This window comes from Sphingobium sp. MP9-4, from assembly GCF_005281675.1.
In the GTDB taxonomy this organism is placed as follows: Bacteria; Pseudomonadota; Alphaproteobacteria; order Sphingomonadales; family Sphingomonadaceae; genus Sphingobium; species Sphingobium yanoikuyae.
The window spans coordinates 56,729-157,310 of record NZ_LUFI01000082.1 but is presented as its reverse complement, the minus strand read 5'-3'; the positions used below and the strand labels follow the sequence as shown (position 1 = coordinate 157,310).

Genomic DNA, 100,582 nt, shown 5'->3' with positions numbered 1-100,582 from the left:
CAGCACGCATTCGCCGTCACGGAACAGCCCGCCGATCAGATAGCGATCCCGCAGCTCCTCGTTCGACACGCACTCCATCATGTCGGGGTGGGTCGCATAATAGGTCTTGTCGAACATCGGAAATCTCCATCTAAACTTTGCGGAAGCTTATAACGGCGCAGGCGGCGAATGTAAGCCTGTTTTCCCGGAATGTGGACTATTGTTCCGACATATGAGGAAAGTCGCCGCGTAACAGGATGACGTGCAGGAAACGAGGGCCATGGGCGCCGCGCACATAGGTACCCTCGATATCGGTCGTACCCGACACGCCGGTGACCCAATAATGGGCGCGCGGCTGCGGCCCGGCCAGCGGCGCTTCCTCCAGCCAGGGGGCGATGTCCGCCACGCGCAGCAGCACCAGATGGTGCAGGGTCAGGAAATTGGGCAGCATCGGCGCCTGCGGGCTGGTCTCGAAGACCAGCGACCCGGTCTCGGCAATCCCCTTGCGCGCGATCGCCAGCGCCGCCGCTTCGTCGGGCGCGGCGCCCTGATGCAGGGCAAAGCCGCTCCAGTCGCAGCCCGACAGGCGCGGGTCGGGCGGCAGGCACAGCGCGCGCGCCTCGCCCTGCGCGTCCAGATAGCGCGCGACCGCAGCGGGCAGATCCGATATCGTTTCGATAACGTCATGACTGGCGCTGACGCTGGGCAGCGCCAGCCGCGCCAGAAATTCCGCCTCGACATGGGCGACATCGACCGCCGGCCGTTCCGGCGTGCCGAGCAGCGCCGCAGCCTCCGCCGCTATGTCAATGTCGCTGTCATCTTTCAGCCGACTGAGGATGGCTTCGCGCGCATTCATCGGCCGTTTTCCTTGCGATATTGCTCCATGAAGGTCTGCGCCGCCGGCTTGGGCATGTCGCGATAGCGGGTCCAGCCGCCCGCCAGAGGCAACTTGCTGATCCAGCCCTTGCTGCCCAGTAGCCGCATCGCCCGCACCGCCATGCTGGTGCCGATCCGATAGAGCCGTGGCCGGGTCGCGACCCAGGCCCATAGGCCCAGCCCCGCGCGCAAGGATTGCGGCTCCAGCCCCTCGCGCCAGCTCTTCTCCCGCCAGCCGCGCAGCAGCGTCGGCAGCGGGATGCGCACCGGACACACTTCCTGGCACTTGCCGTTCATGGTGCAGGCATTGGGCAGATCGCGGCTCTGCTTCAGCCCGTCCAGCACCGGGGTCAGCACCGCGCCCATCGGCCCCGGATAGGTGCCGCCATAGGCATGGCCGCCAATCTGCCGGAACACCACGCAATGGTTCATGCAGGCGCCACAGCGGATGCAGCGCAGCATCTCGGCCAGCCCTTCCTCGCGCATCTGGGTGCGGCCATTGTCGACCAGCACGATATGCATCTCTTCCGGCCCGTCCCGGTCGCCGGGGCGCTTGGGGCCGGTGTAGAAGGTCGTGTACTGGGTCAACGCCGCGCCGGTCGCCGACCGCGCCAGCATCCGCAGCATATGCACGGCATGGGGCATGCTGGGCACGATCTTCTCGATCCCGGCGGTCACGATATGGACGCGCGGCGGGACGAGCGACAGCTCGGCATTACCCTCATTGGTGACAGTGCAGATCGCGCCGGTGTCGGCGATCAGGAAATTGGCGCCGGAAATGCCGACATCCGCGCCCAGCATCTGCGTGCGCAGCTCGCGCCGCGCGCTTTCCGCCATAGCGGCGATCGTCTCTTCCTCATGCGGCGTGCGATGCTTCGCCTTGAACAGGGCGGACACCTGCTCGCGGGTCTTGTGCATCGCCGGCCAGATGATGTGTGAGGGCCGCTCGTCGGCCAGCTGGATGATATGTTCGGCAAGGTCGGTCTCGACCCGGCCGATGCCCGCTTCGGCCAGCGCATGGGGCAGGCCGATCTCCTCGCCCAGCATCGACTTGGAGCGGGCGACGCTCTTGGCCTTCGCCGCCTTGCACAGGGCGATGACGATGTCGCAGGCCTCGTCGGCGGTGCGCGCCCAATGGACCTTCGCCCCGGCGGCGATGGCGTTCGCCTCGAACTGCTCCAGATAATGGCCCAGATGGGCGACGACATGGTCCTTGATCGCCGCCGCACGGGTGCGCGCTGCCTGGAAATCGGGAAAGGCGTCGACCGCGACCGCGCGCTTGGCCTCGGCCGTGCCTGCCGTCCGCTCGACCGCGACCTTCAGGATGCGGTCGGCCAGCGCCGCGTCGGCGCGGTCCTTGAAACTGGTCGCTTCGGCCGGTGCGCCGCTCATGCCTCTTCCCCGATCGCCGGGCCATCGCCCATGCCGGCGATCAGTTCGATCGCGTGGAACGCCCGCACCTTGCTGCCCTGGCGGTTGAGCTTGCCCGCCATGTTCATCAGGCAGCCGAGGTCGCCGGCCAGCAGCAGGTCGGCGCCGGTCGCCTCGATCGCGTCCGCCTTCTCGCCGACGATCGCGTTGGAAATCGCGGGATATTTGACGCAGAAGGTGCCGCTGAAACCGCAACAGGTCTCCTCGCCCGCCAGCGGCGTCAGCTCCAGCCCGGCGATCGGCTTCAGCAACCGGCGCGGCTGCGCCTTGACGCCCAGCTCGCGCAGCCCCGAGCAACTGTCATGATAGGTCGCCTTGGCCTCCATCTGCACGCCCTCGGGCTTCCACCCGCATTGCTCGTCCAGATAGGCCATGATCTCCCATGTCTTGGCCGCCACCGCCTGCGCACGCGGCAGCCATGCGGGATCATGCTCGAACAGTTCTGGATAATGGCAACGGATCGTGCCGCCGCACGACCCCGACGGCACCACCACCGCTTCATAGGGTTCCAGCGCGACGATCGTCTGTTTCGCCAGCGCGATCGCATGATCGGTGTCGCCGCTGTTGAGCGCCGGCTGGCCGCAACAGGTCTGGCCCTCGGGCACGATCACGTCGCAGCCCGCCGCCTCCAGCGCGCGGATCGCGGCAAAGCCGATGCGCGGGCGCATCATGTCGACCAGGCAGGTGACGAACAGGGCAACCTTATGCTGGGTCACACGCCATGCCTCTTGGCAAAGGCCAGGAACAGATCGGGCCAGGGCGCGGCTGATTTGGCCTGGGCCGTGATGCCGAAGCCATGGCCGCCATTTTCGAACAAATGGCATTCGGTCGGGATCTTCTGCGCCCGCAGCGCCGCCAGCATGGCGATGCTGTTGTCGACCGGCACCGCCGGATCGTCGATCGCATGGGCCAGGAACACCGGCGGCGTCTGCGCGCTCACATCCTGGTCCAGCGAATAGGCACGCATCCGTTCGGGCGAAGGATTCTCGCCCAGCAATTGCGTGCGCGACCCCTTGTGGACGAACGGCCCCTCCATCTGGATCACCGGATACATATAGGCGGCGACGGCGGCCTTGATCGGCTCGCGATCGGCGGCATCGACCGGCTTGTAGCTTTCCACCGGCGTCCGGCTGGTCAGCCAGGCGGCCAGATGCCCGCCGGCCGAAAAGCCGATCACGCCGACCCGATTGGCGTCGAACTTCTCCTTGCCCGCCAGGCTGCGCACCAGCCGCAGCGCGCGCTGCGCATCCTGCAGCGGCGCTTCGGCCCCGGCGGCCCAGCCATCGGCGGGCAGGCGATAGAGCAGCACGAAGCAGACATAGCCCGCCTCGGCAAAGCGGCGCGCGATCGAATAGCCCTCATGGCCGATCGCCACCCGGCTGTATCCGCCGCCGGGGATCAGCATGATCGCCGCGCCATTGGGCTTTGCCGGCCGCAACAGGGTCAGGGTCGGGGTGACGATATGGGCGAACACGCCATCGTCCGGCCCGCTGTCGGGCCGGCGCAGCGTCTCCACTTCCTTCACCGTCACATGCTCGCTGCCCGGCGCCTTGCCCGGCCAGATCGGAAAGCGGACAAACCCCTGGGGCAGCGGAAAGCTCTGCGCCAGCGCGTCGCCCATCGGCGCAAGCGCGGCAGCAACGGCAGCACCGGTCAACAGGCCGCGACGGTCAAGCATGGTCATTGGCATTCGGTCCTTCCCAGCGGCGTGGTCCGCTTGAGCGCCGGCCGGCTCGTCAGCACTTTGGCCGAAATCGGCAGGTTCAGCGCCTTGAGGCCGCCGGCGACCAGATCGGCGACATTGCGCGCGCCCAGTTCGCTGAAATGGGTATCGTCGTCGATCCCCTTGGGGAAGCCGGGCATCTTGTCCTCCGCCTTGTAGTGGAGGAAATAGGCTTTCGCCTTGTCCGGCCCGGCCCGGTCGACCCAGGCGCGCGACAGCGCTTCCAGATCGATGATCGGCACATGGGCGCTCGCCGCCAGTTCGCGCATCACGGCGGAATATTCGACGAAGTCGGCCTTGGCCTTGCCATCGGCGCCAAAGCTGCGCCGCGTCACCGGCGTCACCAGCACCGGCGTGCCGCCCGCGCCGCGCACGTCCCAGATGAAGCGCAGCAGATTGTTGCGATAGTCGGTCTGCGCCGGCGCCCAGCGCTGCGGCTTGGCGCGATAGGCGTCATTATGGCCGAACTGGATCAGCACCGTGTCGCCGGGCATCAGCTCGCTCATCAATTTCGTCCAGCGCCCTTCCTCGATGAAGGTGCGGGTCGACCGCCCGCCCATCGCATGGTTGGACACCCGCACCTCGGGCGCCAGGCCGCAGCCCAGCATCATGCCCCAGCCGGTCTGGGGATAATTGCCCTTCTTGTAATTGGCCGCGGTCGAATCGCTGGCGATCAGGATCGTGTCGCCCGGCTGCGTCGCCAGCGCCGGCAGGGGCGTGGCCAGCAGGGCGAGGGCGGCGGCGGCTTTGGTGACGATCCTCATCGGCGATGTCCTGTTTCCTGAATACCGTCATCCCCGCTTTCGCGGGAATGACGGCGCTCAATATCTTATTGCAGGTTCACATACATGCCGCCGTCGACCAGCAGCGCTGCGCCGGTGACATAGGCGGCCATGTCCGACGCCAGGAAGACGATCGGCCCGGCCAGGTCTTCGGGTGCGCCCAGGCGGCCTAGCGGCGTGCGCTTTTCCATATATTCGCGCTTCTCGACATCGGCCAGGTCATCCTTGTTGATCTCGGTCAGGATGGTGCCGGGCAGCACGCTGTTGCAGCGGATGCCATATTTGCCCAGTGCAATCGCCGTCGACTGCATCAGCGAATGCACGCCGGCCTTGGTCGGGGTGTAGTGCGTCTGAAATTCGCCGCCGACCAGCGCGGAGATGGAGGAGACGGCGACGATCGATCCGCCATGGCCCTGCTTGACCATCTGCTGCGCGGCTGCCTGCACCATGAAATAGGCGCCATGCAGATTGACCTTGAAGGTCCGCTCCACCACGTCGACCGGCATGTCGAGGAAGCCGTGGAACGGGCAGATGCCGGCATTGCTGACCATCACGTCGACCTTGCCGAACGCCTCGACCGCCTTGGCGACGAAGTCCTGCGCGGTCTGCGGATCGGCGACATCGCCCTTCACCGCGATCGCGCGCTGGCCCAGCGCCTCGATCTCGGCGACGCAGCTGGCGGCCGGGCCATCGCTATGGGCATAGTTGATGACGACGTCGGCGCCATGCTGGGCGGCGCCGATGGCGGCCGCCCGGCCGATGCCGGTCGATGCGCCGGTGACGAGGACGGTCTTGCCTTCAAGCAGCTTCATGCGAGCATTTCCTTGGATTAGCGCCGCACCGGGCGGCGGGGGGATTTGACGCCGGGGGTCCAGCCCAGATCGGCGCTGACCTTCTGCGCGGCGGCGCGGACTTCGTCGCTCAGCGATGCCATACGCTCATCGTCCATATATTGGGCGGCGCTCGACAGGCTGATGGCGGCGACGATCGCGCCCGACGCATCGCGGATCGGCGCGGCGACGCAGCGTATCTGGTCCTCATTCTCTTCCAGGTCGAACGCGCGCCCGGCCGCGACATAGCCGCGCATCCGCTCCAGCCATGTGGCCGGGTCGGCATCATGGGTGCCGTTCTCCCGCTCGCTTTCTAGCAGCCGGGTCCAGCCCGCCTCCGGATCGTCCAGCATCAGCGCCTTGCCAAGGCCCGTCGATGTCAGCGGGTGGCGGTCGCCGATCCGGCTCGAAATCTCGACCCGGCGGCGGCCGGGAATCTTGTCCAGATAGAGCGCCTGGTCGCCGTCCAGCCGGCCCAGATGCACCACATCCTCGCTCGCGGCGGCCAGCGCTTCCAGATGGGGGCGGGCAATCTGCACCACGTCGGCCTGGCTCTGCGCCAGGAAGCCTAGCTGCAGCAGCTTGGGGCCAAGCTGATAGCCCTCGCGCGGCAGGAAGGTCAGGAAACCGCGCTCGACCAGCGCATTGGCCAGGCGATGAGTGGTGGAGCGCGTCAGGCCCATGCGCTCGGACAGGTCGGCGAGCTTCACCGGCCCGTCGATCACCTGGTCGAGCAGGTCCAGCCCGCGCTGAAGGGTCTGCGACCCCTGCGTCTTCGACTTTTCCTCTCGCGGACCCGATTCCGGGTTTGACGTATTTTGTCTCATCTACTAACACTCTATCCCACAAAATGAGAAAAACAAGGGTGTAGGAGAGGCTGGACGCGATTCTTCCCCTCAATTGCCCCACGTTGTGCGCATTTTGTCCATATGGTGGAAGTGTTATTGCCCATCCCCTTGCGATGGGTCTGGCCCAAGGGAGTTTCAGCGTGCCCATCGTGACGTTGCCGAAGATCAAGCATGTCCGCGCCTTCACCGTGCGCGGCGGCGGTGCCGATTATCATGACCAGGGCGAAGGCCACTGGATCGACGATCACATCGCGACGCCGATGTCGAAATATCCCGAATATCGCCAGTCGCGGCAGAGCTTCGGCATCAATGTGCTCGGCACTTTGGTGGTGGAGATTGAGGCGGAAGACGGCACCATCGGTTTCGCCGTGACGACCGGTGGCGAGCCCGCCGCCTATATCGTCGAAAAGCATCTCGCCCGTTTCCTCGAAGGCCGGTCGCCGACCGATTATGAGAAGATCTGGGACCAGATGTATTTCTCGACCCAATATTATGGCCGCAAGGGCCTGGTCATCAACGCCATCTCCGGCGTCGACCTCGCGCTCTGGGATCTGCTCGGCAAGCTGCGCCAGGAACCGGTCTATCATCTGCTCGGCGGCGCGGTCCGCGACGAACTGCAATTCTACGCCACCGGCGCGCGCCCGGACAAGGCGAAGGAATTCGGCTTCATCGGCGGCAAGATGGCGCTGCACCACGGCCCGGCCGAAGGCATTGAGGGCCTCAAGAAGAATATCGCCGAACTGGCCGACATGCGGTCCAAGGTCGGCGATGATTTCTGGCTGATGTGGGACTGCTGGATGGCGCTCGACGTCGACTATGCCACCCGCCTAGCCATCGCCGCGCATGAGCTGGGTCTCAAGTGGATCGAGGAAGCGATCAGCCCGGACGATTATTGGGGCTACCAGCAGCTCAAGCGCAACGTGCCCAAGGGCATGCTGGTCACCACCGGCGAGCATGAAGCGACCCGCTGGGGCTTCCGCATGCTGATGGAAATGGATTGCTGCGACATCATCCAGCCCGACGTCGGCTGGTGCGGCGGCGTCACCGAGCTGCTCAAGATCAGCGCGCTGGCCGACGCCCATGGCAAGATGGTCGTGCCGCATGGCTCGTCGGTCTACAGCTATCATTTCGTCATCACCCGCCACAACTCGCCCTTCGCCGAGTTCCTGATGATGCATCCGGGGCCGACGGAGGTGGTGCCGATGTTCCACCCGCAATTGCTGGGCGAACCGGTGCCGGAAAATGGCCGCATGAAGGTGACCGCGCTCGACAAGCCGGGCTTCGGCGTCGACCTGAACCCCGACATCGCGATGCACCGCCCCTATACCCACTGATCGCCTGAACAGAGAAAGACTGATCCCATGAAATTTGTTCGTTTCGGCCAGCGTGGCCAGGAAAAGCCCGGCGTGATCGATGCCGAGGGCAAGATCCGTGACCTCTCCGGCGTCGTCGCCGACCTGACGATCGAGAGCCTCGCCGCCGCCAAGGGCGTCGACGTGGACTCGCTCCCCGTCGTCGATGGCGACCCGCGCTATGGCGTGCCGGTCAAGGGCATCGGCAAGATCGTCGCCATCGGCCTCAACTATGAGGACCATGCGATCGAATCCAACCTGCCGATCCCGACCGAGCCGATGATGTTCATGAAGGCGCTGTCGTCGCTCAATGGTCCCAATGACGAAGTGATGCTGCCCAAGGGTTCGACCCATGGCGACTGGGAAGTCGAACTGGGCGTGGTCATCGGCGAAACCTGCCGCTTCGTCAGCGAAGAGGAAGCGCTGTCGAAGGTCGCGGGCTATGTCCTCGTCAACGACGTGTCGGAACGCTTCAACCAGAAGCAGCGCGGCACCCAGTGGAGCAAGGGCAAGGGCCATGACACCTTCTGCCCGGTCGGCCCCTGGCTGGTGACCGCCGACGAAATCGGCAACCCGCAGGATCTCGACATGTATCTCGACGTCAATGGCGATCGGATGCAGACCGGCAATACGAAGACGATGATCTTCAACGTCGCCCAGCTCATCTCCTATGTCAGCGAATATATCACCCTCTATCCCGGTGACCTGATGATCACCGGCACCCCTCCGGGCGTGGGCGAGGGCAAGAAGCCCGAAGCCGTCTACCTCAAGGCCGGCGACGTCATGGAACTGGGCATCGCCAAGCTCGGCAGCCAGAAGCAGAATGTCGTGGAATGGCGCCACCTGGGCGACGAGGTGCTCGGATGAGCGTCTTTTCCGGACGCTATGAAGGTCGCTGCGCCATCGTCACCGGTGGCGCCTCGGGCCTGGGCAAGCTGGTTGCCAAGCGCATCGTCGAAGAAGGCGGCAAGGTGGTCCTGTGGGATCTGAATGCCGACGCCCTCGCCGCTGCGAAGGATGAAGTCGGCGCGACCCATGTAGTTGCGCTCGACGTCTCCGATCAGGCCGCCGTCGCCGCCGCCGCCAAGGCCAGCGCGGATGCGCTCGGCAAGATCGACGTCCTCGTCTGCTCCGCCGGCATCACCGGCGCGACTGCCACGGTGTGGGACTATCCGGTCGACAGCTGGCAGCGGGTGATCGACATCAACCTCAATGGCCTCTTCTACTGCAATCGGGAAGTCGTGCCCTTCATGCTCGAAAACGGCTATGGCCGGATCGTCAACCTCGCCTCGGTCGCGGGCAAGGAAGGCAATCCCAATGCCAGCGCCTATTCGGCCAGCAAGGCGGGCGTCATCGGCCTTACCAAGAGCATCGGCAAGGAACTGGCGGGCAAGGGCGTGATCGCCAATGCCCTGACGCCGGCCACCTTCGAAAGCCCGATCCTGGAACAGCTGCCGCAGAGCCAGGTCGACTATATGCGCTCGAAGATCCCGATGGGCCGGCTTGGCCTGGTCGAGGAATCGGCCGCCATGGTCTGCTTCATGGCCAGCGAGGAATGCAGCTTCACCACGGCGTCGACCTTCGACACCTCGGGCGGCCGCACCACCTTCTGACCCAAGCCTCTACGCGGCGCGACCGGTCATCCAAGAGCCCGGCGCGCCGCGATTTATGCCAGTTTCTCCCCCGTTCGCCCTGAGCCTGTCGAAGGGCAGGCTGAGCGAAGTCGAAGCCTTCGCCACGCTCGGCCCGAACGGAAAAGAGGCTGCTGAACTGTTCATGGGAGAGGACGCATGATCCCCTTTGTCGATGCCCATATCCATCTGTGGGATCTCAATCATATCCGCTACGACTGGCTGAGCCCGCCCTTTTCGGACGATGGCCCCAATGGCAGTGTCGAGCCGATCGCCCGCAATTATGGCGTGGCCGACTATCGCGAAGACCTTGCCCGCTGGAACGTCATCGGCGCGGTCCATGTCGATGCCGGCGCCGCGGCGGAAAGCGCGCTGCGCGAGACCCAGTGGCTCGACACGCTCGCCGCCGTCGACGGCCTCCCCACCGGCTTCGTTGCCTTCGCCGCCCTCAACGACCCGGATGTCGATGCGCTGCTGGCCGCCCAGGCCGCCCATCCCCGCGTCAAGGGCATCCGCCATATCGTCAACTGGCATGCCGATCCCCAGCGCACCTATGGCCCGGTCGACCTCACCGTCGATCCGCAATGGCAGGCGGGCTATGGCCTGCTCGCGAAGCATGGCCTCTCCTTCGACCTGCAATGCTATCCGGGGCAGATGCCCGGCCTCGTCCCGCTGATCGAGCGGCATCCCGATATCCCGGTCATCATCAACCATATGGGCATGCCGGTGCTGACCGATCCGGATGGCCTCAACGACTGGCGCAGGGGCATGAAGGCGCTCGCCGCACTGCCCCATGTCGCGGTCAAGTTGTCGGGCATGGGCTTCATCCGCCGCGACTGGATCATGGCTGGCATCGCGCCGCTGGTGCATGAGGCGATCGACATGTTCGGTGTCGATCGTTGTGCCTTTGCCAGCGACACGCCGACCGACAAGCTGTTCGGCCCGATCGACCGTTACATGGAATCCTATCACGCCATCGTGTCGGATTTCCCCGAAGCCGATCGCCGCGCGATGTTCGCCGGCAACGCCAATCGCCTCTATCGTCTGGGACTTGCCCTATGACCCCCAATCCTCTGCTCGGCGTCCTCTTCCACTGGCTCGGCGGCTTCGCCTCGGCCAGCTTCTATGTCCCCTTCCGCGGCGTGAAGCGCTGGAACTGGGAGATTTTCTGGCTCACCGGCGGCATCTTCTCCTGGGTGATTGCGCCCTGGTTCTTCGCCTCGGTCCAGACCAACGACCTGATGGGCGTGATGGCCCAGGTGCCCTCGTCCGTGGTTGGCTGGTGCATCTTCTTCGGCTTTCTCTGGGGCTTTGGCGGCCTCACCTATGGCCTTACCATGCGCTATCTCGGCCTCTCGCTCGGCATGGCGGTGGTGCTGGGCCTCTGCACCGTCTTCGGCACGCTGATCCCGCCGATCTTCGACGGCAGCTTCATGACGGAGATTGCCGGCACCCTGCATGGCCAGATCGTCCTGCTGGGCCTGGCCGTCACCGTGCTCGGCATCGTCGTCGTCGCCCGTGCTGGCGCCCGCAAGGATGCGGCGCTTTCGGCTGATCAGAAGGCCGCAGCCGTCGCCGAGTTCGATTTCAAGAAGGGGATCGCCGTCGCCATCTTCTCCGGCATCATGTCGAGCTGCTTCGCCTTCGGCCTCGCCGCCGGCGAACCGGTCAAGGCGCTCTCGGCCGCCGCCGGCACCGGTCCGCTCTGGACCGGTCTTCCCACCCTCTGCCTCGTCATGTTCGGCGGCCTCATCACCAACGCGCTCTGGTGCGGCTGGCTGATCGCCAGGAACAAGTCGGCGGGCCAGTGGGTCGGCGCGCCCGATGCCTCGGGCCAGCGCCCGAAGCTGCTGCCCAATTTCCTGCTCTGCGCGGTGGCGGGTACGGCCTGGTATTTCCAGTTCTTCTTCTACACGATGGGTGAAAGCCAGATGGGCCGCTTCGGCTTCTCCAGCTGGACGCTGCACATGGCCTCGATCATCATCTTCGGCACCTGCTGGGGCTTTGCCTTCCGCGAATGGAAGGACGCCGCGCCGGCGGTCCGCCGCATGGTGTGGAGCGGCGTCGGCCTGCTGATCCTCGCCACCCTCATCATCGGCTATGGCAACAGGCTGGCGAGCTGATGCGCCGCTGGCTCGCCGCTCTGTTGCTGACGCTCGCCGCCCCGGTGGCGGCGGCCGACGCGCCGCTGCTGACATCGCATCTGCGCATCCATGACCCTTTCGTCGTGGCGGAACCGGCGAGCAAGACCTACTGGCTCTTCTCGAAGAATGACCCGGCCGTCACCGGCGATCCGCGCATCGGTATCATGGCCTATGCCAGCAGCGATCTTGCCCATTGGCAGAAGCCGAAGCTGGTCTTCGCCCTGCCGAAGGACGTTTGGGCCGATGACGGCGGCTGGGCACCGGAGGTGCATCGCTGGAAGGGGCGCTATTATCTCTTCGCCACCTTCCACAATGACAAGGCGGCAATCCCGGCCAGCGGCAAGCGCCCCAATTATCGCCGCGCCACCTTGCTGGCGGTGTCGGACCGGATCGATGGTCCTTACCAACTTATCCACAAGGGCGAGCCGGTCACTACGCCCAATGACATGACGCTCGACGGCAGCCTCTATATCGACCCGGCCGGCAAGCCCTGGATGGTCTATGCCCATGAATGGCTGCAGATGGGCGTCGGCACGATGGAGGCGCTACCGCTGAAGGACGATCTCTCGCCCGCCGGCAAGCCGCAATTGCTGTTCCGCGCCAATGACGCCGACTGGGTGATCGGCCAGAAACAGCCCGAAGGGGATATGGGCTATGTCACCGACGGCCCCGAACTCTATCGCACCAAAAGCGGCACCCTGCTGATGCTCTGGTCCAGTTGGGGGAAGGGCGGCTATGTCCAGGCGCAGGCCCGCTCCAAATCCGGCACGCTCGCCGGCCCCTGGGAACAGCTTGGCCCGCTCATCATGCAGGACAGCGGCCATGGCATGCTGTTCCATGCCTTTGATGGCCGGCTGATGCTGGTCCTCCATCGCCCGTTCAAGCGGGCGATCGCCAAATTCTATGAGATGCGCGACGCCGGCGATCGGCTGGAGATCGTGCGCGAGGCCGTGGAACTGGATGGCGAAGCCTATCCCACCCATGGCTGCCCGATGGGAGTATCCGATGCTCGCTGCTGATCTGGTCTGGCCGCTGCGCGATGCGCCAAGCGGCGCCTTCGCGCTGGAGGACGCCAATGCCGCGCCCGAACAGGCGGTCGTCACCGCCGTCGATCGCCCGGTGCTGCTCGGCTATGCGCCCGACAAGCCCAATGGCCGCGCCATGCTCATCCTGGGCGGCGGCGGCTATGTCGCGCTGATGGCCGGACGCGAAGGGGTGCAGGTCGCCCAATGGCTGACGTCGCTCGGCTATCATGCCTTCGTCCTCGTCCACCGCTTCCCCCATGCCGGCACCGGCCCGTCCGCGCCGCTCGACGATGCGCTCGCCGCGATGCGGATGATCCGCGCGTCCGATCTGGCGCCCGATGGCGTCGGCGTCGTCGGCCTCTCCTCGGGCGGCCATCTCGCCGCCTGCCTCGCCGCGCATTATCCGGCGGACTGGGGCGATGTCGCGCCACAGCGGCCCGACGTCATGGTCATCGGCTATGCGCCCATCTCGACCAATGCCAAAGGGCGCACCATCGTCGCCGACAAGCCGCCACTGCCGCCGGTGGAAAAGCAGGCGCTCTACGACGTGCTTCAGCCGGACGCGCAATTGCGGCCTGGCCCGCCGCCGGCCTTCATCGCCTATGCCGGCAATGATCCGGTGGTGCCGGTCGAGAACGCCCATCGCCTCAGCCGCGCCTGGCAGGATGCGGGCGGCAGCGCGGAACTGCACATCTTCGCCGACGCCCCCCATGGCTTCGCGCTCGACACGCAGGATCAGCCGGTCTCGCTCTGGCCGCGCCTGTGCGAAGCCTGGCTCAGGCAGGTCGGCTTCCTGTAAACTTCGCTGTCACCTTCCGGCAATTCTAATGCCGTGAGGGCACGGCATCCGACTGGCGCCGGATCAGCTGATAATCCAGCTTCACCCGGCCCAGCGCCTCTTCGCCGGCGCCATCGTCCTGGCTGCTGAAATGGGCGCCCAGCAGGCCGATCGCCTCGCGCGCCATGTCGCGGATCGGCTGGCGGATCGTCGTCAGCGCCGGCCAGATCGCGCTCGCCAGCGGCGTGTCGTCGAAGCCGCAGATGGTGATGTCGCCCGGCACGTTGATCCGGCGCTGATGCGCCACCGTGATCGCCGCCGCTGCCATATCGTCATTGCAGGCAAAGATGGCGCTGGGCGGCGTATCGAGGCTCAGCAACTGCTCGGCCGCGTCCAGCCCCGATCGATAGGAAAAGTCGCCCGGCACGATCCAGCGCTCGTCCAGCCTTATCCCCCGGTCGGCCAGGCAGTCGCGAAAGCCCTGAAGGCGCCGGGCGCTGGCGCGGTGGCGGATATTGCCGGAGATGAAGCCGATCTGCCGATGGCCCAGGTCGATGAGGTGCCGGGTCAGGTCATAGGCGGCATGGCGGTCGTCGGTCCCCACCGCCAGCATGCCGGGCACATCGCCATCGGGGGCGATGCCGACCACGGCGATGTCACGCGCCTGCAACGCCTCGACCAGTTCGGCCCAGTCGCACAGCGGCGGCGGCAGGATGACGCCGGCGACATGCGCCTTCGACACCTGATCGACGATTTCCTTGGCAAAGGCGCCGGGCGCGCATTGCTCGACCACCAGATGCAGATGGCGCTGCGGCGCCTCGCCCAGCGCGCCGAGCAGCAACTCGCCCAGATAGGCCGACGTCGTCGAATTGCTGTGCAGCAAGGCCACCCGCCGGTCGGCACTGCCCACCAGCGCACGCGCCGACGCATTGGGCACATAGCCCAGATCCTTGACCGCCTGCTCGACCGCCTGTTGCGACTTGGCGCTGACCAGCGCCTTGCCGTTGATCGCGCGCGATGCGGTCATCATAGACACGCCGGCACGGGCGGCGACCTCGCGGATCGTGGGCGGCTTTTTCTTCGCGGCTTTCTGCATCACCTGACGTCCTAGCCGGTTTTCCCGACAAGGAAAATCGCGGCGATCAGGGCTTTAGTCGTATATGCGCCGGCGCATCGCGATCGACGGTCACGATCCCGTCCTTCTCGGTCAGTTCGGCGATCTGCAGCACCGACCGGCGTTTCCAGTCGGGATTGGCCTTCGCTTCATCCTCGCCCTCCTGATGGACGAAATAGATGATATAGGCGCGGTCGCCCGACACGATGATGTCGGGATGCTGGCCCTTGGCCCGGTCGGTCGGCGCCTTGCCCGGCGTCGCCAATATATAGTCCGGCTGGCGCGTCCAGTGTGTCCCGTCGTCGGAGCGCATCACCAGCAGCCCCTTCCACGCGTCGGAGATCAGCCAATATTTGCCCTTCCAGCGAAACGCCTTGGGCCCTTCGCCCGGCGTGTCGGTCAGCCGGTCCTTGACGGTCCAGTGGATGAGGTCGCTGCTGTCGGCAGTGCGGATCGCCTTGTTCATCCGCTCGTCGTTGAAGAACAGCCGATAGCTCCCGCCCGGCAGGGCGAGGACACTGGCGTCGATCACCCGGTCGGAGCCGAGGTCGAGCCGCTCGCCACAGGTCCAGCTCTTGAGGTCCGGGCTGGTCAGATGGACGATGAAGCGCGGCGCATTCCAGTCGCGATAGATGCCCGGCACCACCGTCAGCCACATATGCCACTGGCCTTCCAGCCACTGCACTTCGGGCGCCCACAGCGTCTCGCCGGTGCAACTGGTCGGGATCGTCGCGGTGCCGCTGTAGCGCCATTTGGCACCGTCCTTCGACCGCGCCGTGCCGATCGCCGTGCCATGGACCCAGCGGACATCCTTGGCGTCCTCCATGGGCAGGTCGGCGCGGCGATTGGTGTAGAACATCACCCATTCGCCGCTCTTGCGATCATAGACGGTCGACGCATCGGCCGCGCCATCATGCACCGGATCGCGCAGCAGCGGCTTGGGCGCCACCGGCCCGCTCGCGGCGGCGGCCATCAACAGCAGCGACGCGATCATTTGAACAGCCTCAGGTCGAACGCATCGGCCATGACGCGGAAGCCTTCGTCATTGGGGTGCAGCGCGTCGCCGACATCATAGGGCTTGGCCATGCGCGACGGATCGGCCGGATCGGCCACCGCCTTGGCCAGATCGACGAAGCCGTCGGCCTCCTTGGTCGTGCGGATCCAGTCATTGACGGCAATGCGCACCGCATCGCCCTCCGCGCTCCAATAGCCCGCGCCCTTATAGGGCAGGATGGTCGCCAAGATGACCTTGATATTGCGGTCATGCGCCCGCGCGATCATCTGGCGATAGGCGCCGATCACCGTCTGCGGCGTCAGCATCGGACGCTTGTCGCGCGCCGCCCCGCCCAGATCATTCACTCCTTCCAGAATGACGACATGGGTGACGCCCGGCACCGCCAGCACGTCGCTGTCGAACCGCGCCAGCGCATTATAGCCGTCCGCCTCGCTCAGCAGCCGATTGGCGCTGATCCCGGCATTGGCGACGCCGACGCTTTTACGCCCGGCTTTCTGCAGCCGCTCGGCCAGCAGGTCGGGCCAGCGCCGGTTGCTGTCGGGGGTGGCACGCACGCCATCGGTGATGGAATCGCCCAGCGTCACGATCGCCGTGCCGCGCTTGGCATTGTCGACCTCGACCGCCGAAATCACCACGCGCGGCCCGATGACGGTCGGGCTGGTCAGCGTCTCCGCCCCCGTCTGGTCGCCCGACGCGGTCCAGGTCGTCGCCGCCGAATAGCTGTGGACGGTCGCATCCGCCGCGCCCTGTGGCAGATGGATGGAAATGCTGATCCGGGTCAGCGGCTTGACCGCCAGGTCGATCGGATCGCTCAGCAGCGGCGCGCGCGCGGGGATGGTCGCGCCCTGCGCCTGGTTGAAGGTCACGACATGGTCGCTGCCTGGCACGATCGCGCCATTTTCGCCGGCCAGCGCGACATGCACGCTGCCCACCAGCAGCGGATTGACCGACATTTCGTTCGACAGGCGGATGCGGATGCGCTGCCCGCCGCTCGACAGGCGCACGACCTGGCGGACGGTGCGGTCGTTGAGATCGGGATGCTTCTCGGGCGGGGCGCGGTTGACCAAGGGTGCCGTCATCCAGCTGCGCGACCAATATTGGGCCTGCGCCGGCGATGCGGCGACCATCGCCAGCAGCGCCGCACCCAATAGCATCCTCTTGCCCATGTCCCTCTCCCTTATTGTCTGACCGGCCCTTATTGCGCGACCGGGTTGCGGCCCCACAGCTGGTCATAGCGCCAGCCGGACAGATCCTCGACCACTTCGGCCGCGACCGGCGATGTCGGCGTGCGCGCACCGCTGCGCAGATGCTCGATCTCGCGCATCAATATGTCGTGCGTCGCCGGGCTCAGGCGGAATTTGGTCGACACCCAGATGCCCAGCCCCAGGCAGCCGACCGTGCCGACGCCCAGCAGCAACGCCATGGTCAGGATCGCGCCATGGCTCTGTTCCGCCGCGCCCGATACGAAGCCGCCGGCCTGCATGATGAAGCCCACGCCGGCGACAGCCGCCGCCTGTGTCGCCTTGCGCACGAAGGTCATGACCCCGGCAAAGCTGCCTTCGCGGCGCTGGCCGGTCACGATCTCGTCGACATCGGCCATATAATTATAGGTCGCCCAGGGAATATAGTTGAGCGCGCCGCGGCCCAGGCCGCACAGGATGATCGGCAGCCAGATCCACGGGCTGGTCGCCGGCACGCCCGCAAACCACAGGCCGATCAGCGTCAGGCAGCCGACGGCGAAGTCGGCGGCGGCGACCTGATAGGCCTTGGCCGGCGACGCCCGCAGCGCCAGGTTGATGGCGATGATCACCGCCACGAACTGGACGATATACATGGTGCCCAGCAGGCCCGATGCGATCGCCGTCGATCCGGCCAGCGCGAAGATCACGAAGAAGGTGAAGGCCGCGTTGAAGATGTCCTGGCTGATATAGCCACCCAGATACATGCCCAGATGCAGGCGGAAGGCGCGGATGCGCATGGTCGAAAACAGGTTGCGGTAGAGCGCCTTCAACGCCTGTCCCGGCCCGCCCGCGCCGACCGGATGCTGGCCGATAGCCTCGGCCGATCCGGGCAGGTGCCGTTCCCAGCTGAACAGGTAGAGCAGCCCCGCCGTCACCATGAACAAGGCGGCAAAGATGATGCCCATGTAGAAGAAGGTGTCGGCGCTGTCGCGGCCCAGGGCGTTGATCAGCCACAGCGGCAGGAAGCCGGCTAGGATTGCCGATGCCTGACCGAACAATATGCGCGACCCGGCGAACTTTGCCTTGGTGCGATAGTCGGTCGACATTTCAGCCGCCAGCGTCTCGAACGGAATGATCTCCATCGCATAGACCAGCTCGAACAGCACATAGCTGACCAGATAATACCAGAAGCCCTGACCCGGCAGCCACATCAGCGCGAAGCTCGGCAACAGCGGAATCGCGGCCAGGATGAAGAAGCGACGGCGGCCGAACTTGCGGCCCAGCCAGGTGCCGCCGAAATGGTCGGAAATATAGCCGATCATCGGCGAGGCAAAGGCGTCCAGGATGCGCGCGACGGCAAAGATGGTCGCCGCCTGTCCGGCGCTAAGCCCGCAGAATTGCGTGTAGAAGATCAGCACCCAGCCGGAAATGACCGCCATCGATCCCGCGCCCAGCACGTCGTTGGAGCCATAGGCGAGGTAATTTTGCAGGCGGACGGGACGCGCGGTGGATGGGGCAGTCTCGGGCAATTCAGGTCCTCCGCCTAGGGCAATGATCGGCGCTTGGGCTCTTGTTCTGACGCGCGCGGGCATATGAAATATATGCCACATAGTGAACGGCTATCACACGATATGAGACTAATGCAAGCCGCCATCCGCCTTTTCTGCGGTCGCTGGCACGAAGCGGATTGCCTCGATCAGCACGCCGGGATCGGCGCGCTCCAGCGTCACGACATGCCGCCCGCCGCTCAGTCGTTGCGTTAACGTCATGGTCGCGCGATTGTCCAGCACCCCCATCGCCCAGTCGCGACTGCCGGTCTCGCGCCGACTCTCCAGCGCCTGCGTCACGCCATCAATGTCGATGGTCAGATGCAGCGTGTCGCCATCCCTGTCGGCATAGGTCGGCAAGATATCCACAAGCACGGTCCATTCGCCCGGTGGCAGGTCGATCGTCGCGCGGCTCGCCCCGGCCTTGGTGCCAGGCGCCAGCATCGCGCCATGACGACCCAGCCCCTCCACGCGCGTCCATCCGGCGAATCGGTCCGGCGTCAGCAGCGGCAGGTCAGGAACGGCCGGCTGCGCCTTGGCCGGCCCGGCCGGCGGCGCCGGCGCATCGATCGGCGGCAGGATCACCGGCGTCTGGCGATAGCTGCGCCATTGCCCGTCCGCCGGCTCCACCGCCATGATTCCGCGCCATTTTCCGCCCGCCAGTTCGCGGTTGTAATAGGTCGTCAGCCTGTCAATTTCGCTGTCCGCTTCATGCGCGATCCTGCCGCGCCGCGTCGCCTCGGCCAGGTCGCTGTCACGCAGCCGGTCATGCGCCTCGGCGGAAAAGAAGCGCCGGTTGGCTGCCGCCGATGCCCGCACCGGATAGGCCAGCAATTCATAGAAGGCGTCGCGCCGCTCGGCCGGGATCGCCGGCTCGACCTTCGCCAGCGCCGCTTCCATCGCCGCGAACGCCGCCAACCGCGCATCCGCCTCGCCGATCGTCAGCGGGCTTTGCCGATACTTATCCACAGGCAGATTCCACTGCAGATGCTCGGGCCGCCGGGCGAAATTCAGCCGATGATAATCGCGCAAAATCCCCGCAATGGCGGGTGCCTGCGCAGCATCGACATTCTCCGCCACCCAGTCGTCCACAAACTTATCCACAGGCTTTGCCCGCACCTTATCCACAGCCCAGGCGAGGCTCAGAAAATAGTCGGTGGCCAGTTCCGCCGGCTTCAAATCGCCGACATTGGCGACCCAGACCTGCCGCGCGCCGGCATCCCAGGCGCGACCCATTTCCTCGCGGATCAGCGCCGGCGGGGTTGTGGATAACCATAGGTAGGAGAGCGGCGCGCCGAGATAGGAGAGATGATAATAGACGCCCGACCCGCCCTTGCGCGCTCGCTCGGCGGCATCGGGGAAGTGGCGGATATAGCCGAAATTATCGTCCGGCCACATCAGCGTCACATCGTCGGGCACCTTGAGGCCCGCGCGATAGACGTCCAGCACTTCCTTATAGGGGGTGAAGACCTGCGGCGCGTCGGCCGCACCGGCCCTGGCCAGCATCGCGCGCTGGTCGGCAAAGATGCGCTCCAGCGTGGCGCGCCGCTCCTCGACCGTCTTTGGCCCCACCATGCCGCTGTCATGGATGCCGCGCATCCCCAGCGTCCAGATGCTCTCATAACGGGCATTGCTGCGTACCCGCTCGTCCCAATAGCGCCGCACCCCGTCGGGGTTCTTCAGATAATCGAAATCCTCGGCCGGGGCGGTCCATTCGCCGACATTGTTGCGCAGCATCGGCTCGGCATGGCTCGACCCCATGATGATGGCATAGCGATCGGCCAGCGCCGCATTGGCCGGGTCGGCATTGAACGGCGTCGTCACCTTGTGCATCGCCGGCCACAGCAGATTGGCCTTCAGCCGCAGCAGCAGCTCGAAAACCTGTGCATAAGTCTTCGGCCCCAGCGGCTTCTCGTCCGGCGCATGCTTTCCCGCCGCCCAGGGCACCAGCCCCCAATCCTCGTCATTCAGGAAGATGCCGCGATATTTGACCGAAGGCGGCCCGAACCGCCGGGCATCCTTCGCCACATAGAGCGCGTCGCGATGCAGCGGCGTGACGTCCGCCCACCAGTGCCAGGGTGACACGCCGATCGCGCGCGACAGTTCATAGGCGCCATAGGCGGTGCCGCGCCGGTCGCTGCCGATGATCAGCAGCGCGCGCGCCACGCCGGCCGCCGGCCGCTCGACCGGCAGGATCAGGAAACTCTCCCACGCGCCTTTCAGCTTCGCGACATCGATCCGCTTGTCCGCCACCAGCCGATCGATCGCTTCACTATGGCCCAGCGTGCCGATCCAGACCTGTGCCGCGCCGCCCTCGGCCGCGCCAGTGACTCGGCCAATATCCTGCTTCAGGTCATCGGCGGCGATTCCTACCACGGCGTCATCGGCTGGGTCGGTGACGATCCGCGCCGCCTGCCCCTGCGCCACCAGCGGGAAATCCCCCCGCTGCGCCACCGACCGCACCCAGTCCGCCGCCTGCGCCGGCGTCGCGCCGAGCAGCAGCAGCGCCAGCCACCAGCGCATCAGAAACGCACCATGTTGGTCGTGTCGATCCGCCGATCCGGCAGGTCGCGGATCGCGCTGCTGCGAAAGCCGGTCACATGCTCCAGCCGGAAGGAATCCGCGCCGCCCGGCATCTTCAGATAGGATCCGTCAAACCCTTCGACATGCTTCAGCCAGAAGGCCGGTCGCGCGTCCGCCGCCCGTGTCCGCACCTCGACATGGCTCAGGTCCAGATTGCGCGCATGACGGATGAAGAAACCGCTTGCCGGCAGGGGACCGAACCGGTCGGGATCGGGATAATCCTCTTCCTTGGCCGGCGGATCGATCCCGGCCATCGCCGCGTCGCCGCCGCCCGGCTGGTCGATGAAGATATTGCTGATCTGGACGTCCTCGACCGGATGGCCGGCCACGCCGGCGATGATCGACGGCAGCATCGACCCGCTCTGGCAGGTGATATTGTCGATCAGCACCCGTCGCATCGATCCCACCGCCGCGCCGGCCGGCCCGCGCATCCGCCGGCCCAGCCGCAGGAACAGGGCCGGGCTGTGACAGCCGCGCATGGCGATGTTGCTGATCGTCACATCCTCCATCACCGCGCCGTCCACCGTTTCCAGCGCCAGCCCCCAGCATTGGTCGAACACGCAATTGCTGATGGTGATATTCTTGAACCCGCCATTGCTTTCGGTACCGCACTTGATCCGCCCCAGCAGCCAGGTGTCGCGATTGCGCGCCAATGGTTGGAACGTCCCGTCCAGCAGCGTGCCGACGACATAGGATCCGCTGACATGGCAATTGGTGATGGTCACATTCTCGGTCGCGCGGGGATAGCCCAGCGCATAGCTGGACTTGGGCACGATCGCGTCATCATAGGGGGTGTTGAGCGTGCAGTTGCTGACCCGCACATTGCGGCAGCAGTCGATGTCGAAGCCGTCGCGGTTGGTGTCGACGGTGAGGTTGTCGATCAGCAGATTGTCGACCCCGGTGGCCAGCAGGGCGAAATGCCCGCCCTCCAGAATGGAAAAGTCCCGCAGCGCGACATTGCGGCAGTTTTTGAGCGCGATCGCCTTGTTACCGACGCCGGGCAGTTCGGCGGCCGGTCGATCCTTATCGGGATGGCCCCGGCTCAGCCCCTTGCCCCAAATCAGCCCGTCGCCGCAGATCGCGATATCATGCAGTCCCTCGCCATGGATCAGGCTGTTGCGCCAATGATTATGGCCATAATCCTGATAGGGCGCGATCGCCGGATCCTGCGGCTCGGCCGCATCATATCCGCCATTGGGAAGGCCGGTCAGCGGCACCGATGCGGCCAGCAGGGTGGCGCCCCGGTCCAGCCACAGGGTGATGTTGCTCTTCAGGTGTATGGTATAGCTGGCATAGCGGCCGGGCGGCACATAGACGGTCCCGCCGCCGCGCTCTGCGGCAAAGGCGATCGCCCGGTCGATCGCGGGGCTGTCGATATGGCTACCATCGCCCTTCGCGCCGAAATCGCGAACATTCACTATGCCCTGCGGCAGGGCGCGGCCGAAAGCGGGCAGTGCCGCCAGCATGGATATGCCGGCGGCACCTTTCAGCAGGAAACGGCGATCGAACGGTCCTTCCATTTACCCCTCGATCCCCGTTTCCCGTGACTCAGATATAGGTGCGCAGGAACTCGCCGAGTGCGCACATGGCCAGGCTCTGGCCATAGGGCATGGAGGTGAGCGCGATGTCCTTGTAGAACTGCATCGTGTCGCCCATCGCCGTGCCGAAGCTCACCTGCTGCAGCTCGCCAGTCTCGTCGATGTTCGCCAGCACGCCGCGCACCGCCTTGATGCCGACTTCCTCATAATGGCGGGGCAGATAGCCCTTACGCACGGCCTTCAATATGCCATAGGCAAAGCCGGCGGTGGCCGATGCTTCCAGATAGCTGGTCGGATCGACGATCAGCGTGTGCCACAGGCCGGTTTCGGCGTCCTGCGTCTCGGCCAGGGTCTTCACCTGGGCGGCCAGCGTGTCGATCAGGAAGGTGCGGAAGAAATCGCCTTCCTTCAGGTCGAGGATCTCGATGATCTCGGGGATGGCGATCGTCACCCAGCAATTGCCCCGCGCCCACAGCGCTTCGGCGAAATTGTGGCGGCCGTTGAAGTCCCAGCCGTGGAACCACAGGCCGGTCTTCGTATCATAGAGATATTTGATATGGACCAGGAACTGGCGCTTGGCTTCCTCGACATAGGTCGGACGATCCAGCAGCAGGCCGATCTTGGCCAGCGGCAGCACCGACATCATCAGCGTGTCGTCCCACATCTCGCCAGGATTCTCGTCATTATAGACGATATGCTGGAACCCGCCTTCTTCGGTCTTGGGCAGGCCGTCGGCCGCCATCAGCCATTCGGCCCAGACGTCCAGATAGGGGATGTAGCGCGGGTCGGGCTCATATTCATACAGATGGGCCAGCGTGATGAACGGGGCCATCGTGTTGATATTCTTGGTCGGCGTGCCTTCGGCAAAGCGATCCTCGAACCACTGCTTGATGATGCCCAGCGCCTTCTGGTCGCCGGTCTGCTCGAAATAGCGCCACATGCCGAACAGGCCGACGCCATGGGTCCATTCCCATCCGGCCCAGCCCTTGGTGTCGATGATGCGGCCATCTTCCAGATGGAGCAGGAATTCGCCTGTCTCGTCCTTGATATTGACGAGATTGTCCATCAGCCGGTCGATGGATTCGACGACCTGCTGGCGCGGTACATCATGGGTGAGAGCGGCCACTTACTTGGTCTCCTTGAGGTCTGAAGGTGCGTTTGGCGCGGTCACCATCTGCACCGGCAGACCGCCTTTCACATTGCGTAGGGTGACGAGGCGCACGGTTTCGAGCGCATCGCCCGGCTGACCGTCGGACGTGACGGCCAGCGCGACATGGTTCTGGCCCCTGTGGTTCAGGATGCCTTCGGGAATGGGGAAGGTCCGCTGCGGCCCGACATGGGCGATGAACTGCCCCATGTTCCAGCCGTTGACGAAGATCAGCACACGGTAACGCACCGGCGAACGCGGCTTGCCGGCGTCGCCAATGCTCAGGCCAATGGTCGCATCCTGCCCCTTGGGAACGTTGAGGGCAAAGCTGGTGCGATACCAGCTCGTCCCGGCCGCCGCCTGGGTCGCGGGCACGCTGGCCTTGGCCCAGCCCGCGTCGTTGAAGCCGGGCAGGTGCCAGCCCATCCGCTCGCCATAAAGGCCGCCATTATTGGCCGGGCCACGGGCGACATCGGGCAGATCCTCGCCGCCCTGCTTGCCCTGGATCTTCCAGTGGATCGGCACCGCGAAGCTGCGTCCGCTCGGGCCGCCCTCCAGCGAAGCGGAGACCAGGCCGCGCGCTACCTTGTGGAAATCGTCGCTGTCCAGATCCCAATTATGGCCATTGTTGCGGACCATGACGGAAATGACATGCTCGCCTGCCGCCTGCGCGTCCGCCGGCAGGGCAAAGCGCGCCGTGCCAGTGGTGATCGGCCGGGGCAGGCCGCCGGGCGTTTCGCCTTCGCCCAGGAACTTGCCATCGACCCAGGCCTGCACCAGCCCCGAACCGCCCGCGCCATAATAAAGCGACAGCGCCTTGGCATCGGGTGAGCCGGTGAAGCGGCCGCGATACCAGACATCGCCATCATGGAAGCCATAGGCGTCCATCAGCATATTGGGCTGGCCGTCGGGTTTGGCGGTGGTGCTGGCATAGGAGCGGTTGTCGATCGCCTGCCAGCCGCTGTCGTCGAAACCGGGCTGCGCCTCAGGCGAACCCTGTGCCATGCGCCAGTCGTTGAGCGCCGGCAGAGCGACATCAGCCGGGCCGGCAAGCGGCTGGACCGCGGCGATGCTGCCGATGGCTGTCGCTTTCGTTGTCACCTTCGCGCCGTTCCAGCTGACCGAGCGGACCGCCTTGGGCGCCCAGATTTCCATCGGGCTGGCCGTATTCGTATCGCCGGTCAGCACAAGCGAACCGCCCTTGGCAACAGCGCTGCGCACCAGCGCCGGCCCGCGTACCAGCATGTCCTTCTCGCGCCAGTAGCGCGCGCCCTCGGCCTCATCGGCCAGGATCAGGGTCAAGGGCGGACGCCCGCCCCCCTCGATCCGCACCACGGCGCGGCCCTGATGGCTGTAATCCAGCTTCAGGTCGCCCTTCGCGGCATCGAACGCGCTGCGCGCCTGCCCCTCAACCACCGTCACCTTGGGCGCGGAAGTGTAGCGCAGCACCGTCTCGCCCGGCTCGCCGGCGCGGCCATAGAGCAGGATCAGGTCATTGCCGTCGATCTGCTGCGCCGACTGAAGTTCGGAACTGGAATAGACCAGCCGCTGCCCGCCCAGCGTCACGCCGGCGACCAGCCATTTGGCGTCGAAGCCATTGAGCTGCATCGGCACGGTATAGCGGCCATCGGGCAGGTCGGCGGTAAAGCTGAAAGCGTCGCTCGTCTGCCCGTTGGACGGCTTGTGTGTCACCATCAGGAAGCGCGCGTCCGTCTCCGGGCTCTTGTTGTGATAGACTTGGATATTGGGCGAGCTGATCTCCGGTGTCCCGGCCGGGATCATGCCGGCCATGTCGGGGACGGAGGCGATCAGGCCGCCCAGCTGCTTCATCTCCAGCGCCTTTTCGCGCACCTCGCGCGGCTCGGAAATGGCGGAGCCATAATCATAGCTGCTGAACACCACCGGCGCGGGCAGCCAGCCCCAGCTGGTGCCGCCATAGCCCATGTAGAAGCTCTGGATGCCGATGCCATTGGCCAGGTTCGTGCCATAGAAGACGCGCTGGAACCGCTTGCCACGCTGGATCGCGTTGCACTCATAGCCGCCGTTCGAACCCCAATAGTCGAACCAGCCACCGCCGAATTCGGCCAGGAATCCGGGCGTGTCCGGGGACGCGGATGCGCCGCCCTTGGCGCCGCCGGGACCATAATAGCCCCAGTCGGGCGCGGCCGATCCACGCGTTGGCTTGCCGTCCACGGTACAGGTGCCGCCGGGATAGCCGTCGAACGCATACATGTCGTTGGGGCCGTGGACGACCTTCTCCACCTTGCTGCTCTCGGGCGCCCAGTAACCGTTGCGGCCCTGGTCATTGTGGAACAGCGGCACGGTGATGCCGTCGGCCCGTGCCTTGGCATAGAGATGATCCATATAGCGCCGCTGCGCCGGCGTGGTCATCGCCAGCTCATTCTCGATCTGGTGCAGGATCACGCCATATTTGCGGCTCGGATCATTGTTGATCTGGTGCTTGGCGATGATCGCGTTGACCTTCGTCAGCCATTCGTCCGCGGCCGCCATATAATCGGGGTCATCGGTGCGGGCGCGGGCGCGCTGGTTGACCAGCCAGCCGGGAAAGCCGCCGCGCGACAATTCCGCATTCACATAGGGACCGGCGCGGGTGATGACGTAGAGGCCTTCCTCCTCCGCTTGTGTCAGCAGCCGGTCGATGTCGCGGATGCCGCTGAAATCATACACGCCCTTTTTCGGGCTGTGGAAACCCCAGTCGAAATAGACGGCGACGCTGTTGAAGCCGCTGGCCTTCATCTTCTGGAGGATGTCGCGCCACAGATCGGGCGAGGGCAGGCGGAAATGGTGGAATTCCGACGACCAGATCACCATCCGCTTGCCGTCGATCATCAGCGATCGCGCATCATAGGAGACGCGGCCGAAGGTCTTGACCGGCGCGGAGAGGTTGGCGGTCGGCTTGGCCTGCTGCGCCAGGACGGGCGTGGCGAGCATGGTGCCAAGGGCGAGGGCGGCGATGAAGCTACGCATGGGTGTCAGCCTGTTCCTGCACTCAATCCATGTGGAACAGCAGCGACAGCGGCCATTCCTTGGGCTGGTTGCTCGGCTGCACTTCCATCAGCGGCGCCATATAATCCCACCAGCGCTTCATGATCGGATGGTCGGGCAGGCTGTCTCGGCTATTGTCCTCGCGCAGCTTCAGCACCGCGAACAGGCTCAGCGTCTCTTCGTCCAGGAAGATCGAATAGTCATGGATGCCCGACTCGGTCAGCAGCGCCGACAATTCGGGCCAGATCTCGTCATGGCGCTTGCGATATTCCGCGACCACGCCGGGCTTGAGCTGCATCTTGAAGGCGTGGACGGACATCGGCTCTCCCCTGTGAACCATATTATGGAACTCGAAACCGATATTTGGGTAACATCGTCCCACATGTTCGTCAAATGCTAAGAATGGGTGGGACGATGTCCGTTTCAGCGCGCCAGGATCGGGCTGTTGCGGATCGTCAGGCCCGCCACATCGTCGAACAGCGCCGGTGGCCGCGCGTCGAGCGTCGCCGTCTCGGCGGAAAAGCGCTCGATCGTCAGCCGCTCGGCATGGCGCGCCCATAGCGCCCAGCTGGGCAGCACGCCGAACATGCTGGGTTCGGGATAGGCATCGGCCAGTTCGGCGGGCCTGCGCGCCGCATCCTGCGCGGTGCCGCCGCCCTGATAGACCAGATGCACGTCGCGCAGCGTCACGTCGCGCACCGGATGGCCCGGCAGGCCGGCAATGCTCGCGGCAAATCTGTGGTCGATCCCGCGCGCATCCACCTCGCTGATCTCCACGCCGTTGATCGCGCCGATGCCGGTGCCATCCGGCCCGCGCCGCCGATCGCCGATGCGCAGGAAGATCGGCGCGGTCGTCACCTCGCGCATGGTCAGCCGCCGCGCGGCGATATTCTCCATGACCCCGCCGTCGACCGTTTCCAGCGCCAGCCCGCGGCAGCGGGTGAAGCGGCAATCCTCGATCCGGATATTGCGATATCCGCCATTGCTCTCGGTGCCGAGCTTGATCCGACCGGTGACCCGGTCCTGGTCGGGCGCGATCTGCTGTGTGGTGCGCTTGGTGCCGTCCAGCATCGATCCCATGTCATAGCCGGACACGTCGCAGTCGCGGATCAGGATATTCTCCGATGCGATCGCGCGGCCCAGCGCATAGCTGCTCTTGACAACGATGCCGTCATCATTGGGCGAATTGACCCGGCAGCGTTCCACCACCACGTCGCGCACGCAGTCGAGGTCGATACCGTCGCGTTCGGTGTCGATCGCCAGATTGTCGATGCGCAATTGCTGCGTGCCGGTCGCGATGATCGCGAAATGCCCGCCCTTCAGGATCGAAAAGCCGCTCAGATGAATGTCGCGGCCGTTCTTCAGCGCGATCGCCTTGTTGCCCAGGCCGTTCATCTTCGCGGCATCGGGCTCCAACTCGGCAATCTGCGCGTCGCTCATCCTGCGCATCGACAGCGGCCGTTCGCCGGCCTGCTTCTTCCAGCGGGCACCCGGCCCGTCGCGGGTCAGGCCCAGGCCATGGATCATGCCGGGGCCAAGAATCGCAACCTCGACCAGATCCTCGCCCCAGATCAGGCTGTTGTGCCAATGGCTATGGCCGAAATCCTGATAGAGCTGGTCGATCCCCGTCTCGGGCAGGTCATAGCGGCCGGCATGGCGCGCGGGATCGGCCGCCTCGATCACCGCGCCTTCGCCGATGACCAGGGTGACATGGCTCTTCAGCCGGATCGAGAAGCAGAGATAGCGGCCCCGTGGCAGCAGCACGGTGCCGCCACCTGCCTGCGATGCGGCCAGGATCGCGGCATTGATCGCATCGCTGTCGATCGCCATGCCGTCGCCCCGTGCGCCATGATCGCGCACGTCGAACCGTCGCGCCGCATGACCGGCAAAGGGAAAGGCAGTGCCGGGCGCCAGCAGCGCACCAGCGGCCAGGCCCAGGCTGATTTCGCGCCGGCTCATCCGCAACATGGCTCAGTTACCTGCCGGACGCACATCGCTATGTGCCCGGCTCGGCACGATCGCCACCTGCGCCGCGCTCGGCGGTTGGGCCGGCGCAAAGGGGGCGGCGACGACATGGGGCGCCAGTTCGGGAATCTGTGCCCTGATCCGCTCGGCCACCGCGCTCGCCAGCAGCCAGGCGCCATAATTATCATGATGGGTCTTGTCCTTGCCGCCATCATTGAAGGCGGTCGGCGCAACCTGCGGCCCCAGCGCCTCATAAATGGCCCGGCTGTCGGCATTCAGGTCGATCAGCGGCACTCGTTCCTCGGCCGCCAGCTTGCGCACCGCATCGGCATAGCTGCCCAGCGTATCCTTGATGCGGCCGCTCTCGTCGAAATTGCGCCGTTCGGGGGAGGTCACCAGCACCGCATGGGCGCCGCGCCGCCGCGCCTCGGCGATATAGGCGCGCAGATAGGCGGGGTAGGTGTTCGCCGCATCGGCATAGGTTTGCGGCCATTCCTGTTTCTGGTCATTATGGCCGAACTGGATGAACAGCCAGTCACCCGGCTTAACCGCCGACAACAGCTTGTCGAAGCGCAGGTCGGTGAGGAAGGATTTGAGCGTCGCACCCGACTTGGCATGGTTGGCGACCGCGATGCTGCCGTCCAGCATTACGGGGAGCATCTGGCCCCAGCTCGCCGCCGGCTCGGCCGCCTGATCGGTGACGGTCGAATCGCCCGCGAGGAAAAGGGTTGGAGCGCTCACCGGCTCGATCGTCACCGAAGCGACCTGCGGCTTGCCCAGAAATTCCAGCGTCAGCCGGTCGTCCCACGTATATTCGCGCGCATCGCCGGCAGTGATCCGCACCGCCGTTCCGCCCGGCGCATTGGCGGGCGGCGGCGGCAGGGCAGGGCTGCGGACATTGACCAGGAACTGCCGTTCGACGAACTGTCCCTTCTTGGTCGCGACATTGCGCAGCATCAGCCGCCGTGCCTCCGCCTTGACCGTGGTGTCGCCAGCCGCCTTGCGGTTACCCAGCGTCAGCGTCACCCGATAGGTGCCGTCGGGCACGGCCACCGAAAACAGGAAGTCATCCGCGGTGCTGCCCGGCTCCATGCCATGGCCGCCGGCCTGATAGGGCGTCTGCCGTGTGGCGCTGTCCGACGACAGGTCGAAGGACTGCGGCGCGGCGATGGAGGATCCTGCCATCAGGATCAGGGCAAGGCTGGTGCTGAGCGGCATGACGCAAACATCCTGAGCGAGACAAATAGGGGAGCGCGCCAAGACGCGCTCCCCCAAGAAAACCGCCCGTGCAGAGGCGGAAGCAGGAATCCGGTCGCGATCACGATGGGATCGGTCTCATAAATTGATAGCATGATCCATATATAGGGAAAAAATTCCGGTCAATCCCTCCCTGCATCCAATGCGATCAGCGTCATGGTGATCCACAGTGTGGAACTTGCGATCATATTATGATTTTTATGGAAATGTCGTGAAATATAATATAGTGTGACACAAAATTTCACATAGTGGGAATGCTGGCGAGGGCCGGCACATTGGGGAGGAAGTCATGATCGAGCATTACAGCCGTATTGCGTCCGCGCGCCGTTCGTCGGTGATCGCGCTGGCCGTCGCCATGATGGCGGGCGCGCCGGCCTTTGCGCAGGACCAGGCGCCGCAGGCACAGCCCGACCAGGAAAATGCCGACATCGTCGTCACCGGCTTCCGCGCCTCGCTCAACAGCGCGCTCAGCATGAAGCGGCAGGAAGCCGCCGCGATCGACTCGATCGTCGCCGAAGATATCGGCAAGTTCCCCGACTCCAACCTTGCCGAATCGATGCAGCGCGTGCCGGGCATCGCGCTCCAGCGCGGCGACGGCGGCGAAGGCCGCAACATCTCGGTCCGCGGCCTTGGCCCGGCCTTCACCCGCACCCGCATCAACGGCATGGAAGGCACGTCGCAGACCGGCTCGTCGGACATTTACGGCGCCGGCAATAATGGCCGCAGCTTCGACTTCAACGTCTTCCCGACCGAAATCTTCTCGGCCCTGTCGGTGCGCAAGACGCCCTCGGCCGATGTCGAGGAAGGTTCGCTCGGCGCGACGGTCGATCTGAGCGCGCCCAAGCCGATGGAGCAGAAGGAGGATTTCGTCCTCTCGATGACCGCGCGCGGCGTCTATAACGAACTGTCCAAGGAGGTCGATCCGCGTGCCTCGCTGCTGGTGTCGAAGAAGTTCGGCGACAGCGGCTTCGGCATCCTCGGTTCGGTCGCCTATCAGAAGCGGCACATCCGCGAAGTCGGCTATTCGGCGGTGGACATCCTGTCGGCCAATACCAATGGCGGTTTCTGCTCGCCGGTCGGCTTCGCGCCGCAGAACCCGGCCGACAATGCCGCCAAGGGCGCCGATGCGCTCAATTGCTCGACCGGCAATCCGCGCACCAGCACCAGCGCCGCCTATCAGGCTATCTATGATCTGCGTCGCGACGACCTGCCCAATACGCCGGGCAGCGGCGCCTTCCTGCCGCGCATTCCGCGCTACCTCAATTCGGAACAGAATCAGGAACGGATTGGCGGGTCGCTGACCCTGCAGTTCAACCCCGACGACGACACCGACATCTCGCTCGACATGCTCTATTCGCGGTTCGAGGTGACCCGGCGCGACAATTATATCGCCGCCATCTCCTTCGCCCGCTCGGCCGCCAATAACGGCCAGCCGATGACGTCCGTGCGCGATATCGAGTTCGACGAGAATGGCTCGCTGGTCCAGGGCGTGTTCGACGGCGTCGACGTCCGTTCCGAAGGGCTGGTCGATCATTTCGTTTCGACCTTCAAGCAGGCCAACCTCAACTTCCGCCGTCGCCTCAACGACAGTCTGGAACTGAGCGGCATCGTCGGCTTCAACCGCTCCATCTGGGACGGCAAGAAGCGTCTCCAGACCTTCATGGATGCGATCGACACCGATGGTTTCTCGATCGACTATAGCAAGGGCGGCACCACCCCGACCTTGGGCTTCGGTATCGACGTCAATGACCCTGCCAGCTTCAACTATGCGCCGGGCCGCGCCGACGGCACCGTGCTGGGCGGCTTCAGCTATCAGGGCAAGCCGTCGAAGAACACCACCGACAACATGACCGCCGACATCAACCTCAAATGGACGGTCAGCGACGCCTTCTCGATCAAGGGCGGCGCGCAATATCGGCGCAGCAATTTCCTCTCGACCTTCCTGCGTCCCTATAATGCCGATACCGTGGTGCGGGCGCTGCCGGCCGGCACGACGCTGGCCGATATCACCACCAACATCACCGGCGTCGACAAGCTGTGGGGCCATGGCGCCCCGTCCAGCTGGGCGGCGATCGATCCCGAGAAATGGGCCGACACCTTCGGCTTCGACGATGTCCGCTATTGCGGCGTCGAATGTGGCGGCGGCCGCAGCCGCGTGCGCGAAGAGGTCATGAGCAGCTATCTCATGGCCAATTTCGATCTCAGCGATGCGATCGGCTTCGGCATTCGCGGTGACGTCGGCGTGCGCTACGTCAAGACCGACATGCTGTCGTCGGGCTATATCGCCGTGGCGCAGGCCAGCTCGCCGACGGGTCTGACCGGCCAGTTCGCGGCCGCCAGCAACAGCTATGATGATTGGCTGCCCTCGGCGAACATCGTCGTCGAGCCGGTCGAGAATGTCCTGGTCCGCTTCTCCGGCGCGAAGGTCATGGCCCGTCCGGAACTCGGCCTGCTGACCCCGACCAGCGGCGTCAATCCGGTCACCCGCGTCGGCAATGTCAACAACCCGTTCCTCGACCCGATCCGGGCCAACACCTTCGACGTCGCGGTCGAATGGTATTTCCGCCCCGGTTCGCTGCTCTCGGCCGCCTTCTTCTACAAGGACATCAAGAGCTTCATCCAGAATGTGAACAGTCAGATCCCGTTCAACCAGCTCGGCTTGCCCAACGCTCTGCTGGAAAACAGCAACACCATGCCGGATGAGCTGTTCACCGTGTCGCAGCCGTTCAACACGCCGGGCGGCAAGCTCAAGGGTATCGAGCTCAATGCCCAGATCCCCTTCACCTTCCTCGACGGCTTCTTCAGCAATTTCGGCGTGCTGGCCAATTACACCCACGTCACGTCGAAGATCGACTATATCCTCGCCAGCGTGAACGGCGTGCCGACCGTGACGACCACGGCGGACCTGGTCGGCCTGTCGCCCAACACCGCGTCGGGCACGCTCTATTATGAGGATGACAAATTCTCGATCCGCACCACCGGCAACTTCCGCGACAAGTTCATCCGCGGCATTCCGGCCTCGCCGGGCAGCGACCTTCAGGGCAATGCCAAGACCTTCTACATGGATGCGTCGGCCAGCTATAATGTCACGGATCGCCTGAAGATCATCGTCGAGGTGCAGAACCTGACCGACGAGCAGAACCGCCTCTATATCGACAGCCAGCGTCAGGACACGCTGTTCGAAACCCGCATTGGCCGCACCTTCACCTTTGGCGTGACCTACCGGATGTAATTTTCCAGTCCTCCCCAAACTTGGAGCCTGATCGTCTGAGGTGGAAGCGCTTCGCGCTTTCACCGAAGACGTGAATCAGGCTCCATTTTTATGTGGCAGGCGCGGTTACCATTGGTGACCGCGCCCATTTTCTTATCCGGTAGATCAGGAAATTCAGCGCTGGCCGCTGAAGCCCACCGCCGCACTGATCTGTTCGGCCGACTTCATCACCTGCTCGGCCAGCGCCGGGCGAACATCGTCGGTCAGATAATGGGCGGCGCTTGCGATCGAGATGGCGACGCAGATCTGCCCCTTGGCATCGCGCACCGGCACGGCGATCGACCGCACGCCATCGCCCAGTTCGCTGTCATGCAGCACTTCGCCGCGCGCCTTGTGGACCCGCATTTCTGCAATATAGGCGTCGATCTGCTTGCGGCTGGCCTCGCCGCCCTTGGCCTCGACATAGAGCCGTTCCCAGGTCGCTTCATCCTCGTCCAGCAGCAGCGCCTTGCCCAGGCCCGTTTCGGCGACCGGACGACGATCGCCCGGCGCGGTCGCGACGCGCAGCCGCTGGTTGCCGGTTACCCGGTCCAGATGGCGCGACCAGTCGCCCTCGCGCTTGCCCACGAACACGCAGAAGCCGGTCTTTTCCGACAGTAATTCCATGAACGGGCGGGCGACGCGGACATAGTCGATCTGCTCGGTGGCCAGCACGCCCAGCTGCAACAGCTTGGGACCGAGCGCGAAGCCGTTGCGCGTCACCGCCAGATAGTCGCGCGATTTCAGCGCCTGCACCAGCCGATGCGCGGTGGTCTTGCTCATGCCCAGCTTGCGGGCCAGATCGGCGGCACGGATCGGCCCGTCGATCACCTCGTCCATGATATCGAGCGCGCGCATCAGCGTCTGCGTGCCCTTAACGCCCTGTTCCTGCTTCTCTTCGCCATCTTGCATATGTTTTTTCGCTTCCTGTTTTCGTCCCATATATAGGGTCGTCCCACATATCGGAAACGAATTTCGCAAAGGCGGAGCGAACATCGCGGCCGGCCCAAAAACATAAGGGCCCGCCGATCGAAATCGGCGGGCCCATAGCCGTCAGATGCGACCCGACGGGGATCAATATTGGACGGTAACGGTCACTGCGCGGCGGTTCTGCGCCCAGCTTGCTTCGTCCGAACCCAGAGCCGCAGGCCGTTCCTTGCCATAGCTCACGGTGTTGATGCGGCTGGGCGAAATGCCCAGCGATGCGAGATAATTTTTGGCCGCATTGGCGCGACGGTCGCCCAGCGCGATATTGTAATCGCGGGTGCCGCGTTCGTCGGCATGGCCCTCGATGGTGATGCGGACATTGGGGTTCTGCTGCAGCCAGGCGGCCTGGCTCTGCAGTGTCGCCTGATCCTCGGCATCGACATCATATTGGTCGAGGCCAAAGAAGATGCGGTCGGACGACACCGACGCGACGAAATCTTCCTGGCTGCCCTTGACCGGGCCGGTCTGGCCAACCGGACCGCCCGTCTGGGTCGTGTCGCTGCCACCCGGCGCCGGCGGCAGTTCGGCCGGCGGCTTCTTCGAACAGGCGGCGAGGGCCAAGACGGCGGTTGCCATGAGCAGGGGCCGGGTGATCTTCATCGGGGTCTCCTAAGGATATCGCCATTCTGCCACCCGGACGGGCAACAGCATGGTTGGTAAAAATCGTTACGCTGTCAAGACGATAGGGTTCCCTATCGCGTCGAAAAGCTGTGGAAAACTTATGGCAGCAACGGACCCCAGGCCGGGTCGGAGCCACTGAGCGGTGTCGGGATGCGCCGTTCGTTCACGCCGGTCAGGTCCACCTGCCACACCTGGCTGCTGCCCTGGCGACCCGGCGTGGTGCGGAAGAATTGCAGCACGCGGCCATTGGGCGACCAGGTCGGCTGCTCGTCCTGCCAGCCATTGGTCAGGATGCGCTCATTGTCGCCGCTCGGCGTCATCACCGCGATCTTGAAATCGCCCGACAGCTTGGTGAAGGCAATGAGGTCGCCGCGCGGGCTCCATTCTGGCGTCGCATAGCGGCCGCCGCCATGGCTGATGCGGCGCTGGTTCGACCCGTCGGCATTCATCACATAGATTTGCTGTCCGCCCGACCGGTCGCTTTCGAACACGATCTGGCGGCCATCGGGCGAATAGGAGCCGCCGACATCGATGCCCGGCGAATTGGTGAGGCGCACCGGCGCGCCGCCCTGGGCGGACACGCGATAGATGTCGGTATTGCCCGACACCGCCATCGAGAACAGGATGTTGCGGCCATCGGGCGACCAGCGCGGCGCGAAGGTCGTGTTGTTGCTTTCGGTCACCAGCCGCTGCTGCCCGGTGCCGATGTCATAGACATAGATCCGCACCCGGCTGCCCAGATAGCTCACATAGACGATCGACTTGTAATCGGGCGAAAAGCGCGGGGTCAGCGCGATCGACTGGCCATTGGTGATGAAGCGGTGGTTGGCGCCATCGGAATCCATGATGGCGAGGCGCTTGACGCGGTTATCCTTGGGGCCGCTCTCGGCGATATAGGCGATCCGGCTGTCGAAGAAGGGGCTCTCGCCCGACAGCCGGGCATAGATGGCGTCGGCGCATTTATGCGCGGCCCGGCGCCAGTCGCGCGGCGCGACGACATAGCCCTGGCGCGTCAATTCCTGCTTCAGCGCCACGTCGTAGAGGTAGCAGCCGACGGTGATGTCCGCCTCGCCGCCGGTGGTGCGGACAAAGCCCTGCACCAGCGCCTGATAGGCGCCCCATTTGTCGTAGACGGGATTGGTCACTTCCGGGAAAGCGAGCGTCGGCATGCCGGCCGGGCCGGACGGATCGAACAGGCCCGATCCCTTGAGGTCGGTGGCGATCACCTCGGCGATCTTGCGGCCCAGTTCATTGGCGGTGCCGGCCGGGGTCGCCACATCCTGCTGCGCCGGCAGGGCGGGCACGGCGATCTTGAGGTTGCTGTCGATATCGCCGGTCACGTCGACCGACAGCTGCGCCAGCGCGGGCATGGCGGTGAAGGCGAGCAGGGCGGCGGTCGCCGCGGCCAGGCGGCGGAGCAGGGTCGTCGTCATCGGGTCAGCCTCGCGTCAAAGCGGAGTGGCCGCAGCCATTTCCATTGTTCATAATATTCGGGCGGCAAATTGCGGAAGGGCGATGCCAGTTTGACCGCCTGGATCGCGCGTTCCGCATGCAGCTTGGCCTGGGGCCGGTTGCTGGCGGTGACGCCCAGCTGGTCGATCACTTCGGGCGTGCCGATCACTGCGCCATTCTTGTCCAGCCGCACTTCCAGCAGGGTCACCAGCTGATCGGCGTCCGCGCCTGACGGCGGGCGCCAGTTGGGCTTGAGCTGCCGGCGGATCTCGGCATCCAGCGCGGCCTTCTGCTGCGGCCCCATGGCGGCGGCCTGCGGTGCGGCGGCGGGTTTACGCGGTGCGTCGGCGCTGGTGTCGATGCCTTTGAGGAAATCATTGCCCAGCAGCGATCCCTTGGGCTTGGCCGCGGCCTTGCCCGATCCCGATGCGGCCGCCGGCTTGGCGGCCTTGGGTGCGGGCTTGGCGCTGGCCTTGGCCGGCGCGGCGGCCGCAGCCTTGGGCTTCTCCGGCGCCGGCTTCGCCTTGGGCTTTTCCGCTGGCTTTTCAGGGGCCGGCTTGGGCTTGGGTGCGGCCTTGGGCGTTTCCTTCTTCGGCGGCGTTGGCTTCGGCTTGGGCGGCGCGGGTTTCGCGACTTCCTTGGGCGGGACCGGCTTTGGCTTGGGCGGCGCCGGGGTCGGCTCGGGCACGGGTGCCGGCTCGGGCTGGGCAGCGGGCGCAGCGTCCTCGGTCGGGCCCTTCTCAGGCGCGACGCTGGGCGGTGGCGGCTCGGTCGAGATGCGCGGCGCGGTCGATTGCAGCGCCACTTCGTCCACCAGGCTGACATCCATCGGCGGGCTGTTCAGCTTCAGCGGATTGGGCGTCGCCAGGAACCCGGCCGACAGCAGGCCGAACAGCAGGACATGTCCTGCCGTCGCAACGCCAAGGCCGATTTTTTCCGCGCGTTCCATCGGTTTGACCTATGGCCCCTATTCTGAACCTGCGCTGACATCGTCGGCGCCGTCCTGCCCGCCGGTGCTGACCAGCGCCACCTTGTTGAGGCCGGCCCGGTTGAGCTCGCCCATCACCCGCATCACCCGGCCATAATCCAGCGCCGTGTCCGCCCGCAGGAAGATCTGCGGCGCATCGGGCTTGCCGGCATTGGCCGACACGATCTCGGCCAGCCGGTCGGGCAGGTCGGCGTCGCTGACCACGTCTTCGTCGACATAGATGGCGCCGTCGCGATCGATCGACACCACGGTCGGCTTGGCATCCTGGTCCAGCCCCTTGGCGCGCGTCTCGGGCAGGTTGACCGGCACGCCGGTCACCAGCAGCGGCGCGGTCACCATGAAGATGATCAGCAGCACCAGCATGACGTCGACCAGCGGCGTCACGTTGATGTCTGCCATCGGCGCGCGATTGCGCCCGCGCCGACCGGACGGAGGACCAGACATCGCCATCAGCGTTGGGCCTCAAGCTCGCGGCTCAGCGTCGCGTAGAAGCCATCGGCAAAGCGGTTGAGGCGCGATTCCATCCGGTTGATGCCATGGCTGAACCGGTTGTAGGCGATCACCGCCGGGATGGCGGCGAACAGGCCGATCGCGGTCGCGAACAAGGCCTCGGCAATGCCCGGCGCCACGACGGCGAGCGAGCTGTTCTGCGCGGCGGCGATCGAGGTGAAGGCGCGCATGATGCCCCACACGGTGCCGAACAGGCCGACGAACGGTGCGACCGAACCGACCGTCGCCAGGATGTTCAGCCGGTCCGACAGCCGGTCGACCTCGGCCGCGATCGTGCTCGACATGCTGGTGGCCAGCCGGTCGCGCGTGCCGTCGCGGTCGATCACCTTCTGCGCGGTGGAGCGGCGCCATTCGGTGACGCCGGCGGCCATCACCTTGGCGGCCGGGAATTCGGCCTTGCCGCGGGCTTCATAGAAACGGTCGATATCGTCCGCCTTCCAGAAATCCGCCTCGAACGCGCGGCTCTGCTTGCTCGCCTTGCGCAGGGTGAAGCTGAAGCCGATGATGATCGCCCAGGTCCAGATGCTGGCCAGCAACAGGCCCAGCATCACCCCCTTCACGACGATGTCGGCCTGCAGGAACAGGGCGAGCGGCGAAATGGTGGCGGCGTCGGCTGCGGCGCCAACGGCGGTGCCGACGTCAGGCATGGACAGGTTCATGGGTGGATGTCTTCCCCTCGCATCAAACGGCTGAAAATCTCGATCCAGGGGCGCGGCTGGCGCTGCGGTCGTCCCTGGGGTGTCAGATAGGCGACGGTGATGACGCCGTCGGTCAATATGTCCTCGCCGCGCATGACTCTTTGCTGAATGACGCAGCTGGCGGCCCGCACCTCCATCACCTGGCTGACGACCATCAGGTCATCGTCCAGCCGGGCGGGACGGCGATAGGCGAGTTTCAGGTCGGTGACGGCATAGACGCCTTCGCCGCCTTCATGATTGGCGCGCTGGTCGATGCCGGCGATGCGCAGCATGTCGGACCGGGCGCGCTCCATATAGCGCAGATAATTGGCGTGATAGACCAGCCCCGACAGGTCCGTATCCTCGAAATAGATGCGCAGCGGGAAATGATGCACGGCGGCGATGAACCGTCCGGATGCGGGCGCTGGCAGGGGATCGGCAAGGGGCATGGGCGGCTATTAAGCATGGCGTGCGGTTCGCGCAAAGGCGGAAAATAGCGCGGGCGAACCATCCATCCGTCGCGATGGCCCGTTCGCCGCCCGCGAAGGGGCTTGGCGCGCGGCCTTACTTGTCGGTAGGGGTGACTGGAACGAACATTTGGTGAGGAGAATGGGACATGACCGACATCAAGACCGTGGGCGTGATCGGCGCCGGCCAGATGGGGGCGGGCATTGCCCAGGTCGCCGCCCAGGCCGGCTATGACGTGATCCTGTCCGACATCGACCTGCCCCGCGCCGAAAAGGGCAAGGCCGGCATCGCCAAGCTGCTGGCCCGCGCGGTCGAGAAGGAAAAGATCAGCCAGGCCGACGCCGATGCCGCCCTTGCCCGCATCACCCCGGTCGGCGAGATCGCGCCGCTCGCCGGCGCCCAGCTGGTGATCGAGGCCGCGACCGAGCGCGAAGAGGTCAAGCGCACCATCTTCACCAATGTCGGCAAGATCCTGGCGCCCGACGCCATCCTTGCCACCAACACCTCGTCCATCCCGATCACCCGCCTCGCCCAGGCCGCGCCCGATGCCAGCCGCTTCGTCGGCGTCCATTTCTTCAATCCGGTGCCGGTGATGGTGCTGGTCGAGGTCATTCGCGGCCTCGCCACGTCGCCCGAAACGGTCGCCGCGGTCGAGGGGTTCGCCGCGAAGATCGGCAAGACCACGGTCCATGCCTTCGACGCGCCGGGCTTCGTGGTGAACCGCATCCTGCTGCCGATGCTGAACGAGGCGGTGTTCGTGCTGGGTGAGGGCGTCGGCAGCGTCACCGATATCGATCAGGGCTGCAAGCTCGGCCTCAACCATCCGATGGGGCCGCTGACCCTGCTCGATTTCGTCGGCCTCGACACCGCCCTCGAAATCCTCAACGTCTTCCTCACCACCACCGGCGACCCCAAATATCGCCCGGCGCCGCTGCTGGTCAAATATGTCGAGGCCGGCTGGTATGGCCGCAAGACCGGCAGGGGCTTCTATGATTATTCGGGCCCGGAACCCGTCCCGACCCGTTAAAAAAAACTATCCGGTGGGGCGGCCTCGTGCCGCCCTATCCCGCGCTCAGCCCATGTTTCTTCATGCAATGGCGCAACTGGTCATAGGTCAGGCCCAGCCCCTTGGCGGTCGCCCGCTGATTATAGCGGAACCGCTCCAGCGCCGCCCGCACGATCGCCGCCTCATGCGCGTCGACCGCCGATTTGAGATCGGTGACATCGCCATGCCCGTTCATCACCGATGCAGCCGCAGGTGCCGGTGCCGCATTTTCCGCTGACGGCGCGGCGGCTCCCGGCATCAGCGGGCGCGGTTTCCAGGGCGAGGCGAAGGGGTCGAACACAATGGACGAGATCGGCCGCCCCGGCTCGGGCCAGCGATAGACTGCCCGCTCCACCACATTGCGCAGTTCGCGCACATTGCCCGGCCAGCCATGGCCTTCCAGCTCGGCTGCGCAGGCGGCGGAAAAACCCGGCCATTGCGGCCAGTTGAGTTCCGCTGCCATGCGCCGGCCGAAATGGTCGGCCAATACCGTTATGTCGCCTTCGCGCGCGCGCAGCGGCGGCAGGGTGATGACCTCGAAGCTCAGCCGGTCGAGCAGATCGGGGCGGAAGCGCCCGGCATCGGCGGCGGCGGGCAGATCCTCGTTGGTGGCGGCCACGATGCGGACATCGACCATCACCGGCCGCGACGATCCGATCCGCGTCACTTCGCCATATTCGATCACGCGCAGCAGCCGTTCCTGCGCCGCCATCGACAAGGTGCCCAGTTCGTCCAGGAACAGGGTGCCGCCATCGGCCTCCTCGAACCGGCCCGGCCGCGCCTTGGTCGCGCCGGTGAAGGCGCCCTGTTCATGGCCGAACAATTCCGCCTCGATCAGCGTCTCGGGCAGGGCAGCGCAGTTCATCACGATCAGCGGCTCGCCCCAGCGTGGCGACAGATGATGCAGGCGCTCGGCAATCAGCTCCTTGCCGGTGCCGCGTTCGCCGATCACCAGCACCGGGCGATTGAGTTCGGCGGCCCGCCCGGCCAGTTCGACGGCGTCGAGAAAGGCCAGCGACTGGCCGACAAACTGGGTATTTTTCTCCATGCGCCAAAATATGGGGAAATTTCCCAACTTTCAGCAAGTGAAATCTTTGCGCAGCCGTGCCAAATCATCAAAAAACGGCTGTTTTCTGCGCTTTTCAAAAATTGGCACGGCCTCTGCAATGTTGGGAACGAAGCCGCTGCACAGACAGGCGGCACCTTTAGAAGGCCAGGTTCAAGGAGTGTTGAAGATGGAAAAGAACAGCAACAGCGTTCGCGAAATCGGTCAACTGATGTCGGTCGCCATTGCCGCCGTCCTGTTCGGATCGACCATGATCCTTTCGGCGGTCGGCCCGGCCCGCGCCAGCGAAGCCCCGGTCCTCGCGACCCAGGATACCCCCGCGACCCTGCGCTATCTGGCGTAAGGCCGCACGACCCAGGCCGGGGCGGAAATGCCCCCTCTCGTCCGCCCCGGCCCCCTTGAAGAGAAGACCAGGAGCACCGTTAAAATGGGTATTTTCTCCCGCACCCGAGACATCATCGCCGCCAATGTCACCGACCTGCTCGACAAGGCCGAAGACCCGGCGAAGATGATCCGCATGATCATCCTCGAAATGGAGGAGACGCTGGTCGAGGTGCGCGCGTCCGCCGCCCGCACGATCGCCGATCAGAAGGAAATGCGTCGCCACATCGGCAAGCTGCAGGCGCTGCAGGATGGCTGGACCGAAAAGGCGCAGCTTGCCCTCAGCAAGGACCGCGAGGACCTCGCCAAGGCTGCCCTGGTCGAACGCCAGAAGGCCGCCGACATGGCCGAGCATCTCTCCCACGAGATCGAGGGGCTGGACGAGGCGCTGAAGGCGTCGGAAGAGGATATCGCCAAGCTGCAGGGCAAGCTGCGCGAGGCGCGTGCCCGCCAGAACAGCCTGGTCAGCCGCATGGAAAGCGCGCAGAACCGCCTGCGGGTGCGTGAAGCCTATGCCGGCGAGAAGGTCAACGAAGCCTTTGCCCGCTTCGACATGCTCGAACGCCGCGTCGACATGGCCGAAGGCCGCGCCGATGCCATGGGCCTGGGCGCGCAGCCCAAGACGCTGGAAGAGGAAATCGCGGAGCTGAAGTCGGCCGACAAGGTCGATGCCGATCTCGCCGCGCTCAAGGCCAGCATGAACAAGGGAGCCTGATCCCATGGAAGACGTCTTCTTGCCTATCATGGTCTGCGGCATGCTGTTCATCGGCATGCCCTGGCTGATCTTCCACTATGTCACCAAGTGGAAGCAGGCGCCCAAGATCACCGACGAGGATGAGCGGCTGCTGGATGAACTCCACCTGCTCGCCCGCCGTCTCGAAGACAGGCTGCAGACGGTCGAACGGATCGTCGCAGCCGACAATCCCGACTTCCGCCCGCAACGTCCGGCACAGGACGATAATTACGACTTCGACCGGAGGAACTGACATGAGCGCCCGCCGCACCAAATTCTATCTCGACAAGCAGAATGGCAAGTGGATGGGCGTGTGCTCCGGCATCGCCGACTATACCGGGATCGACGTGGTCTGGGTCCGGGTCGGCGCGGTGCTGGTGACCCTCATGGGCGCCTTCCCCTGGACGCTGATCGCCTATTTCGCCGCCGCCTATTTCGCCGATGCCAAGCCCCAGGGCCTTTATTCGGATCGGGACGACGAGAAATTCTGGCAGGGCGTGCGCACCAATCCGGCGCGCTCCACCCGCGACGTCCGCTCCAAGTTCCGCGACATCGACCGCCGCCTCGCCGACATCGAGGTCTATTATACCAGCCGCAACACGCGCCTCGCCGACGAGATCGACAGCCTGCGCTGAGACATCGCCAGGACAGGGCAGCAATAACGGGGAGTTCAAGGCCATGAATTTCGCAGGACCGACCTTCGTTCTGGCCATCATCGCCATGTCGACGCTGGGCTGGATGTTCACCACCTGGGTCCGTGCCCGGCACGGCTATCCGGTTGAAAATGAATGGACCGGCACCGTTCATCGAACAGATCCCGACGCCGGTCGAAAAATCGAACTACTTTCAAGTGAAAACGAAAAGCTGACTGGCCGCATCAGCCGCCTCGAAGAACGCATCGCAGTCCTCGAACGGATCGCTACCGATCCCGCCGCCCGGACCGCGCGCGACATCGACGCGCTGCGCTGACGCTGGCCGGCAAGGGGAGTAAAGGACATGAACAAGACCGACATGGTAGACGCCTTCGTCATGCCCAACCTGCCGTGGATCATCGGCGGCGGGCTTCTGATCGGGGCAATGGCGATCGGCGGGTGGATCTTCACCACCTGGCTGCGCGTCCGCAACGGCTATCCGCTGGAAAATAGCTGGGGCAAGGCGGTCTATCCGCAGAAGAATGAGGAACTGGTCGAGCGCATCAAGCTGATCAGCCAGGAAAATGCCCAGCTGCGCGCCGAAATCGGCTCGATGAAGGACCGGCTCGCCGTGGTCGAGCGGATCGTCACCGACGAAAGCCATCAGCTCAATCGCGAAATCGAGCGGCTGCGCGGCCCGGCGAACTGATCGCCCCGCGCGCCTCAAGGGAGGACAAACATGAATCCGTTTGAAATGGTCGTCGCCATCGTCGCGATCACCGCCATCGCCAGCGTCGTCCGCGCCAAATATGGCGTCGTGCGCCGCCACAAGGGCGAGGATTTCATCCAGCGCGGTCCCGATCCGGAGGCCGAACGCCTCCGCGCCGAAGTGAAGGCGCTCAAGGACCGGGTTGCCGTATTGGAACGGCTCGCCACCGACAGTTCGACCGCGCTGGAGCGCGAATTCGAGAAGCTCAAGGACCGCGACTGATCGCGGCAAAGGACACAGGGAGGACATCATGCAGGATCCCCTCTTCTACCTCACCATGGCCACCGCCGGCCTCGCCGGCCTCACCATCGTCGCCTTCGCGTCGCTGCGCGGCTGGAACGGCTGGCTCGACCTCAAGCGCGCGGAATTGAGCCGCCGCAGCGAGGAAGCCGCGCCGCCCTCGGCCGCCGCCCGGATCGAGGTCGCCGACCTCAAGGAACGCATCCGCAAGCTCGAAGCCATCGCCGCCGGCGTCGATCTGTAACGGCCCTTCTCCGTTCGCCCTGAGCGAAGTCGAAGGGCCAGGCTGAGCCAGGGGCGAAGCCGCGTCCCTCCGCTTGGGGACCGGTTTCGGGCTTTCCCGCACCGCTTTTCCCCCTATATGGGCGGCATGACCGATCAGCCCGCCCCGATGCCCGTTCTGGCCGACCTCCAGGAAGAATATGAATTTCTCGACGCCGATGATCGCTATCGCCTGTTGATCGATCTCGGCCGGGGGCTGGAGGATATGCCCGACGCGCTCAAGACCGATATGACGCTGGTGCGGGGCTGTTCGGCGGCGGTCTGGGTCTATCCCACGGTGCTGGATGACGGCCGGCTCCATTTTCTCGCCGACAGCAATGCCGCCATCACCAAGGGGATCATCGCGCTGGTGCTGCTGACCGTGCAGGATCGCGCCCCAACAGAGATCGGCGCGACCGATATCGAGGGCGCGCTGGCTCCTTTCGACCTCAAGAACCAGCTCAGCTCCAACCGCACCCAGGGCATTCCCAACATGATCGCCCTGATCCGCGAGACCGCGGCCCGCTACGCCTGACGGAAACTCCCGCGCATCCCCGCGTTCTTGCCTGACAAGGAGAATGCGACAATGCGCCATATCATGCCCCTCGCCATGCTCGGCCTGCTGGCCGCCTGTTCGGGCGGGGACAAGAAGGAACCGACCCAGCGCGATCAGATCGGCCAGGTCTGGAAATATGAAACCGCCGGCGCCGGCCAGAAGGTCGCCTATATCGGCAGCGCCAACAGCGTGCAGACCATGACCGCCGCCGACACCTTCTCGGTGCTGATGGTCCAGCCCATGTCCAACGGCGAAAAGACGGTGACGGTGAAGCTGGTCGGCGCGCCCTTCCAGTGCGACCTGTCCGACTGCGCGGTCGATGCCACCACCGATGACGGCAAGGCCCATCGCTGGAAGGGCCGCATGACCGAAGCGAAGGACGGGATCGAGATCATGCCTTCGCAAAATGCCTATGAGGCGATCGCCAAGGCGAAGAGCCTGAAGGTTGACCTCGCCGTCGGCCCCAAGGATCAGCGCTTCCCGTTCGAATTCAACGTCGCCGGGCTCGACCTCAAGAAGGGCGCCTGACGCGCGACTGGCGAGCGCGACGCTGCGCTCGCCATGATTGCCTGCCTTATTCCTGCAGCGATACGCCGGGGCTGCGCGGGTCGGCGGCGCCGATCCAGTGGCCGTCGGCGGTCCGCTCGGCGGCATTGGCCTTGAGGCCCAGGCGCGAGATGGTGACGCGGTGGCCCAGTTTTTCCAGCGGTCCCTTCATCGCTTCCAGCGACGTGCCCTGTTCCAGCACCAGCCCGTCACCATTGAAGAATTCCAGCCCCAGCGCGATCGAATCCTGCGCCGACAGGCCCCAGTCGAAATGGGCGATCAGCGCCTTGGCGACCTGCATGATGATGGTCTTGCCGCCGGCGGCGCCGACGGTGAAGATCGGCATGCCCTTGTCGTCATAGACGATCGTCGGCGACATCGACGATAGCGGTCGCTTGCCCGGTTCCACCCGGTTGGCGACCGGCGCGCCATTTTTCTCGGGCGTGAAGCTGAAATCGGTCAGCTCATTGTTCAGCACCACGCCATTGGCGACCAGCTGGCTGCCGAAGAAGCTCTCGATCGTCGACGTCCAGGCGGCGATGTCGCCATTGCGGTCCACCGCGACGAAATGGCTGGTGCCGCTTTCCGGCTGGGGCAGGGCGCTGGTGCGCGGCTGCGCCCCGGCGGGCAGGCCGGGCTTATAGGAATTGAGCGCCTTGTTCAGCCGGATCTCGCCCGACCGCTGCTTCAAATAAGCGGGATCGATCAGCCCGGCGATCGGCACATGGACGAATTCGGGGTCACCCAGCCAGGTGTCACGGTCGGCATAGGCCAGCTGCATCGCTTCGCCGATGACGTGCCAGGAGCGCGGATCATCCTTGCCCCACTGCGCCAGCGGGAAGCGCTCGACCATGCCCAGCACCTGCAGCACGGTGATGCCGCCGGCCGACGCCGGGCCCATGCCGCACACCGTATAGACGCGATAGTGGCCGCATACCGGCTTGCGCTCCTTGACCTGGTAATTGGCCAGATCGTCGGTCGTCATCGGCACCGGATTGCGGGGCGCATTGGTGACCGCCTTGGCGATCGCCTGCGCATTCTCGCCCAGATAGAAGGCGTCCGGCCCTTCCGCCGCGATCCGCTTGAACAGGGCGGCGAGCGGCGGGTTCTTCAGCGTCGTGCCGACCGCCGGCAACTGCCCGTCGATCCAGTAATAGCTGCGGATCTCGGGGAAATCGGCCCAGATATTCTGCAACGCCTTCAGCGCCGTGGCGGTGCGCTCGCCCAGCTGGAAGCCATCGTCGGCCAGCCGGATCGCGGGCTGGAACAGGTCGGCCCAGGGCAGCTTGCCCCATTTCTTGTGGGCTTCCCACGCCATGCGCAGATTGCCAGGCACGCCGACCGAATAGCCGCCCGGCCAGGCCTGGACGAAGGGCAGGGGCTTGCCGTCGGCGCCCATGAAGCGGTCGGGCCGGGCAGCGGCCGGCGCGGTCTCGCGCCCGTCGATCGATTCCAGCACGCCGCTCGCGCCATCATGATGCATCAGGAAGCCGCCGCCGCCGATGCCACTGTTGTGCGGCTCGACCACATTCAGCGCCAGCATCATCGCGATCGCCGCGTCGGTGGCGCTGCCGCCCTTGCGCAATATTTCCTGCCCTGCCGCGGCCGCGCGCGGATCGGCGGCGGACACGGTGGCATTTAACGCCACCGGCTCGCGCGCCAGTACGGTCGCGGGCGCCAGGGCAAGGGGGGCAATCAGGGCGAAGGGGGCCAGCAGGCCGGTCAGGCGGGAGGTCATGGCCGGCACCCTAAAGCTCGCATTTCGTTTCGCAACCCGTCTTGTTTCGATCATGTCCGGGAAGGACGGATCAGGCGTCGATCCCCACCACGTCGCCGATATGCCGCACGCCATCGTGCGCCATCAGCGCCTTCAGGCCATCATTGATCCGCCTGGCGAGATAGGGGCCTTCATAGACCAGCGCGCTATAGACCTGCACCAGCGAGGCGCCGGCACGGATGCGGGCATAGGCCTGCTCCGCATTGGCGATGCCGCCGACGCCGATCAGCGGCAACCGGTCGCCCAGCAGCCGGCGGAAATCCTTGAGCTTGCCTAGCGACAGGTCGGTCAGCGGCGCGCCCGACAGGCCGCCGGTCTCGCTCGCATGGGGCGATTGCAGCGCCGGGCGGGTGATGGTGGTGTTCGACACGATCAGCGCGTCGATCCGATGGTCGATGCAGGCGGCGGCAATATCCTCGATATCGGCCGGCTCCAGATCGGGGGCGACCTTCAGGAAGATCGGCGGGCCACCTTCGGGCCGTGCCGCCATCACCGCGCCCAGCAGATCGTCCAGCGCTGCCCGGCCCTGCAGCGCGCGCAGCCCCGGCGTATTGGGCGAGGAGATATTGACGGTCAGATAATCGGCCAGCGGCGCCATGCAGGTAACGCCGGTGGCATAATCGGCATTGGCGCGCCCGGCGGCCGTCGCTTCCTTGTTCGCGCCGATATTGATGCCGATCACCGGACCCTCACCCACCGGCCGGCGATAGCGGGCGATGCGGTCGGCGGCGGCGCCCTGGCCGCCATTGTTGAAGCCGAAGCGATTGATAACGGCCCGGTCCTCGACCAGCCGGAACAGGCGCGGCTGGGGATTGCCCGGCTGTGCCAGCGGGGTCAGCGTGCCCAGTTCGGCAAAGCCGAAGCCCAGCCCATGCATCTTGTGCGCGACCCGGCCATCCTTGTCATAGCCCGCCGCCAGACCCACCGGATTGGGAAAGGCGATGCCCGCCACCGTCTGCGCCAGCATCGGGTCGGCCTTCAGCGGTGCCGGGGTCGGCATCATCCGCAGCAGCGCGATCGACAGATTATGGGCGCGCTCGGCATCGAGCGCGAAGAAGAAGAGCGGACGGATCAGGCGATAGGACATGGCCGCGCTATGCCAGCGGTGCCTGCGCAGGTCGAGTCGTGTTGCGTTATTGCAACAACATATTCCCTTGCGTCATTTCATGACAGAAAACGTCATGAATGCGATCCTTTTCGGTCGTCAGATGTCCGATCTGTCCAATAATCTTCCACCGATTCGGGCTTAAAGCCGTCTTGCGACCCGAAGGCTCTAGGCCATTTTGGCTGATGAGACCTTTTCCTGACCCGGCAGTGAAAGCTGCCGGGTCATTTTTTTGTTGCAACGCTGTGGCGAAAAATCGTCATGGTGACGTCATGGCTCTTGCACGGTCGTTGGCCGCGCTCATAATGCCGCCACTGGGGTGAAACTATGGGGCCGCAACATTGGGATCTGCCGCTGAGTGCGGCGCGGGGGGTGGTGCCGGATAATCGCGGGCCATTGTCCTATTCGGTGGATGCCGAACAGGGCCCGGTCCGCTTGCGCTATTTCACCCCGCCGGAAAAGGTCCGACCCTATTTCGGCTCGCTCTACATATTTTCCGTGGCGGCAGACCATTATGCCGACGTCACCCGCGCCGATGTCGCGCAGTTGCGGCTGATGCTGCGGGGCGATGGGCGCTATCATTTCCAGGATGGATCGGTGCAGCGGCCCCCCGTCGTCGGCCTGATCGGCCCCACGCAGGGCGCGACCCGCTTCGAACTGGATGCGCCGACCCGGCTGCTGGGCGTGTCGCTGCTGCCGGCCGGCTGGCTGGCGCTGCATGGCGGCGACGCCGACAAGCTGGCTGATGGCCTGTGCGATCTGGCGGCGGAGCGGGATGACGGCTTTCTCGACCTGCTCGCCCAGTTGCAGCGCATGGAGGATGGCGACGCCATGGCCGCGCTCACCTGGTCCTTCCTCGCCGAACGGATCAAGCCGCTGCCCGAAGCGACCTGGGCGATCCTGCGGGCGATCGACAGCTGGCTGATCGGCGAAGGATCGCCGCGGATCGAGGTGCTCAGCGAAATGACCGAATTGTCGCCGCGCCAACTCGCCCGCATCACCAACAAACTCTATGGCGCCCCGCCCAAGCTGCTCGCCCGCAAATATCGTGCCCTGCGCTGCAGCGCGCGGATCGCGCTCGACCATGAAAGCTGGCAGGCCCTGTGCGACGATGGCAGCTTCTACGACCAGTCGCATTTCATCCGCGAGATCAAGCATTTCATCGGCATGACCCCGCACCAGCTTCAGACCGAGCCGACCGCCGTGGTCCAGCTCACTCTGCTCCGCCGCACACTGGGCGGCGATGTCGCGGTGCTCAACCGGCTGAGTTGATCGCTATTTGGAATGCGCCTTTGGCGTATCTGTACCGGCCTTCAAACGAGGCACGCGACTCGTTTGAACCCCACCCGGCCGCCCATCAGGGTATCATGTCTGGGCGGCCGGGTGGGGGTGTGGGCTGGTGCGGCTCTGAAAATGCGCTCTTTCGCGCATTTTCCAAACAGACTCCCAAGGTAGGAAAAATGCCTTGATTCCGGGGGCGAGTGGGACCACATGCCCAATCGGATTGATTCGATCCGATTTGAGAATGGTTCGCAACACGCATGAAATTATCGAGCTTTGCCGATTATGCCGTCGTGCTGATGTCTGCCGCCGCCCGCCACTGCGGTGCGGCCAAGATGAACGCGACCACGCTCAGCGCCGAAACCGGCATCCCGCTGCCCACCGCGCAGAAGCTGGTGAGCCGGCTGTCGGCGGCGGGTCTGCTCGAATCGAGCCGGGGCACCGGTGGCGGCGTGCGTCTGTCGCGCCCGCCCGCGACGATCACCCTGGCGGACGTGGTGGAGGCGGTCGAAGGCCCCATCGCCATGACCGCATGCAGCGAACAGGGGGCGCATGACTGCAATCTGGAACAGGATTGCCGCATCCGTCCGCACATGAATCTGGCGAACAACGCGATCCGCGAAGCGCTCGCGAACGTGACCATCGCCAGCCTGACACGAGAAATGGCATGACTGAAGAAGTGAGCACCGTCCGTAATCAGGAAGCGCTGGAGGCCGCCGAGCGCGCCTCCACCTATGAGCATGGCTGGTCGTCGGCGATCGAGCAGGATTTTGCGCCCAAGGGCCTGAACGAGGATACGGTCCGCTTCATCTCGGCCAAGAAGAACGAGCCGCAATGGTTGCTCGACTGGCGCCTGAAGGCCTTCGCCATGTGGCAGAAGATGGAAGCGCCGGACTGGGCCAAGCTCAACGTCCCGCCGATCGACTATCAGGACGCCTATTATTACGCCGAACCCAAGAAGAAGGTGGAGCTGGATTCGCTGGATCAGGTCGATCCCGAGATTCTTGCCACCTATCAAAAGCTGGGCATTCCCATCGCCGAGCAGGAAATGCTCGCCGGCGTGAAGGGCAGCCGCAAGATCGCGGTCGACGCCGTGTTTGACTCGGTCTCGGTTGCCACCACCTTCCGCAAGGAGCTGGAGGAAGCGGGCGTCATCTTCCGCTCGATCAGCGAAGCGGTGCGCGAATTTCCCGACCTCGTAAAGAAGTGGCTGGGCAAGGTCGTGCCGATGCACGACAATTATTTTGCTACCCTGAACTGCGCGGTCTTCTCCGACGGCACCTTCGTCTACATCCCCAAGGGCGTTCGCTGCCCGATGGAGCTGTCGACCTATTTCCGCATCAATGCGGAAAATACCGGCCAGTTCGAGCGCACGCTGATCGTCGCGGATGATGGCGCCTATGTCTCCTATCTCGAAGGCTGCACCGCGCCGATGCGCGATGAGAATCAGCTCCACGCCGCCGTGGTGGAACTGGTCGCGCTCGACGATGCGGAGATCAAGTATAGCACCGTCCAGAACTGGTATCCCGGTGACGAGAATGGCAAGGGCGGCATCTATAATTTCGTGACCAAGCGCGCGCTCTGCCAAGGTCGCAATAGCAAGGTCAGCTGGACCCAGGTGGAAACCGGGTCCGCCATCACCTGGAAATATCCGTCCTGCGTGCTGAACGGCGAGAATAGCGTCGGCGAATTCTACTCGGTCGCGCTTACCAACAATCTGCAGCAGGCCGACACCGGCACCAAGATGATCCACAATGGCAAGGGCAGCCGCTCGACCATCGTGTCGAAGGGCATCTCGGCCGGCCGCTCCAACAACACCTATCGCGGCCTCGTGCGCGTCGCGCCGGGTGCGGAGGGCGTGCGCAACTTCACCCAATGCGACAGCCTGCTGCTAGGCGACCAGTGTGGCGCCCACACCGTGCCCTATATCGAGGTGCGCAATCCCAGCGCCCAGATCGAGCATGAGGCGACCACCAGCAAGATCAGCGACGACCAGCTCTTCTACGCGATGCAGCGCGGCCTGGATCAGGAAAGCGCGGTCAGCCTGATCGTCAACGGCTTCGCCAAGGAAGTGCTGCAGCAACTGCCGATGGAATTCGCTGTCGAGGCGCAGAAGTTGCTGGGCATCAGCCTGGAAGGCAGCGTGGGGTGACAGGGGCGTCGGATGCAGTGGCTGCCCGGCTTGCTGAGCTAAAGCGACAGGGTGGAGCCGAGGTGGAGGCGCATGTTCATAGCGCTAATCATCGGCAGGAGCTGGAAGCCAGTAATGTGGCTGGTTGCTTTTACTGCTGCACCAATTTCCCTGCTGCCCGGATAGATGATTGGGTGGATGATGGCGGCACAGCCATGTGTCCGGAATGCGGTATTGATTCTGTGATCGGCGATGCCTCCGGTTTCCCCGTTTCGGATGAAGCATTTCTCAAGCGGATGCATAGCATCTGGTTTTGACGATCGATGAATTTGAGATTTTGAAGGACGGACAATTGAGCGACGAAGACGATATCCAGGATGCCCTCGCCGATTTCGCGGAGGATGTCGGCAATGGCCAGGCATGGACCGCCGCGATCCGCATCCTGACCGAGGATTATGAGCTGGAAGACGGCGAGTTGCAGACCCGCGCCGTCAAGGATTTCGGCGATCTCGACGCCTATCAGACCGAATGCCGCGATGCGCTGGAGAAGGGCGACGTCGCCATGACCGAGAAGCTGCGCACCGACAAGGCCTTCCACAAGGCGAAGGCACCCAACCTTGCCCGCATGGGCCCGGTCAGCGAATTCGTCGTCGCGCTGCTGGAAAAGGGCGCGCCCGAACCGGACGCCGACTGGTGGCCCTATATGCCGATCAAGCGCCATATCGACACGCTCTTCCCCGCGCCGGGCGACGTGCGCGACATGGCCTTCTGGACCGCGCGGACGCTCCAGCGCGCGCACAAGGACTAAAGACAAGATGCTGACGATCGACAATCTCACCAACGAAATCGACGGCAAGGCGATCCTCAAGGGCCTGTCGCTCCAGATCAATGCGGGCGAAATCCACGCGATCATGGGGCCGAACGGCGCCGGCAAGTCGACCCTCGCCTACACGCTGGGTGGCCGTCCGAACTATGACGTGACCGGCGGCACCGCGACCTTCGAGGGTGAAGACCTATTCGCCATGGACCCGCATGAGCGCGCCGCTGCCGGGCTTTTTCTGGGCTTCCAATATCCGGTCGAGATCCCCGGCGTTTCCAACCTGCAGTTCCTGCGCGAAAGCCTCAATTCGCAGCGCCGCGCGCGCGGCGAGAAGGAGCTGAACGGCGGCGAATTCATCAAGCTGGCCAAGGAAAAGGCCGGACTGCTGGGCCTCGACATGGAAATGCTCAAGCGCCCGGTGAATGTCGGCTTTTCCGGCGGTGAGAAGAAGCGCGCCGAAATGGTGCAGATGGGGATCCTCGATCCCAAGCTCGCGATCCTCGACGAAACCGACTCGGGCCTCGACATCGACGCGCTCAAGACCGTCGGCGCGGGCATCAACGCGATCATGCGCAAGCCCGACAAGGCGGTGCTGCTGATCACCCATTATCAGCGCCTGCTCGACTATGTGAAGCCGGACTTCGTCCATGTTCTGGCCGCCGGCCGGATCGTCAAGTCGGGCGGCCCGGAACTGGCGCTGCAGCTCGAAAGCGAAGGCTATTCAGAAGTGCTTGGGGCCGAGGTGACCGCGGCGTGACCCTGCTTGCTCTCCCCACGCGCAAGGATGAAGCCTGGCGTTACAGCGATCTTGACGCACTCGCCGCTGCCTGGCCGGTGCCGGCCGCGACCCGGATCACGGTGGCGGAGGGCGAAAGCGCGCATGGCCATCTGCTGCAGGAGGCGGCCGATGGCGCGACCGCTGTGCATGACTATGTCATTGATATCGCGGACGGTGCCCGGTTCGATTTCCATCTGCTCAACATCGGCGGCAAGCTTGGACGTGTCACTTTCGCTGTCACGCTTGGCAAGGGCAGCCATTTCGAGCTGAACGGCGCGATCATCGGCGGTGGCGAGCAGACGCTGGAGATCATCACCAGCGTCACCCATGCCCAGCCCGACGCGACCAGCGGCCAGACCGTCCGCTCGATCCTGGGCAGCCATGCCACCGGCAATTATCTGGGCAGCATCAATGTCGCCCGCGATGCCCAGCGCACCGACGCTTTCCAGTCGATCAAGGCGATGCTGCTGGACCGCACCGCCACGGCGAACGCCAAGCCGGAACTGGAAATCTATGCCGACGACGTGAAATGCGCCCATGGCGCGACCGTCGGCGAACTGGACAAGCAGGCGCTCTTCTACATGGCCTCGCGCGGCATGGACCCGGCGACCGCCAAGACGCTGCTGCTCAAGGGCTTCGTTGCCGGCGTGTTCGACGATGTCGCGCAGGACGATCTGCGCGAACAGTTCGAGGCGGCGGCGCTCGTCAAGCTGGAGACGCTGGTATGACCGATCTCGCCCAAGGCTTGCGCCTGCGGGACGATTTCCCCGGTGTCGGCGACTGGCATTATCTCGACAGCGCCGCCACCGCGCAGAAGCCGACGGCCGTGATCGACGCGATCGCCCGTGCCTATGGCCCGGACTATGCCACCGTGCATCGCGGCGTCTATGAACGCTCGGCCAATATGACGCTCGCCTATGAGGCCGCCCGGCGCAAGGTCGCCGGCTTCATCGGCGCCGCGTCGGACAGCGAGATCGTCTATGTCCGCGGCGCGACCGAGGGCATCAACCTGGTCGCCCAATGCTGGGCTGGCACGCAGTTGAAGGCCGGCGACCGCATCCTGCTGTCGACCCTCGAACATCACAGCAATATCGTCCCCTGGCAGATCGTCGCCGAAAAGGTCGGCGCCCAGATCGACGTGGTGCCGCTGACGGATGATGGCCGGATCGATCTCGACGCGATGCGCGCAATGATCACGCCGCAGCACCGCATGGTCGCGCTCGCCCATGTGTCGAATGTGCTCGGCAGCGTGCTCGATTGCCGCCGCGCTGCCGACATCGCCCATATGGTCGGCGCCAAGATCCTGATCGACGGTTGCCAGGCGGTCCCCCGCCTCGCCGTCGATGTTCAGGCGCTCGATTGCGACTTCTACGTCTTCTCCGCGCACAAGCTTTACGGCCCGACCGGCATCGGCGTGCTGTGGGGCCGCAAGGAACTGCTCGACTCCATGCCCCCCTATCAGGGCGGCGGATCGATGATCGACAAGGTGACGTTCGAAAAGACCACCTATGCCCCCGCGCCGACCCGGTTCGAGGCAGGCACGCCGCATATCGTCGGCGTCGTCGGCCTGTCCGCTGCGATCGATTATGTGCAGGGCATCGGCCTCGACACCATCCACGCCCATGAATGCGCCATGGTGGCCAAGGCCCGCACCGCGATCGGCCAGATCAACAGTGTGCGCGTCTTTGGCCCCGAAGATTCGGCCGGCATCCTTTCTTTCGAGGTGGAGGGGGTGCATCCGCACGATGTCGGCACCATATTGGACGAAACGGGTGTCGCGATCCGCGCCGGCCATCATTGCGCCCAGCCGCTGATGCGGCATTTGGGCGTCGAGGCGACCGCACGGGCCAGTTTCGGCATCTATAGCGACGACAGCGACGTGGATGCGCTGGTCAAGGGCATTGAACGGGTAAGGAAGATCTTCGGATGACCGAGGAAAAGAAGTTCATGGTGGAAGAAGTCGACGCGGTGGAAACCCCGCCCAAGGCGCGCGTGGAAGAGGCGGAGGCGGCTCCGCGCCAGCGCGACTATCTCGACGGTTTCCTGGCGCAAAAGCCCAGCGAAGTCGCGGCCGGTGAGCCGGGCGGCGATCTCTATGACGGCATCATCGATGCGCTGAAGGAAATCTTCGACCCCGAAATCCCGGTCAACATCTATGACCTCGGCCTCATCTACGGCGTTGACGTCACCAGCGACGGCCATGCCGTCGTCACCATGACGCTGACCACGCCGCATTGCCCGGTCGCCGAATCCATGCCTGGCGAAGTCGAACTGCGCGTCGGCGCGGTGCCCGGCGTCGGCGATGTCGAGGTGAACCTGGTCTGGGATCCGCCATGGGATCCGGGCAAGATGTCGGACGAAGCCAAGCTCGAACTGGGAATGCTCTGATGACCGAGACGACCACCAAGACTCGCGCCCGCCCCGCGGCCGTCATGCTGACGCCCAGCGCCGAAGGCCGCATCGCCGAGCTGATGGCGCAGGCGCCCGAAGGCGCGATCGGGGTCAAGCTGTCGACCCCCAAGCGCGGCTGCTCGGGCCTTGCCTATTCGGTCGACTATGTCACCGAAGAAGCCAAGTTCGACGAGAAGATCGAGACCCCCGGCGGTGTCCTTTACATTGACGGTGCCTCGGTCCTCTATCTCATCGGTTCGACCATGAACTGGGTCGAGGATGATTTCACCGCCGGCTTCGTCTTTGCCAATCCCAACGCCAAGGGCAGCTGCGGCTGCGGCGAGAGCTTCACGGTCTGATACCAGTTCAGGGGAGGGCGCCGATGCTGCACATGCTGATCCTCGGCATGGGCTATAGCGCCTCCCGCCTCGCCGCGCGGCTGCGCGCCGAGGGCTGGCAGGTCACCGGCGTCCGCCGCAGCGCCGATGCCCAGGCGATCGCCTTCGACGATGAACCCGCCGTTCGCGCCGCGATTGCCGGCGCCACCCATATCCTCTCCTCCGTCCCGCCCGAGGGCGAGGATGACCCCGTCCTCACCCGCTATGGCGCCGCGATCGCCGCCGCGCCGGCGCTCTGGGTCGGCTATCTTTCCTCGACCGGCGTCTATGGCGATGCGGCCGGCGCCTGGGTCGACGAGGCAAGCCCTGTGGGGCAGGGGCGCCGCACCGCCCGCGCCCGCGCCGATCTCGACTGGGGTGCCTTGCGGCCCGATGTCCGTCGCTTCCGCCTGCCCGGCATCTATGGTCCCGGCCGCTCCGCGCTCGATCGCGTCCGGGCCGGCAAGGCGCACCGTGTCGCCCTGCCCGGACAGGTGTTCAGCCGCGTCCATGTCGACGATATCGTCGGCGGCATCATCGCCGCCTTTGACGGCCCGCCCGGTGCCTATAATCTGGCCGACGACCGGCCCTGCGCCCAGAATGACGTGATCGCCACCGCCTGCGAACTGCTGGGCCAGCCGCTACCGCCGCTGCTGTCGCTGGAACAGGCCGACCTCTCGCCCCAGGCGCTGGCCTTCTATGCCGAAAACCGCCGTGTCGCCAATGGCCGGGCGCGTCGGCTGCTTGATTGGAAACCTCTTTACCCCACCCATGTCGAAGGTCTAAGGGCCTGTCTTGTGGAAGAAAATCAGCCTTGCTGATCGGTTCGTCGCATGGTTTACGCCCCGTTAACCAGCGTGCGCCGAAAGCGGGATTACCGCATCAACAAGGGTGTGTCATGACCAGCATCGACAAGACTGTTTCCACGCTCGGTGACCGTATCAACGCCATGTCCGTGCCCGATCGCGCGGCCCCCGCGCCGGAATCGCTCAGCAGCCTGATCGCCCGCCTCAACATGGCCAAGCTGCGCTACCAGCCCGGCGGCGTCAGGCTCTAGAATCATAGAATAGAGCCTGATTCACGCCATCGGTGAAAGCGCGAAGCGCTTCCACCTCAGGCGATCAGGCTCTGGTCTTGGCCCGCAGCGCGATCACCATCCCGGCGATCGCCAGCAGCGCGCCCGGCACGGCCAGCCCGCTCCAGCGATAGCCCTCCACCACCGTGGAGATCAGCATCGCGATCACCGGGATTAGTACGCTGGTATAGGCGGCCCGACCCGCGCCCATGCGCTGGATCAGTCCGAAATAGAGCGGGAAGGTGACGACCGATCCCGCCAGCGCCAGCCAGCCTATGCCCAGCAGATAGCCGATCCGCGGCTCGATCACCGGTGGCCCGGTGGTGATCCAGGCAAAGGCGGCGTCGATTCCCGCGCCGATCAGCATCGCCCAGGCCAGCACCGCGATCATCGGCAGCCGGCGGGCGATCTCCATGCCCTGCATCACATTGGCGGTCGATGCGCTCATCAGTCCGGCACAGGCAAAGGCTGCGCCCAGCACCACCTTGTCCGGGTCGATCCCGGCAAAGCGATATTCATGCACCAGCATCATGGCGATGCCGGCCGTCGCGATCACCGACCCGCCGATGAAGGCCCGGCTGACCGGCTGGCGATGGAAGATCCAGGCCAGGATGCTGTTGGGGATCAGCAGCATCGCATAGACCACCGCCACCACGCCGGACGTCAGATAGACTTCGGCGCGATAGACGAAGTTGAAATTGAGCACGAACTGCGCCGTGCCGAGCAATGCGGCAAAGACCAGGCCGCTCCGCCCGATATTGAGCGACACGCCGCGCATCCGCGCGAACGCGGCCATCGCAAGGCCCGCCAGCAGGAAGCGATAGCAGACCGACCAGCTGGCCGGCACGCTGCCCAACTGGTCGCGGATCACGATCCAGGTCGAACTCCAGATCAGGGTGACGAGTATGAAGGGCAGGGCGATGCCGCCCCGCTCCATCCCGCCCCGCTCCATCCCGCGCCGTGCCCTGTCGTCAGGCGTCATGATGCCCCAATGCCCGGATCGCGGCGGCCAGCGGCGCGACGCTCTGCGCATCCTGGGACCAGTTGGTCACCAGCCGCGCTGCACCTTCGCCCCAGTCATAGAAATCGAAGCCCTGCGCGCGCAGCGTCGCCGCTTCCGCCGGGGTCAGCCAGACGAACAGCTCATTGGCCTCCACCGGGTGCATCAGCCGCCCGGCCGCGGCCTGCGCCAGCGCCTGCGCTGCGCCATTGGCGGCGCGGGCATTGTCCAGCCACAGCCCGTCCTCGACCATCGCCAATATCTGCGCGGCGAGGTAGCGCCCCTTGGAAAAGAGATGGCCCGCCCGCTTGCGCCAGCGCGCCGCTTCCGCTGCCCGCGCCTCGCGTTCGGGGCCGAAGAACAGAAGCGCCTCGCCCACCATGCCGCCATTCTTGACGCAGCCGAAGGAAAGGATGTCGATCCCCGCCCGCCAGGTGACATCGGCCGGCGCGCAGCCCAGATGCGCCACCGCATTGGCAAAGCGCGCGCCGTCCATGTGGAAGCCCAGCCCATGGGCCTTGGCGATCTCGCCCAGCGCCGCGACCTCGTCCGGCGTATAGACCATGCCATATTCGGTCGCATTGGTGATGCTGATCGCCCGTGCCGGCACCTGATGCACGTCGGGGCGGATCGCCTTGAGCCTTGCCTCCACGACATCGGGCAACAGCTTGGCGCCGACGCCGGGCAGCGCCATCAGGCTGGCGCCATGGGTGTAGAAGCCCGGCGCGCCGCATTCGTCGACCACGATATGCGCTTCCTCATGGCAGATCACCCCGCCATAGGGCGGGCACAGGCAGGCGAGCGCGATGCTGTTGGCCGCCGTGCCGGTAGCGATCCATTGCGCCTTCACCGGCGTTTCGAACAGGTCGGAAAAGGCGCCGTCCAGCCGCGCGCTCCACGCGTCGCCGTCATAGCCATGGTCGGCATGGTCCGCGCCGGCGATGGCGGCCATCACCTGAGGGCAGATCGGGGTGGCATTGTCCGAAAAGAAGTGCATGGCGCATGCGATACAGGGCGCGCGCTGGGACGGGAAGAGGCCAGCGACAGCGCCTTGGCTCTTTATTCCAAAATTGGTCAGTATATATGACCAATTGTTTCGCGGGGCCGGATGTGACATAGGCGCCCCCGTCCAACGCATAAGGAGACTCACCATGGACGTCGAACAGAAGTCGCGCTTTACCGTTACCCCCAGCAGCAAGGCTGTGGCGGCGGACGCGCGCGCGGTACTTCTGGAGGATCCGGGCTTCGGCCGGCTCTTCACCGACCATATGGTCACCATCCGCTATACCGAGGGGCAGGGCTGGCACAGCCACAGCGTCGGTCCGCGCGAGCCGTTCCAGCTCGATCCGGCCTGCGCCGTGCTCCATTATGCCCAGGAAATCTTCGAAGGGATGAAGGCCTATCGCCTGGCCGACGGCAGCGTCGCCATGTTCCGGCCGGAGGAAAATGCCCGTCGCTTCGCCGAGTCCGCCGAACGCATGGCGATGCCGGCGATCCCGGAAGACATGTTCCTCGAAGCGGTCGAGCAGCTGGTGAAGATTGACGCGGACTGGATCCCGTCGGGTGAGGGCAGCCTCTATCTGCGCCCCTTCCTGTTCGCCAGCGAAGCCTTCCTGGGTGTGCGCCCGTCGAACGAATATATTTTCTGCGTCATCGCCTCGCCCGCCGGCGCCTATTTCAAGGGCGGCAAGAAGGCCGTGACCCTGTGGGTGTCGGAACATTATACCCGCGCCGCGCGCGGCGGCACGGGCGCTGCCAAGTGCGGCGGCAACTATGCCGCTTCGCTGGTCGCGCAGAAGGAAGCGATCAAGCATGGTTGCGACCAGGTCGTCTTCCTCGACGCCGCCGAGAATAAGTGGGTCGAGGAACTGGGCGGCATGAACGTCTTCTTCGTCATGGATGACGGCTCGATCGTCACCCCGCCGCTGACCGGCACCATCCTGCCCGGCATCACCCGCAACTCGATCATCAGCCTCGCCCGCGCCAAGGGGCATGAGGTGCGCGAGGAGCCATACAGCTTCGCCCAGTGGCGTGCCGACGCCGCCAGCGGCAAGCTGCGCGAGGCATTCGCCTGCGGCACCGCTGCGGTCGTCACGGCGATTGGCACGGTCAAGAGCACCGACGGCGATTTCACCGTCGGCAATGGCGATGGCGGCCTGGTCACCGAAAGCCTGCGCGCCGAACTGACCGGCATCCAGCGCGGCAGCGTGGCCGATCCGGCCGGCTGGGTCCGCACTCTTTGATCTAGAGCCGCTCACCTGAGACAATTTGTCGCCCCCGCTTTCACCCCGAAAGCGGGGGCGATGCTTTTCAAAGCGCTCGCAAGCGCCTAGACAGATGCCCATGCAACGCTTCGACGTCGTCATTCTTGGTGGGGGCCTGGTTGGCCTCACCCTGGGCATCGCTCTTTCGCGCCATGGCGTGCAATGCGCCGTGATCGATCCGGCCGACCCCGTGCAGGCCACGGCCGCCGGTTTTGATGGCCGTGTCTCGGCGATCAGCTCGACCAGCCATGCCATGCTTCAGGCGATCGGCGTTGGCGCGCATCTGGAGGGCAAGGGCTGCCCGATCGACCGTATCTGGGTCAGCGACGGGCTGGAGCCGGGCGCGCTCGATTTCGTGCCGGACGCGGATGATGGCGTGATGGGGACGATGTTCCCCAATCGCGACCTGCGCGTCGCGCTGGCGCAGACCGCCGCCGAGGTCGAAAACCTCACCATCTTCCAGCCCGATCGCGCCGTCCATGTCGATCGCAATGCTGATGGCGTCACCCTGACGCTGCAAAGCGGTGCGACGATCCACGGCGCATTGCTGGTCGCGGCGGAAGGGCGCAACAGCCCCACGCGCGAGGCGGCGGGCATCAATACCACCCGCTGGCAATATAAGCACACCGCCATGGTCACCGCGATCGACCATGAGGTGCCGCACGCCAACACCGCCTATGAAATCTTCTATGTCGGCGGTCCGCTCGCGCTGCTGCCGATGCTGCCGGGCACCCGATCCGCCGTGGTGTGGACCGTGCCCACCGATCAGGCGCCGGCGATGCTCAAGCTGTCGGAACGCGCCTGGCTCGCCGAAATGCAGAAGCGCATCGGCGGCTTCCTGGGCGAGATCAGCCTGGCCGGCCCGCGCTCCTCCTATCCGCTCGGCTTCCATCATGCCGCGCGCATCACCGACACCCGCGTCGCGCTGGTCGGCGACAGCGCCCATGCCATCCACCCGATCGCCGGACAGGGCCTCAATCTCGGCTTCCGCGATGTGGCGGCGCTGGTCGAAGTCTTGGTCGAAGGCATGCGCCTCGGCCTCGATCCGGGCGATGCGCAGGTGCTTGCCCGCTATCAGCGCTGGCGCGGCCTCGACACGATGACGACCAGCGTCGCGATGGATGGCTTGGTCCGCCTGTTCGACATTCCCGGCAAGCTGCCCTCGCTGGTCCGCCGCGCCGGTCTTGCCGCCGTGCAGCGCACCAGCCTGCTCAAGAACCGCTTCATGGCCGAAGCCCGCGGCCAGTCCGGCGCCCTCCCGCGCCTGCTCGCCGGCGAGATGGTGTAATATTCCTCCCCGTGCCGGGGAGGAATGGGTCAATCACAGCATCCGCCGCAATACCCCGTCCTTCAGCATGAAATGGTGGCGCAGCGCCGCCAATATGTGGACGATGATGAGCGCGCTCCACAGCCAGGGGATCAGCTCGTGCGCCTCGTGCGATATGCCGACGATCGCATCGCCCTTGGCCACGCCGAATTTCGGCACGTCGAACAGGAAGAACCAGTTCAAGGGCCGCTCGCCCGCCGACGACATGATCCAGCCGGACAGCGGCACGATCAGCATGAAGGCGTAGAAGGCGAAATGGGTGAGGTTGGCGGCCAGCTTCTCCCAGCCCGGCATCGCGGCCGGCAGCGCCGGCGGCTTGTGCCCCAGCCGCCAGACGATGCGCAGGATCGTCAATGCCAATACGGTCAGACCGATCGACTTGTGGACCGGCATCATCTTCCATTCCTTGGGCAGGCTGTCATGGGTAAAGCCCAGCCACAGATTGACCAGGATCAGGATCGCGATGATCCAGTGCAACAGGCGGGCGACGGACGTGTAACGGGCCATGGGCTGCTCCTTTTACGGAAGTCTCGCCTGGGCCCTGCGCGCGCTACCCCGCCCGCACGGCCCAGCTATGTCGAAAGGATACGCACGGTGGCGATAAGGTCCTTATCCGGCGTGTCTTTTATCCCTGACGATTGGCGACCAGATTATCCACAACCGACGGATCGGCAAGTGTACTAACGTCCCCCAGCGCCTGCGCTGACACTTCGCCCTCGGCGATCTTGCGCAGGATGCGGCGCATGATCTTGCCCGAACGCGTCTTGGGCAGGCCGGGCGCGAACTGGATCGCATCGGGCGTGGCGATCGGGCCGATCTCGGTCCGCACCCATTTCACCAGATCCTTGCGCAAATCGTCGCTCGGCTCCTCATTCGCGTTCAGCGTCACATAGGCATAGATGCCCTGGCCCTTGATGTCGTGCGGGAAGCCGACCACCGCGGCCTCGGCGACGCTTTCATGCAGCACCAGCGCGCTCTCGACCTCGGCCGTGCCCATGCGATGGCCCGACACGTTGATGACATCGTCGACCCGGCCGGTGATCCAGTAATAGCCGTCGGCGTCGCGCCGCGCGCCGTCGCCGGTGGTATATTTGCCGGGGAAGGTGGTGAAATAGGTCTGGAAGAAGCGGTCATGGTCGCCCCACACCGTGCGCATCTGGCCCGGCCAGCTGCCCGCGATCACCAGATTGCCTTCGGTCGCACCCTCCTGCACCGTGCCATCGCCATCCAATATCTGAGGAATGACGCCGGGCATCGGCAGGGTGGCGCTGCCGGGCTTCAGGTCGGTGGCGCCAGGCATCGGCGCGATCATCGCGCCGCCGGTCTCGGTCTGCCACCAGGTGTCGATGATCGGACAACGGCCTTCGCCGATCACGCTATGATACCAGCGCCAGGCTTCCGGATTGATCGGCTCGCCGACCGTACCCAGCACGCGCAGCGAGGCGCGGCTGGTCGAATGCACATAATCGTCGCCCTCCTTCATCAGCGCGCGCAGCGCCGTGGGCGCGGTGAAGATGGTGTGGACCTGATGCTTGTCGACCACTTCCCAGATGCGCGCCGGGGTCGGCCAGTTGGGCACGCCCTCATACATCAGGGTCGTCGCGCCGTTCGCCAGCGGGCCGTAGACGATATAGCTGTGGCCCGTGACCCAGCCGATGTCGGCGGCGCACCACCAGATGTCGCCGGGCCGATAGTCGAAGCACAGTTCATGGGTGAGGCTGGCCCACAGCAGATAGCCGCCGCTCGTATGCAGCACGCCCTTGGGCTTGCCGGTCGAGCCGGAGGTGTAGAGGATGAACAGCGGGTCTTCCGCATTCATCGGTTCGGGCGGGCAGTCGACCGATACCTGCGCCGCGGCTTCATGCAGCCAGATGTCGCGCCCCTCCCGCATCTGCACCGCGCCACCGGTCGCCTGCACGACGATCACCTTGTTGACGCAGGGTGCTTCGGCCAGTGCGGCGTCGACATTGGCCTTGAGCGGCACGGTCTTGCCGGCCCGGCGCCCTTCGTCGGCGGTGATGACGATGGTCGAATCGCAATCGACCAGACGCCCGGCCAACGCCTCGGGCGAAAAGCCGCCGAACACGACGCTGTGGATCGCGCCGATCCGCGCGCAGGCGAGCAGGGCAAAGGCCGCCTCGGGGATCATCGGCATATAGACGGTGATCCGGTCGCCCTTCCGCGCGCCCGCGTCCTTTAGCACATTGGCAAGGCGGCAGACTTCCTCATGCACCTGCTTGTAGGTGTAGCGGCGCACATCGGCGTCCGGGCTGTCGGGTTCCCAGATGATCGCGACCTGGTCGCCGCGCTCGGCCAGATGCCGGTCGATGCAGTTGGCGCTGACGTTCAGTTCACCGTCGGCGAACCATTTCACGCCGAAATCCGCCTCGTGGAAGCTGCTTTCGTCGGCCTTGGTCGGCGGCGTGATCCAGTCCAGCCGCTGCGCCCGCTCCAGCCAATAGGCGTCGGCGTCCTCGATCGAGCGTGCATAATCGGCCGCGCGGCCTTCCCGGTCCAACAGGGCCTGGGCGGCCCATTGGGAGGGAACCGGGAAGAAATCGTCAGACATCCAGCTATCCTTTCCTGTGCGCTAAATTCCATGCGCTTGCAGCAGGTTGTAGGAGGCGCGCAGCACGACTTAAAGGGGCGATGCGCGTTTCGCCGCGTTTCTGTGTTTTTGCGCCTTTCCCGGCGCGCGGCCCCGGCCTAACAGAAGATCATATGTGGCAACTTTTCCAATTCCCGCTCTGTCCCTTCTCCCGCAAGGTCCGTCTGCTGCTTGGCGAGAAAGGCATCGGCTATGATCTGGTGCGCGAATCTCCCTGGGAAATGCGCGACGAGTTTCTGGATCTCAATCCGGCCGGCACCACCCCGGTGGTCGTCGATCAGGAAAAGGGCGTCACGCTGATCGACAGCCAGGCGATCTGCGAATATTTCGAGGAAACGGTCGAAAAATTCCCGCTCATCTCCGGCACGGCTGCCGGGCGCGCGGAAGTGCGGCGCCTGACCGCCTTTTTCGACCAGAATTTCTACGGCGATGTCGTCGGCCCGCTGCTGCATGAGCGGATGAAGAAGCGGCTGATCGAGCGCGTCTCGCCCGACGCCCGCGTCCTGCGCGAAGCGATGCGCCGGGCCAACGTCCATATGGACTATATGGACTATCTGCTCGACCATCGCAGTTGGATGGCCGGCGGTACGCTCAGCCTCGCCGATATCGCGGCGGCGGCGCATCTGTCGGTGGCGGATTATCTGGGCGGCATCGACTGGGCCGGGCATGAGCCGGTCAAGCGCTGGTATGCCGGCTTCAAGTCACGCCCCTCCTTCCGTCCGCTCCTGTCCGAACGGATGGAAGTCATCACCCCGCCGACCCATTATGAAAAGCCCGATTTCTAAAGGGCACGGGCACGAAGCGGCCTAGTCCGCTTCGGCCGCCAGATAGACGCGGTTGCGGCCATGTTCCTTGGCCAGGTAGAGCGCCCGGTCGGCGGCCTTCAGCGCCGCGCGCGGGTCGTCATAGGCCAGGACATTGGCGACGCCGGCGGAAAAGCTCACCCGCTCCATCCGCTCGCCATTGGTGCGGTTGACCAGGCTGCGATTGGCCAGATCCTCGCGCACCGCATCGACCGCCTCACAGGTCTCGGCCGCCGTCTTGCCGCGAAACAGCATGACGAACTCCTCGCCGCCATGGCGAGCGACATGGCAGCGGTCATCGGACGCTTTGGCCAGCAGCCCGGCGACGAATTTCAGCACCCGGTCGCCGGTCTCATGGCCATGGGTATCGTTGACCAGCTTGAAATGGTCGATGTCGCAGAAGGCGACCGACAATTGCTCGTCGCCTTCCTTCGCCAGCTTCAGTTCCTCGCGCAGCACGCCCTCGAAGGCGCGGCGATTGGGCAGACCGGTCAGATGGTCATGCTCGGCGGCGCGACGCGCGGTCTCCAGGCTCGATTTCAGCGCCTGGGTCTGCTTCTGGTTCTCGCGCAGCTGGGTTTCGACCTGGCGGGTCTTTTCCACCATCGACCGGGTCAGGCTGACCAGCCGTGCCAGGATCGGCTCATTGTCGGCGCCGGCGGCCAGGCCCTTGGCCTGTTCCTGCAATGCCGCGCCATAATCCTTGGCCGAATTGCGGGATTCGGTCATCAGCCCGGTAAATTCGTCCAGATTTTCCTCGACCTTGTCGAGCATGGAGGCGAGCGCGTCGGGCGTCACCTCGTCCGAGCGCTGGCTGGCGGCGAGCGATTCCATCCAGGCGTTGCTGATCTTGCCGCGCTCCATCAGCACTGCCTGCACCGCCTTTTCCACGCCGATGCTGGCGCCGGTCAGATAGTCGAGCGCGACGCCGAAATTAAGCGGCGTCAGGTCCAGATCATGGGCGAATAGAAATTCGCCGATCTCCTCATAGAGACGTCGGCGGCGATTAATCTCGCGGCTGGCCGCACTGCCGGCGCGCGCGCGCGGTTCGCTCTCCACCTGCGGTTCGTCCGGCTTGCCGGACAGGCCACGGGCCCAGCGGGAAAGGCGGTCGGTCAGCCCATGGTGCGAGCCGGCGGTGGATGTGGTTGATCCAGTCATGCCGCTTATAACGGAGGCGCCCGATCAAGGTTAAGGGAGCGCTCGGCAAAAGTCGCAGGGATTTCAATCCATGCCGCTTTTTCTACGTGGATTCAGATATTTGCCGCCACCAGCCAATCGCGGAAGATGCGCACCGACCGGGTCTGCAACGCGCGCGGGCGACAGACGAAATAATAGCGATAGGGGCTGTCGCAGCGTATATTGGGGAACAGCCGGATCAGGCGGGGGTCGCCCGACTGTTCGAAATGGCTGGCATGCATGACCGCCACGCCCAGTCCCTGGGCGGCGGCTTCCAGCATCAGCTGCCCCGAATCATAATTGTCGATCGCCAACGGCTGCAGGTCGGGAATGCCCGCCACGTCCTTCCACGCGTCGAAGGAAAGGGCCATGTCGCGATGCAGCAGGATCGTCTGCTGCGCCAGTTCGCTGGGCGATGCCAGCGCATTGGGGCCCTCCACCATTTCGCGCCGGCCGATCAGATAGACCTGCTCATGGTCCAGCTCATAGGCATAGAGCGCCGGGTCGATATCCTTGCTGGCCAGCACGATCGCCGCGTCCAGCCCTTCGCCCAGCCGCGCGACCGCATGGGGTGTCGTCTCGATGTCGATATGCAATTGCGGATGCTGCTGGCGCAGCCGGCCCAGATGCGGGAACAGGCGCTGCGTCGCGAACAGCGGCATCACCGCCAGGCGCAGGCGCAACTGGTTGCCGCCGCTCTGGATATTCTCCAGGGCCTGGCTGAGCGAATCCAGCGCCGGGGCGATGTCGTCGAGCAGCCGCTGGCCTTCGGAATTGATCTCCAGCGCCTGATGCTTGCGGTCGAACAGCGGGCGTCCGATGAACCGCTCCAGCGCTTGGACGCGACGGCTGAGTGCCGGCGTCGACAGGGCGAGTTCTTCGGCAGCCGCCTTGACCGAGCCAAGACGGGCAACCTGAACAAAGGCCTCCAGGGCCGTAAGAGGCGGCAATCTGCGCATAATCGTCAAATTCTATAAGCCGGTCCGCTGCGTCGCATCATCTGTCATTATCGAACGGCGCGCTTCCCCGGTTCAAGCATCCTGACCTGCAATGAGCAGGAAAACGCGGCAAATGGCAAGATGCAAAAATTGCAACCACCCGATTCTTTTCGCACTTGCAAAATTACCTGCTGCAGCGCACATAGGAAAGGCCTTTCAGGCATCCTCTCCTATAAACTTTCCGGGCTGGCGCTTGCGCCGGCCCTTTTTTTGTTCCGGGCATAACGAAGCACGGCCCCTTTCCCTCACCCCCGGCGTTACCTATCTTCGTTTCGCAACCAAAAGGACGGGGATGACCATGGCCGATCAGGACAGCAGCGGACGCAGGATTCAGGTCGCCAATGCGCGGCCGGAGGATGCCGGGCGCGGTTTGGCGCGGCTTCCGCTGACGGTAATGGCCGAATTGCAACTGGCCGAAGGCGATGTTGTCGAGATTGTCGGCAAGCGATCGACTCCGGCGCGGGTGGTGCGCCCCTACAAGGAAGATGAAGGTCTGGACGTGCTGCGCCTGGATGGTTTGCAGCGCGCCAATGCCGGCGTCGGCTCGGGCGACTTCGTCCAGTTGCGCAAGATCGATCCGCGTCCGGCCCAGCGCGTCGTGTTCGCGCCTGCACAAAATAATCTCCGTCTCCAGGGCAATCCCGATGCGCTGAAGCGCGTTTTCTTTCAACGCCCCCTCGTCGCGGGCGATGTCGTCGCCACCGCCGGCCAGCAACAGGTGCCGCCCGGCGACATGCCACCCCATCTGCGCCAGATGCTGGCGGCGCCGGCCTATGCGCTCCAGGAAATCCGCCTGATCGTGGTGTCGACCGTGCCCAAGGGCATCGTCCATATCGACGCCGAGACCGAGGTGGAGCTGCGCGCGGAATATGAGGAGCCGCGCGAATCCCGCCGCGCCGACGTCACCTATGATGATGTCGGCGGCATGGCGGAAACGATCGACCAGCTGCGCGAGATGGTCGAACTGCCGCTGCGCTATCCCGAATTGTTCGAGCGGCTGGGCGTCGATCCGCCCAAGGGGGTGATGCTCCACGGCCCGCCGGGCACCGGCAAGACCCGGCTGGCCCGCGCCGTCGCCAATGAATCGGAAGCCGAATTCTTCCTCATCAACGGACCCGAGATTATGGGTTCGGCCTATGGCGAGTCGGAAAAGAAGCTGCGCGACATTTTCGAGGAAGCGGCCAAGGCGGCGCCCTCCATCCTCTTCATCGACGAGATCGACTCGATCGCGCCCAAGCGTGGCCAGGTGACCGGGGAGACGGAAAAGCGCCTCGTCGCCCAGCTTCTCACCCTGATGGACGGGCTGGAGCCGCGCACCAATCTGGTCGTCATCGCCGCCACCAACCGGCCCGAGGCGATCGACGAGGCGCTGCGCCGGCCCGGCCGGTTCGACCGCGAAATCGTCGTCGGCGTTCCCGACGAACGCGGCCGGCGCGAAATATTGGGCATCCATACCCGCGGCATGCCGCTGGGCGACCGGGTCGACCTCGCCGAACTGGCGCGCATGACCTATGGCTTTGTCGGCGCCGATCTCGCTGCGCTGACCCGCGAGGCCGCGATCGAGACGGTGCGCCGGCTGATGCCTCGCCTCAATCTGGAGGAAGGCATGATCCCGCCCGACGTGCTGGAGGATCTGTCCGTCACGCGGGAAGATTTCCTCTCGGCGATCAAGCGGGTCCAGCCCTCGGCCATGCGTGAAGTGATGGTGCAGGCGCCCAATATCGGCTGGGCCGACATTGGCGGCCTGGACGATGCGCAGATGCGGCTCAAGGAAGGGGTGGAACTGCCGCTCAAGGATCCCGACGCCTTCCGGCGCCTGGGCATCCGCCCGGCCAAGGGCTTCCTCCTCTATGGTCCGCCGGGCACCGGCAAGACCTTGCTGGCCAAGGCGGTCGCGCGTGAGGCGCAGGCCAATTTCATCGCCACCAAGTCGAGCGACCTCCTGTCCAAATGGTATGGCGAGAGCGAGCAGCAAATTGCCCGCCTGTTCGCCCGCGCGCGTCAGGTGGCGCCGACCGTCATCTTCATCGACGAACTGGACAGCCTGGTCCCCGCCCGTGGCGGTGGCCTCGGCGAGCCGGCGGTGACGGAGCGGGTGGTCAACACCATCCTCGCCGAAATGGACGGGCTGGAGGAATTGCAGTCGGTGGTCGTCATCGGCGCCACCAATCGGCCGACCCTGGTCGATCCGGCGCTGCTGCGCCCCGGCCGCTTCGACGAACTCATCTATGTGCCGGTGCCCGACCAGGCCGGCCGCAAGCGCATCCTGGCGATCCATACCAAGAAGATGCCGCTGGCGTCCGACGTCGATCTGGATCAGCTGGCGGCCCGGACGGAGCGGTTCACCGGCGCGGACCTGGAGGATCTGTCCCGCCGGGCCGGCCTGATCGCGCTGCGCCAGTCGCTGCGGGTCGAAGCCGTCACCATGGCCCATTTCGAGGCGGCGCTGGAGGAAACCCGCGCCTCTGTGACGCCGGAAATGGAGCGGGAATATGAGCAGATCCAGGCGACCTTGAAACAGAGCGCGATGCAGGTCGATCCGATCGGCTTCATCGCGCCCGGCATGCTGCGCGCCCGCGAACGCTGATGGACTTGGGATAAGCGCGCGGCCGACGGTGGGTGAACCCATCGCCTGGCCGCGCGTTCTATCCCGTGGCGCGCAAAGCCGCTTGCCAGCGGACATCAATTTTGCGAGGCCGATTCTGTTAGTCAGTCAGGCGGATTTTGATGGCCTCCCTACCGTTCAAAGACAAGAAGACCAGGATTTCGACGCGCGGTGGCAGCCGCTCCTTCCGCAGCCAGTGGGCCATGTTCTTCCGCCAGTTCATGAAGCATCCTGGCATGATCGGTTCGGTCATCCCCTCCTCGTCGCAACTGGTCGCGCGCTCGCTGGACGGCGTCGACTGGGCGCGGACCCGCCTGTTCGTCGAATATGGTCCGGGTGTCGGCACCTTCACCCAGGCCATTCTCGATCGCATGCACCCCGACGCGATCCTGCTGGCGATCGACCTCAATCTCGATTTCGTCGCCTATCTGGAGGATGCGATCGACGACCCGCGCCTGCGCGTCGTTCATGGCTCGGCCGCCGACGTGCGCCGCTTCGTCAAGGAAGCGGGCTATCAGAAGGCGGATTACGTCCTTTCGGGCCTGCCCTTCTCCACCCTGCCGGCGGGCGTGGGCGAAACCATCTGCGAAGAGACGCGCGCCGTGCTGCGGCCGGGCGGCAGCTTCATCATCTACCAATATTCGCGCTATGTCCGCCGCCTGATCGACCCGCTGTTCGGCCAGGTCAGCGACGAACTGGAATGGCGCAACATTCCCCCCTGTCGCCTGTTCCGCGCGGCCAAGGACGAAGCGCTGGCCCAGGCGGCCTGATCTGTATTAATATCTGGCAGAAATTACGTAATTCAGCCTGCTGCGCGTTTGACTCCGCGATCGACTTGAGCAACCAATTGCTTGGGGACAAGGGGGTTATATGGCGTCTTATTACGCCGAAGGCAGCGACCCGTGGGCCGACCTCTTTCTGTCGGCTGCGCTGGAGCCGCATCTGTGGGATCAGGCGATCCGTGCGATGGCGCAGGCGACGGGGTCGCGCCATGGTCAGTTGATCGGCTTTGGCCATGGAGCTGCCGGCTTCAACTGGATCAGTGATGTAGAGCCGGATATTGTCGACAAGTCGGCAACCATCGATGGGGCCGCGCCCGATCTCAATTTCCGCGTCGCGGCCGATCAATTGTCCGGGCGCCCCGAAATCGTCCACGAAGCCCATTATGACATCGCCCGGCAGAGCCTGCGTTCTGCCGACTATCTCGATCTGTGCAGCGATTATGATATTTTCGACGGCTGCCAGACCCGGCTTTTCGCTGGTCCCGACATGATGATCGGCCTGGCGCTCTTGCGTGGTCGCAAGGATGGCCGGACCGATCAGGACCAGCGCGACCTGTTCGCCCATGTCGCTGGCCATGCCCGCAACGCCGTGCGGTTGCAGCGCGCGATCGAGCATCAGGGATTCGCGCTGCTGGCCGGCACGTTCGAAACCATGGACCGCGCCTGCTGGCTGCTCGACGCGACGGGGCGGGTAGGGGGCATGACACCGCGCGCCGAAGCCCTGCTCTCCACCAGCCGACTGCGGGTCGGTGATGGCTGGTTGCAGAGCGAACGGAGCGACGAGACGCGCGCCATCCTGCGTTCGGTCCGGGCCGTGGTCGACGCGCCCGCGCGGGAGGCTGATCCGGTGGCGCTGGCCGACGCGGATGGGGGCGTGGGCATCATGCTGGAATTTTTCCCGCTGCCGTCCCGGCCCTGGTCGCTGCCCTTCGCGCCGCATGCGATCATCGTCGCCCGCGTGGGCGCGCCGACCGAGCGCCATGTCCGCCTGCTGATGCGGACCTTCCGCCTGACCCCGGCTGAAGCGGATATCGCCATCCATCTGGCCGCGGGGATGAGTCGTGCCGATATTGCCGCGCGGCGCGGTGTTTCGGCGGAGACGCTCAAGGCTCAGTTGCGCTCCATCTATGACAAGACGGGCTGCAACCGGGAATCGCAACTGGTCCGCATCGTCGGGATGATGAGCAGCTGAGTTACGGATTTTATTGCGAAAATTACGCAATTTACCCCCAATGGGGTATGCGTCAGCCGCGCAAAAAGGCTAAGCGAATCGATAAGGCAGGACCATCTTGCCGGCCGACGGCCGATCCATATGCGACCCATGGGTCGGCCGCCGGCAACCGCTCCCTGCCACCTTCCCGCTTCGTCAGGGTTCCGTCCCGCGACATTTTCGTGCTAAGCCGCTGCCGGATTTGAAGCGAGATTACCGATGAACGACCTGACGCAGACCCCCGAAATGCTGATCGCGCAGATGGGCGCGCGTGCGCGCCGCGCCGCCGCCCTGCTCGCGCCAGCCGGGGACGCGCAGAAGGTCGACGCGCTGCGTCGCGCGGCCCAGGCTCTACGCGACCAGACGCCCGCCATCCTCGCCGCCAATGCGCGCGACATGGACAATGGCATCGACAATGGCTTGTCCGCCGCGATGCTCGACCGGCTGCGGCTGGACGAGGACCGGATCGCCGCCATGGCCGCCGGCGTCGATCAGGTGGCGACCCTCGACAATCCGCTCGGCAGCGTGATCGACGCCAGGGTGCGCCCCAACGGGCTGGAACTCAGTCGCGTGCGCGTGCCCTTGGGCGTCATCGGCATCATCTACGAAAGCCGCCCCAACGTCACCGCGGACGCCGCCGCCCTCTGCCTGCGCGCCGGTAACGCCGTGATCCTGCGCGGCGGCAGCGAGGCGAAGGAAAGCAACCGCGCCATCCACGCCGCCATGGTGGAGGGGATCGCCGCCGCCGGCCTGCCAGCCGAAGCGGTGCAGCTCATTCCCACCACCGATCGCGCCGTGGTCGGCGCGCTGCTGCGCGCATCGGATTTCGTCGACCTCATCGTGCCGCGTGGCGGCAAGAGCCTGGTCGCGCGGGTGCAGGAAGAGGCGCGGGTGCCCGTGCTCGCCCATCTCGACGGCATCAACCACAGCTATGTCGATGGCGCGGCCGATCCCGCCATGGCGGAAAGCCTGGTCCTCAATGCCAAGCTGCGCCGCACCGGTGTCTGCGGTTCGACCGAAACGGTGCTGATCGACCGCGCCTATGCCCATGCCCCCGCGCTGGTGCAGGCGCTGCTCGACGCCAAATGCGAAGTGCGCGGCGATGAGGCGGTGCAGGGGATGGACGATCGCGTGATCGCCGCTTCGGATGAGGATTGGGATACCGAATATCTCGACGCCATCGTCTCGATCCGGCTGGTCGACGGCGTGGAAGAGGCGATCGCCCATATCGCCGCCCATGCCAGCCATCATACCGACGCGATCATCACCGAGGATGCGGCGGTCGCCGAACGCTTCCTCAATGCCGTCGACAGCGCAATCGTGATGTGGAACGCCTCGACCCAGTTCGCCGATGGGGGCGAGTTCGGCCTGGGTGCGGAAATCGGTATCTCGACCGGCCGGCTCCACGCGCGCGGCCCGGTCGCGCTCGAAGGGCTCACCACCTATAAATGGATCGTGCGCGGTCGCGGCCAGGCCCGACCGTAAGGCGTTTTCGGGGTGAAGGGGGAAACTTACCCCTTCACCACCCTATCGATCGCCTTCAACTGCTTCAGCATCGGCCCGACCCAGTCGAGCTTCAGCATCACCGGCCCGTCCGACGGCGCATTGTCCGGGTCTTCATGCGCCTCCGCGAAGATCGCCGCCACGCCGGCCGCTACCGCGCTGCGCGCCAGCAGGGGCGCATAGTCGCGCTGGCCACCGGAGGCCGATCCCAGCCCGCCGGGCTGCTGCACCGAATGGGTGGCATCGAATACGACGGGATAACCGGTTTCCGCCATCACCGGCAGCGCGCGCATGTCGCTGACCAGCGTATTATAGCCGAAGCTCGCGCCGCGCTCGGTCAGCAATATGCGCTCGTTGCCGGTCGACGCGACCTTTTGCGCCACCGCCGCCATGTCCCACGGGGCCAGGAACTGCCCCTTCTTCACATTGATCACCGCGCCGGTCTTGCCGGCCGCGATCAGCAGGTCGGTCTGGCGACAGAGAAAGGCCGGGATCTGCAGGATGTCCACCGCCTGCGCCGCCGCCTCCACCTGTTCGGGGCCATGAATGTCGGTTAGCACCGGACAGCCCAGCACCGCCTTCACCTCGGCCAGGATCGCCAGCCCCGCGTCGATGCCGACCCCGCGCTTGCCCGATACCGATGTGCGGTTCGCCTTGTCGAAACTGCTCTTGAAGATGAAGGGCACGCCCGCATCCGCCGCGGCCTTCGCCAGCGCATCGGCCATGAACAGCGCATGGTCGCGGCTTTCGATCTGGCAGGGGCCGGAAATCAGGACGAAGGGCAGGTCGTTGCCGAAACTGATCGGGCCGACCTTCACATGCTTGGGATCGCTCATGGCGCTCACTTGGGCGCCTTTGCGAAGCGGCGCAACAATTGTCCGCGCCACAGCCCCTTGCCGGGATGATAATTCCAGCAGAACCAGCCAAAGGTCAGGCAGGCGAGCAGCGAGGGCAGCGCCATCGGATCACCATTGGCCTTCATATGGCGATAGAATGTCATGTCGGCGCGCCAGCGGTCGCGCTCACTGCCGCCGCCATTGATGCCATACATATTGTCATGCTTCCTACAGCCGACATTCCGGTTGTATTTGCGATGGTCTATGAAATAGCAGTAGTCGCGTTCGGGCGTGGTCATGTCCCGATTAGGACCGGGGCAGTGCAGAAATTCAAGCGTAAAGTCTTTTACCTAGGTGGTTTTGATCCGCGCGGCGTCCGTTTCTATCACCAGCTTTACCGCGATCAGGCTGCCCGCTACACCGCGCTGACCGGCGAAGCGGTGGAGGTCAGCGCGCGCCGCGCCGGCCCCGCCAACAGCGCGATCTGGACCGTCACCAACGCCAGCGCCGGGGTCGAGACCGACTATGAATATCTCCGCTGGGAAGACCTGATCGGCAAGGTCTGGATCCGCCATCCCTTCACCCTCGCCTGGCGCGCGGCTCGTGCCTATGCCGGCCATGCCCGGCTGATGCAGTTCGGGCGGATGCGCAAATTGCGCCGCGGCCCGGTCATCACCATCCTCTATCCGCCGATCCTGGCCGTGCTGATCCCACTGCTGCTGGCGCTGGTGCCCGCGCTGCTGCTGTCGCTGCTGCTGCCCTTCTGGATCGCCGCGCTGGTCGGCATCGGCATCAGCGCCTTCTTCTCCGGCCGCATCCTCGACAAGCTGGTCGTGCCCTGGCTGCTGCGCTTCATGACCTATCATGGCGCGCTCGCCGCCGACGGGCCGGGCGATGATCTCAATGCCCGGCTCGACCAGTTCGCCGCCCGCGTCGCGGCGGAGCTGGACGGCAACTGGGACGAGATCCAGCTCGTCACTCACAGTGCCGGCACCATATTGGGCATGAGCCTGCTGCGCCGCATCCTCGCGCTGCGCAGTGGCGTGCTGCCCGACCATTTCGTCATGGTCGGCATGGGACAGGTGGTGCCGGTGATCGGCCTGCGCCGCGACGCGCGCTGGTATCATGCCGACCTGAAAGCCCTGTCCGACCAGCATTTCCGCTATGTCGACATCAGCTCGCCGCCCGACGGCGCAGCCTATTACAATGTCAATCCGCTGCGCCTTGTCGCCGATCAATTTGCCGCGCGGGTGGACATGCTATCGCCGCGTTTCCATCTCTTCTACTTGACCGAAAATTATCACGGGGGCTGGTCCAACAAATATGAGGCGCATTTCGATTATCTCAGGGTCGGCGACCGCCTGTCGCCGCTGGATTTCGTGAGCCTTACCGCCGGCCGCCGCACCGTGGACGAAGCTGTCGCCGCCTTCCGGACGATCCCGTGAGCGCGCCCTTCACGCCGCCCTATCCCGAGCCGCCCAAGTCGAAGCGCGGCCTGATCAAACGGTTCCTGCGCGGCTGGCACAGCTGGATCCATGTGCTGTTCGACAAAAGCTATACGATGAAGATGGGCGAGATCCGCATGCCGGGTCAGACCATGTATATCGCCAACGAACTGCCGCTGGTGGACAAGATCCTCAAGGGCGGCACCGCCTTCCCCAAGCATAGCGAACTGGTCCGCAATCTCGATCCGCTGATCGGCAATTCGGTCTTCTCCGCCAATGGCGAGGATTGGGAAAGCCAGCGGGCGATGGTCAATCCCGCCTTCGCCCATACCGCGCTCAATCGCTCCATGCCGCTGATGGTCGCCGCCGCCGACGATCTGCTCGCCCGGCTCGATGCCGCCGATCGCACGAAGCCGGTCGATATCGACCCGATGATGACCCATGTCGCGGCCGACATCATCTTCCGCACCCTCTTCTCGCAGACGCTGGACGAGGAACGCTCCAACATCATCCACACCGCCTTCGGCCGGTTCCAGCGGCTCGCCCATTCGGCCTCGATGCTGCGCCTCTACGGCATTCCGGCTGGCTGGTTCGAAAAGCGCTCGAAAGGGCCGGCCCGCGCCATCCATGACGTGTTCCGTCCGATCGTCGAAGCCCGCTACGAAGGCTATCATGGCCGGGGCGAGGCGCCCCATCGCGACATTCTCCAGTCGCTGATCGAGGTGCAGGACGCGCAGACCGGCGCCCATTTCACCTGCGAACAGGTGATGGAACAGGTCTCGACCATCTTCCTCGCCGGCCATGAAACCTCGGCCAGCACCATGACCTGGGCGCTCTACATGCTCGCCGAATGCGCCCATATCCAGGATCGGGTGCGCGCCGAAGTGGCCGGCATCGCCGGCGACGATGTGCTGACCGCGCCGATGCTCAAGGATATGGGTCATGTCCGCAACATCTTCCGCGAAACGCTGCGCCTCTATCCGCCGGTCGCCTTCTTCCCGCGCGAAGTCACCTGTCCGATGGAGATGCGCGACAAGAGCCTTGAGGAAGGATCGATGCTGGTCGTCGCGCCCTGGCTGACCCAGCGCAACAAGGATAATTGGGCCTGCCCGCACGCCTTCGATCCCGACCGGTTCGATGACCCGGCCAATGCCGACATGGTGAAACAGGCCTGGTTCCCCTTCGGTCGCGGCCCGCGCGTCTGTGTCGGCGCCGGCTTCGCCCAGCAGGAAGTGATGACCGTGATCGCCTCGGTCATCCGCTGCTACCGCCTCACCATGCCCGCCGGCTTCAAACCCGAACCCATCAGCCGCCTCACCATCCGCCCCAGGACCGGCATGAAGCTGCTGTTCGAGCGGGTGTAACTTTATCCCTCTCCCGCGTGCGGGAGAGGGAGGGGCCCGCCGCGTAGCGGTGGGAGGGTGAGGGCTTTCACCGATGCGCGGACCAGTCATTTGCCGTGAAAGGCGTCGATGATCTGTCGTTCCGTGAGTTTTTGCTCTCGTGCCCACTGGATCAGGAACTCGGCCAGATAAGCGTTGATCGGTTCGTCACCCCTTGTCAGGCCGACGGAAAGGCGCAGGCATCCTTGCTCGTTAGGCGATTGTGACTGGATCGAGGCCCATAGCATATCTCGCAATGGCGCCATGGAGTCGGGGCTATCCCGCCGATCAAACGCCACCAATATATTTCGTTGCAGAGGACTGATCAGCGGCATGTGCCGATGCAGCGCACGAATAACGGGCCACGTCCTCGGCGCAATAGTCCCGGAATCGATCTCTTCGATGAGGGAGTCGGCGTTCATGGCGCCGTCCCAATCACTTCCCGCCCTGCGCCGCCGGCAGTTCCACCTGCACCTGCGTCGGGATCGGCGCGGCCATGATCGCGATCCCGGCGACGATCCCCAGCACGCCCCACACCCAGCGCTTCGCGCGCAAATCCATGACGCCGCGCGCCAGGCAGTAAAGGCCGGCCAGGACCAGGATGATGGCGGCGATCATGCGACTTCCTCTTTTGCCTTTTCGTCTTCTGGCACGACATCGACGGCAACGCTGATGCTCTGGCCCGATCCGCCGACGAACAGCCCGTCCATCGGCGCGACATCGGCATAGTCGCGGCCCATGGCGATGAACAGATGATCCTCGCCGGTGATGACGCCATTGGTGGGGTCGAAGCCGATCCAGCCGCGCGTCGGCCCGCACCACAGCATCACCCAGGCATGCATGGCATCGGCGCCGACCAGCCGGGGCATGCCCGGCGGCGGATAGGTGCGCAGATATCCGCTGACATAGGCGGCGGGCAGGCCAGCGAGGCGCAGCGCCACCACCATCACATGGGCGAAATCCTGGCACACGCCATGGCGCGCGGCAAAGGCGTCGGCCACCGGCGTGCCGGCATCGGTGGCGCTGGGGTCATAGGCGAAGTCCGCCTTGATCCGCTGCGCAAGTTCCCATGCCGCCGAGACGATCGGCCGATCGGGCGCCAGCATGTCGCCCGCCCAGCTGCCGATCGCGTCCAGCATCGGCGCGCGGGGCGAGGCATAGAGATATTGCGCGGGGGCAGAGGCGCTGATGTCGCGATCCGCCAGCGCCGCGCGCGCCACCATGGCGATGCTGGGATCGTCATCCTGCGGCAGGATCGGCGCGCCGCCCGCCACCCCGGCGCGGAACTGGCTCTCGATCGTCAATTGCCGCAATGGCTGGTCGATCACCAGTCGCTCGACATGCACCGGCCAGGCGCCCGGCCGCGCCTCGATCGACAGCGGCGCAGGATCGACGCTCAGGGCATAGTCGGCGGTCCATTGCCCGGCCCAGGCCATCGGCCGCAAGCGCAGATTGAAGCGGGCGACCCGCACCGGCGCGCCATAGCGCAATATGCTTCTGTGCCGGACATGGTAGATCATGACAGAAGCTCTGCGCCCTCGACCTTTTCCGTCTTGCGGACCTGCAGGAAATAGCGCTGGCCGATCGCGTCGGACAAGGCGAGCAGCCGGCTTTCGATATCGGTCAGCGCCGCCATGGTCAGCATGTCCCCGGTCAGCGGCGCCAGCGTCGCCGCCAGCGCGCCGGCCAGCCGCTGCGGTTCCTCCGGCATGCCATCACCGCGCAGCGTCGGCAAAGCGGCGACATGCTCGGCAATGCGCTGCGCCTGATAGGCGATCGATCGGGGATTCTGCGGCTCCAGCGCCACCAGATCGCGCACCGGCGGCAGCGACGGGCCGGTCAGATAGCGGTTGCGATAGCTGATCTGGCTGTCATGCAGGTCGAGCAGCACGGTCAGGTCGTCGGCCGTCGCCCAGTCGCTGCCCAGCAGCAAGGTCAGCCGGGATCCGGTGATCGCCCGCTCGATCCGCCGCCCCATATCATGGAAGCGCCAGCCCTCGGTGCGCGCCATATTCTCCGCCGCCAGGCCCGACAGCGCCGAAATCCGTTCGATCATGCGCGATGCCGCATCCAGCAGCGTCTCGGTCACCGCCCCGTCGAACGCCGGCAGCGGCAGGCGCACCAGCCGCCAGAAATCGGTCGCCAGCCGATCGCGCAGCCCCTCGCCGATATTGGCGACCACGCCCATCAGCGCGCGCACGCTGCCCGGCTGGCGCGCATCGCCCAGCGCCTGCGCGCATAGGGCACCGACCGGCTGCGCCGCGTTTCCGGTCGCGCCCCACAGCGCCAGCTGTCCCGCCAGCCGCGCCATGGTCGGCGAATCCGACGACGGCCCCATATCGACCTCGATCGATTCGCCGATGACCGCGCGGATCACCCGCAACGTCATTTCGGTCCGCTCGATATAGCGGCCCAGCCAGTAGAGATTGTCCGCCGCCTTGGTCGGCAACAGCCCGCCGATCCGCCGGATCGCCGGTGCGCCGCCATCGCCTAACAGCGTATCGGGCGGCACCGGCTGGCTGTCGATCACGCACATGTCCGCCGACATGTCGCCCTCGCCCATCAAGGCGGCGCGAATATCGCCATGCGCGGCCAGCCGGGCAAAGGCGCCGGGCATGATCCGCCATTGGCCCAGCCCATCGCGCGCCACGAACACGCGCAGGGTGAAGGGCAGGGGCGTCAGCCGCCCGCCGACGATCGCCGGGGTAGTGGACAATTTCACCACTTCCTGCCCGACATAGTCCATCGGCCGCCGCGCCATCGCCTCCAGCAGGGTGGCGCGCTGGTCCGCGTCCAGCGTCGATCCCTGCACCGACCGCGCCGGTCCAAGCCCCGCCGCATCCCGGTCGAATGCCGCCCCCACCAGCAACTCGTCCAGATGGCCGGTCACATGGCCGCGCTCGCGCTCCTGCCCGCACCACCAGGTGGCGATATTGGGCAGCAGCAATTCGGTGCCCAGCAACGCTTTCGCCAGTTGCGGCAGGAAGGCGGCAAAGGCGCGCGCCTCGATCACGCCCGCGCCCGGCCAGTTGCTGACCATCAACCCGCCGCGCGCGCAGGCATCATACAGGTCGGGCACGCCGATCCGCGATTCCCCGTCGAACGCCAGCGGGTCGAGGAAGCGGCTGTCCATCCAGCGCCACAGCCCGTCGATCCGCTTCAGCCCCTCGATCGTGCGCACGAACAGGCGCCCGTCGCTGACGATCAGGTCATCGCCCTCGACCAGCATCAGGCCCAGATAACGGGCCAGATGCGCCTGTTCGGCATAGCTCTGGTTGAACCGGCCCGGCGTCAGCAGGCCAATACGCGGATCGGCGCGCTGGCAATCGACCGCCAGGCCCCGGCGCAGGTCGGCGAAGAAGGGCGCCAGCCGCCGCGTGTTCATCGCGCCCAGCAGATCGCCGGTCGCGCGCGACAGCGCCAGCCTGTTCTCCAGCGCATAGCCGACGCCTACGGGCGTGCGCACCCGGTCGGCCAGCACCCGCCATTCGCCGTCCGGCCCGCGTCCCAGATCGGCAGCATAGAAATGGAGATAATGGCCACGCGGCGGCGCCGCCCCGGTCATCACCCGCCAATAATGCGGGCTGCCGGTCACCACGGCGGCGGGCAGCTTGCCCTCGCGCACCAGGCTCTGGGTGCTGTAGATGTCGCTGATCACCCGCTCCAGCAGCTCGGCCCGCTGCATCAGCCCCTGCTCGATCCGGGTCCATTCGCCAGCGCCGATCAGCATCGGGATCGGGCTCAGCGGCCAGGGCCGCTCCTGCTCGTCGCCGGTCAGGCGGAACGCCAGGCCCAGATCCTGCGCCTGCCGCTCGACATTGCCGGCCAGCGTCGCCGGATCGCCCTGTCCCTGTTCCGACAATCGATCCAGCATCGCCCGCCAGCGTGGCGCCATCTCTGCCGGCGCCCCGGCGAACAGGTCGCCGCCCGACGCGCGCGCCAGATAGTCGCCGGCCCAGCCGGACGCTTCGAGACCCGGCAGGACAGGCGAGTCGGTCATCGTCTAATATTCGGGATGCCTGAACCGAAGGTCCAGCGTCATCGGAAATTCGCTTGGGGGCTCGGCCGGCGGCATGTCGACGGGGCCGGGCGTATGGCCATGATCCTGGAACCGCGCCTTGCGCCGCGCCTCCGCCTCATAGCTGTTGATCGGCACATCGTCATAATTGCGCCCGCCCGGATGGGCGACATGATAGACGCAGCCGCCCAGCGACCGCCCGCTCCAGCTATCGAAGATATCGAAGGTCAGCGGCGCATTGGCGGGCAGGTTGGGGTGCAGGCAATTGGCCGGCGCCCATGCCTTGTAGCGCACGCCGCCCACCGCCTCGCCCGGCACGCCCGTTGGCGTCATCGGCACCCGCCGGCCGTTGCAGCTGACGATATGGCGCCCGGCGACCAGGCCGGACACGCGCACCTGCAACCGCTCGGTCGAACTGTCGACATAGCGCACCGTGCCGCCGATCGCGCCGGTCTCGCCCAGCACGTTCCACGGCTCCAGCGCATGGCTGATTTCCAGCCCGACGCCGCCGGCCTCCACGCTGCCATGCACCGGGAAGCGGAACTGGCGCTGCGCCTCGAACCAGTTGGGATCGAAATCATAGCCCGCCTGGCGCAGGTCGTTCAGCACTTCCAGGAAATCGGCCCAGACGAAATGGCCCAGGAAGAAACGGTCGTGCAGCGCCGTGCCCCAGCGCACCAGATTGCCCTGCTGCGGCTCGCGCCAGAACCAGGCGGTCAGCGCGCGCAGCAGCAATTGCTGGGCCAGGCTCATCTGCGGGTCTGGCGGCATCTCGAACCCGCGAAACTCGACGAGGCCCAGGCGCCCGGTCGGGCCATCGGGCGAGAACAGCTTGTCGATGCAGATTTCGGTGCGATGGGTGTTGCCGGTCACATCTACCAGCAGGTTGCGGAACAGCCGGTCCACCAGCCAGGGCGGCGGCAGCTTGTCCGCGCCGTCACGCACCGGATTGGGCACCTGCGCCAGCGCGATCTCCAGCTCATAGAGGCTGTCGTGCCGTGCCTCGTCGATGCGCGGCGCCTGGCTGGTCGGGCCGATGAACAGGCCGGAAAACAGATAGGAGAGGGAGGGGTGCCGCTGCCAGTAGAGGACGAAGCTCTTCAAGAGGTCCGGCCGGCGGATGAACGGGCTGTCGTTCACGCTTGCCCCGCCCAGCACCAGATGATTGCCGCCGCCGGTGCCGACCGACCGGCCATCGACCATGAACTTGTCGGCGGTCATCTTCACTTCGCGGGCATCCTCATAGACGCCCTGCGTGATCGCCACCGTTTCCGCCCAGCTTGTTGCCGGCTGGATATTCACCTCGACCACGCCGGGGTCGGGCGTCACCTTCAGCACGTTGACGCGCGGGTCGGACGGCGGGGCATAGCCCTCGATCCGCACCGGGATGCGGGTCGCCTCGGCCACCTTCTCGACCTCAGCAATCAACTCCAGATAATCGTCCAGCGTCTTCACCGGCGGGATGAAGACCGACAGGAAATTGCCGCGCGGCTCGACCGTGACGGCGGTGCGCACGGCGCCTTCGATGAACACCTGTTCCTGCCGGTCCTGATGCTCGGCCTGCGCCACTTCGGACCGCTCGAACCGTTCCGCCGGCGCGCTGGTTTCGGCTTCCGCCTCGGCACGATAATCGGCCAGCGGTTCACGCGGTTCGCTCGTGTCCTGCGGGTGGATATAGGGAAAATCGGACGGTGGCACATAGGGCAGGGTGCCCAGCGGCAGGCGGTATCCCAGTGCGGAATCCCCCGGCACCGCGAACAGCGCCTTGCGCCGTACCTTCCACACCTCGCTCTGCCAGCGCGGCGCACTCGCCTGCGTCTGCCAGCGCTGGATCGGCAGCACATAGCCGACCGTCTTGCTAAGGCCGCCCTCGAACGCGCGCACCATCCGGCTGCGCTCCTCGGGATTGTCGAACTTGGGGTCGCCCGGCTCGGTATTGGCGGGCAGTTCCGCCTCCTTCACCGACCAGGCCAGCGCATCCTCATACACCGGCTGGACGAAATCCGTCTCAACTCCCAGCCCGTCCGCCATGGCGGTCAGGAAGCGGCCGGCATCCTCGGCGGTAATGGTCGTATCGCCCGCCTCCGGCTCGCCCGCGATCAGCCCGGCATCGCGCCAGATCGGCACGCCGTCCGCCCGCCAGTAGATGGAATAGCCCCAGCGCGGCAGGCTTTCGCCCGGATACCATTTGCCCTGGCCATGATGCAGCAGCGCGCCCGGCGCAAAGCGGTCGCGCAGCCGCCGGATCAGCCGGTCGGCATAGCCCGCCTTGGTCGGCCCGACCGCATCGCCATTCCATTCGCCCGCCTGCGGGTCGTCGACCGCGACGAAGGTCGGCTCGCCGCCGGTGGTCAGCCGCACATCCTGTGCGATCAGGTCCGCGTCCACCTGTTCGCCCAGCGCCATCAGCGACGCCCAGCGCCCCTCGGTAAAGGGCTTGGTGATCCGTACCGCCTCGGCAATGCGGCTGACATTCATCGCAAAATTGAAATCGACCTCGGCCGGCTCGGCCATGCCGCTGATCGGGGCGGCGGACCGATAATGGGGCGTGGCGCAGAGCGGGATATGCCCTTCGCCCGCGAACATGCCGCTGGTCGCATCAAGCGCGATCCAGCCGGCGCCGGGCACATAGGCTTCGGCCCAGGCATGCAGGTCGACCACATCCTGGGTGACGCCCTTGGGCCCCTCGATCGGCTCGACATCGGCAACCAGCTGGATCGAATAGCCCGACACGAAACGCGCGGCAAAGCCGAGGCGTCGCAGCAGCTGCACCAGCAGCCAGGCGGAATCGCGGCACGATCCGGTGCCGATGTCCAGCGTCTCCTCGGGCGTCTGCACGCCGGTTTCCATGCGGATGACATAGCCGATGCGCTGCTGCAGCTTGCTGTTCACATCGACCAGGAAGTCGATCGTCCGGCCCTCGAACGACGCATGCTGCGCGACCAGCGCCTCGAACAACGGCCCCTGCGCCTCGACATCATAATAGGCCGCCAGGTCCGTCCCCAGCGTCTCGTCATAGGTGAAGGGGTAATTTTCCGCATAGGGTTCGACGAAGAAGTCGAACGGGTTGATGATATCCAGATCGGCCAGCAGGTCGACCTCGATACTGAAATGATCGACCGGATCGGGAAAGACGATCCGCGCCAGCCAGTTGCCGTGCGGGTCCTGCTGCCAGTTGAGGAAATGGTTCGCCGGCTCGATCTTCAGCGCATAATTGGGGATCTTGGTGCGACTATGCGGCGCGGGCCGCAATCTTATCACTTGCGGACCCAGACGGATCGGGCGGCTATAGCGATAGGCGGTCAGGTGGTGCAGCGCGGCCTTGAGCATGATGCGATCAGAAACCACGCTTTGCTGCAATGCAATGCGAAACTGTCGCCTCGACAAAGATTCTCGCAATTTCCGTTCGCGTCAGCCCCGGCCATCCCCTCATTTAACCGACGTCATCCCGGACCCTTCGACAGGCTCAGGGCAGGCTTGATCCGTGATCCATTCGGCGCTTTCGCGCGGGTGTAACGCCGAATAGATCCTAACTTCCGTCAGGATGGCGCAGGTCGAGATTGGCAGGGAGCGACCATTTTTTGCCGGTCGATAGGCTTCAAGGCCTTCCTGATAGCGGACATCAAGCGATTAGGCTAAAACGGCGGAAGGAGACCACCATGCCCACCGTCGAAGTGTTTGAAAAAGATGAGATGACACCCCTCTTTCAAGGCGATTTCTCTTTTTTGCCCCGGATAGGGGAATACATCTCCAAGGATGCGGGAGGGTATTTCGACTACTACAATGTGGTTGAGGTCTGGCATCGCGAAGAGGGCGCAACTGGCGTCTTTCGAGCGTGCATTCGTGTTGAAATCAACGACTAGGCCATAGCCGGCGATAGGCAGCATACGACCATTTTTAGACGTTCTCGAAAAATAAGGAAATGTCCGAAAACAGCCATCTGCTCCGGCATCATAGCCGTACGGTTTCATAGGTGATATGCGGACGATAAATTCGACACGTGGAGATTGACTTGAAAGCATTCGCAGAGCGCTCCCGCTACCGCCCCGCATCGGCAGCGCTGTTCGTGATGTCCTATATTGCTCTGGCTGGAATTTTCGCTGGAGTTCCTAGCTGGCTTTGCTTTCTAATCGCTGCGGCCGCTTGGATCGCTTTGGCAACCATTACTCTCCATCGTCTGCGTGATAGTGGGCTCTCGGGCGCATGGATTTTATTGATGATCCTGAAATTTGGTGTCGGTCCTGATTGGCACCTTTCGGATTATGTGACGATGGATATCGGCGGCTCCATTCTCGCATGCGTGCCAATCATTCTAGGCTGGATTTTCCCTGCCAAGCATAACGGCAGCTATAGCTCTTCAGCGAACTGAAACCTGACTTTCCGCTACCCACCCATCCCGGCCATTCGGTCCGCACTGGATTTGTCCACGCGGCCTGGCCCCTATTTCCCCTCCAGCCTTTGGCTGAAATAGACCATCTGCATCGCCTGCAACCGCGCACCCTGTTCGATATCGGCGTCGCCCGAATGGCCGCCGGCGGTGTCCTCGTAGAAGAGATAGGGCAGGCCATAGTCCTTCAACCGCGCGGCGAACTTGCGCGCATGCTGCGGCCCGACCCGGTCGTCCTTGGTCGTGGTCCAGATATAGGGCGTGGGATAGGCCACATCCTTGCGGATATTGGCATAGGGCGAGATTGTCTCGAGGAACGCCTTCTCCTCCGGCACCGACACGCTGCCATATTCATCGACCCAGGATGCGCCGGCGGCGATCTGTTCATAGCGGATCATGTCGAGCAGCGGCACCTGGATCACCACCCCGTTCCACAGCTCGGGATGCTGGTTGAACTCCACCCCCATCAACAGCCCGCCATTGGACCCGCCATAAATGCCGAATTTCTGCGGGCTGGACAGTTTGCGCGCAAAGATATCCTGCGCCACCGCCGCGAAATCATCATAGATGATCTGGCGCTTGGTCTTGAGGCCCGCCTCATGCCAGGCCGGGCCGAACTCGCCGCCGCCGCGGATATTGGCCAGCACGAAACTATTGCCCCGCTCCAGCCACAGCTTGCCGGTGATCGCGGCATAGCTGGGCGTCATCGGCACCTCGAAGCCGCCATAGGCGGTCATGATCGTCGGCGTGCTGCCGTCGGGCGTCATCCCCTTCTTGTGGACGATGAAATAGGGAATTTTGGTTCCGTCGGTGGACGTCGCCTCAAATTGTTCGACCACAAGGCCCGCCGCATCGAACCGCGCCGGCATCGCCTTGACCTGTACCGGCTTCGGGTCGGCCGCGTCCATCGCCCACAATGTCGTCGGCGCCAGGAAGCCCGCGACGCTCAGATAGACCTGGTCGCTCTTGTCGGATGCGGCGACCGTGCTGATCGTCGCGTTGTCGGGCAGGTCGACCGGCTGCGCGGTCCATCCCGTGGCCCCGCGCGCATAGACCCGCACCCGCCCGCGCACATTGTCGTTGAGGCTCAGCACGACCCGATTCTTCGTCGCCACCACCCCGTCGATCGACTGGCGCGGCGTCGGCGCGAACAGGATTTCGGGGGTCAGCACGCCGCCATCCTGCAAGGCTTTCAGCGCCACGCTCGCCAGCGCGCCCGCCGGCACGGTCACGCCGCCGCTAGTCCATTCCTCGCTGGTCTGGATCAGCACCTGCCCGTCGACCATGCCCTGCAACTGGCTTTTGGCCGGCAGCGCCAGCCGCTTCGTCCCCTGCGCCGTCAGCAACCAGGTCTCGTTGCCGAAGAAGGTGACGCCGCGAAACAGGAAGGCGGCCCGATTGCCCTGCCCATCGCTCAGCAGGATGGGCATCGACATAAGCTGGTCGCTCGCCGCGCCGCGAAACACTTCCTGCGCGTCGTCCAGCTTCTGCCCGCGCTTCAGCGTCTTGACGACAAAGGGATAGCCCGACTTGGTCAGGCTGTCCGCCCCCCAGTCGCGCGACAGGAGGAGCGTATCCTTGTCCAGCCACACCGCATTCTGCTTGGCGTTGGGAATGTCGAACCCGCCCGGCACGAATGTGCCGTCGACCAGGTCGAACTCGCGCAGCCGCACCGCATCCTCGCCGCCATCCGATAGCGCCAGCAGCGCGATCCGTTCCTCGGGGTCGAGGATCACTGCGCCCTTCCAAACCCATTTCCTGCCTTCCGCCTTGGACAGCGCATCCAGGTCCAGCACGGTCGTCCAGCTCGGCGACGCCGACGCATAATCGGCCTCGGACGTATAGCGCCATACGCCCTGCGGATGGTCGGCATCGCGCCAGAAATTATAGATGCGGCCATGGATCAGCATCGGCATCGCGATCCGGTCCTTGGCCGATGCGATCGCCAGCGCGTCTTTGAAATAGCCGGCATAACGCGGATCGCCCTGCAGCGTGGCGACGGTCGCCTTGTTCTCTGCCTCCACCCACTGCATCGCGCGCGGCCCGGTCCAGTCCTCCAGCCAGACGAACGGATCGTCGGCCGGAGCGGGGGCGGGCGCGCCAGCGCCGGTCAGCAAGGCAGCAGAAACCATCGTCAAAAACCTCTTCATTGCGCCCCCCCCTTTGTTGTCCTCAATCCCGCGCGAGCTGGCCCTTCAGATAGCGCCGCCGCAACACCGCGCCCGCCACCAGCAAGGGCAGCGACGCGGCACAGGCGATCAGCCCCAGCAGCATCGGTGACCAGCCCATCAGGCTGTGGACGCCAAAGGCCGAGGGCAGGATCAGCAGCAGCGCCCCCAGCGTCAGCAGCCACAGCCCCCAGCGCCGCGGCCGTACCGCCACCATCCGCATCTCGTGCCGCAACGCCTTGCGCCGGGCCTTCTCGGAATCGGGATGGGGTGGGGCGCTGTTCTGCACGATCGGCCTCTTGCTGGATATTCTTCCAGTTATGGTCTCCATCGCCCCGGCGCAAGGCGATCGGCTCGCGAGGGGCTTCCCCTGCCGCCGCGCTTGCGCTATCCATTGCCCATATCCCCGGGGGACCGTCCGCAGACGGTTGAGAGGCGGCTTTGTGGCCGCGACCCGCTGAACCTGATCCAGTTGACACTGGCGTAGGGAGGGAAGCGCGTCGTGCCACTCATCCCGTGACACCACCCGCACTCTCTCTCCGCCTGAAGGAGAGAGACAATATGGCAGATGTCCCCGCCCGCACCGAAATGCGCGTCACGACCGGGCCCATTCGCGGCTCGAAGAAGATTCATGTCGGCCCGCGCAAGGTCGCCATGCGCGAGATTCATCTGGAGCCGGGCAGCGGCGAGCCGCCGGTCCGCGTCTATGACACCTCCGGCCCTTATACCGATCCGGATACGCATATCGACATCATGGCCGGCCTCCAGCAGCTTCGCCGCGACTGGATCCGCGATCGCGGCGATGTCGAGGAATATGACGCGCGCGAGATCAAGCCGGAGGATAATGGCCTGAAAGGGCCGGACCGTTCGGGCGGCGTCCAGCCCTTCCCGAACGTGGTGAAGCGCCCGTTGCGCGCCAAGCCCGGCGCCAACGTTTCCCAGATGCATTATGCCCGCCGCGGCATCATCACCCCGGAAATGGAATATGTCGCCGAGCGCGAGAATCTCGGCCGCGCCCGCCTCGCCGAATATGTCCGCGACGGCGAAAGCTGGGGCGCGTCGATCCCCGATTATGTGACGCCGGAATTCGTGCGCGATGAAGTCGCCCGTGGCCGCGCGATCATCCCGTCGAACATCAACCACCCGGAATCCGAGCCGATGGCGATCGGCCGCAATTTCCTGGTGAAGATCAACGCCAATATCGGCAACTCGGCGGTCGCCTCCGACGTCGCCTCCGAAGTCGACAAGCTGGTCTGGTCGATCCGCTGGGGCGCCGACACGGTGATGGACCTGTCGACCGGCCGCAACATCCACGACACGCGCGAATGGATCATCCGCAACTCGCCCGTGCCGATCGGCACCGTCCCCATCTATCAGGCGCTCGAAAAGGTCGGCGGCATCGCCGAAGACCTGACCTGGGACATTTTCCGCGACACGCTCATCGAACAGGCCGAACAGGGCGTCGACTATTTCACCATCCATGCGGGCGTCCGCCTCGCCTATATCCCGATGGCGGCGAAGCGCGTCACCGGCATCGTCTCGCGCGGCGGATCGATCATGGCGAAATGGTGCCTGGCGCACCACAAGGAGAGCTTCCTCTACGATCATTTCGACGAGATCACGGAGATCATGAAGGCCTATGACATCGCCTATTCCCTGGGCGACGGCCTGCGCCCCGGCTCGATCGCCGACGCAAACGACGAAGCGCAATTCTCCGAACTCTACACGCTGGGCGAACTGACCCACCGCGCCTGGAAACAGGATGTGCAGGTGATGATCGAAGGGCCGGGCCATGTGCCCATGCACAAGATCAAGGAGAATATGGAAAAGCAGTTGCAGGTCTGCGGCGAAGCGCCCTTCTATACGCTCGGGCCGCTCACCACCGACATCGCGCCGGGCTATGACCATATCACCAGCGGCATCGGCGCGGCGCAGATCGGCTGGTATGGCACGGCGATGCTCTGCTACGTCACGCCCAAGGAGCATCTGGGCCTGCCCGACCGCGATGATGTGAAGGTCGGCGTCGTTACCTACAAGCTTGCCGCCCACGCCGCCGACCTTGCCAAGGGGCATCCGGCCGCCAAGGTCCGCGACGACGCGCTCAGCCGCGCGCGTTTCGAGTTCCGCTGGCGCGACCAGTTCAACCTGTCCCTGGACCCCGACACCGCCGAACAATATCATGACCAGACGCTCCCGGCCGAAGGCGCCAAGAGCGCGCATTTCTGCTCGATGTGCGGCCCCAAATTCTGCTCGATGAAGATCACACAGGAAGTGCGCGACTTTGCCGCCAAGAAGAACCAGCCCGCTGACGGTTTCCTAGAAGCCGGTCTCACCGGCGCGGAAGTCGCCGAAGCCAGCAAGGCCGCCGCGTTGAAAGGCATGGAAGAGATGAGCAAACTCTTCAAGGAAACCGGCAGCGAACTCTATATGGGCGCCGGCGGCAGGGAGCATGATTGAGGCTTTGGCACCCGGTAACTTTCTCGATTTTACCGGGTGATCCGCTCACCGCTTCATTATAGATGGTTCGGCATCCTATGGGGAACCGTGACCGATGCCGACCATCTTGCGCCTCGATGGCTATCGCTTCTATTTCTACAGCCACGAACCCAATGAACCGCCCCATGTCCATGTCGACAAGGGCGGTGCTTCGATCAAGGTCTGGCTAGACCCTATATCCCTCGCAAGGAACACCGGCTTTCGTCGCCAGGAGATAAATGGCATAATCACGATGGTGGAGGCCCATCGGGCGCGCCTGCTGGAGGCTTGGCATGAATATTTCGGCTAGGATCACCGACGAACGTGTTGCCGATGTTCGCTGCGATGCGGATAGCCTGATCGTCGACCTGATGGACGGTCGGACCATCTCTGTCCCCCTTGCCTGGTATCCACGCCTTGCCAGCGCGACACCCGATCAGCGTGCCGTTTGGGAAGTCGCCGGTGGTGGCTATGGCATTCATTGGCCGGATATTGACGAGGATCTCAGCACGGAAGGATTGCTCCGGGGAGCGCCTGCGCCGGTACACCATGCTCGGTAAGCCTTCAGACTATGCCGAGTTTGCGGCAGCAATGCTGCTGGCCGAGCGGATCATGTGTGAAGATCGCGTCATATTATGCGTGTGGGCGAACTAGCGCTTCGGTTCCGCCAATATCCCCTGTCCTACACGGCGATCCTCTGATCTACCCTGGGGAATGACACAGTCCATCCCCGCCCGCGCAGCCCGCGCCGGCCATCTTCACCCCCGCCCGCTGGACCCCGGTCCGGCAGCGGACCTTCCTGACCGCCCTCTACCAAAGCGGCAGCGTGGCGCAGGCCGCGCGCATGGTCGGCATGTCGCCGTCCAGCGCGCATCGCCTGCGCCGTCGCCTCGCCGGCACGGCCTTCGACCGGGACTGGGGCAACGCGCTGGCGCTCCATGCCCAGGCGATGGCCGACCCGATCGCCACCCAGCTTCGCCCCCAGGCCGCGACGCGGCGCTGAGGCATATCGGTGCAGAACAGGTGCAAAGCTGTCGCGTCACCGGGGCATCATGGGCGCGTTATGCGTCGCCCCGGTGGCGCGTTCTGATGCAGAGCAGGCGCGTGGGTGACGCGCGGCCGGTGCAAAAGCGGCGCAAATCGCCCGAAAAGGCCGATAACGCTGTGAACTTCGGGCGTGACCCTGCGCCCTTCGTCCGTGCCGCCTTGCGGGATCACGGAAAATATGAGAACAAATAACGAACATGATTCGTCCTCAGGGGAGGAAGTCCATGGTTCATCGTCTCGCTTCGTTATTGCCGCTGCTGCTCGCCGCGATCATCGTCGGCGTGCCCGATCCGGCAGCGGCCAAGCCCGATTTTGCCCACGTCACCACGCGCGAACAGGCGGAGGCGCTGGTGGCGACCGGGGCGCTGGTGCGCATCTATCTCTTCCCGATCCGTCTGGGCGGGCCGAGGCGCAAGGCGAATATCAGCTATGTCCCACCCGAAGCGGGCGCCGCGCTCGACCAGATTAGCGGCACGCTACAGCGCTTCACCCGTGAGGGGCTGGTCGATCAGTTGAGGATCATACCCGAATATCGCGGCTCCAGCTTCGTGCCGACGCGCATCAACATGCATGCCACCCATAGCGGGCAGGAGGGCGGCTTCCATCCGAGCATCGCGATATGGTGACGGTCGACGCGCAGCAGGCGCCGCCGGTTCAGGCTTCCAGCATGCGCAGGGTGCGGCGCTTCTTCCAGTCGAGCACCACCTGGATGCGCATGCTCCAGCTGCCGTCCCAGTCGACCGCCAGATCATGCGCGTCGAGCTGGGCGGCGATCCGCCGGCCGATGTCGAGCGCCGCCGCCTCGCCCGCTGCGCAGGCACCGTAATTGAGGTAGAGCGCCTCGCCCTCCACCGCCGCCTCGGTGTCCTGCATGTGGAAAAAGGCATAGCCCTCGGCCGGACGCCCTTCGCCGATCGCTTCCTCGATCTCGTCCCAGATCTCGATCGCGCCGCAACTGCCGCAGCAGGTGAAATTCTGCCGCGCGATCACGCCCTCCGCCTCCAGCGCAGCAAAGGCCGCGTCCAGCCGGTCGCAATCGGTCATGTCGGGCCAGGCCTTTTCGGCGGCATTATGCTCGGCCAGCGCCTGACGCAGCGCGGCCGATGCCTCGCGGCGCAGGGTCGGGCCGGGCAGTTCCTCGACGAACGTGTCGTGGGCGGCGGTCAGGATCGCGTCATCGTCATGAAATCCCCCGGCGACGTCGCGCCAGACCTGGTCGCGCAGCGCGGCGAGCGGATCATAGGGGGGAAGGGCGGGTTCTTGCTCGGGGGCGTTGGTCTTGCCGAAGATTCGATTCCACAATGCGCCGAACATGCGTTTGCCTGCCTCCCGCGATGCACTTTACTCCGCCCAACATGGCGTGGCTTCGGGCAAAGGAAAAGGGGGCATTTGACCCATGAATCGCGACAGCTTCACGGTCCACCGCAGCGATGCCCCCAAATGGCCTGCCGATCCTTATGGCGCGGGTTCCAGCACCACGTCCCAATGATCTTCCGTCACCGCCATGCGCTTGGCCTCCTCGGCATCGAACGCCGCCTTGTCGGGGAACATCCGCGCCTTGGCCGCCGCCATCGCCGCCTTGTATGCTTCGCCAGCGCCCACGCCGTCGGCGCCATGCTTGTAGACGATGGTGGTGCGCACGTCCCACCGCGTGCTGCCGCCCATATGGGTGAAGGGCATCTCGACCGTGACTTCGCTGATATAGCCCTGCCGCATCATCTCGCGCAGCAACGCTTCATGCTGCTTGTGATAGGTGGTCAGGAACTGGCCCATCCCGCCCCATTTGACGCGGTAGTAATTTTCCACCTTCAACGGGCCGTCGGCGGGTGCCGCGGTCTGGGCGGTGGCGGGCGCGGCGGCCAGGCTGGCGAGCAGGATCAGGGCAGGGGGGGAACGCATCGGGCAGGGGCCTTTCGCAATCGAAGATCATCTGCCCCTACAGACGGATCAGCCGCCAATTTCCGCGCCCGTGGCGCAATCGCGCTTGCTCGCTGCCGCGTCCCGCCCCACCATGGGGTCATCCCTACCGCGCAAAGGACCGCCGATGACCCGCCACCGCCTCTGGACCGTCCTGACCCTGCCCGTCCTCCTGTCTGCCGGGCTGGCCGCCTGCAGCGGTCAGAAGAGCAGCCCGGCCGACAATGCCGCCGACAATGCGGTCAACGCGGTCGAAAATGCCATGGCGAACGCCGCCAACGCGACCAATGCCGCCGCTTCCACAGGGGACGCCTTCAGCCATTATGTCGGCAAATATCCCTTCGACAAGGTCGGCGCCCATAGCTGGAATGACGATCCCGCCGTGGTCGCGGCGGTGAAGGCGGCGGTCGCGGACAAGGCGGTGCGCAAATGGGTGCTGGAAGAGGGCGGCCCCGCTTCGCCGATCGCGACCGTCGACGGCAAGGTCGCGGCCTGGTCGTGCGAGACCCATAATTGCGGCCCGCACCAATGGCTGACCCTGGTTGATCCGGCCAGCGGCACGGCCGAGGTCTGCTATTATGACGAGGCCGTCGATGCCCAATCGACCCGCTGGTTCAAGGCCGGCAAGGAAGAAAAGCGTCCGGGCCAATGCCCTGACGTGTCGAACTGACGGGACAGGGGCGCCACATGATGCGGCGCCGCCTCTGCCGCTATTGGACGACGACCCGCACCCGGCCCAGATTCTGGATGCGGGCATAGGGTGTGGCGGCGTCGCCCTTGCGCTCCGACGCGATGCGCAGCGCGGGGAAATAGGTGCCGGGCGCGGCGAAGCTGTGGCGCGTGGTCAGGGTCAGGCCGTTGCCCGATCCGGCGGGCAGCTTCGCCTTTTCGGCAAAGGCGCCGCTGCCGTCAAAATCCCATTCCGCCGACACGATCCGACCGGTGCCCGGCGGTACGCTGATGGTCGCGCGGAAAGTCACGGCAGCGCCCGGCTTCACGACGGCTTTCGCGCCGCCATTGGCGGTGACGCTGGCGACCGGCTGGATCCCGCCGCGCACCGCCGCATCGGCCGGCACGATCACCTGGCCATTATCGATGCGATAGGCAGTGTTGGCGGGCGGGGCGACGCCCTTTTCCACCCAGGCGGACAGGTCGCGCAGCGCCTGTTCCAGCATGCCCAGATAGCTGACCGTGCGGGTCGGGTCTTCCTGATGGCTGCTGTCGCCGTGCAGCGCATGATCGGTGAACCAGATGCGGAAATTCTGGTCGGCGCTCGCGCCCTGCGCAGCGATCACCCGCTGGCGATACCAGTCGCCCTGCCAAGGCATGGCTTCGCGATCCCACAGATTTTCGACCAGGATCATCTTGCCCCGGAACTGCCCGGTCATCGGTGGCTGGCCCAACGGCTTGCCGGTGGTCGCCGCAGTGAAAAGCGGGCCGAGCAAGAAGGGTCGCTGGGGATAGAGCGGCTTGCCATCGGCCCCGCGAAACTGATCCCAGACCGGATAGCCGGCGTCGGCCGGCGGCACCTGATGCCAGTGATAGGTTTCGGCAGCGAGGAAATTGCTGTTGTCGACCCGCACCTTGTCGCCAGCCTTCAGCAGGTCGACCACGGCATCGTCCACCACGCCCAGAATCACGACATCGCCAGCGATGCGGTTGATCGTCAGCCGCTTGCCCTGCGCCGCGCCCGACCCGACGATCAGGTCGCCGCCGACGAAATAGGTGGCGGGTGGCGGGCTCGACAGGCGGAAGGCGACGATACGCTGTGCCGCCCGACCCTGTAGCGCGGCAAAGGCATTGTCGACATTGGCCGCGCCGTCGGTGATGCGGGTGTCGAGCTTCAGGTCCGCCGCCTGCGCCGCGCTGATCGGTGCAGCGATGGTCGCATCATGCTGCAGCCGATAGCCCTCGAAACTCTTGGGATCATCATGGCCGAGATAGCCCGGCTTGGTCCAGAAATCGGTGAAATAGCCGGCATCGGCCATCACCATCCCGCCATAGAGGGCGGCAAAGCCGTGGATGCCCATCGTCTTCCAGCCGAACCAGCTGGGCGTCGGGAAACCCATCGCCGTCACCTCGCGCAACACCGACGCCTGCTGCGGCGTTAGCCCGGCATAAGGATCGCCCGAGCCGCCCGGCTCGACCGCGTCCAATATCTGCGGGAATTTGTCATTGAGCACCCGCATCGCGCGCATCCGCACGGAGAACATGTTGGGCGGCGCCATCGGCGATCCCAGCACATAGGGGACGACGCCGTCCCACACGCCGGTGGTATTCTCGATCGAGCCGACGGTGCGGAAGCCGCCGCCGCTGCCGCCAAAGGCATAGCCATAGGGGCGCTTGCCGCCGTACATCTGCTGCGCGACGACGCGCGAATAGCGGGCCGATGCAGCATTGGCGCGATAGGCGGCGATGGTGAAGTCATTGGGCTTGCCCGGCATGCCCACCTGGTCGCGGCCGCCGCCATTGGTCTCGACATAATAGCCGCCCGACGCGATCGAAAAGCCGATATAATTTTCCTCGCCATCGGTCAGCTTCTGCGCCAGATTCTCGTCATCCGGGACCGGCGTGATATGCTGGAAGAAGCGGCCCTGATAGTGCGCCTTGTCGGGGAAATAGAAGGAGAAACGGGTCTCCGTCCCCTTGAACCCGCCATGGACATAGCGGTGCCGCACCGGCGCATCGCGCCATTCGTCGATGTCGATATAGGGCTGGGTGAAGAGCGGGTCTTCGGCGGCGCTTGCAGGCCCGGCAGGTGCGCTGCCCTGCTGCGCCCCCGCCATGCCGGCCATCAGTAGCGCTGACAGGGCTGTCATGCCCATTGCAATCGATCGACGCATCGCTTCCTCTCCCTTTTTGCCGGTTCAGGCTGCAGCCTCCAGCGCCGCCCTGCCCATTTGTTCGTCCCAATGATCCGCATCGCCGCCGAGCGCGCCATTCAGCATCGCGCGCTTCAGGAACAGGTGACAGGGATGCTCCATGGTGAGGCCAATGCCGCCATGGAGCTGGATCGCCTCTTCCGCGACCAGTCGATAGACGGCGCAGGCCAGCGCCTTGAGCGCGCCCAGGGCGATGATATCGACGTCGGCCTGCTGCGCCCGGCTCCAGAACAGGGCGTCGGCGGCGGTCAGTTGCGTCCGCATGTCGGCGACGCGATGCTTGAGCGCCTGGAACAGCGCCAGCGGCCGATCGAACTGCTGCCGCGTTTCGAGATAGGCGACGGTCATCGCCAGCGCCGCCTCCGCGCCGCCCAGGCTGTCGCCCGCCAGGCAGAAGAGGCGCAGCGCCTCGATCCGATCGGCCAGCGCGCGGGCGGCATCGCCCTCTGCCAAGGTAAGGCCCGTGCCTTCAAGGACGACATCGAACAGGCGACGGCTCTTGTCCCATCCGGCGCGATAGGTGACGGCAACCTGCTCGGCCGGCACCAGTGCCACCCGATCGTCGGTGACGTGCAAAATATGGCTGGCGGTATCGGCATCGGGCACGCAGGTCAGCCGGTCGGCGCCGTCCAGCCCACCCGCCAGCGATGCGGTCATCACCTCGCCGGCCATGGCGTCGGCGATCAGCGCGTCGCGCTCGGGCAGATCATCGGCCGCCGCCAGCGCCTCGATCGTCAGCATCTGCGCCAGCACGGGGCCGGGCACCAGCGCCTTGCCCATGCGCTGATGGATGACGCCCGCCGCCTCGCGGCCGAGGCCAAGGCCGCCCAGATCCTCCGGCACGCCCATCATCAGCCAGCCCATCTCGGCGATCAGCGCCCAGCTCTGCGCCGCATCCGGGGCAAGCTCGCTCTGGCCGAACGCCTTGTCGGCCGCATCCTGCACTTCCGCGCGGGTCATGGTCATGCCGCGCCCTCCTTCAGCGTCCAGCTCTTGGGTTCGCGCGGCATGCCCACCAGTCGTTCCGCGATGATGTTGCGTTGCACCTCGTCACTGCCGCCGGCGATGGTCCAGGCATAGCTGTTCATGAAATCGGCCATCCAGTTGCCGGTCTCCATGCCGCCGCCAAAGGTGATCGGGCTGTGATATTGCGCCTCTATGCCGCCCAGCCGAATCCCGAGCGATGTGAACTCTCGCAGCGTGCGGGAGTAGGACAGCTTGACGATCGACGCGTCGCCGACCCGCTCGATCCCGGCGATGCGGTTGGCGAGGAACTGGTCGGCGACGGCGCAGGTCGCATCCACCTTGGCGCTCAACCGGCCGAAGTCGCGGACTATGCCCTGATCGTCCTGCCGGCCCTGCGCGCGGATCAGGTCGCCGAGCCGCCACAAGGCGCCACGCAGCCGGGCGCTCAGTTCCAAGAGGGTCAGGCCGCGTTCGGACGAGAGGGTGGATTGCGCCACGGCCCAGCCCTGGCCTTCCGCGCCCAGCCGGTCCGCGACGGGAATCTCGACATTGTCGAGGAACAGCTCGGCAAATTCCTCGTCGCCATGTATCTGATGGATCGGCCGCGCGGTGACGCCCGGTGCCTTGAGGTCGAGCAGCAGATAGGTGAGGCCGGCCTGTTTCGGCCCGTCATTGCTGGTGCGCACCAGCAACAGGCATTTGTCAGCGAACTGGCCCATGGTCGACCAGAGCTTCTGCCCATTGACCACATAATGGTCGCCGACCCGCTCGGCGCGGGTGCGAACATTGGCAAGGTCCGATCCGGCATTGGGTTCGGAAAAGCCCTGGCACCAGATTTCGCCCGCCAGGATGCGCGGGATCAGCAGCGCCTGCTGCGCCTCGCTCGCCCATTCAAACAGGGTGCAGGCGGCATGATAGGTCGACATGAAGGACAGCAGCAGGCGCGGTGTATCGGCGCGCGCCAGTTCCTCATAGAGGATCTTCTGTTCGGCAAGCGAGCGGCCGCCGCCCGGCCATTGGGCCGGCCAGTGCGGCACGGCATAGCCGCCCTCGACCAGCTTGGCGAACCAGTCGCGCTGGATCTGCAGGAAGGCGGCCTCGCTGCTGCTGCGCTCGCGCCAGCCGTGCGGCGCATTGTCGGCCAGCCACTGGCGCACTTCCTGCCGCAGCCTGTCGAGCGCATCGGTCAAAGCCTGCCCCTCCATCCCGTTCCGGTTCCTCTCATCCCCGACGCTAGGCCCAATTGCGCCGCCCCCCGCAAGATGGCGGCCGGCGATATCCCCAAGGCGATGGCTGGTAAGCCCTTCCTTCGATCGGACACGCAACGACGCAACCACCTCCTCCGTCATCCCGGACTTGATCCGGGATCCATTCAGCGCTCGCTCTCAACCGTAGTGCCAAATGGATCCTGACCTCCGTCAGGATGACGAAAAGGGAACAGGGCTAGATCGCCACCTCGATCATGTCGTCGACGATGCGGACCGGATAGGTGGCGATCGGTTCGCTCGCCGGGCCGGTCAGCGGCGCGCCGGTCTCCAGGTCGAACCGGGCGCCATGCGCCGGGCAGGCGATCCAGCCCAGGCGAATACGACCGCAGGCGAGCGGTTCGTCGGCATGGGAACAGAGCGCGGCGATGGCATGAATCTGCCCGTCGCTGTTGCACAACAGGATAGTCCGTCCGTCGATGGTCACGCTTTTGGTCTTGCCCAGCGGCACCTCATCCAGGGAGGCTGCCATTTTGAAATCGCGCTCGCTCATGCCCGAAAGCTGCCCAAGCCGGTGGAGCGCGGCAAGGCCCGGCCCACGCCCATCACCGGGGCGTTCTCTTGCCCGCCGCCCTGTTGCGGCGCGCTGCTCTTCAGTATCGCATCCCTGTTCGGCAGGGGATGCGTGGACCAATGGATTTTGAATGGACGCAGGAAGAAGAGGCTTTTCGCCAGCGGTTGCGCGACTTTCTCGCCGCGACGCTGCCGCAGGATTGGGAACGTTTCTCGCAACATGGCCCGGCCTCCCCGGCGCTGACTGACTATGCCCGCACCTTTTGCGGGCGCCTGGCCGACGAAGGCCTGCTGACCCCGCACTGGACCAGGGAGATTGGCGGCCAGGGCCTCGACCCCTGGCATCAGACCATATTGGCCGAGGAAATGTGGATCGCGGGCGAACCGCGCGGCGGCCAATATATGAACGTCAACTGGGTCGGGCCGACATTGATCCGCTACGGCTCGGACGCGCAGAAGGCGCGCTATCTGCCCGCCATCACCGGCGGCCGGGCGCTGTGGTGCCAGGGCTTTTCCGAACCCGGATCCGGCTCCGACCTCGCCTCGCTGCGCACCCGCGCGACCCGCGACGGCGATGTCTATCGCGTGTCGGGGCAGAAGATCTGGACCAGCTATGCGGGCCTTGCCGACACCTGCTTCCTGGTCTGCCGCACCAGCGACGATCGCAAGCAGGGCATTTCCATCCTGCTGGTGCCGATGGACACGCCCGGCATCACCGTGCGGCAAATCCCCTCGCTGATCGGCGAAGGCGATATTCACGAAGTCTTCTTCGACGATGTCGTCGTGCCGGTTGAGGCGCGGCTGGGTGCGGAAGGCCAGGCCTGGGAAATCATCGGCTATTCGCTCACCAATGAGCGGCTCGGCATTCCCCGCTATGCCCTCGCCCGCGCCGCGCTCGACCGGGCGGTGGCGCTGCTCCAGACGCAGGGCGAATTTGCCGGCGAGGCGGTGCGGATCGAGGCCGCCCATGCCGCCGCCCTGTGCGAAGCGGCACGGATGGCCAGCTATGCGATCGTCGACCGCCGCTGCCGGGGCGAGGTGATCGGCGCCGAATCCAGCTCCGCCCGTTTCGCCACGGTGATGGCCGAACGGCGGGTATGCGAATTCATCGTCGAATATCTGCCGCAGGCACTGGCCGACGCCCACCCCTATCTCAAAATGCATCATCAGCGCGGGATCGTCGCGGGCATCGCCGCCGGCGCGGCGGAGATCCAGCTCAACATCATCGCCAGTGATGTGCTCAAACTGCCGCGGGAGCCGCGCTGATGGACCTGTCCCTTACCGACGACCAGATCGCAATCCTCGACGCGATCGACACGTTGACCCGGCCCTATGCCGGCGCGACGCTGCATGAGGCGGGCTTTGCCCTCAGCAGCGAGGCGCTGGACCGCGACCTCGCCGAAGGCGGCTTCCTCGACATCGGTTTCGATCCCGATCTGGGCGCGATCAGCGCCGCCTTGGTGGTCGAGCGGCTGGCACGCCTGCCCCAGACGATGGAGGCAGCGGCCAGCGCCCTCATCCGTCCGCTGCTGGGCGACGCGACGTCGCGCCCGCTCTGCCTGATGGAGGAGGGGAAGGCGCATCGTCCGGTCCGCTTCCTCGCCCCCGGCGCGACGGTGCTGCTGGTCGGACCGGACCGGGTGCGCAGCTTCATCGCCGGCCCCGACCATGTCCGGGCCGAACCCGAAGCCCTCTACGCCTATCCGATGGGCAGCCTGATCGCCCAGCCGGACGATCTTACCGATCATGCCGTGTCGGCCGACGATGTCCGTACCCGCTGGCGCGTGGCGCTGGCGGCGGAGGCGGCGGGCCTGCTCGCTGCCGCGCTCGACAGCACAAGCACCTATGTCACCGATCGCCAGCAGTTCGGCCGCCCGCTCGCCACCTTCCAGGCGCTGCGCCATCGCCTGGCCGAGGCGCAGGTGCGCGCCAACGGCCTCTACTGGCTGGCGATGAAGGCGGCGGCCACGCTCGATGCCGGCGACGCAGCGCTGGCGGCGCTGCACGTGCAGGAATCGGCGCGGACCAGCGTCTATGATTTCCACCAGTTCCTCGGCGCCATGGGCATGACGCTGGAACATCCGCTACACCTGTGGACCTATCGGCTCAAGGCGCTGATCGGCGAACTGGGCGGGCGTGGCGGCCAGGCGCTCGCCGCGGCCGATGCGCTCTGGGGTTAGAATCCTTGAGAGAGCCTGATTCACGCCATCGGTGAAAGCGCGGTGCGCTTTCACCTCAGACGATCAGGCTCTAGCCCAGCTTGGGCTTGATCTCCTCGATCACCCAGCGGGCATAATCCTCATATTCGCTGATGCTGCGCACCGCCGGGATCG

100 protein-coding genes, 1 pseudogene and 1 riboswitch (1 of these 102 only partly in view) are annotated in these 100,582 nt (G+C 65.2%); of the genes and pseudogenes, 50 read left to right on the top strand and 51 right to left on the bottom strand.

Annotated features, from left to right (window positions below):
• The 8 genes and pseudogenes from A0U87_RS26905 to A0U87_RS23505 all read right to left on the bottom strand — a co-directional run.
• A pseudogene (locus tag A0U87_RS26905) lies at nt 1-117 on the bottom strand (5-dehydro-4-deoxy-D-glucuronate isomerase); the annotation flags it as partial.
• A gap of 79 nt (nt 118-196) precedes the next feature.
• The gene (locus tag A0U87_RS23535; RefSeq protein ID WP_048936818.1) at nt 197-835 is read right to left on the bottom strand and encodes an LUD domain-containing protein; all 639 of its coding nucleotides are present in this window, start codon (nt 833-835) and stop codon (nt 197-199) included.
• Nucleotides 832-2,247, bottom strand: coding sequence for a lactate utilization protein B (locus tag A0U87_RS23530; RefSeq protein ID WP_048936817.1), 1,416 nt, complete (start codon nt 2,245-2,247; stop codon nt 832-834). The genes A0U87_RS23535 and A0U87_RS23530 overlap by 4 nt, the downstream gene beginning before the upstream one ends.
• Nucleotides 2,244-3,002 (bottom strand): (Fe-S)-binding protein, encoded by a 759-nt coding sequence (locus A0U87_RS23525; RefSeq protein WP_137406052.1) that lies wholly within the window; start codon nt 3,000-3,002, stop codon nt 2,244-2,246. The genes A0U87_RS23530 and A0U87_RS23525 overlap by 4 nt, the downstream gene beginning before the upstream one ends.
• Nucleotides 2,999-3,970 carry an alpha/beta hydrolase gene (locus A0U87_RS23520; RefSeq protein WP_048936815.1) on the bottom strand — a complete coding sequence of 324 codons (972 nt, stop codon included), beginning with the start codon at nt 3,968-3,970 and terminating at the stop codon, nt 2,999-3,001. Before A0U87_RS23520 ends, A0U87_RS23525 begins: the two co-directional genes overlap by 4 nt.
• Nucleotides 3,967-4,773, bottom strand: a complete 807-nt coding sequence (locus tag A0U87_RS23515) for a rhamnogalacturonan acetylesterase (protein WP_137406051.1) — start codon at nt 4,771-4,773, stop codon at nt 3,967-3,969. Before A0U87_RS23515 ends, A0U87_RS23520 begins: the two co-directional genes overlap by 4 nt.
• A 65-nt stretch (nt 4,774-4,838) precedes the next feature.
• On the bottom strand, nt 4,839-5,603 hold the full coding sequence (locus tag A0U87_RS23510; protein WP_004209342.1) for an SDR family NAD(P)-dependent oxidoreductase: 765 nt from the start codon (nt 5,601-5,603) through the stop codon (nt 4,839-4,841).
• 17 nt (nt 5,604-5,620) lie between these two features.
• The gene (locus tag A0U87_RS23505) at nt 5,621-6,448 is read right to left on the bottom strand and encodes an IclR family transcriptional regulator (RefSeq protein ID WP_004209343.1); all 828 of its coding nucleotides are present in this window, start codon (nt 6,446-6,448) and stop codon (nt 5,621-5,623) included.
• Between the two features lie 134 nt (nt 6,449-6,582).
• On the opposite strand from A0U87_RS23505, the gene rhmD reads away from it, so the two are divergent.
• The 7 genes from rhmD to A0U87_RS23470 all read left to right on the top strand — a co-directional run bounded on the left by rhmD (nt 6,583) and on the right by A0U87_RS23470 (nt 13,420).
• Nucleotides 6,583-7,803, top strand: a complete 1,221-nt coding sequence (gene rhmD / locus A0U87_RS23500) for an L-rhamnonate dehydratase (RefSeq protein ID WP_004209345.1) — start codon at nt 6,583-6,585, stop codon at nt 7,801-7,803.
• Nucleotides 7,804-7,830: 27 nt separating this feature from the next.
• Nucleotides 7,831-8,688: a fumarylacetoacetate hydrolase family protein gene (locus A0U87_RS23495; RefSeq protein WP_048936813.1), complete on the top strand. Its 858-nt coding sequence runs from the start codon at nt 7,831-7,833 to the stop codon at nt 8,686-8,688.
• A complete protein-coding gene (locus tag A0U87_RS23490; protein ID WP_004209347.1) occupies nt 8,685-9,434 on the top strand; it encodes an SDR family NAD(P)-dependent oxidoreductase in 750 nt (249 codons plus the stop codon). The genes A0U87_RS23495 and A0U87_RS23490 overlap by 4 nt, the downstream gene beginning before the upstream one ends.
• Nucleotides 9,435-9,611: 177 nt before the next feature.
• On the top strand, nt 9,612-10,514 hold the full coding sequence (locus A0U87_RS23485) for an amidohydrolase family protein (protein ID WP_048936812.1): 903 nt from the start codon (nt 9,612-9,614) through the stop codon (nt 10,512-10,514).
• On the top strand, nt 10,511-11,575 hold the full coding sequence (gene rhaT, locus A0U87_RS23480; protein ID WP_048936811.1) for an L-rhamnose/proton symporter RhaT: 1,065 nt from the start codon (nt 10,511-10,513) through the stop codon (nt 11,573-11,575). Before A0U87_RS23485 ends, rhaT begins: the two co-directional genes overlap by 4 nt.
• Complete coding sequence (locus A0U87_RS23475) at nt 11,575-12,615, top strand: glycoside hydrolase family 43 protein (RefSeq protein ID WP_048936810.1); 1,041 nt, start codon at nt 11,575-11,577, stop codon at nt 12,613-12,615. The genes rhaT and A0U87_RS23475 overlap by 1 nt, the downstream gene beginning before the upstream one ends.
• Nucleotides 12,602-13,420: an alpha/beta hydrolase gene (locus A0U87_RS23470; RefSeq protein WP_048936809.1), complete on the top strand. Its 819-nt coding sequence runs from the start codon at nt 12,602-12,604 to the stop codon at nt 13,418-13,420. The genes A0U87_RS23475 and A0U87_RS23470 overlap by 14 nt, the downstream gene beginning before the upstream one ends.
• A gap of 25 nt (nt 13,421-13,445) precedes the next feature.
• Here the strand turns inward: A0U87_RS23470 and A0U87_RS23465 are convergent, their stop codons facing one another.
• From A0U87_RS23465 to A0U87_RS23415, 11 genes are all read right to left on the bottom strand, one after another.
• Nucleotides 13,446-14,495 (bottom strand): LacI family DNA-binding transcriptional regulator, encoded by a 1,050-nt coding sequence (locus tag A0U87_RS23465; protein WP_004209352.1) that lies wholly within the window; start codon nt 14,493-14,495, stop codon nt 13,446-13,448.
• A 46-nt stretch (nt 14,496-14,541) separates the two neighbouring features.
• Complete coding sequence (locus A0U87_RS23460; protein ID WP_048936808.1) at nt 14,542-15,507, bottom strand: family 43 glycosylhydrolase; 966 nt, start codon at nt 15,505-15,507, stop codon at nt 14,542-14,544.
• Nucleotides 15,504-16,694, bottom strand: coding sequence for an SGNH/GDSL hydrolase family protein (locus A0U87_RS23455; protein ID WP_048936807.1), 1,191 nt, complete (start codon nt 16,692-16,694; stop codon nt 15,504-15,506). Before A0U87_RS23455 ends, A0U87_RS23460 begins: the two co-directional genes overlap by 4 nt.
• A gap of 29 nt (nt 16,695-16,723) precedes the next feature.
• Nucleotides 16,724-18,238, bottom strand: a complete 1,515-nt coding sequence (locus A0U87_RS23450) for an MFS transporter (protein WP_017500972.1) — start codon at nt 18,236-18,238, stop codon at nt 16,724-16,726.
• A 108-nt stretch (nt 18,239-18,346) separates the two neighbouring features.
• Nucleotides 18,347-20,779, bottom strand: a complete 2,433-nt coding sequence (locus A0U87_RS23445) for a glycosyl hydrolase 115 family protein (protein ID WP_048936806.1) — start codon at nt 20,777-20,779, stop codon at nt 18,347-18,349.
• Nucleotides 20,779-22,359 (bottom strand): glycoside hydrolase family 28 protein, encoded by a 1,581-nt coding sequence (locus A0U87_RS23440; protein ID WP_048936805.1) that lies wholly within the window; start codon nt 22,357-22,359, stop codon nt 20,779-20,781. The genes A0U87_RS23445 and A0U87_RS23440 overlap by 1 nt, the downstream gene beginning before the upstream one ends.
• 28 nt (nt 22,360-22,387) lie before the next feature.
• Complete coding sequence (locus tag A0U87_RS23435) at nt 22,388-23,503, bottom strand: glycoside hydrolase family 88 protein (protein WP_137406050.1); 1,116 nt, start codon at nt 23,501-23,503, stop codon at nt 22,388-22,390.
• On the bottom strand, nt 23,504-26,512 hold the full coding sequence (locus A0U87_RS23430; protein ID WP_137406049.1) for a beta-galactosidase: 3,009 nt from the start codon (nt 26,510-26,512) through the stop codon (nt 23,504-23,506).
• Nucleotides 26,513-26,534: 22 nt separating this feature from the next.
• A complete protein-coding gene (locus A0U87_RS23425; protein ID WP_037508075.1) occupies nt 26,535-26,849 on the bottom strand; it encodes an L-rhamnose mutarotase in 315 nt (104 codons plus the stop codon).
• Between the two features lie 104 nt (nt 26,850-26,953).
• Nucleotides 26,954-28,489, bottom strand: coding sequence for a glycosyl hydrolase family 28-related protein (locus A0U87_RS23420; protein WP_048936802.1), 1,536 nt, complete (start codon nt 28,487-28,489; stop codon nt 26,954-26,956).
• A 12-nt stretch (nt 28,490-28,501) separates the two neighbouring features.
• On the bottom strand, nt 28,502-29,713 hold the full coding sequence (locus A0U87_RS23415; protein ID WP_048936801.1) for a rhamnogalacturonan acetylesterase: 1,212 nt from the start codon (nt 29,711-29,713) through the stop codon (nt 28,502-28,504).
• A gap of 328 nt (nt 29,714-30,041) precedes the next feature.
• On the opposite strand from A0U87_RS23415, the gene A0U87_RS23410 reads away from it, so the two are divergent.
• Nucleotides 30,042-32,984 carry a TonB-dependent receptor gene (locus A0U87_RS23410; protein ID WP_137406048.1) on the top strand — a complete coding sequence of 981 codons (2,943 nt, stop codon included), beginning with the start codon at nt 30,042-30,044 and terminating at the stop codon, nt 32,982-32,984.
• A 153-nt stretch (nt 32,985-33,137) separates the two neighbouring features.
• Here the strand turns inward: A0U87_RS23410 and A0U87_RS23405 are convergent, their stop codons facing one another.
• The 7 genes from A0U87_RS23405 to A0U87_RS23375 all read right to left on the bottom strand — a co-directional run bounded on the left by A0U87_RS23405 (nt 33,138) and on the right by A0U87_RS23375 (nt 38,686).
• Nucleotides 33,138-33,914 carry an IclR family transcriptional regulator gene (locus A0U87_RS23405; RefSeq protein ID WP_037508079.1) on the bottom strand — a complete coding sequence of 259 codons (777 nt, stop codon included), beginning with the start codon at nt 33,912-33,914 and terminating at the stop codon, nt 33,138-33,140.
• 162 nt (nt 33,915-34,076) lie between these two features.
• Nucleotides 34,077-34,589 carry a peptidoglycan-associated lipoprotein Pal gene (pal, locus tag A0U87_RS23400; RefSeq protein ID WP_004209366.1) on the bottom strand — a complete coding sequence of 171 codons (513 nt, stop codon included), beginning with the start codon at nt 34,587-34,589 and terminating at the stop codon, nt 34,077-34,079.
• A gap of 119 nt (nt 34,590-34,708) precedes the next feature.
• A complete protein-coding gene (tolB, locus tag A0U87_RS23395) occupies nt 34,709-36,043 on the bottom strand; it encodes a Tol-Pal system beta propeller repeat protein TolB (RefSeq protein ID WP_017500982.1) in 1,335 nt (444 codons plus the stop codon).
• Nucleotides 36,040-37,011, bottom strand: coding sequence for a TolA protein (locus tag A0U87_RS23390; RefSeq protein WP_048936799.1), 972 nt, complete (start codon nt 37,009-37,011; stop codon nt 36,040-36,042). The genes tolB and A0U87_RS23390 overlap by 4 nt, the downstream gene beginning before the upstream one ends.
• An 18-nt stretch (nt 37,012-37,029) precedes the next feature.
• Nucleotides 37,030-37,500, bottom strand: a complete 471-nt coding sequence (gene tolR, locus A0U87_RS23385; protein ID WP_004209369.1) for a protein TolR — start codon at nt 37,498-37,500, stop codon at nt 37,030-37,032.
• The gene (gene tolQ, locus A0U87_RS23380) at nt 37,500-38,219 is read right to left on the bottom strand and encodes a protein TolQ (RefSeq protein ID WP_048936798.1); all 720 of its coding nucleotides are present in this window, start codon (nt 38,217-38,219) and stop codon (nt 37,500-37,502) included. The genes tolR and tolQ overlap by 1 nt, the downstream gene beginning before the upstream one ends.
• Nucleotides 38,216-38,686, bottom strand: a complete 471-nt coding sequence (locus A0U87_RS23375) for a YbgC/FadM family acyl-CoA thioesterase (RefSeq protein ID WP_004209371.1) — start codon at nt 38,684-38,686, stop codon at nt 38,216-38,218. The genes tolQ and A0U87_RS23375 overlap by 4 nt, the downstream gene beginning before the upstream one ends.
• A gap of 167 nt (nt 38,687-38,853) precedes the next feature.
• On the opposite strand from A0U87_RS23375, the gene A0U87_RS23370 reads away from it, so the two are divergent.
• A complete protein-coding gene (locus A0U87_RS23370; protein WP_037508086.1) occupies nt 38,854-39,732 on the top strand; it encodes a 3-hydroxybutyryl-CoA dehydrogenase in 879 nt (292 codons plus the stop codon).
• A gap of 34 nt (nt 39,733-39,766) precedes the next feature.
• Here A0U87_RS23370 and pspF read toward each other — a convergent pair whose 3' ends face one another.
• Nucleotides 39,767-40,798, bottom strand: a complete 1,032-nt coding sequence (gene pspF / locus A0U87_RS23365) for a phage shock protein operon transcriptional activator (RefSeq protein WP_048936796.1) — start codon at nt 40,796-40,798, stop codon at nt 39,767-39,769.
• A 10-nt stretch (nt 40,799-40,808) separates the two neighbouring features.
• Between pspF and A0U87_RS23360 the strand changes: the two genes are divergently transcribed.
• The 10 genes from A0U87_RS23360 to A0U87_RS23315 all read left to right on the top strand — a co-directional run bounded on the left by A0U87_RS23360 (nt 40,809) and on the right by A0U87_RS23315 (nt 44,916).
• Nucleotides 40,809-41,159 carry a hypothetical protein gene (locus tag A0U87_RS23360; RefSeq protein ID WP_137406047.1) on the top strand — a complete coding sequence of 117 codons (351 nt, stop codon included), beginning with the start codon at nt 40,809-40,811 and terminating at the stop codon, nt 41,157-41,159.
• A gap of 84 nt (nt 41,160-41,243) precedes the next feature.
• Entirely contained in the window at nt 41,244-41,912 is a 669-nt protein-coding gene (pspA, locus tag A0U87_RS23355; RefSeq protein ID WP_137406046.1) for a phage shock protein PspA, read from the top strand.
• 4 nt (nt 41,913-41,916) lie between these two features.
• A complete protein-coding gene (pspB, locus tag A0U87_RS23350; protein ID WP_004209376.1) occupies nt 41,917-42,183 on the top strand; it encodes an envelope stress response membrane protein PspB in 267 nt (88 codons plus the stop codon).
• A 1-nt stretch (nt 42,184) separates the two neighbouring features.
• A complete protein-coding gene (gene pspC / locus A0U87_RS23345) occupies nt 42,185-42,565 on the top strand; it encodes an envelope stress response membrane protein PspC (protein ID WP_004209378.1) in 381 nt (126 codons plus the stop codon).
• 43 nt (nt 42,566-42,608) lie between these two features.
• A complete protein-coding gene (locus A0U87_RS23340; protein WP_048936795.1) occupies nt 42,609-42,899 on the top strand; it encodes a hypothetical protein in 291 nt (96 codons plus the stop codon).
• Nucleotides 42,900-42,926: 27 nt separating this feature from the next.
• Nucleotides 42,927-43,271, top strand: coding sequence for a hypothetical protein (locus A0U87_RS23335; protein ID WP_004209381.1), 345 nt, complete (start codon nt 42,927-42,929; stop codon nt 43,269-43,271).
• A gap of 30 nt (nt 43,272-43,301) precedes the next feature.
• Complete coding sequence (locus tag A0U87_RS23330; protein WP_007708693.1) at nt 43,302-43,553, top strand: hypothetical protein; 252 nt, start codon at nt 43,302-43,304, stop codon at nt 43,551-43,553.
• 28 nt (nt 43,554-43,581) lie between these two features.
• Nucleotides 43,582-43,815 carry a hypothetical protein gene (locus A0U87_RS23325; RefSeq protein WP_010339237.1) on the top strand — a complete coding sequence of 78 codons (234 nt, stop codon included), beginning with the start codon at nt 43,582-43,584 and terminating at the stop codon, nt 43,813-43,815.
• 117 nt (nt 43,816-43,932) lie between these two features.
• Nucleotides 43,933-44,367 carry a SufE family protein gene (locus A0U87_RS23320; protein ID WP_048936794.1) on the top strand — a complete coding sequence of 145 codons (435 nt, stop codon included), beginning with the start codon at nt 43,933-43,935 and terminating at the stop codon, nt 44,365-44,367.
• Nucleotides 44,368-44,418: 51 nt separating this feature from the next.
• Complete coding sequence (locus A0U87_RS23315; RefSeq protein ID WP_048936793.1) at nt 44,419-44,916, top strand: hypothetical protein; 498 nt, start codon at nt 44,419-44,421, stop codon at nt 44,914-44,916.
• 46 nt (nt 44,917-44,962) lie between these two features.
• On the opposite strand, the gene ggt is transcribed toward A0U87_RS23315, so the two are convergent.
• Nucleotides 44,963-46,672 (bottom strand): gamma-glutamyltransferase, encoded by a 1,710-nt coding sequence (gene ggt / locus A0U87_RS23310; protein WP_048936792.1) that lies wholly within the window; start codon nt 46,670-46,672, stop codon nt 44,963-44,965.
• A gap of 70 nt (nt 46,673-46,742) precedes the next feature.
• Nucleotides 46,743-47,798, bottom strand: a complete 1,056-nt coding sequence (locus tag A0U87_RS23305) for a quinone-dependent dihydroorotate dehydrogenase (RefSeq protein ID WP_048936791.1) — start codon at nt 47,796-47,798, stop codon at nt 46,743-46,745.
• Between the two features lie 345 nt (nt 47,799-48,143).
• Between A0U87_RS23305 and A0U87_RS23300 the strand changes: the two genes are divergently transcribed.
• The 12 genes from A0U87_RS23300 (at nt 48,144) to A0U87_RS26350 (ending at nt 56,651) form a co-directional block, all read left to right on the top strand.
• Nucleotides 48,144-49,088, top strand: coding sequence for a helix-turn-helix domain-containing protein (locus tag A0U87_RS23300; protein WP_122928491.1), 945 nt, complete (start codon nt 48,144-48,146; stop codon nt 49,086-49,088).
• Nucleotides 49,089-49,357: 269 nt separating this feature from the next.
• Complete coding sequence (locus A0U87_RS23295; RefSeq protein WP_004209390.1) at nt 49,358-49,768, top strand: Rrf2 family transcriptional regulator; 411 nt, start codon at nt 49,358-49,360, stop codon at nt 49,766-49,768.
• Complete coding sequence (gene sufB, locus A0U87_RS23290; protein WP_004209391.1) at nt 49,765-51,249, top strand: Fe-S cluster assembly protein SufB; 1,485 nt, start codon at nt 49,765-49,767, stop codon at nt 51,247-51,249. Before A0U87_RS23295 ends, sufB begins: the two co-directional genes overlap by 4 nt.
• A gap of 62 nt (nt 51,250-51,311) precedes the next feature.
• On the top strand, nt 51,312-51,545 hold the full coding sequence (locus A0U87_RS23285) for a cytoplasmic protein (protein ID WP_080993525.1): 234 nt from the start codon (nt 51,312-51,314) through the stop codon (nt 51,543-51,545).
• Between the two features lie 35 nt (nt 51,546-51,580).
• Nucleotides 51,581-52,036, top strand: a complete 456-nt coding sequence (locus A0U87_RS23280; protein ID WP_048936865.1) for a hypothetical protein — start codon at nt 51,581-51,583, stop codon at nt 52,034-52,036.
• A gap of 7 nt (nt 52,037-52,043) precedes the next feature.
• Nucleotides 52,044-52,805: a Fe-S cluster assembly ATPase SufC gene (gene sufC / locus A0U87_RS23275; RefSeq protein WP_048936788.1), complete on the top strand. Its 762-nt coding sequence runs from the start codon at nt 52,044-52,046 to the stop codon at nt 52,803-52,805.
• Nucleotides 52,802-53,554, top strand: coding sequence for a SufD family Fe-S cluster assembly protein (locus A0U87_RS23270; RefSeq protein ID WP_048936787.1), 753 nt, complete (start codon nt 52,802-52,804; stop codon nt 53,552-53,554). The genes sufC and A0U87_RS23270 overlap by 4 nt, the downstream gene beginning before the upstream one ends.
• Nucleotides 53,551-54,756 carry a cysteine desulfurase gene (locus tag A0U87_RS23265; protein WP_122928494.1) on the top strand — a complete coding sequence of 402 codons (1,206 nt, stop codon included), beginning with the start codon at nt 53,551-53,553 and terminating at the stop codon, nt 54,754-54,756. The genes A0U87_RS23270 and A0U87_RS23265 overlap by 4 nt, the downstream gene beginning before the upstream one ends.
• A complete protein-coding gene (locus A0U87_RS23260) occupies nt 54,753-55,214 on the top strand; it encodes an SUF system Fe-S cluster assembly protein (protein ID WP_010335502.1) in 462 nt (153 codons plus the stop codon). The genes A0U87_RS23265 and A0U87_RS23260 overlap by 4 nt, the downstream gene beginning before the upstream one ends.
• Nucleotides 55,214-55,576: an iron-sulfur cluster assembly accessory protein gene (locus A0U87_RS23255; RefSeq protein ID WP_017503694.1), complete on the top strand. Its 363-nt coding sequence runs from the start codon at nt 55,214-55,216 to the stop codon at nt 55,574-55,576. Before A0U87_RS23260 ends, A0U87_RS23255 begins: the two co-directional genes overlap by 1 nt.
• A 23-nt stretch (nt 55,577-55,599) precedes the next feature.
• Entirely contained in the window at nt 55,600-56,415 is an 816-nt protein-coding gene (locus A0U87_RS23250) for an epimerase (RefSeq protein ID WP_048936785.1), read from the top strand.
• A 77-nt stretch (nt 56,416-56,492) separates the two neighbouring features.
• Complete coding sequence (locus A0U87_RS26350) at nt 56,493-56,651, top strand: hypothetical protein (protein WP_004209402.1); 159 nt, start codon at nt 56,493-56,495, stop codon at nt 56,649-56,651.
• A gap of 64 nt (nt 56,652-56,715) precedes the next feature.
• Here A0U87_RS26350 and A0U87_RS23245 read toward each other — a convergent pair whose 3' ends face one another.
• Together A0U87_RS23245 and A0U87_RS23240 are read right to left on the bottom strand one after the other, a co-directional pair.
• Nucleotides 56,716-57,651, bottom strand: coding sequence for an EamA family transporter (locus tag A0U87_RS23245; protein WP_234415689.1), 936 nt, complete (start codon nt 57,649-57,651; stop codon nt 56,716-56,718).
• A complete protein-coding gene (locus A0U87_RS23240) occupies nt 57,641-58,666 on the bottom strand; it encodes a beta-eliminating lyase-related protein (protein ID WP_048936784.1) in 1,026 nt (341 codons plus the stop codon). The genes A0U87_RS23245 and A0U87_RS23240 overlap by 11 nt, the downstream gene beginning before the upstream one ends.
• A gap of 154 nt (nt 58,667-58,820) precedes the next feature.
• Between A0U87_RS23240 and A0U87_RS23235 the strand changes: the two genes are divergently transcribed.
• Complete coding sequence (locus A0U87_RS23235; RefSeq protein ID WP_004209406.1) at nt 58,821-59,912, top strand: branched-chain amino acid aminotransferase; 1,092 nt, start codon at nt 58,821-58,823, stop codon at nt 59,910-59,912.
• A gap of 100 nt (nt 59,913-60,012) precedes the next feature.
• Nucleotides 60,013-61,221 (top strand): UbiH/UbiF/VisC/COQ6 family ubiquinone biosynthesis hydroxylase, encoded by a 1,209-nt coding sequence (locus A0U87_RS23230; RefSeq protein WP_137406045.1) that lies wholly within the window; start codon nt 60,013-60,015, stop codon nt 61,219-61,221.
• 33 nt (nt 61,222-61,254) lie between these two features.
• Here A0U87_RS23230 and A0U87_RS23225 read toward each other — a convergent pair whose 3' ends face one another.
• Nucleotides 61,255-61,767 carry a cytochrome b gene (locus A0U87_RS23225; protein ID WP_137406044.1) on the bottom strand — a complete coding sequence of 171 codons (513 nt, stop codon included), beginning with the start codon at nt 61,765-61,767 and terminating at the stop codon, nt 61,255-61,257.
• Nucleotides 61,768-61,885: 118 nt separating this feature from the next.
• Complete coding sequence (gene acs, locus A0U87_RS23220) at nt 61,886-63,829, bottom strand: acetate--CoA ligase (RefSeq protein ID WP_017502732.1); 1,944 nt, start codon at nt 63,827-63,829, stop codon at nt 61,886-61,888.
• Nucleotides 63,830-63,981: 152 nt separating this feature from the next.
• Here acs and A0U87_RS23215 point away from each other — a divergent pair, with 152 nt between their 5' ends.
• Nucleotides 63,982-64,653, top strand: coding sequence for a glutathione S-transferase family protein (locus A0U87_RS23215; RefSeq protein ID WP_004209410.1), 672 nt, complete (start codon nt 63,982-63,984; stop codon nt 64,651-64,653).
• A gap of 21 nt (nt 64,654-64,674) precedes the next feature.
• Here the strand turns inward: A0U87_RS23215 and A0U87_RS23210 are convergent, their stop codons facing one another.
• The gene (locus tag A0U87_RS23210) at nt 64,675-65,832 is read right to left on the bottom strand and encodes a GGDEF domain-containing protein (protein ID WP_048936781.1); all 1,158 of its coding nucleotides are present in this window, start codon (nt 65,830-65,832) and stop codon (nt 64,675-64,677) included.
• A 92-nt stretch (nt 65,833-65,924) separates the two neighbouring features.
• Nucleotides 65,925-66,809: a LysR substrate-binding domain-containing protein gene (locus A0U87_RS23205; protein ID WP_004209412.1), complete on the bottom strand. Its 885-nt coding sequence runs from the start codon at nt 66,807-66,809 to the stop codon at nt 65,925-65,927.
• Between the two features lie 337 nt (nt 66,810-67,146).
• Between A0U87_RS23205 and A0U87_RS23200 the strand changes: the two genes are divergently transcribed.
• From A0U87_RS23200 to A0U87_RS23185, 4 genes are all read left to right on the top strand, one after another.
• On the top strand, nt 67,147-69,435 hold the full coding sequence (locus tag A0U87_RS23200; RefSeq protein ID WP_170978461.1) for a CDC48 family AAA ATPase: 2,289 nt from the start codon (nt 67,147-67,149) through the stop codon (nt 69,433-69,435).
• A 140-nt stretch (nt 69,436-69,575) separates the two neighbouring features.
• Nucleotides 69,576-70,223, top strand: coding sequence for a methyltransferase domain-containing protein (locus tag A0U87_RS23195; protein WP_010335491.1), 648 nt, complete (start codon nt 69,576-69,578; stop codon nt 70,221-70,223).
• Nucleotides 70,224-70,323: 100 nt separating this feature from the next.
• Nucleotides 70,324-71,427 carry a helix-turn-helix transcriptional regulator gene (locus tag A0U87_RS23190; RefSeq protein ID WP_048936779.1) on the top strand — a complete coding sequence of 368 codons (1,104 nt, stop codon included), beginning with the start codon at nt 70,324-70,326 and terminating at the stop codon, nt 71,425-71,427.
• 237 nt (nt 71,428-71,664) lie between these two features.
• Entirely contained in the window at nt 71,665-72,930 is a 1,266-nt protein-coding gene (locus tag A0U87_RS23185; protein WP_048936778.1) for a glutamate-5-semialdehyde dehydrogenase, read from the top strand.
• Between the two features lie 26 nt (nt 72,931-72,956).
• On the opposite strand, the gene kdsA is transcribed toward A0U87_RS23185, so the two are convergent.
• Both kdsA and A0U87_RS23175 read right to left on the bottom strand, forming a co-directional pair.
• A complete protein-coding gene (kdsA, locus tag A0U87_RS23180; RefSeq protein ID WP_048936777.1) occupies nt 72,957-73,784 on the bottom strand; it encodes a 3-deoxy-8-phosphooctulonate synthase in 828 nt (275 codons plus the stop codon).
• A gap of 5 nt (nt 73,785-73,789) precedes the next feature.
• On the bottom strand, nt 73,790-74,083 hold the full coding sequence (locus A0U87_RS23175) for a hypothetical protein (RefSeq protein WP_004209421.1): 294 nt from the start codon (nt 74,081-74,083) through the stop codon (nt 73,790-73,792).
• Nucleotides 74,084-74,104: 21 nt separating this feature from the next.
• On the opposite strand from A0U87_RS23175, the gene A0U87_RS23170 reads away from it, so the two are divergent.
• On the top strand, nt 74,105-75,229 hold the full coding sequence (locus A0U87_RS23170) for a hypothetical protein (RefSeq protein WP_048936776.1): 1,125 nt from the start codon (nt 74,105-74,107) through the stop codon (nt 75,227-75,229).
• Nucleotides 75,226-76,593 carry a cytochrome P450 gene (locus A0U87_RS23165; protein ID WP_048936775.1) on the top strand — a complete coding sequence of 456 codons (1,368 nt, stop codon included), beginning with the start codon at nt 75,226-75,228 and terminating at the stop codon, nt 76,591-76,593. Before A0U87_RS23170 ends, A0U87_RS23165 begins: the two co-directional genes overlap by 4 nt.
• Before the next feature lie 86 nt (nt 76,594-76,679).
• On the opposite strand, the gene A0U87_RS23160 is transcribed toward A0U87_RS23165, so the two are convergent.
• From A0U87_RS23160 to A0U87_RS23140, 5 genes are read right to left on the bottom strand one after another with little or no spacing between them, the layout of a single operon-like run.
• The gene (locus tag A0U87_RS23160) at nt 76,680-77,033 is read right to left on the bottom strand and encodes a hypothetical protein (RefSeq protein ID WP_048936774.1); all 354 of its coding nucleotides are present in this window, start codon (nt 77,031-77,033) and stop codon (nt 76,680-76,682) included.
• 13 nt (nt 77,034-77,046) lie between these two features.
• Nucleotides 77,047-77,229 carry a hypothetical protein gene (locus tag A0U87_RS23155; RefSeq protein ID WP_007706813.1) on the bottom strand — a complete coding sequence of 61 codons (183 nt, stop codon included), beginning with the start codon at nt 77,227-77,229 and terminating at the stop codon, nt 77,047-77,049.
• Nucleotides 77,226-78,131 carry a transglutaminase family protein gene (locus tag A0U87_RS23150; RefSeq protein ID WP_048936773.1) on the bottom strand — a complete coding sequence of 302 codons (906 nt, stop codon included), beginning with the start codon at nt 78,129-78,131 and terminating at the stop codon, nt 77,226-77,228. Before A0U87_RS23150 ends, A0U87_RS23155 begins: the two co-directional genes overlap by 4 nt.
• Entirely contained in the window at nt 78,128-80,611 is a 2,484-nt protein-coding gene (locus tag A0U87_RS23145; protein WP_048936772.1) for a circularly permuted type 2 ATP-grasp protein, read from the bottom strand. The genes A0U87_RS23150 and A0U87_RS23145 overlap by 4 nt, the downstream gene beginning before the upstream one ends.
• 3 nt (nt 80,612-80,614) lie before the next feature.
• Nucleotides 80,615-83,959, bottom strand: a complete 3,345-nt coding sequence (locus tag A0U87_RS23140) for a transglutaminase family protein (protein WP_048936771.1) — start codon at nt 83,957-83,959, stop codon at nt 80,615-80,617.
• A 329-nt stretch (nt 83,960-84,288) separates the two neighbouring features.
• On the opposite strand from A0U87_RS23140, the gene A0U87_RS23135 reads away from it, so the two are divergent.
• Together A0U87_RS23135 and A0U87_RS23130 are read left to right on the top strand one after the other, a co-directional pair.
• Nucleotides 84,289-84,492: a hypothetical protein gene (locus tag A0U87_RS23135; protein ID WP_048936863.1), complete on the top strand. Its 204-nt coding sequence runs from the start codon at nt 84,289-84,291 to the stop codon at nt 84,490-84,492.
• A gap of 149 nt (nt 84,493-84,641) precedes the next feature.
• Entirely contained in the window at nt 84,642-84,998 is a 357-nt protein-coding gene (locus A0U87_RS23130) for a DUF805 domain-containing protein (protein WP_137406043.1), read from the top strand.
• A gap of 71 nt (nt 84,999-85,069) precedes the next feature.
• On the opposite strand, the gene A0U87_RS23125 is transcribed toward A0U87_RS23130, so the two are convergent.
• Both A0U87_RS23125 and A0U87_RS23120 read right to left on the bottom strand, forming a co-directional pair.
• Entirely contained in the window at nt 85,070-87,166 is a 2,097-nt protein-coding gene (locus tag A0U87_RS23125) for a prolyl oligopeptidase family serine peptidase (RefSeq protein ID WP_048936770.1), read from the bottom strand.
• A 22-nt stretch (nt 87,167-87,188) separates the two neighbouring features.
• Entirely contained in the window at nt 87,189-87,473 is a 285-nt protein-coding gene (locus tag A0U87_RS23120) for a hypothetical protein (protein WP_234415687.1), read from the bottom strand.
• Between the two features lie 109 nt (nt 87,474-87,582).
• A riboswitch (TPP riboswitch) is annotated at nt 87,583-87,690 on the top strand.
• A 55-nt stretch (nt 87,691-87,745) separates the two neighbouring features.
• Between A0U87_RS23120 and thiC the strand changes: the two genes are divergently transcribed.
• The 5 genes from thiC (at nt 87,746) to A0U87_RS23095 (ending at nt 91,332) form a co-directional block, all read left to right on the top strand.
• Complete coding sequence (thiC, locus tag A0U87_RS23115; RefSeq protein ID WP_048936769.1) at nt 87,746-89,641, top strand: phosphomethylpyrimidine synthase ThiC; 1,896 nt, start codon at nt 87,746-87,748, stop codon at nt 89,639-89,641.
• A gap of 94 nt (nt 89,642-89,735) precedes the next feature.
• Entirely contained in the window at nt 89,736-89,969 is a 234-nt protein-coding gene (locus tag A0U87_RS23110; protein ID WP_010335477.1) for a DUF4160 domain-containing protein, read from the top strand.
• Nucleotides 89,953-90,219, top strand: coding sequence for a DUF2442 domain-containing protein (locus tag A0U87_RS23105; protein ID WP_004209434.1), 267 nt, complete (start codon nt 89,953-89,955; stop codon nt 90,217-90,219). The genes A0U87_RS23110 and A0U87_RS23105 overlap by 17 nt, the downstream gene beginning before the upstream one ends.
• A gap of 194 nt (nt 90,220-90,413) precedes the next feature.
• Nucleotides 90,414-90,662, top strand: coding sequence for a hypothetical protein (locus A0U87_RS23100; RefSeq protein ID WP_048936768.1), 249 nt, complete (start codon nt 90,414-90,416; stop codon nt 90,660-90,662).
• Nucleotides 90,663-90,930: 268 nt separating this feature from the next.
• Nucleotides 90,931-91,332, top strand: coding sequence for a hypothetical protein (locus A0U87_RS23095; RefSeq protein WP_048936767.1), 402 nt, complete (start codon nt 90,931-90,933; stop codon nt 91,330-91,332).
• Between the two features lie 28 nt (nt 91,333-91,360).
• Here A0U87_RS23095 and A0U87_RS23090 read toward each other — a convergent pair whose 3' ends face one another.
• Together A0U87_RS23090 and A0U87_RS23085 are read right to left on the bottom strand one after the other, a co-directional pair.
• Entirely contained in the window at nt 91,361-92,020 is a 660-nt protein-coding gene (locus A0U87_RS23090; RefSeq protein WP_004209437.1) for a hypothetical protein, read from the bottom strand.
• A gap of 141 nt (nt 92,021-92,161) precedes the next feature.
• On the bottom strand, nt 92,162-92,605 hold the full coding sequence (locus tag A0U87_RS23085) for a hypothetical protein (protein WP_048936766.1): 444 nt from the start codon (nt 92,603-92,605) through the stop codon (nt 92,162-92,164).
• Between the two features lie 145 nt (nt 92,606-92,750).
• Here A0U87_RS23085 and A0U87_RS23080 point away from each other — a divergent pair, with 145 nt between their 5' ends.
• Nucleotides 92,751-93,293, top strand: coding sequence for a hypothetical protein (locus A0U87_RS23080; protein ID WP_048936765.1), 543 nt, complete (start codon nt 92,751-92,753; stop codon nt 93,291-93,293).
• Nucleotides 93,294-93,333: 40 nt separating this feature from the next.
• Here A0U87_RS23080 and A0U87_RS23075 read toward each other — a convergent pair whose 3' ends face one another.
• The 4 genes from A0U87_RS23075 to A0U87_RS23055 all read right to left on the bottom strand — a co-directional run bounded on the left by A0U87_RS23075 (nt 93,334) and on the right by A0U87_RS23055 (nt 98,229).
• Complete coding sequence (locus A0U87_RS23075) at nt 93,334-95,466, bottom strand: PKD domain-containing protein (RefSeq protein WP_053094324.1); 2,133 nt, start codon at nt 95,464-95,466, stop codon at nt 93,334-93,336.
• A 24-nt stretch (nt 95,467-95,490) separates the two neighbouring features.
• The gene (locus tag A0U87_RS23070) at nt 95,491-96,471 is read right to left on the bottom strand and encodes an acyl-CoA dehydrogenase family protein (protein ID WP_048936764.1); all 981 of its coding nucleotides are present in this window, start codon (nt 96,469-96,471) and stop codon (nt 95,491-95,493) included.
• Complete coding sequence (locus tag A0U87_RS23065) at nt 96,468-97,676, bottom strand: acyl-CoA dehydrogenase family protein (protein WP_048936763.1); 1,209 nt, start codon at nt 97,674-97,676, stop codon at nt 96,468-96,470. The genes A0U87_RS23070 and A0U87_RS23065 overlap by 4 nt, the downstream gene beginning before the upstream one ends.
• 238 nt (nt 97,677-97,914) lie before the next feature.
• Nucleotides 97,915-98,229, bottom strand: a complete 315-nt coding sequence (locus A0U87_RS23055) for a non-heme iron oxygenase ferredoxin subunit (RefSeq protein ID WP_052076579.1) — start codon at nt 98,227-98,229, stop codon at nt 97,915-97,917.
• Nucleotides 98,230-98,369: 140 nt separating this feature from the next.
• On the opposite strand from A0U87_RS23055, the gene A0U87_RS23050 reads away from it, so the two are divergent.
• Together A0U87_RS23050 and A0U87_RS23045 are read left to right on the top strand one after the other, a co-directional pair.
• Nucleotides 98,370-99,515 carry an acyl-CoA dehydrogenase family protein gene (locus A0U87_RS23050; RefSeq protein ID WP_048936761.1) on the top strand — a complete coding sequence of 382 codons (1,146 nt, stop codon included), beginning with the start codon at nt 98,370-98,372 and terminating at the stop codon, nt 99,513-99,515.
• Nucleotides 99,515-100,429 (top strand): acyl-CoA dehydrogenase family protein, encoded by a 915-nt coding sequence (locus tag A0U87_RS23045; protein ID WP_122928504.1) that lies wholly within the window; start codon nt 99,515-99,517, stop codon nt 100,427-100,429. The genes A0U87_RS23050 and A0U87_RS23045 overlap by 1 nt, the downstream gene beginning before the upstream one ends.
• A 70-nt stretch (nt 100,430-100,499) precedes the next feature.
• Here the strand turns inward: A0U87_RS23045 and A0U87_RS23040 are convergent, their stop codons facing one another.
• Nucleotides 100,500-100,582, bottom strand: partial view of a TIGR03619 family F420-dependent LLM class oxidoreductase gene (locus tag A0U87_RS23040; RefSeq protein ID WP_137406042.1) — the 3' end only. 838 nt of this gene lie beyond the right edge of the window; only the last 83 of its 921 coding nucleotides appear in the window; the start codon falls outside the window, past its right edge; it ends in the stop codon at nt 100,500-100,502.

Excerpts from the sequence above, each read along its gene's own strand:
- A0U87_RS23535 (WP_048936818.1), bottom strand. The coding sequence starts at position 835 with ATGAATGCGCGCGAAGCCATCCTCAGTCGGCTGAAAGATGACAGCGAC.
- A0U87_RS23530 (WP_048936817.1), bottom strand. The coding sequence starts at position 2,247 with ATGAGCGGCGCACCGGCCGAAGCGACCAGTTTCAAGGACCGCGCCGAC.
- A0U87_RS23520 (WP_048936815.1), bottom strand. The coding sequence starts at position 3,970 with ATGACCATGCTTGACCGTCGCGGCCTGTTGACCGGTGCTGCCGTTGCT.
- A0U87_RS23515 (WP_137406051.1), bottom strand. The coding sequence starts at position 4,773 with ATGAGGATCGTCACCAAAGCCGCCGCCGCCCTCGCCCTGCTGGCCACG.
- A0U87_RS23510 (WP_004209342.1), bottom strand. The coding sequence starts at position 5,603 with ATGAAGCTGCTTGAAGGCAAGACCGTCCTCGTCACCGGCGCATCGACC.
- A0U87_RS23505 (WP_004209343.1), bottom strand. The coding sequence starts at position 6,448 with ATGAGACAAAATACGTCAAACCCGGAATCGGGTCCGCGAGAGGAAAAG.
- rhmD (WP_004209345.1), top strand. The coding sequence starts at position 6,583 with ATGGGTCTGGCCCAAGGGAGTTTCAGCGTGCCCATCGTGACGTTGCCG.
- A0U87_RS23495 (WP_048936813.1), top strand. The coding sequence starts at position 7,831 with ATGAAATTTGTTCGTTTCGGCCAGCGTGGCCAGGAAAAGCCCGGCGTG.
- A0U87_RS23490 (WP_004209347.1), top strand. The coding sequence starts at position 8,685 with ATGAGCGTCTTTTCCGGACGCTATGAAGGTCGCTGCGCCATCGTCACC.
- A0U87_RS23485 (WP_048936812.1), top strand. The coding sequence starts at position 9,612 with ATGATCCCCTTTGTCGATGCCCATATCCATCTGTGGGATCTCAATCAT.
- rhaT (WP_048936811.1), top strand. The coding sequence starts at position 10,511 with ATGACCCCCAATCCTCTGCTCGGCGTCCTCTTCCACTGGCTCGGCGGC.
- A0U87_RS23475 (WP_048936810.1), top strand. The coding sequence starts at position 11,575 with ATGCGCCGCTGGCTCGCCGCTCTGTTGCTGACGCTCGCCGCCCCGGTG.
- A0U87_RS23470 (WP_048936809.1), top strand. The coding sequence starts at position 12,602 with ATGCTCGCTGCTGATCTGGTCTGGCCGCTGCGCGATGCGCCAAGCGGC.
- A0U87_RS23465 (WP_004209352.1), bottom strand. The coding sequence starts at position 14,495 with ATGCAGAAAGCCGCGAAGAAAAAGCCGCCCACGATCCGCGAGGTCGCC.
- A0U87_RS23460 (WP_048936808.1), bottom strand. The coding sequence starts at position 15,507 with ATGATCGCGTCGCTGCTGTTGATGGCCGCCGCCGCGAGCGGGCCGGTG.
- A0U87_RS23455 (WP_048936807.1), bottom strand. The coding sequence starts at position 16,694 with ATGGGCAAGAGGATGCTATTGGGTGCGGCGCTGCTGGCGATGGTCGCC.
- A0U87_RS23445 (WP_048936806.1), bottom strand. The coding sequence starts at position 20,779 with ATGCGCTGGTGGCTGGCGCTGCTGCTGCTCGGCGCGACGCCGGCGCAG.
- A0U87_RS23440 (WP_048936805.1), bottom strand. The coding sequence starts at position 22,359 with ATGGAAGGACCGTTCGATCGCCGTTTCCTGCTGAAAGGTGCCGCCGGC.
- A0U87_RS23430 (WP_137406049.1), bottom strand. The coding sequence starts at position 26,512 with ATGCGTAGCTTCATCGCCGCCCTCGCCCTTGGCACCATGCTCGCCACG.
- A0U87_RS23425 (WP_037508075.1), bottom strand. The coding sequence starts at position 26,849 with ATGTCCGTCCACGCCTTCAAGATGCAGCTCAAGCCCGGCGTGGTCGCG.
- A0U87_RS23420 (WP_048936802.1), bottom strand. The coding sequence starts at position 28,489 with ATGAGCCGGCGCGAAATCAGCCTGGGCCTGGCCGCTGGTGCGCTGCTG.
- A0U87_RS23415 (WP_048936801.1), bottom strand. The coding sequence starts at position 29,713 with ATGCCGCTCAGCACCAGCCTTGCCCTGATCCTGATGGCAGGATCCTCC.
- A0U87_RS23410 (WP_137406048.1), top strand. The coding sequence starts at position 30,042 with ATGATCGAGCATTACAGCCGTATTGCGTCCGCGCGCCGTTCGTCGGTG.
- A0U87_RS23405 (WP_037508079.1), bottom strand. The coding sequence starts at position 33,914 with ATGCAAGATGGCGAAGAGAAGCAGGAACAGGGCGTTAAGGGCACGCAG.
- pal (WP_004209366.1), bottom strand. The coding sequence starts at position 34,589 with ATGAAGATCACCCGGCCCCTGCTCATGGCAACCGCCGTCTTGGCCCTC.
- tolB (WP_017500982.1), bottom strand. The coding sequence starts at position 36,043 with ATGACGACGACCCTGCTCCGCCGCCTGGCCGCGGCGACCGCCGCCCTG.
- A0U87_RS23390 (WP_048936799.1), bottom strand. The coding sequence starts at position 37,011 with ATGGAACGCGCGGAAAAAATCGGCCTTGGCGTTGCGACGGCAGGACAT.
- tolR (WP_004209369.1), bottom strand. The coding sequence starts at position 37,500 with ATGGCGATGTCTGGTCCTCCGTCCGGTCGGCGCGGGCGCAATCGCGCG.
- tolQ (WP_048936798.1), bottom strand. The coding sequence starts at position 38,219 with ATGAACCTGTCCATGCCTGACGTCGGCACCGCCGTTGGCGCCGCAGCC.
- A0U87_RS23375 (WP_004209371.1), bottom strand. The coding sequence starts at position 38,686 with ATGCCCCTTGCCGATCCCCTGCCAGCGCCCGCATCCGGACGGTTCATC.
- A0U87_RS23370 (WP_037508086.1), top strand. The coding sequence starts at position 38,854 with ATGACCGACATCAAGACCGTGGGCGTGATCGGCGCCGGCCAGATGGGG.
- pspF (WP_048936796.1), bottom strand. The coding sequence starts at position 40,798 with ATGGAGAAAAATACCCAGTTTGTCGGCCAGTCGCTGGCCTTTCTCGAC.
- A0U87_RS23360 (WP_137406047.1), top strand. The coding sequence starts at position 40,809 with ATGGGGAAATTTCCCAACTTTCAGCAAGTGAAATCTTTGCGCAGCCGT.
- pspA (WP_137406046.1), top strand. The coding sequence starts at position 41,244 with ATGGGTATTTTCTCCCGCACCCGAGACATCATCGCCGCCAATGTCACC.
- pspB (WP_004209376.1), top strand. The coding sequence starts at position 41,917 with ATGGAAGACGTCTTCTTGCCTATCATGGTCTGCGGCATGCTGTTCATC.
- pspC (WP_004209378.1), top strand. The coding sequence starts at position 42,185 with ATGAGCGCCCGCCGCACCAAATTCTATCTCGACAAGCAGAATGGCAAG.
- A0U87_RS23340 (WP_048936795.1), top strand. The coding sequence starts at position 42,609 with ATGAATTTCGCAGGACCGACCTTCGTTCTGGCCATCATCGCCATGTCG.
- A0U87_RS23335 (WP_004209381.1), top strand. The coding sequence starts at position 42,927 with ATGAACAAGACCGACATGGTAGACGCCTTCGTCATGCCCAACCTGCCG.
- A0U87_RS23330 (WP_007708693.1), top strand. The coding sequence starts at position 43,302 with ATGAATCCGTTTGAAATGGTCGTCGCCATCGTCGCGATCACCGCCATC.
- A0U87_RS23325 (WP_010339237.1), top strand. The coding sequence starts at position 43,582 with ATGCAGGATCCCCTCTTCTACCTCACCATGGCCACCGCCGGCCTCGCC.
- A0U87_RS23320 (WP_048936794.1), top strand. The coding sequence starts at position 43,933 with ATGGGCGGCATGACCGATCAGCCCGCCCCGATGCCCGTTCTGGCCGAC.
- A0U87_RS23315 (WP_048936793.1), top strand. The coding sequence starts at position 44,419 with ATGCGCCATATCATGCCCCTCGCCATGCTCGGCCTGCTGGCCGCCTGT.
- ggt (WP_048936792.1), bottom strand. The coding sequence starts at position 46,672 with ATGACCTCCCGCCTGACCGGCCTGCTGGCCCCCTTCGCCCTGATTGCC.
- A0U87_RS23305 (WP_048936791.1), bottom strand. The coding sequence starts at position 47,798 with ATGTCCTATCGCCTGATCCGTCCGCTCTTCTTCTTCGCGCTCGATGCC.
- A0U87_RS23300 (WP_122928491.1), top strand. The coding sequence starts at position 48,144 with ATGGGGCCGCAACATTGGGATCTGCCGCTGAGTGCGGCGCGGGGGGTG.
- A0U87_RS23295 (WP_004209390.1), top strand. The coding sequence starts at position 49,358 with ATGAAATTATCGAGCTTTGCCGATTATGCCGTCGTGCTGATGTCTGCC.
- sufB (WP_004209391.1), top strand. The coding sequence starts at position 49,765 with ATGACTGAAGAAGTGAGCACCGTCCGTAATCAGGAAGCGCTGGAGGCC.
- sufC (WP_048936788.1), top strand. The coding sequence starts at position 52,044 with ATGCTGACGATCGACAATCTCACCAACGAAATCGACGGCAAGGCGATC.
- A0U87_RS23265 (WP_122928494.1), top strand. The coding sequence starts at position 53,551 with ATGACCGATCTCGCCCAAGGCTTGCGCCTGCGGGACGATTTCCCCGGT.
- A0U87_RS23260 (WP_010335502.1), top strand. The coding sequence starts at position 54,753 with ATGACCGAGGAAAAGAAGTTCATGGTGGAAGAAGTCGACGCGGTGGAA.
- A0U87_RS23255 (WP_017503694.1), top strand. The coding sequence starts at position 55,214 with ATGACCGAGACGACCACCAAGACTCGCGCCCGCCCCGCGGCCGTCATG.
- A0U87_RS23250 (WP_048936785.1), top strand. The coding sequence starts at position 55,600 with ATGCTGCACATGCTGATCCTCGGCATGGGCTATAGCGCCTCCCGCCTC.
- A0U87_RS26350 (WP_004209402.1), top strand. The coding sequence starts at position 56,493 with ATGACCAGCATCGACAAGACTGTTTCCACGCTCGGTGACCGTATCAAC.
- A0U87_RS23245 (WP_234415689.1), bottom strand. The coding sequence starts at position 57,651 with ATGACGCCTGACGACAGGGCACGGCGCGGGATGGAGCGGGGCGGGATG.
- A0U87_RS23240 (WP_048936784.1), bottom strand. The coding sequence starts at position 58,666 with ATGCACTTCTTTTCGGACAATGCCACCCCGATCTGCCCTCAGGTGATG.
- A0U87_RS23235 (WP_004209406.1), top strand. The coding sequence starts at position 58,821 with ATGGACGTCGAACAGAAGTCGCGCTTTACCGTTACCCCCAGCAGCAAG.
- A0U87_RS23230 (WP_137406045.1), top strand. The coding sequence starts at position 60,013 with ATGCAACGCTTCGACGTCGTCATTCTTGGTGGGGGCCTGGTTGGCCTC.
- A0U87_RS23225 (WP_137406044.1), bottom strand. The coding sequence starts at position 61,767 with ATGGCCCGTTACACGTCCGTCGCCCGCCTGTTGCACTGGATCATCGCG.
- acs (WP_017502732.1), bottom strand. The coding sequence starts at position 63,829 with ATGTCTGACGATTTCTTCCCGGTTCCCTCCCAATGGGCCGCCCAGGCC.
- A0U87_RS23215 (WP_004209410.1), top strand. The coding sequence starts at position 63,982 with ATGTGGCAACTTTTCCAATTCCCGCTCTGTCCCTTCTCCCGCAAGGTC.
- A0U87_RS23210 (WP_048936781.1), bottom strand. The coding sequence starts at position 65,832 with ATGACTGGATCAACCACATCCACCGCCGGCTCGCACCATGGGCTGACC.
- A0U87_RS23205 (WP_004209412.1), bottom strand. The coding sequence starts at position 66,809 with ATGCGCAGATTGCCGCCTCTTACGGCCCTGGAGGCCTTTGTTCAGGTT.
- A0U87_RS23200 (WP_170978461.1), top strand. The coding sequence starts at position 67,147 with ATGGCCGATCAGGACAGCAGCGGACGCAGGATTCAGGTCGCCAATGCG.
- A0U87_RS23195 (WP_010335491.1), top strand. The coding sequence starts at position 69,576 with ATGGCCTCCCTACCGTTCAAAGACAAGAAGACCAGGATTTCGACGCGC.
- A0U87_RS23190 (WP_048936779.1), top strand. The coding sequence starts at position 70,324 with ATGGCGTCTTATTACGCCGAAGGCAGCGACCCGTGGGCCGACCTCTTT.
- A0U87_RS23185 (WP_048936778.1), top strand. The coding sequence starts at position 71,665 with ATGAACGACCTGACGCAGACCCCCGAAATGCTGATCGCGCAGATGGGC.
- kdsA (WP_048936777.1), bottom strand. The coding sequence starts at position 73,784 with ATGAGCGATCCCAAGCATGTGAAGGTCGGCCCGATCAGTTTCGGCAAC.
- A0U87_RS23175 (WP_004209421.1), bottom strand. The coding sequence starts at position 74,083 with ATGACCACGCCCGAACGCGACTACTGCTATTTCATAGACCATCGCAAA.
- A0U87_RS23160 (WP_048936774.1), bottom strand. The coding sequence starts at position 77,033 with ATGAACGCCGACTCCCTCATCGAAGAGATCGATTCCGGGACTATTGCG.
- A0U87_RS23155 (WP_007706813.1), bottom strand. The coding sequence starts at position 77,229 with ATGATCGCCGCCATCATCCTGGTCCTGGCCGGCCTTTACTGCCTGGCG.
- A0U87_RS23150 (WP_048936773.1), bottom strand. The coding sequence starts at position 78,131 with ATGATCTACCATGTCCGGCACAGAAGCATATTGCGCTATGGCGCGCCG.
- A0U87_RS23145 (WP_048936772.1), bottom strand. The coding sequence starts at position 80,611 with ATGACCGACTCGCCTGTCCTGCCGGGTCTCGAAGCGTCCGGCTGGGCC.
- A0U87_RS23140 (WP_048936771.1), bottom strand. The coding sequence starts at position 83,959 with ATGCTCAAGGCCGCGCTGCACCACCTGACCGCCTATCGCTATAGCCGC.
- A0U87_RS23135 (WP_048936863.1), top strand. The coding sequence starts at position 84,289 with ATGCCCACCGTCGAAGTGTTTGAAAAAGATGAGATGACACCCCTCTTT.
- A0U87_RS23125 (WP_048936770.1), bottom strand. The coding sequence starts at position 87,166 with ATGAAGAGGTTTTTGACGATGGTTTCTGCTGCCTTGCTGACCGGCGCT.
- thiC (WP_048936769.1), top strand. The coding sequence starts at position 87,746 with ATGGCAGATGTCCCCGCCCGCACCGAAATGCGCGTCACGACCGGGCCC.
- A0U87_RS23110 (WP_010335477.1), top strand. The coding sequence starts at position 89,736 with ATGCCGACCATCTTGCGCCTCGATGGCTATCGCTTCTATTTCTACAGC.
- A0U87_RS23105 (WP_004209434.1), top strand. The coding sequence starts at position 89,953 with ATGAATATTTCGGCTAGGATCACCGACGAACGTGTTGCCGATGTTCGC.
- A0U87_RS23095 (WP_048936767.1), top strand. The coding sequence starts at position 90,931 with ATGGTTCATCGTCTCGCTTCGTTATTGCCGCTGCTGCTCGCCGCGATC.
- A0U87_RS23090 (WP_004209437.1), bottom strand. The coding sequence starts at position 92,020 with ATGTTCGGCGCATTGTGGAATCGAATCTTCGGCAAGACCAACGCCCCC.
- A0U87_RS23085 (WP_048936766.1), bottom strand. The coding sequence starts at position 92,605 with ATGCGTTCCCCCCCTGCCCTGATCCTGCTCGCCAGCCTGGCCGCCGCG.
- A0U87_RS23080 (WP_048936765.1), top strand. The coding sequence starts at position 92,751 with ATGACCCGCCACCGCCTCTGGACCGTCCTGACCCTGCCCGTCCTCCTG.
- A0U87_RS23075 (WP_053094324.1), bottom strand. The coding sequence starts at position 95,466 with ATGCGTCGATCGATTGCAATGGGCATGACAGCCCTGTCAGCGCTACTG.
- A0U87_RS23070 (WP_048936764.1), bottom strand. The coding sequence starts at position 96,471 with ATGACCATGACCCGCGCGGAAGTGCAGGATGCGGCCGACAAGGCGTTC.
- A0U87_RS23065 (WP_048936763.1), bottom strand. The coding sequence starts at position 97,676 with ATGGAGGGGCAGGCTTTGACCGATGCGCTCGACAGGCTGCGGCAGGAA.
- A0U87_RS23055 (WP_052076579.1), bottom strand. The coding sequence starts at position 98,229 with ATGAGCGAGCGCGATTTCAAAATGGCAGCCTCCCTGGATGAGGTGCCG.
- A0U87_RS23050 (WP_048936761.1), top strand. The coding sequence starts at position 98,370 with ATGGATTTTGAATGGACGCAGGAAGAAGAGGCTTTTCGCCAGCGGTTG.
- A0U87_RS23045 (WP_122928504.1), top strand. The coding sequence starts at position 99,515 with ATGGACCTGTCCCTTACCGACGACCAGATCGCAATCCTCGACGCGATC.